The sequence below is a fragment of the Azospirillum brasilense genome (assembly GCF_022023855.1).
GTDB lineage: Bacteria > Pseudomonadota > Alphaproteobacteria > Azospirillales > Azospirillaceae > Azospirillum > Azospirillum brasilense_F.
In genome coordinates this window covers 792,501-905,847 of the sequence record NZ_CP059449.1, presented here as the reverse complement: position 1 = coordinate 905,847, position 113,347 = coordinate 792,501, and the positions used below count along the sequence as shown (strand labels likewise).

Annotated in this window: 100 protein-coding genes, 1 tRNA gene and 1 riboswitch (2 of these 102 only partly in view); of the genes, 59 read left to right on the top strand and 42 right to left on the bottom strand. The window is 69.3% G+C overall.

The window, feature by feature from the left end:
- The 3 genes from H1Q64_RS04280 to H1Q64_RS04270 all read left to right on the top strand — a co-directional run.
- Positions 1-2,208, top strand: the 3' portion of a protein-coding gene (locus H1Q64_RS04280; protein ID WP_237904510.1) for an ATP-binding protein. Its footprint begins 306 nt before the window's first position; only the last 2,208 of its 2,514 coding nucleotides appear in the window; its start codon lies beyond the left edge, outside the window; the stop codon is at positions 2,206-2,208.
- Between the two features lie 182 nt (positions 2,209-2,390).
- Positions 2,391-3,503 (top strand): ABC transporter substrate-binding protein, encoded by a 1,113-nt coding sequence (locus H1Q64_RS04275; protein WP_035670548.1) that lies wholly within the window; start codon positions 2,391-2,393, stop codon positions 3,501-3,503.
- Between the two features lie 185 nt (positions 3,504-3,688).
- A complete protein-coding gene (locus tag H1Q64_RS04270; RefSeq protein WP_237904509.1) occupies positions 3,689-4,090 on the top strand; it encodes a hypothetical protein in 402 nt (133 codons plus the stop codon).
- A gap of 90 nt (positions 4,091-4,180) precedes the next feature.
- Here H1Q64_RS04270 and H1Q64_RS04265 read toward each other — a convergent pair whose 3' ends face one another.
- Positions 4,181-5,113 (bottom strand): replication protein RepA, encoded by a 933-nt coding sequence (locus tag H1Q64_RS04265; protein ID WP_014238998.1) that lies wholly within the window; start codon positions 5,111-5,113, stop codon positions 4,181-4,183.
- A gap of 543 nt (positions 5,114-5,656) precedes the next feature.
- On the opposite strand from H1Q64_RS04265, the gene H1Q64_RS04260 reads away from it, so the two are divergent.
- On the top strand, positions 5,657-6,235 hold the full coding sequence (locus tag H1Q64_RS04260; RefSeq protein ID WP_237904508.1) for a phosphatase PAP2 family protein: 579 nt from the start codon (positions 5,657-5,659) through the stop codon (positions 6,233-6,235).
- A gap of 22 nt (positions 6,236-6,257) precedes the next feature.
- Here H1Q64_RS04260 and H1Q64_RS04255 read toward each other — a convergent pair whose 3' ends face one another.
- Positions 6,258-9,059, bottom strand: a complete 2,802-nt coding sequence (locus tag H1Q64_RS04255; RefSeq protein ID WP_237904507.1) for a [protein-PII] uridylyltransferase — start codon at positions 9,057-9,059, stop codon at positions 6,258-6,260.
- 252 nt (positions 9,060-9,311) lie between these two features.
- Between H1Q64_RS04255 and H1Q64_RS04250 the strand changes: the two genes are divergently transcribed.
- On the top strand, positions 9,312-9,632 hold the full coding sequence (locus H1Q64_RS04250; protein ID WP_237904506.1) for a hypothetical protein: 321 nt from the start codon (positions 9,312-9,314) through the stop codon (positions 9,630-9,632).
- Positions 9,633-9,654: 22 nt separating this feature from the next.
- Here H1Q64_RS04250 and H1Q64_RS04245 read toward each other — a convergent pair whose 3' ends face one another.
- Positions 9,655-10,191 (bottom strand): hypothetical protein, encoded by a 537-nt coding sequence (locus H1Q64_RS04245; RefSeq protein WP_237904505.1) that lies wholly within the window; start codon positions 10,189-10,191, stop codon positions 9,655-9,657.
- A 197-nt stretch (positions 10,192-10,388) separates the two neighbouring features.
- On the opposite strand from H1Q64_RS04245, the gene mutS reads away from it, so the two are divergent.
- Positions 10,389-13,031 carry a DNA mismatch repair protein MutS gene (mutS, locus tag H1Q64_RS04240; RefSeq protein WP_237904908.1) on the top strand — a complete coding sequence of 881 codons (2,643 nt, stop codon included), beginning with the start codon at positions 10,389-10,391 and terminating at the stop codon, positions 13,029-13,031.
- Between the two features lie 79 nt (positions 13,032-13,110).
- On the opposite strand, the gene H1Q64_RS04235 is transcribed toward mutS, so the two are convergent.
- Both H1Q64_RS04235 and H1Q64_RS04230 read right to left on the bottom strand, forming a co-directional pair.
- Positions 13,111-13,308: a hypothetical protein gene (locus H1Q64_RS04235; protein ID WP_237904504.1), complete on the bottom strand. Its 198-nt coding sequence runs from the start codon at positions 13,306-13,308 to the stop codon at positions 13,111-13,113.
- Between the two features lie 76 nt (positions 13,309-13,384).
- A complete protein-coding gene (locus H1Q64_RS04230) occupies positions 13,385-13,897 on the bottom strand; it encodes an STAS domain-containing protein (protein ID WP_237904503.1) in 513 nt (170 codons plus the stop codon).
- Positions 13,898-14,023: 126 nt separating this feature from the next.
- A riboswitch (SAM riboswitch) is annotated at positions 14,024-14,103 on the top strand.
- Between the two features lie 76 nt (positions 14,104-14,179).
- Here H1Q64_RS04230 and metZ point away from each other — a divergent pair.
- Both metZ and H1Q64_RS04220 read left to right on the top strand, forming a co-directional pair.
- On the top strand, positions 14,180-15,388 hold the full coding sequence (gene metZ / locus H1Q64_RS04225; protein WP_237904502.1) for an O-succinylhomoserine sulfhydrylase: 1,209 nt from the start codon (positions 14,180-14,182) through the stop codon (positions 15,386-15,388).
- 111 nt (positions 15,389-15,499) lie between these two features.
- A complete protein-coding gene (locus H1Q64_RS04220; RefSeq protein ID WP_237904501.1) occupies positions 15,500-16,015 on the top strand; it encodes a phasin family protein in 516 nt (171 codons plus the stop codon).
- 117 nt (positions 16,016-16,132) lie between these two features.
- Here the strand turns inward: H1Q64_RS04220 and H1Q64_RS04215 are convergent, their stop codons facing one another.
- Positions 16,133-17,323 (bottom strand): penicillin-binding protein activator, encoded by a 1,191-nt coding sequence (locus H1Q64_RS04215; RefSeq protein WP_237904500.1) that lies wholly within the window; start codon positions 17,321-17,323, stop codon positions 16,133-16,135.
- Between H1Q64_RS04215 and rsmI the strand changes: the two genes are divergently transcribed.
- The 4 genes from rsmI to gshB are packed head-to-tail and all read left to right on the top strand — an operon-like array spanning position 17,317 to position 20,482.
- Positions 17,317-18,258, top strand: a complete 942-nt coding sequence (gene rsmI / locus H1Q64_RS04210; protein ID WP_419468820.1) for a 16S rRNA (cytidine(1402)-2'-O)-methyltransferase — start codon at positions 17,317-17,319, stop codon at positions 18,256-18,258. The two genes, H1Q64_RS04215 and rsmI, sit on opposite strands and share 7 nt — an antisense overlap.
- Positions 18,255-18,623 (top strand): YraN family protein, encoded by a 369-nt coding sequence (locus tag H1Q64_RS04205; RefSeq protein WP_237904498.1) that lies wholly within the window; start codon positions 18,255-18,257, stop codon positions 18,621-18,623. The genes rsmI and H1Q64_RS04205 overlap by 4 nt, the downstream gene beginning before the upstream one ends.
- Before the next feature lie 33 nt (positions 18,624-18,656).
- On the top strand, positions 18,657-19,490 hold the full coding sequence (locus H1Q64_RS04200; protein ID WP_237904497.1) for a SirB1 family protein: 834 nt from the start codon (positions 18,657-18,659) through the stop codon (positions 19,488-19,490).
- A 35-nt stretch (positions 19,491-19,525) separates the two neighbouring features.
- Positions 19,526-20,482 (top strand): glutathione synthase, encoded by a 957-nt coding sequence (gene gshB, locus H1Q64_RS04195; protein WP_237904496.1) that lies wholly within the window; start codon positions 19,526-19,528, stop codon positions 20,480-20,482.
- Between the two features lie 34 nt (positions 20,483-20,516).
- Here the strand turns inward: gshB and H1Q64_RS04190 are convergent, their stop codons facing one another.
- A complete protein-coding gene (locus H1Q64_RS04190; RefSeq protein WP_237904495.1) occupies positions 20,517-21,410 on the bottom strand; it encodes an SDR family oxidoreductase in 894 nt (297 codons plus the stop codon).
- 82 nt (positions 21,411-21,492) lie between these two features.
- Between H1Q64_RS04190 and H1Q64_RS04185 the strand changes: the two genes are divergently transcribed.
- A complete protein-coding gene (locus H1Q64_RS04185; protein ID WP_419468819.1) occupies positions 21,493-22,359 on the top strand; it encodes a helix-turn-helix transcriptional regulator in 867 nt (288 codons plus the stop codon).
- A gap of 4 nt (positions 22,360-22,363) precedes the next feature.
- Here the strand turns inward: H1Q64_RS04185 and H1Q64_RS04180 are convergent, their stop codons facing one another.
- From H1Q64_RS04180 to rph, 5 genes are all read right to left on the bottom strand, one after another.
- Complete coding sequence (locus H1Q64_RS04180; RefSeq protein WP_237904494.1) at positions 22,364-22,870, bottom strand: dihydrofolate reductase; 507 nt, start codon at positions 22,868-22,870, stop codon at positions 22,364-22,366.
- Between the two features lie 32 nt (positions 22,871-22,902).
- Entirely contained in the window at positions 22,903-24,594 is a 1,692-nt protein-coding gene (locus H1Q64_RS04175; protein WP_237904493.1) for a methyl-accepting chemotaxis protein, read from the bottom strand.
- Positions 24,595-24,782: 188 nt separating this feature from the next.
- Positions 24,783-25,949, bottom strand: a complete 1,167-nt coding sequence (gene hemW, locus H1Q64_RS04170; RefSeq protein WP_237904492.1) for a radical SAM family heme chaperone HemW — start codon at positions 25,947-25,949, stop codon at positions 24,783-24,785.
- Positions 25,937-26,539 (bottom strand): RdgB/HAM1 family non-canonical purine NTP pyrophosphatase, encoded by a 603-nt coding sequence (gene rdgB, locus H1Q64_RS04165; protein WP_237904491.1) that lies wholly within the window; start codon positions 26,537-26,539, stop codon positions 25,937-25,939. The genes hemW and rdgB overlap by 13 nt, the downstream gene beginning before the upstream one ends.
- A 145-nt stretch (positions 26,540-26,684) precedes the next feature.
- Complete coding sequence (gene rph, locus H1Q64_RS04160) at positions 26,685-27,404, bottom strand: ribonuclease PH (protein ID WP_237904490.1); 720 nt, start codon at positions 27,402-27,404, stop codon at positions 26,685-26,687.
- Positions 27,405-27,567: 163 nt separating this feature from the next.
- On the opposite strand from rph, the gene hrcA reads away from it, so the two are divergent.
- The 3 genes from hrcA to H1Q64_RS04145 all read left to right on the top strand — a co-directional run bounded on the left by hrcA (position 27,568) and on the right by H1Q64_RS04145 (position 29,930).
- A complete protein-coding gene (hrcA, locus tag H1Q64_RS04155; RefSeq protein ID WP_237904489.1) occupies positions 27,568-28,608 on the top strand; it encodes a heat-inducible transcriptional repressor HrcA in 1,041 nt (346 codons plus the stop codon).
- A gap of 79 nt (positions 28,609-28,687) precedes the next feature.
- The gene (gene grpE / locus H1Q64_RS04150; RefSeq protein WP_145623247.1) at positions 28,688-29,296 is read left to right on the top strand and encodes a nucleotide exchange factor GrpE; all 609 of its coding nucleotides are present in this window, start codon (positions 28,688-28,690) and stop codon (positions 29,294-29,296) included.
- A 268-nt stretch (positions 29,297-29,564) separates the two neighbouring features.
- A complete protein-coding gene (locus H1Q64_RS04145) occupies positions 29,565-29,930 on the top strand; it encodes a response regulator (protein ID WP_014239024.1) in 366 nt (121 codons plus the stop codon).
- A 34-nt stretch (positions 29,931-29,964) separates the two neighbouring features.
- Here the strand turns inward: H1Q64_RS04145 and H1Q64_RS04140 are convergent, their stop codons facing one another.
- Positions 29,965-30,861, bottom strand: coding sequence for a DUF1848 domain-containing protein (locus H1Q64_RS04140; protein WP_237904488.1), 897 nt, complete (start codon positions 30,859-30,861; stop codon positions 29,965-29,967).
- 109 nt (positions 30,862-30,970) lie between these two features.
- Between H1Q64_RS04140 and H1Q64_RS04135 the strand changes: the two genes are divergently transcribed.
- A complete protein-coding gene (locus H1Q64_RS04135; RefSeq protein WP_237904487.1) occupies positions 30,971-31,486 on the top strand; it encodes a hypothetical protein in 516 nt (171 codons plus the stop codon).
- A 175-nt stretch (positions 31,487-31,661) separates the two neighbouring features.
- On the opposite strand, the gene H1Q64_RS04130 is transcribed toward H1Q64_RS04135, so the two are convergent.
- Entirely contained in the window at positions 31,662-31,865 is a 204-nt protein-coding gene (locus H1Q64_RS04130; RefSeq protein ID WP_014239027.1) for a hypothetical protein, read from the bottom strand.
- Between the two features lie 298 nt (positions 31,866-32,163).
- Here H1Q64_RS04130 and dnaK point away from each other — a divergent pair, with 298 nt between their 5' ends.
- The 3 genes from dnaK to H1Q64_RS04115 all read left to right on the top strand — a co-directional run bounded on the left by dnaK (position 32,164) and on the right by H1Q64_RS04115 (position 37,062).
- The gene (dnaK, locus tag H1Q64_RS04125) at positions 32,164-34,335 is read left to right on the top strand and encodes a molecular chaperone DnaK (protein WP_330874511.1); all 2,172 of its coding nucleotides are present in this window, start codon (positions 32,164-32,166) and stop codon (positions 34,333-34,335) included.
- Between the two features lie 162 nt (positions 34,336-34,497).
- Complete coding sequence (dnaJ, locus tag H1Q64_RS04120; RefSeq protein WP_237904486.1) at positions 34,498-35,643, top strand: molecular chaperone DnaJ; 1,146 nt, start codon at positions 34,498-34,500, stop codon at positions 35,641-35,643.
- Positions 35,644-35,934: 291 nt separating this feature from the next.
- Positions 35,935-37,062, top strand: a complete 1,128-nt coding sequence (locus tag H1Q64_RS04115; RefSeq protein ID WP_145701666.1) for a diguanylate cyclase — start codon at positions 35,935-35,937, stop codon at positions 37,060-37,062.
- A gap of 9 nt (positions 37,063-37,071) precedes the next feature.
- On the opposite strand, the gene H1Q64_RS04110 is transcribed toward H1Q64_RS04115, so the two are convergent.
- Together H1Q64_RS04110 and H1Q64_RS04105 are read right to left on the bottom strand one after the other, a co-directional pair.
- The gene (locus H1Q64_RS04110; protein ID WP_237904485.1) at positions 37,072-39,597 is read right to left on the bottom strand and encodes an ABC transporter permease; all 2,526 of its coding nucleotides are present in this window, start codon (positions 39,595-39,597) and stop codon (positions 37,072-37,074) included.
- Between the two features lie 161 nt (positions 39,598-39,758).
- Positions 39,759-40,493, bottom strand: a complete 735-nt coding sequence (locus H1Q64_RS04105) for an ABC transporter ATP-binding protein (protein WP_237904484.1) — start codon at positions 40,491-40,493, stop codon at positions 39,759-39,761.
- 145 nt (positions 40,494-40,638) lie between these two features.
- Here H1Q64_RS04105 and H1Q64_RS04100 point away from each other — a divergent pair, with 145 nt between their 5' ends.
- The 4 genes from H1Q64_RS04100 to thpR are packed head-to-tail and all read left to right on the top strand — an operon-like array spanning position 40,639 to position 44,038.
- On the top strand, positions 40,639-41,247 hold the full coding sequence (locus tag H1Q64_RS04100) for an arylesterase (protein ID WP_237904483.1): 609 nt from the start codon (positions 40,639-40,641) through the stop codon (positions 41,245-41,247).
- A 5-nt stretch (positions 41,248-41,252) separates the two neighbouring features.
- Positions 41,253-42,428: an FIST signal transduction protein gene (locus H1Q64_RS04095; protein WP_237904482.1), complete on the top strand. Its 1,176-nt coding sequence runs from the start codon at positions 41,253-41,255 to the stop codon at positions 42,426-42,428.
- A 13-nt stretch (positions 42,429-42,441) separates the two neighbouring features.
- Positions 42,442-43,485 (top strand): NADP(H)-dependent aldo-keto reductase, encoded by a 1,044-nt coding sequence (locus H1Q64_RS04090; RefSeq protein WP_237904481.1) that lies wholly within the window; start codon positions 42,442-42,444, stop codon positions 43,483-43,485.
- A 16-nt stretch (positions 43,486-43,501) separates the two neighbouring features.
- Positions 43,502-44,038: an RNA 2',3'-cyclic phosphodiesterase gene (thpR, locus tag H1Q64_RS04085; protein ID WP_237904480.1), complete on the top strand. Its 537-nt coding sequence runs from the start codon at positions 43,502-43,504 to the stop codon at positions 44,036-44,038.
- 15 nt (positions 44,039-44,053) lie between these two features.
- Here thpR and H1Q64_RS04080 read toward each other — a convergent pair whose 3' ends face one another.
- Entirely contained in the window at positions 44,054-45,304 is a 1,251-nt protein-coding gene (locus tag H1Q64_RS04080; RefSeq protein ID WP_237904479.1) for a UbiH/UbiF/VisC/COQ6 family ubiquinone biosynthesis hydroxylase, read from the bottom strand.
- A 318-nt stretch (positions 45,305-45,622) separates the two neighbouring features.
- Between H1Q64_RS04080 and glnK the strand changes: the two genes are divergently transcribed.
- The 5 genes from glnK to H1Q64_RS04055 all read left to right on the top strand — a co-directional run bounded on the left by glnK (position 45,623) and on the right by H1Q64_RS04055 (position 51,785).
- Positions 45,623-45,961 (top strand): P-II family nitrogen regulator, encoded by a 339-nt coding sequence (gene glnK, locus H1Q64_RS04075; protein WP_035670687.1) that lies wholly within the window; start codon positions 45,623-45,625, stop codon positions 45,959-45,961.
- Positions 45,962-46,312: 351 nt separating this feature from the next.
- Positions 46,313-47,545, top strand: a complete 1,233-nt coding sequence (locus H1Q64_RS04070; RefSeq protein WP_237904478.1) for an aminotransferase class I/II-fold pyridoxal phosphate-dependent enzyme — start codon at positions 46,313-46,315, stop codon at positions 47,543-47,545.
- Between the two features lie 86 nt (positions 47,546-47,631).
- Positions 47,632-50,157 (top strand): DNA translocase FtsK, encoded by a 2,526-nt coding sequence (locus H1Q64_RS04065; protein WP_237904477.1) that lies wholly within the window; start codon positions 47,632-47,634, stop codon positions 50,155-50,157.
- A 193-nt stretch (positions 50,158-50,350) separates the two neighbouring features.
- Positions 50,351-51,013, top strand: a complete 663-nt coding sequence (locus tag H1Q64_RS04060; RefSeq protein ID WP_237904476.1) for a LolA family protein — start codon at positions 50,351-50,353, stop codon at positions 51,011-51,013.
- A 151-nt stretch (positions 51,014-51,164) separates the two neighbouring features.
- Positions 51,165-51,785, top strand: coding sequence for an HdeD family acid-resistance protein (locus H1Q64_RS04055; RefSeq protein WP_237904475.1), 621 nt, complete (start codon positions 51,165-51,167; stop codon positions 51,783-51,785).
- A gap of 4 nt (positions 51,786-51,789) precedes the next feature.
- On the opposite strand, the gene H1Q64_RS04050 is transcribed toward H1Q64_RS04055, so the two are convergent.
- On the bottom strand, positions 51,790-53,322 hold the full coding sequence (locus H1Q64_RS04050; RefSeq protein ID WP_237904474.1) for a YifB family Mg chelatase-like AAA ATPase: 1,533 nt from the start codon (positions 53,320-53,322) through the stop codon (positions 51,790-51,792).
- Between the two features lie 181 nt (positions 53,323-53,503).
- Between H1Q64_RS04050 and H1Q64_RS04045 the strand changes: the two genes are divergently transcribed.
- From H1Q64_RS04045 to H1Q64_RS04030, 4 genes are all read left to right on the top strand, one after another.
- Positions 53,504-54,250 carry a creatininase family protein gene (locus tag H1Q64_RS04045; RefSeq protein ID WP_237904473.1) on the top strand — a complete coding sequence of 249 codons (747 nt, stop codon included), beginning with the start codon at positions 53,504-53,506 and terminating at the stop codon, positions 54,248-54,250.
- An 88-nt stretch (positions 54,251-54,338) separates the two neighbouring features.
- Positions 54,339-55,865 carry an ABC transporter substrate-binding protein gene (locus H1Q64_RS04040; RefSeq protein ID WP_237904472.1) on the top strand — a complete coding sequence of 509 codons (1,527 nt, stop codon included), beginning with the start codon at positions 54,339-54,341 and terminating at the stop codon, positions 55,863-55,865.
- A 40-nt stretch (positions 55,866-55,905) separates the two neighbouring features.
- Positions 55,906-56,853: an ABC transporter permease gene (locus H1Q64_RS04035; RefSeq protein ID WP_237904471.1), complete on the top strand. Its 948-nt coding sequence runs from the start codon at positions 55,906-55,908 to the stop codon at positions 56,851-56,853.
- Positions 56,850-57,695 carry an ABC transporter permease gene (locus tag H1Q64_RS04030; RefSeq protein WP_237904470.1) on the top strand — a complete coding sequence of 282 codons (846 nt, stop codon included), beginning with the start codon at positions 56,850-56,852 and terminating at the stop codon, positions 57,693-57,695. The genes H1Q64_RS04035 and H1Q64_RS04030 overlap by 4 nt, the downstream gene beginning before the upstream one ends.
- A 65-nt stretch (positions 57,696-57,760) precedes the next feature.
- Here the strand turns inward: H1Q64_RS04030 and gpt are convergent, their stop codons facing one another.
- Positions 57,761-58,261 (bottom strand): xanthine phosphoribosyltransferase, encoded by a 501-nt coding sequence (gene gpt / locus H1Q64_RS04025; protein WP_035670736.1) that lies wholly within the window; start codon positions 58,259-58,261, stop codon positions 57,761-57,763.
- Positions 58,262-58,431: 170 nt separating this feature from the next.
- On the opposite strand from gpt, the gene H1Q64_RS04020 reads away from it, so the two are divergent.
- A tRNA-Arg gene (locus tag H1Q64_RS04020) sits at positions 58,432-58,508 on the top strand.
- Between the two features lie 77 nt (positions 58,509-58,585).
- Here the strand turns inward: H1Q64_RS04020 and H1Q64_RS04015 are convergent.
- Positions 58,586-58,765, bottom strand: coding sequence for a hypothetical protein (locus tag H1Q64_RS04015; RefSeq protein ID WP_237904469.1), 180 nt, complete (start codon positions 58,763-58,765; stop codon positions 58,586-58,588).
- Positions 58,766-59,423: 658 nt separating this feature from the next.
- Here H1Q64_RS04015 and H1Q64_RS04010 point away from each other — a divergent pair.
- Positions 59,424-59,975: a YgjV family protein gene (locus tag H1Q64_RS04010; RefSeq protein ID WP_237904468.1), complete on the top strand. Its 552-nt coding sequence runs from the start codon at positions 59,424-59,426 to the stop codon at positions 59,973-59,975.
- A 60-nt stretch (positions 59,976-60,035) separates the two neighbouring features.
- Here H1Q64_RS04010 and H1Q64_RS04005 read toward each other — a convergent pair whose 3' ends face one another.
- Complete coding sequence (locus H1Q64_RS04005; RefSeq protein ID WP_014239055.1) at positions 60,036-60,551, bottom strand: ferritin-like domain-containing protein; 516 nt, start codon at positions 60,549-60,551, stop codon at positions 60,036-60,038.
- A 191-nt stretch (positions 60,552-60,742) separates the two neighbouring features.
- On the opposite strand from H1Q64_RS04005, the gene H1Q64_RS04000 reads away from it, so the two are divergent.
- On the top strand, positions 60,743-61,210 hold the full coding sequence (locus tag H1Q64_RS04000; protein WP_149165499.1) for a PA2169 family four-helix-bundle protein: 468 nt from the start codon (positions 60,743-60,745) through the stop codon (positions 61,208-61,210).
- 24 nt (positions 61,211-61,234) lie between these two features.
- Here the strand turns inward: H1Q64_RS04000 and H1Q64_RS03995 are convergent, their stop codons facing one another.
- The 5 genes from H1Q64_RS03995 to H1Q64_RS03975 all read right to left on the bottom strand — a co-directional run bounded on the left by H1Q64_RS03995 (position 61,235) and on the right by H1Q64_RS03975 (position 65,558).
- On the bottom strand, positions 61,235-61,441 hold the full coding sequence (locus H1Q64_RS03995; protein WP_237904467.1) for a DUF1289 domain-containing protein: 207 nt from the start codon (positions 61,439-61,441) through the stop codon (positions 61,235-61,237).
- Positions 61,442-61,525: 84 nt separating this feature from the next.
- Positions 61,526-62,059, bottom strand: coding sequence for a ferritin-like domain-containing protein (locus tag H1Q64_RS03990; protein WP_103040092.1), 534 nt, complete (start codon positions 62,057-62,059; stop codon positions 61,526-61,528).
- Positions 62,056-62,898 (bottom strand): 2-oxoacid:ferredoxin oxidoreductase subunit beta, encoded by an 843-nt coding sequence (locus tag H1Q64_RS03985; protein ID WP_237904466.1) that lies wholly within the window; start codon positions 62,896-62,898, stop codon positions 62,056-62,058. Before H1Q64_RS03985 ends, H1Q64_RS03990 begins: the two co-directional genes overlap by 4 nt.
- Before the next feature lie 20 nt (positions 62,899-62,918).
- Positions 62,919-64,640, bottom strand: coding sequence for a 2-oxoacid:acceptor oxidoreductase subunit alpha (locus H1Q64_RS03980; RefSeq protein WP_237904465.1), 1,722 nt, complete (start codon positions 64,638-64,640; stop codon positions 62,919-62,921).
- Positions 64,641-64,865: 225 nt separating this feature from the next.
- Entirely contained in the window at positions 64,866-65,558 is a 693-nt protein-coding gene (locus tag H1Q64_RS03975; RefSeq protein ID WP_237904464.1) for a sulfite oxidase-like oxidoreductase, read from the bottom strand.
- A gap of 240 nt (positions 65,559-65,798) precedes the next feature.
- Between H1Q64_RS03975 and H1Q64_RS03970 the strand changes: the two genes are divergently transcribed.
- Positions 65,799-67,793, top strand: coding sequence for a PAS domain-containing sensor histidine kinase (locus H1Q64_RS03970; protein ID WP_237904463.1), 1,995 nt, complete (start codon positions 65,799-65,801; stop codon positions 67,791-67,793).
- 139 nt (positions 67,794-67,932) lie between these two features.
- Here H1Q64_RS03970 and H1Q64_RS03965 read toward each other — a convergent pair whose 3' ends face one another.
- A complete protein-coding gene (locus H1Q64_RS03965) occupies positions 67,933-68,496 on the bottom strand; it encodes a DJ-1/PfpI family protein (protein WP_094301285.1) in 564 nt (187 codons plus the stop codon).
- 688 nt (positions 68,497-69,184) lie between these two features.
- Positions 69,185-70,462 carry an isocitrate lyase gene (gene aceA, locus H1Q64_RS03960; protein ID WP_145623284.1) on the bottom strand — a complete coding sequence of 426 codons (1,278 nt, stop codon included), beginning with the start codon at positions 70,460-70,462 and terminating at the stop codon, positions 69,185-69,187.
- Positions 70,463-70,650: 188 nt separating this feature from the next.
- Here aceA and H1Q64_RS03955 point away from each other — a divergent pair, with 188 nt between their 5' ends.
- The 3 genes from H1Q64_RS03955 (at position 70,651) to H1Q64_RS03945 (ending at position 75,050) form a co-directional block, all read left to right on the top strand.
- On the top strand, positions 70,651-72,093 hold the full coding sequence (locus H1Q64_RS03955) for a helix-turn-helix domain-containing protein (protein ID WP_237904462.1): 1,443 nt from the start codon (positions 70,651-70,653) through the stop codon (positions 72,091-72,093).
- A gap of 182 nt (positions 72,094-72,275) precedes the next feature.
- Positions 72,276-73,049, top strand: a complete 774-nt coding sequence (locus tag H1Q64_RS03950; protein WP_237904461.1) for a ferredoxin--NADP reductase — start codon at positions 72,276-72,278, stop codon at positions 73,047-73,049.
- Between the two features lie 189 nt (positions 73,050-73,238).
- Positions 73,239-75,050 carry a glycosyl hydrolase family 17 protein gene (locus H1Q64_RS03945; RefSeq protein WP_237904460.1) on the top strand — a complete coding sequence of 604 codons (1,812 nt, stop codon included), beginning with the start codon at positions 73,239-73,241 and terminating at the stop codon, positions 75,048-75,050.
- A 48-nt stretch (positions 75,051-75,098) separates the two neighbouring features.
- Here H1Q64_RS03945 and H1Q64_RS03940 read toward each other — a convergent pair whose 3' ends face one another.
- Positions 75,099-75,809, bottom strand: coding sequence for an orotate phosphoribosyltransferase (locus H1Q64_RS03940; protein WP_237904459.1), 711 nt, complete (start codon positions 75,807-75,809; stop codon positions 75,099-75,101).
- Between the two features lie 252 nt (positions 75,810-76,061).
- Between H1Q64_RS03940 and H1Q64_RS03935 the strand changes: the two genes are divergently transcribed.
- Positions 76,062-77,729 carry a DUF3369 domain-containing protein gene (locus H1Q64_RS03935; protein ID WP_237904458.1) on the top strand — a complete coding sequence of 556 codons (1,668 nt, stop codon included), beginning with the start codon at positions 76,062-76,064 and terminating at the stop codon, positions 77,727-77,729.
- 48 nt (positions 77,730-77,777) lie between these two features.
- Here the strand turns inward: H1Q64_RS03935 and H1Q64_RS03930 are convergent, their stop codons facing one another.
- From H1Q64_RS03930 to H1Q64_RS03915, 4 genes are all read right to left on the bottom strand, one after another.
- Complete coding sequence (locus H1Q64_RS03930) at positions 77,778-80,114, bottom strand: mechanosensitive ion channel domain-containing protein (RefSeq protein ID WP_237904457.1); 2,337 nt, start codon at positions 80,112-80,114, stop codon at positions 77,778-77,780.
- A 150-nt stretch (positions 80,115-80,264) separates the two neighbouring features.
- Positions 80,265-81,971: an oligopeptide/dipeptide ABC transporter ATP-binding protein gene (locus H1Q64_RS03925; protein ID WP_237904456.1), complete on the bottom strand. Its 1,707-nt coding sequence runs from the start codon at positions 81,969-81,971 to the stop codon at positions 80,265-80,267.
- The gene (locus H1Q64_RS03920) at positions 81,968-82,777 is read right to left on the bottom strand and encodes an ABC transporter permease subunit (RefSeq protein WP_237904455.1); all 810 of its coding nucleotides are present in this window, start codon (positions 82,775-82,777) and stop codon (positions 81,968-81,970) included. Before H1Q64_RS03920 ends, H1Q64_RS03925 begins: the two co-directional genes overlap by 4 nt.
- The gene (locus H1Q64_RS03915; RefSeq protein WP_237904454.1) at positions 82,777-83,478 is read right to left on the bottom strand and encodes an ABC transporter permease subunit; all 702 of its coding nucleotides are present in this window, start codon (positions 83,476-83,478) and stop codon (positions 82,777-82,779) included. Before H1Q64_RS03915 ends, H1Q64_RS03920 begins: the two co-directional genes overlap by 1 nt.
- Before the next feature lie 258 nt (positions 83,479-83,736).
- On the opposite strand from H1Q64_RS03915, the gene H1Q64_RS03910 reads away from it, so the two are divergent.
- The 3 genes from H1Q64_RS03910 (at position 83,737) to H1Q64_RS03900 (ending at position 88,491) form a co-directional block, all read left to right on the top strand.
- A complete protein-coding gene (locus H1Q64_RS03910) occupies positions 83,737-86,154 on the top strand; it encodes a VTT domain-containing protein (protein WP_237904453.1) in 2,418 nt (805 codons plus the stop codon).
- Positions 86,151-86,963, top strand: coding sequence for an endonuclease/exonuclease/phosphatase family protein (locus tag H1Q64_RS03905; RefSeq protein ID WP_051658011.1), 813 nt, complete (start codon positions 86,151-86,153; stop codon positions 86,961-86,963). The genes H1Q64_RS03910 and H1Q64_RS03905 overlap by 4 nt, the downstream gene beginning before the upstream one ends.
- A 307-nt stretch (positions 86,964-87,270) precedes the next feature.
- Positions 87,271-88,491, top strand: a complete 1,221-nt coding sequence (locus H1Q64_RS03900) for a polyhydroxyalkanoate depolymerase (RefSeq protein ID WP_237904452.1) — start codon at positions 87,271-87,273, stop codon at positions 88,489-88,491.
- A 52-nt stretch (positions 88,492-88,543) separates the two neighbouring features.
- On the opposite strand, the gene H1Q64_RS03895 is transcribed toward H1Q64_RS03900, so the two are convergent.
- On the bottom strand, positions 88,544-89,629 hold the full coding sequence (locus tag H1Q64_RS03895; RefSeq protein ID WP_237904451.1) for a COX15/CtaA family protein: 1,086 nt from the start codon (positions 89,627-89,629) through the stop codon (positions 88,544-88,546).
- Between the two features lie 193 nt (positions 89,630-89,822).
- Between H1Q64_RS03895 and H1Q64_RS03890 the strand changes: the two genes are divergently transcribed.
- The gene (locus H1Q64_RS03890; RefSeq protein WP_237904450.1) at positions 89,823-93,332 is read left to right on the top strand and encodes a pyridine nucleotide-disulfide oxidoreductase; all 3,510 of its coding nucleotides are present in this window, start codon (positions 89,823-89,825) and stop codon (positions 93,330-93,332) included.
- A 143-nt stretch (positions 93,333-93,475) separates the two neighbouring features.
- Here the strand turns inward: H1Q64_RS03890 and H1Q64_RS03885 are convergent, their stop codons facing one another.
- Positions 93,476-93,967: a lysozyme gene (locus H1Q64_RS03885; protein ID WP_237904449.1), complete on the bottom strand. Its 492-nt coding sequence runs from the start codon at positions 93,965-93,967 to the stop codon at positions 93,476-93,478.
- Positions 93,968-94,106: 139 nt separating this feature from the next.
- Positions 94,107-94,370, bottom strand: a complete 264-nt coding sequence (locus H1Q64_RS03880; protein ID WP_237904448.1) for an usg protein — start codon at positions 94,368-94,370, stop codon at positions 94,107-94,109.
- A gap of 294 nt (positions 94,371-94,664) precedes the next feature.
- On the opposite strand from H1Q64_RS03880, the gene groES reads away from it, so the two are divergent.
- From groES to H1Q64_RS03845, 7 genes are all read left to right on the top strand, one after another.
- A complete protein-coding gene (gene groES / locus H1Q64_RS03875; RefSeq protein ID WP_145623298.1) occupies positions 94,665-94,955 on the top strand; it encodes a co-chaperone GroES in 291 nt (96 codons plus the stop codon).
- A gap of 52 nt (positions 94,956-95,007) precedes the next feature.
- The gene (gene groL / locus H1Q64_RS03870; protein ID WP_035670811.1) at positions 95,008-96,651 is read left to right on the top strand and encodes a chaperonin GroEL; all 1,644 of its coding nucleotides are present in this window, start codon (positions 95,008-95,010) and stop codon (positions 96,649-96,651) included.
- Positions 96,652-96,860: 209 nt separating this feature from the next.
- On the top strand, positions 96,861-98,552 hold the full coding sequence (locus tag H1Q64_RS03865) for a catalase (protein WP_330874509.1): 1,692 nt from the start codon (positions 96,861-96,863) through the stop codon (positions 98,550-98,552).
- Positions 98,553-98,789: 237 nt separating this feature from the next.
- A complete protein-coding gene (locus H1Q64_RS03860; protein ID WP_330874507.1) occupies positions 98,790-99,794 on the top strand; it encodes a cytochrome-c peroxidase in 1,005 nt (334 codons plus the stop codon).
- Positions 99,795-99,879: 85 nt separating this feature from the next.
- Positions 99,880-101,028 carry a NapC/NirT family cytochrome c gene (locus H1Q64_RS03855; RefSeq protein ID WP_237904447.1) on the top strand — a complete coding sequence of 383 codons (1,149 nt, stop codon included), beginning with the start codon at positions 99,880-99,882 and terminating at the stop codon, positions 101,026-101,028.
- 109 nt (positions 101,029-101,137) lie between these two features.
- Positions 101,138-101,401: a hypothetical protein gene (locus H1Q64_RS03850; protein ID WP_035670820.1), complete on the top strand. Its 264-nt coding sequence runs from the start codon at positions 101,138-101,140 to the stop codon at positions 101,399-101,401.
- A 123-nt stretch (positions 101,402-101,524) separates the two neighbouring features.
- A complete protein-coding gene (locus tag H1Q64_RS03845) occupies positions 101,525-102,772 on the top strand; it encodes an NAD(P)/FAD-dependent oxidoreductase (protein WP_237904446.1) in 1,248 nt (415 codons plus the stop codon).
- Positions 102,773-102,903: 131 nt separating this feature from the next.
- Here the strand turns inward: H1Q64_RS03845 and H1Q64_RS03840 are convergent, their stop codons facing one another.
- Entirely contained in the window at positions 102,904-105,075 is a 2,172-nt protein-coding gene (locus H1Q64_RS03840) for a transglycosylase domain-containing protein (RefSeq protein ID WP_237904445.1), read from the bottom strand.
- 207 nt (positions 105,076-105,282) lie between these two features.
- On the opposite strand from H1Q64_RS03840, the gene H1Q64_RS03835 reads away from it, so the two are divergent.
- Positions 105,283-105,594 (top strand): polyhydroxyalkanoic acid system family protein, encoded by a 312-nt coding sequence (locus H1Q64_RS03835; RefSeq protein WP_237904444.1) that lies wholly within the window; start codon positions 105,283-105,285, stop codon positions 105,592-105,594.
- A 6-nt stretch (positions 105,595-105,600) separates the two neighbouring features.
- Here H1Q64_RS03835 and pspF read toward each other — a convergent pair whose 3' ends face one another.
- A complete protein-coding gene (pspF, locus tag H1Q64_RS03830; protein ID WP_237904443.1) occupies positions 105,601-106,605 on the bottom strand; it encodes a phage shock protein operon transcriptional activator in 1,005 nt (334 codons plus the stop codon).
- Positions 106,606-106,769: 164 nt separating this feature from the next.
- Between pspF and H1Q64_RS03825 the strand changes: the two genes are divergently transcribed.
- From H1Q64_RS03825 to pspC, 4 genes are all read left to right on the top strand, one after another.
- Positions 106,770-106,916, top strand: a complete 147-nt coding sequence (locus tag H1Q64_RS03825; RefSeq protein ID WP_014239099.1) for a hypothetical protein — start codon at positions 106,770-106,772, stop codon at positions 106,914-106,916.
- A 47-nt stretch (positions 106,917-106,963) separates the two neighbouring features.
- Positions 106,964-107,635, top strand: coding sequence for a phage shock protein PspA (pspA, locus tag H1Q64_RS03820; RefSeq protein WP_035670837.1), 672 nt, complete (start codon positions 106,964-106,966; stop codon positions 107,633-107,635).
- A 125-nt stretch (positions 107,636-107,760) separates the two neighbouring features.
- Positions 107,761-107,988, top strand: a complete 228-nt coding sequence (gene pspB / locus H1Q64_RS03815) for an envelope stress response membrane protein PspB (RefSeq protein WP_109067670.1) — start codon at positions 107,761-107,763, stop codon at positions 107,986-107,988.
- 45 nt (positions 107,989-108,033) lie between these two features.
- Complete coding sequence (gene pspC, locus H1Q64_RS03810; protein WP_237904442.1) at positions 108,034-108,435, top strand: envelope stress response membrane protein PspC; 402 nt, start codon at positions 108,034-108,036, stop codon at positions 108,433-108,435.
- 72 nt (positions 108,436-108,507) lie between these two features.
- On the opposite strand, the gene H1Q64_RS33770 is transcribed toward pspC, so the two are convergent.
- From H1Q64_RS33770 to H1Q64_RS03795, 4 genes are all read right to left on the bottom strand, one after another.
- Complete coding sequence (locus H1Q64_RS33770; protein ID WP_014239103.1) at positions 108,508-108,630, bottom strand: hypothetical protein; 123 nt, start codon at positions 108,628-108,630, stop codon at positions 108,508-108,510.
- A gap of 137 nt (positions 108,631-108,767) precedes the next feature.
- Positions 108,768-109,310, bottom strand: a complete 543-nt coding sequence (locus H1Q64_RS03805; protein WP_237904441.1) for a hypothetical protein — start codon at positions 109,308-109,310, stop codon at positions 108,768-108,770.
- A 7-nt stretch (positions 109,311-109,317) separates the two neighbouring features.
- Positions 109,318-109,941, bottom strand: a complete 624-nt coding sequence (locus H1Q64_RS03800; RefSeq protein ID WP_237904440.1) for a hypothetical protein — start codon at positions 109,939-109,941, stop codon at positions 109,318-109,320.
- A gap of 267 nt (positions 109,942-110,208) precedes the next feature.
- Entirely contained in the window at positions 110,209-111,777 is a 1,569-nt protein-coding gene (locus H1Q64_RS03795; RefSeq protein ID WP_237904439.1) for a diguanylate cyclase, read from the bottom strand.
- A gap of 347 nt (positions 111,778-112,124) precedes the next feature.
- On the opposite strand from H1Q64_RS03795, the gene H1Q64_RS03790 reads away from it, so the two are divergent.
- Complete coding sequence (locus tag H1Q64_RS03790; RefSeq protein ID WP_237904438.1) at positions 112,125-112,595, top strand: DUF411 domain-containing protein; 471 nt, start codon at positions 112,125-112,127, stop codon at positions 112,593-112,595.
- A gap of 113 nt (positions 112,596-112,708) precedes the next feature.
- A protein-coding gene (locus H1Q64_RS03785) for a phosphatase PAP2 family protein (RefSeq protein WP_237904437.1) crosses the window boundary here: on the top strand, positions 112,709-113,347 show its 5' portion. The gene runs 66 nt beyond the window's last position; only the first 639 of its 705 coding nucleotides appear in the window; its start codon is at positions 112,709-112,711; the stop codon falls past the right edge of the window.

Here is a 113,347-nt window from a genome sequence, read left to right as displayed (position 1 = left end):
TCCATGGGCTTGGGGCGGACCACCACCCGCAATCCAGTGCTGGAGTGGGAGGAGTTCGCCCGGCACAAGTCGAACGCCCACCGGAAGGGGAATCAGAAGGGCTTCGTCATCGGGCTGCCCTTCGTCAGCCCGGGCACGTCGGACGTGTTCATCCCGGTGTCGCGCCGGCTGGAGGGGCCGGACGGGGCGTTTCGCGGCGTCGCCGTGGTGGACGTCCCGGCGGAGATCTTCTCCCGCTTCTATGGCCGGTTGGACCTGCCGCGCGACAGCTCGGTCGCCATTGCCCGCGCGGACGGCCCCCTGCTGGCCCGCCAAGCCCTTCAGGATCAGGTGTTCGGGCGCAGCTTCCGGGGCTCCGGTCTGTGGCCGGAGGCCGGCAGCGGAACGGTCCGGCACCATCGCGTCGTCAGCCCGGTGGACGGGGTCGAGCGCATCTACGCCTTCCGCGCCTCCGCCGACTACCCGCTGATGACGGTGGTCGGCGAGTCGGTGGAGACGGTGTTCGGCGCGTGGCGGCAGAACCGCTTCTATTCCATCATCTGGGCCGCCGCCGCCACCGCGGTGATCCTGCTGTTCACCACCGCCTTCCTGGTGGAGCTTCAGCGGCGGCGCCACGGCGACCGGGCGCTGCGCATCCGCAACCGTGCGATGGAATGGAGCGGCGACGGCATCCTGATCGCCGACGCCACCCGGCCGGGCGTGCCGGTGGTCTACACCAACCCCGCCTTTTCCCGGCTGATGGGGATCGGCCCCGGCGCCGCCGACGGGCGCGCCGCGCGGGAGGTGCTGGCCGGGCTGATGGGGGACGAGGCGGGGCTGGGCCCGCTGTGCGACGGCGCCGAGGACGCCGGGGACATGAGCGCGGAGTTCCTGCGTCCCGGCGGTGCCGCGGGTCCCGGTGCACCGGAGGTCTGGCTGGAGCTGCGCGCCTCGCCAGTGCGCGGCGCCGGGGGGAGGCTGGTCAGCGTGATCGCCACCGTCCGTGACATCACCGAGCACAAGACCGCCCAGGCCGCGCTGGCCGAGGCGCGGCGGGAGGCCGACCGCGCCAACATCGGCAAGTCGAAGTTCCTGGCGGCGGCCAGCCACGACCTGCGCCAGCCCGTGCAGTCGCTGATGCTGCTGATGGAGGCGCTGTCCACCCGCGCCACAGACCCCGCCATGCGCAAGATCCTGACCACCATGGACCGCGCGCTGGGCGCCCTGAAGATGCTGCTCGACGGGCTGCTCGACGTGTCGCGGCTGGAGGCCGGGGCGGTCGAGCCGAAGCGCACGGTCTTCCCGGTGACCGACCTGCTGGACCGCATCACCGCCAACAGCCGTCCGGTGGCGGTGCGCAAGGGGCTGCTGCTGCACATCATGCCCTGCGGCGCCCATGTGGACAGCGACCCGATGCTGCTCGGCCGCATCCTGCAGAACCTTGTCGAGAACGCGCTGCGCTACACCAACCGCGGGCGCATCCTGGTCGGTTGCCGGCGGCGCGGCGCGGTGCTGCGGATCGAGGTGTGGGACACCGGCATCGGCATCCCCACCGACCGGCAGGAGGACATCTTCCAGGAGTTCGTTCAGGTCGGGAACGCCAGCCGCGACCGCGACCAGGGGCTGGGGCTGGGGCTCGCCGTGGTGCGCCGGCTGACCGGCATGCTGAACCACCCGATCAGCCTGCGCTCCGAACCGGGGCGGGGGTCGGTCTTCCGGGTGGAGGTGCCGCTCGCCGATCCCCCCGTCCCGGCCGAGACGCTGCCGGAGGACTTCCCCGTGACCGCCCGCATGCGGGCCGGCGCCCGCGTGCTGGTGGTCGAGGACGACCCCATCGTGCGCGAGGGGCTGTGCGCGATGATCCGGCAATGGGGGCACGAGGTGTTTCCCGCCGCCAGCTTCGGCGAGGCGGTGGAGGCTTTGCGCCGTCACCCCGATCCGGACGTGATCGTCGCCGATTACCGGCTGGGCGAGGGGCACACCGGCACAGAAACCATCCGTGAGGTGCGGCGGCGGTCGAAGCGCCCGATCCCTGGCATCCTGGTAACCGGCGACACCGCCCCGGAGCGTCTGGCGGAGGCCGAGGCCGGCAAGTTCAGCATCCTGCACAAGCCCGTCCTGGCCGACGATCTGCGTCGGGCCATCGCACTGGCCCTGGCCCCGGCCGCGCTGGCCCCGCCGGCGCTAGCCACGCCGTCCGGCGCGGCGTCGCGCGAATTGGTCGACTGAACCAACCCTTCGCCATTCTAAAGGCCGTGTCATGCGCCGGGCGTGCGGCAGCCCGTGCCTGTTTGCCCATTGCGTCGAACCCGTCCCTTTGCTTGTTTGCCTGTTTCGGAGGCAGCGTCCGCGGTCTCCGACCCGAAAGCGTTCGACAAAAAGAACCTGTTCCCGGAGAGAGGAATCCACCCATGATCCGTGCGAAGCTGGCTGTGACCGCCGCCGCCGTCGCCCTGGGGGCCGGCCTGTGGGCCGGGGCCGCCCAGGCCGACATCACCATCGCGCTGGCCGGTCCGATGACCGGCGCCGCCGCCGCCTATGGCGAGCAGACCCGTGCCGGCGTCGAGGCCGCCGTGGCCGACATCAACGCCAAGGGCGGGCTGCTCGGGCAGAAGCTGGTCCTGACCATCGCCGACGACGCCTGCGACGCCAAGCAGGCGGTGGCCGCCGCCAACAAGCTGGTGAGCCAGAACGTCGCCGCGGTGATCGGCCATGTCTGCTCCGGTGCCTCCATCGCCGCCTCCAACGTCTACGGCGAGGAGGGGATCGTGATGATCTCCCCCACCGCGACCAGCCCGCAGCTCACCGACCGCGGCCTGAAGAACGTCTTCCGCGTCTGCGGCCGCGACGACCAGCAGGGCGAGGTGGCGGCCAAGCTGATCGCCGACCGCTACAAGGGCAAGAAGGTCGCCATCGTCCACGACAAGCAGGCCTACGGCCAGGGCCTCGCCGACGACGTGAAGCGCCGCCTGAACGCCGCCGGCATCACCGAGGCCGCCTTCACCAGCATCACCGCCGGCGAGAAGGACTATTCCGCACTCATCACCCGGCTGAAGTCGGACGGCGTGGACGTGCTCTATTACGGCGGCTACGATCAGGAGCTGGGTCTGATCGCCCGTCAGGCGGCGGACCAGCAGTTCCGCCCGCAGATCATCGGCGCCGACGGCATCCAGCCGCAGTCCTACTGGAACATCGCCGGCGATACGGCGGAAGGCACGCTGTTCACCTTCTCTCCCGACCCGCAGCGCAACCCCGCCGCCAAGCCGGTGGTCGAGGCCCTGCAGGCCAAGAACATCCGCACCGACGGCTTCACCCTGTTCGCCTACGCCGCGGTGCAGACCTACGCCGAGGCCGTGCAGAAGGCCAACAGCGCCAAGTCCGACGCCGTGGCGAAGGCGCTGCGCGCCGGCCCGTCCTTCGACACGGTGGTCGGGTCGCTGTCCTTCGACGACAAGGGCGACCTGAAGCAGCCGGGCTATGTGTTCTGGGCCTGGAAGAACGGCGAGAAGGTCCAGGTGGACTGAGTCCATCCGGCCGATTCGGAAAGGAAGGCGGGGCCACGGTGCCCCGCCTTTTTTCTGCCCGTCCGATTCTCGGCCCGCCTGATTCTCGATGGTCGGCGATTGCCAAGGGCCGGCACGAACCTTTTTCCCCGCTGCCGTGTTTGCGCAGAGGTAACCGAACACCGCCATTGGGCAGGGAGACCGCGATGCATCGCCACGCCGGACGCCGTTCGCGCAATCGCAGGACCGCCGGGATAATCCTGTGCGCCGGCCTTCTCGGCCTCGGCGCCTGCGCCTCGCTGGGGCCGCCGCGCACCGCGGAGCCCGCGCCTGGAGCGGTGGCGGCGTTGGATGGCATGGTGAAGGGACCCTGCAACCGTCCCGTCGCCTCCGTTCTGGCCGGGGAGGGGATTCCGGTCGGGCAGTTCCGGGCCGCGATCTACAGCGAAGCGCGCACCGGGCCGAGCGCGCGGGTGTCGCAGTACGAGATGTGGCTCTATCCGCGCGACAAGGCCGGCGTCCTCATCGTCAAGATGGACGAGAGCTGCCGCCCGATGCAGGTCTACACGCGGGAAGGCGTCAACGTGCAGGCCTTCAAGGCGGGGTAGGCGTCGCCTCGGCCGCTGGGACTCTGGCAATCGCCGACTCCGATTCCGGAGCCGGGTGGGTTGGCAATCGCCGACTTGCCTGCCGCCGACTCACCCGCGCGCGGCGGGGAGGATCTTGCGCTCCGGAATCGGCGGGGGCGAGGGGTAGAGCAGGACGCCGGTGTCGGAGAACTCCACCCGCGCCGCCTCGTAGACGGCCAGCGCCAGATCAAGCGCCACGCGGAACTCCGGCTTGAAGTGCTTCAGCTCCTTGTAGCCGCCGCCGAACTGGGTGAAGAGCGCCTTCCAGGTCACCGGAATCGGGTCGCGCAGCACATGCAGCCGGTAGGCCAGCCAGACATAGACGTCGATCGCCATCGAGCAGCCGCCGATGTGGCGGATCGCCGGCTCCCAGATCGGGACAGGGGAGCGCTTCAGCGCGGCGAAGAAGGTTTCCGACAGTTGCACCGTCTCGCGCCACAGGGTGCCCTGGCCGTCGTCGTCGCGCAGGCGGATGCCGCCGTTGACGATGTTCTCCTTGGCGAAGCCCTCGGCCCCATCCTTGTCCCAGAAGAAGGTCAGGCGGCACAGGTTGATGCGGGTCGCCTGCTCCTGCACCGCCTTGTAGGTGGACCCGCCGGCCGAGACGCCCATGCGGTCGAGCCAGTCGTTCATCGAGCGGCCCAGCTCGATCTCGCGGCTGTTGTCCTGGATGGCGCGGGTCTGGAGATAGAGCAGGATCAGCCGCGCCTTGGCGCCGTAGGGGACGCCGACCGGCATCAGGCTGCCGTCTCGCTTGCGCTCCTTGCCCGGTTCCACCAGCAGGGTGACGCGGCCCTGGTCGCGGCGCCATTCGGCGTCCGGCGCCAGCTTCCGGTGGGGCAGGCTGGTCAGGCAGAAGCCGGAGTAGGTGATGCCCAGCGCGTTGGACTCGTCCTCCAGCACCGCCGCCGCGACATCGACGACGCTGGCCCGCTTCGGGTCCACGAGGTTCCGTGCCTCGCGCCGGCCATGCGTCATGATGAGTTGGTGCACGTCGCCCATAGGTCCCCCCGTCCATTCTGCCTGCAGTCGATCATGCACCGCCCGGAGAGTCCATTTGGCGATCGCCGACGAGGCTAATTGAGACCTAATTGCTGGAGTCTATTTGCTAGGTCGGCGATTGCCTGGGGACGACTCGGGGGTGCGTCGGCGATTGCCAGAAGACTCGTCGGCGTTCGCCAAGGGACCGTGTGGGAATCATCGGTGACTCGGGACGACTCGGGCATTGGTCGGCGATTGCCAAGGCGGAGTGGAGCGGGCGAGTCGCGACTCGGGATTTCATGGGTGATCTTGGCGATGTCTGGCCGATGTCTGGGCCGGCGGTCGGCGATTGCCAAGGCGCCACGGTGGGCCGGTTTGGCAATCGCCGACTCCTCCCTCTCCTCGGCGGGTGAGGGGAAGCGGCATGGTCGGCGATTGCCAAGGCGGCGCCCCTCCGCGCCGGGCACTTCTGCCTTGCGGGGCCATGCGGGCACGAAACGCCAGCGCGGCTGTTTACGCTTGGCCTCCGCGGTGATTGGGGGCGTGCTTTGGGAGATCCGCGAGATGAGCGACGAGGGTTTCACGGACCGCGTTCTGGACGGCGTGAACGTGCTGGACGGAACCGCCCGCCGCAAGGCCGTCGCCCTGGGCGCGGAGGTGCCGGCTCTGCGCGACGGGCTCCAGGTGCCCAGCTCCCGCATGGTGCTGATGCCGGCGCTGGGGGCGCTGTGGGCCGCCGGGCTGGGCATGAATAAGCCGGGCTGGTCGCGCCTCGCCCGACAGGGGTTGCTCGCCATCGCGCTGGGGACGGTGGCCGGCAAGGGGATCAAGCGCGTCGTCTGCCGCGCCCGCCCGAACGAGGGCCGCGACCCCAGCCGCTGGGGCAAGGCCGACGGCAAGCACGCCTCCTTCCCCTCCGGCCACGCCATCAACATGTCAGCGCTGACCACGGCGGTCGGGCTGAACCGCGGCCTGTCCTCGGCGACCATGGTCAGCCTGGGCTTCGCCGCGGCGGTGGGCTGGTCGAGCCTCGCCACCGAACGGCACTGGGCGTCCGACTACGCCGCCGGCATGGCGACGGGCGTGCTGGCCGGTCTGGCCGCCGAAGTGATCGACGGCTGGGTGGAGGACCAACTGTCCTGAGGAACGGGCGTCACCCCCGTCCTCACCCCGCCGGATCGGCGAGCGCGTGCAGCAGCCGCTCGCGGATCTGGGCCAGCTTGCTCTCGTGGGTGACCTTCAGGCCGAAGACGTCCTTCACATAGAAGACGTCGATGGCCTTCTCCCCGTAGGTCGAGATCTTCGCCGACGAGATCTGCAGGGTCAGGTTGGTCAGCGCGCGGGTCAGGTCGTAGAGCAGGCCGGGGCGGTCGCGCCCGTTGACCTCGATCACCGTGTGGGTGGTGGAGGCGTTGTTGTCGATCAGCACGCGCGGCGGCACGTGGAAGACGCGGGTGCGGCTGGCGTGCGGGGCCTTGCGCTTGGTCAGGTCGTGCAGCGGCTTCAACTGGCCGGACAGCACCTTCTCGATCATCACCGACAGCTTGGCGAGCTTGTCGCCGCTCTCGAAGGCGCCGCCGCCCGCCGCGTCCTGCACGGTGAAGACGTCCAGCGCCATGCCGTTGGTCATCGTGAAGATGCGGGCGTCGACGATGTCCGCCCCCGCCGCCGCCAGCGCCCCGGCGAGGCGGGAGAACAGGCCGTGGTGGTCGGTGGCGAAGATCGTCACCTCGGTGATCGCCCGGCCGCGGTCGATGCGCGTGTTGACGGTCAGCGGCCGTTCGTCGCGCAGCGCCTCCCGGACCAGCCGCGCCTGCCGGCCCAGCGTCTCCGCGTCGAAGGCCAGCCAGTAGGCCGGGTAGCCGAGCGCGAGATGCCGTTCGAAATCGGCATCGTCGAAGTCGGACAGCTCGGCCCGCAGCGCCGCCTGGGCGGCCTGAATGCGGCGCCCGCGCCCTTCGACCGACAGGCCGCCGGACATCACCTCCTCCGAGCGGTTGTACAGCTCGCGCAGCAGCGTGGCCTTCCAGTTGTTCCAGCGCTGCGGCCCGACCGCCCGGATGTCCGCCACGGTCAGAACCAGCAGCAGGCGCAGCCGCTCCGGCGACTGGACGAGCGAGACGAAGTCGCGCACCGTCTTGTCGTCCTCCAGGTCGCGCTTGAAGGCGGTGTAGGACATGGCGAGGTGCCAGCGCACCAGCCAGGCCACCGTCTCCGTCTCCTCCGCCGTCAGGCCGAGCCGCGGGCACAGCTTCTCCGCCACCCGCGCGCCGAGGACGGAATGGTCGCCGCCGCGGCCCTTGGCGATGTCGTGCAGCAGCACGGCGACGTAGAGCGCGCGTCGCGACACCACCTTGTGGATCACCTCCGACGACAGCGGCAGCTCGTCGGTCAGCTCGCCCATCTCGATCTTGTGCAGGATGCCGAGAGCGAACAGCGTGTGCTCGTCCACCGTGTAGACGTGGTACATGTCGTACTGCATCTGCGCGACCACCCGGCCGAAGTCGGGGATGAAGCGGGCCAGCACCCCGGCCTCGTTCATGCGGCGCAGCGTGATCTCCGGGTCCTTGCGGCCGGTCAGGATCTCCAGGAACAGCCGGTTGGCCTCCAGGTCGGCGCGCAGCTTCGGCCCCACCACCGACAGCGAGCGCGTGATGGCGCGCAGCGCGTTGGGGTGGATGTCGATGTCATTCTGCTGGGCGGTGTGGAACAGCCGGATCATGTCCAGCGGCTCGTCCTTGAACTGGCGGTCGTTGCGGACGTTCAGCCGCTCGCCGTCCACCACGAAGCCGTCCACGTCCTTGCGGCGGGCGAGTGCGGCCAGCCGCAGGATGTTGAACTTGGGCGGGCGCTTCGATTCCGCCTCCAGCGCCGCGCAGAAGATGCGGGTCAGGTCGCCCACGTCCTTGGCGACCAGGAAGTAATGCTTCATGAAGCGCTCCACGCCCTTGGTCCCGGCGTGGTCGGTGTAGCCCATGCGGTTGCCGATCGACGTCTGGACGTCGAAGGTCATCCGGTCCTCCATGCGACCGGTCAGGTAATGCAGATGGCAGCGCGCGGTCCACAGGAAGTTCTGCGCCTTGGCGAAGCGCTGCGCCTCCTCCGGCAGCAGCACCTTCTTGCCGACCAGATCGTCGACGTCCTCCACGCGGTAGAGGTACTTGGCGATCCAGAACAGCGTCTGCAGGTCGCGCAGGCCGCCCTTGCCGTCCTTCAGGTTGGGTTCCAGCACGTAGCGGCTGTCGCCCAGCTTCAGGTGGCGGTTGTCGCGCTCGGCCAGCTTGGCCTCGACGAATTCCGGCCCGGTGCCGGCCACCACCTCGCGGTCGAAGCGGCGGCGCAGCTCGGTGAACAGCTTGCGCGGGCCCCAGAGGTAGCGGGATTCCAGGATGGCGGTGCGGATGGTCACGTCGGCCTTGGACTGGCGGATGCAGTCGTCGACGCTGCGCACGGCGTGACCGACCTTCAGCCCGAGGTCCCACAGGATGTAGAGCATGTACTCCACCACCTGCTCCACCCGCGGGGTGCGCTTGTAGGGCAGCAGGAACAGCAGGTCGATGTCGGAGAAGGGGGCCAGCTCGCCCCGGCCATAGCCGCCGGTGGCGACGATGTCGAACACCTCGCCGGAGGTCGGGTTGGGCGAGGGGAAGATGTGGGTGACCGTGAGGTCGGCCAGCGAACGCACCACCCCGTCGGCGAGGTAGCAGTTCTGCCGCACGCAGTCCTCACCCGATCCCTTGGCCTCGAAGCGGGCGCGCACCTCCGCCCGCCCGTCGTTCAGCGCGCCGCGCAGTCGGGCGATCAGGGCGGGGCGCAGCTTGTCGCCGGTCCCATGCTCCGCCACCAGCTTCTCCAGATCCTCCGCCAGCTTGCGCCGGGACAGGATCGCGCGCTTGTTGGGGATGTTGGCGGTGCCGGCGTCCTTGGCGTCGGACGCGTCGGCGGAGGCGGCGCGGGTGGAGAGCATCGACAAAACGTGAGCCTTCCCAGGGATGCTAGGGGTGCGACGAACCGTGCGGCGTCCCGACTATAACGGGAAAGAGGATAATTCGCACGCGGCACACCAAAAGAGGCTGCCGTCTGTTTCCTGCATGATCCAACTGGGAGCGCTGCTGTGACGGCTGTGCTGGAACGGCCGTGCTGTGATGGCCGTCACTGACGCGCTCCATTCCAAAGAGGTAAGGAGTCGTCCGTGAGACACGCGCGAGGGAGGCCATTGATGATCCCGAACCCCGGAACGGCACGGCGGGAGCTGGCGAACCTCGGGAACGCCCTGACCCTGGCGGAGCGCGGTCTGCCGCGTCACACCCCGGCCGAGCTGATGGCCTGGCTGGTGCACGCCCTGGCGCTGTGCCCCGGCTCCATCGGCGACGCGCTTTTGTTCGAGATCTGCGGCACCGCCACCGACGCCAAGGCCTCCGACGCCATCAAGATCGCCCAGATCCGTAAGGGCTGGGCCGCGGTGGTGCGGGCGCAGTTCCGCCTGCGCGGGCTGACCGTGGTCGGCGGCGGAGGCGAGAGGCGCGCCTGCGCCGCCTGACGGACGGCGTTTCCTTCCCTGCCTACTCCTCGCGCACCGACAGGTGGATGTTGGCGCCGCCGTTGCCTTCGAGGATCTCGGCGGCCTCCACCTCGTCCTCCACCTCGGCGGTGCGCACCCACAGGATGACGCCGCCGGCCTCCAGCGCGCGGCTGAACTCGTCGGTGTCGGGGTGGCTGGTCAGCTCGTCCAGGTAATCCTTGATGGCGACGCCGCCCAGGCCGGCGGCGACGATGGCCGCCAGCGGCGCGGCGATCGGGCCGCCGACGATGGCGAGAAGCCCGGCGGTGGTCAGGGGGAAGGCGTATTTCAGCTCGCCCACCAGCCCTGTCAGGGCCTCGTCCGACGGGGCCGGCGGGCGCCGGTCGGCGGCCTCCAGCGAGGTGTGGCTGGCCAGCACCGACAGGTCGTCGCGGTCGAAGCCGGCGTCCAGAAGGGCGGCCACGGCCTTGTCGAACGCCTCGCGGGTCTTGAACAGGGCGACGACCTCGCGCACCTCCCGGACGGTGTCCTGGCCGTTCGTGGTCCGGCCATCAGTGTTGTCGGGCGCTTGCGTCACGGCGGTCTCCTTCAGCTTCGGCTTGCTCGTTCTACGGGCATCGAACAGTCTAACGAAGCGGTCATCGCGGCACCAGCGCGGGCGTGCTAGGGTGCCGGCCCGACCTTGCCCGTCACAACGCAACCGGTTGAAGACCCGTGTCCGACGCGCCCGCCGCCATTTCGCCCGCCGCCATCATTCCTCCCGACGCCACCCCGATGATGGCGCAGTACCTGGAGATCAAGCAGGCCCATCCCGACTGTCTGCTGTTCTACCGGATGGGCGATTTCTACGAGATGTTCTTCGAGGACGCGGTGAACGCCGCCCGGACGCTGGACATCGCGCTGACCAAGCGCGGCCAGCATCTGGGCGAGGACATCCCGATGTGCGGCGTCCCGGTCCACAGCCATGAATCCTATCTTCAGCGCCTGATCCGCCAGGGCTTCCGCGTCGCCATCTGCGAACAGATGGAGGACCCGGCGGAGGCCAAGAAGCGCGGTTCCAAGTCGGTGGTGAAGCGCGGCGTCATCCGCATCGTCACCCCCGGCACGCTGACCGAGGACAGCCTGCTCGACTCCCGCGCCTCCAACTGGCTGGCCGCGGTGGCGGAAGCGGCGGGCGGCCTCGGGCTGGCCTGGCTGGAGCTGTCCACCGGAGAGCTGGTCGTGCAGCCGGTGGAGCGCGCCGGACTGGGCGCCGCGCTCGGCCGCCTCGACCCGCAGGAGGTGCTGGTCTCCGAGAAGCTGTGCCAGAGCCCCGACCTCTACGAGCTGTGGGGTGAATGGAAGTCCCGCCTGACCGTGCAGCCGACCCCGCGCTTCGACAGCGAGAACGGGCGGCAGCGGCTGCTCACCCTCTACGGCGTCGGCACGCTGGACGCCTACGGCCAGTTCTCCCGCGCCGAGGTGGCGGCGGCCGGCGCGCTGGTCGCCTACGTGGAGCTGACGCAGAAGGGCCGCGTGCCGCGCCTGTCGTCGCCGCGCCGGCTCGGCCCCGGCGCGGTCATGGAGATCGACGCGGCGACCCGCCGCAACCTGGAGCTGACACGCACCCTGACCGGCGACCGGCGCGGCAGCCTGCTCGCCACCATCGACCGCACGGTGACCGGGGCGGGGGCGCGTCTGCTGGCCGCCCAGCTCTCCGCGCCGCTGACCAACCCCGCGGCCATCGCCAAGCGGCTGGACATGGTCGAATTCGCGCTGAACGAGGAGCGGCTGCGCGGCGACCTGCGCGAGGCGCTGCGCCGCTGCCCGGACCTGGAGCGCGCCCTGTCCCGCCTGACGCTGGGGCGCGGCGGCCCGCGTGACCTCGCCGCGGTGCGCGACGGTCTGGCCCAGGCCTCGGCTATCCGCCTGCTGCTCAACGGCCATCCCGGCGGCCCGCTGCCCGACGGGCTGGGCGCCGTGGCCAAGGGGCTGGGCGAGCACAGCGAGCTGGTCCAGCAATTGACCCAGGCGCTGGCGCCGGAGCTGCCGCTGCTCGCCCGCGACGGCGGCTTCATCGCGCGCGACTATTCCTACGCGCTCGACGAGTTGGTGACCCTGCGCGACGAGAGCCGGCGGCTGATCGCCGGGCTTCAGGTCAAATACGCCGGCATCGCCGGGGTGCCGGCGCTGAAGATCAAGCACAACAACGTGCTCGGCTATCACATCGAGGTGACGGCGACCCACGCGGACAAGCTGATGTCCGAGAAGGGGCGCGAGGTCTTCATGCACCGCCAGACCATGGCGAACGCCGTGCGCTTCGGCACGGTCGAGCTGTCGGACCTGGAACGCCGCATCTCCGAGGCCGCCGACAAGGCGCTGGCCGTGGAGCTGGAGCTGTTCAACGACCTCGTGGAGGAGGTGACCAGCCGCGCCGAGGCCATCGCCCAGGCCGCCCACGCGCTGGCCGCGCTGGACGTCGCCGCCGCGCTGGCCGAATTGGCGGCGGAGCGGCGCTACCGCCGGCCGGTGGTGGACGGCAGCCTCGCCTTTTCGATCAAGGGCGGACGGCACCCGGTGGTGGAGGCGGTGCTCGACGCCGGCAACGCCGGGCCTTTCGTCGCCAACGACTGCGACCTCGCCCCGGACAACCGGCTGTGGCTGCTGACCGGCCCGAACATGGCCGGCAAATCGACCTTCCTGCGCCAGAACGCGCTGATCGCCGTGCTGGCCCAGATGGGCGGCTTCGTGCCGGCGGAGAGCGCCCACATCGGGGTGGTGGACCGGCTCTACAGCCGCGTGGGTGCCGCCGACGATCTGGCGCGCGGCCGCTCGACCTTCATGGTGGAGATGGTGGAGACGGCGGCCATCCTGAACCAGTCCGGCGACCGCGCGCTGGTCATCCTGGACGAGATCGGGCGCGGCACGGCGACCTTCGACGGCCTGTCGATCGCCTGGGCCTGCGTGGAGCATCTGCACGACGTCAACCGCTGCCGCGCGCTGTTCGCCACCCATTACCACGAGCTGACCATGCTGGCCGGCAAGCTGCCGGGCCTGTCCTGCCACACCATGCGCATCAAGGAATGGCAAGGCGACGTCGTCTTCCTGCACGAGGTGACGGCCGGGGCGGCGGACCGCAGCTACGGCATCCATGTGGCGAAGCTGGCCGGCCTGCCCGGCGCCGTGGTGGGCCGCGCCGAGGAGGTGCTGACCATCCTGGAATCGGGCGACCAGAACGCGGCCATCCACCGTCTGGCCGAGGACCTGCCGCTGTTCAGCGCCGCCCTGAAGCGTCCGCCGCCGGCCCCTACGGCGTCCCCCGCCGCCCCGTCGGAACCGTCGCGGGTGGAGGAGGCGCTGAAGTCCATCGACCCGGACAGCCTGACGCCGCGTCAGGCGCTCGACGAGTTGTACCGTCTGCGGGGATTGCTCCCTTAAACGGGAACGATATCCCCTCTCCCGCCCCGGGAGAGGGGTCAGACGTCAAATGCGCCGGCGTTGATCCCGCCAGTCGGGGTCACGCCCGTTCCACGGCGTCCTCGTCCATCGGGGCGCCGCGGTCGCGGATAGGGGTGACATGGCGTTGGGTAGCGGGGCGTTGCGCGTGGCGCAGCTTCTCCTCCACCGCCTCGTTCACGAACTGGTCGAGCGAACGGCCCTCCCGCTCGGCGGCCTTCGACGCTTCGGATTCCAGCGACTTGTGCAGATGTACCATTCGGTGCCTCCCCCAACGCGGAACGGACTCTGTCCGATGCTTCAGATGGGAAGCCCGTGCCCGCGCTGCGAGCGCCCTATCCCGAAGCGCTGTCTCGATCGGAAGCGTCCGGTGGAGCGCTCGCGGGTGGCAGGAGCGGCTTGGCGTGCAGCGCGCGGGCGGCGACGGCCATGGGGTCCTCGCCCGGCGCGCAGGGATGGGTGGCGGCCAGCAGGGCTTCGGGCACGCTGGCGGCGATGTAGTCGGCCACCGTCTCGTGCACCGGGATGATCATGGCGATGCGGGTCAGCTCCACCACCTTGCGCACCTGCCCGGAGGCGCAGAGCAGGGACAGCGCCTTGCCCGCCGACAGGGCCTCGCCGTTCATCACCAGCAGCAGGCCGATGCCGGCGCTGTCGATGAACTCCAGCCCGGTCAGGTCGAGGAGGTGGCGGCGCTCGGCCCCGTCCTTCACGTCGGCGATGGCCTGCCGCACCGGGCCGGCGTCCTGGCTGGTGAAGCGCCCGGTGAGCACCAGACGGGCGAAGTGCCGCTCCTGCTCCTTGCGATACTGCACGGCCCGCACCCCTTTCCGACGTCCGGCGGCCATGATCCGGTCCGGGCCGTTGCCGGGCAAGCGGGTGGCGCCCTCGGATCCTGCGCGATGTTGACGCAGGCGGCCTCTTTTTGTCACGGCTTCCTTGTCCCTTGACGGCGCGCCGCGGCGGTCCTACAAGCGAGGGCACGTGGTGATTTGGTCGACCGGCTTGCGGGCCACGTAAAACAACCCGCTAAAAAGGTCCGAGCCGCGTCCGCGCCTCGACCCGATCGGTCGGGGCGTTTTTTGTTTTGCCGGTCTGCCCCGCCGGCGGACAGAGGAGACAAAGCGGCCATGGCGCGCACCGATCATCGCAATCCGAACGTTGCGGGGCTTCGCCCGCGTTCCCGTCTGGTCCATGGCGGCGTCCGCCGCTCGTCCTTCGACGAGACCTGCGAGGCGCTCTACCAGACCTCCGGCTTCGTCTACGGCTCGGCGGAGGAGGCGGAGAGCGCCTTCGTCAACGACGGCTCCCGCCACGTCTATTCCCGCTTCCGCAACCCGACCACGGCGATGTTCGAGGACCGGCTGTGCGAGTATGAGGGGGCGGCCTGGGCCTACGCCACGACCAGCGGCATGGCCGCGGTGCACGGCGCCCTGTGGTCGAACCTGCGCACCGGCGACCGCATCGTGGCGCCGCGCTCCCTGTTCATCTCCTGCTACTGGGTGATCAAGGAACTGTCGGCCCGCTTCGGGGTCGAGGCGGTCTTCGTCGACGGCACCGACCTGTCCCAGTGGGAGGAGGCGCTGGCCAAGCCGACCAAGGTTGTCTTCCTGGAGACACCCAGCAACCCGGGGCTGGAGGTCGTCGACCTGCGCGCCGTCAGCGCTCTCGCCCACAAGGCCGGGGCCAAGGTGGTGGTGGACAACGCCTTCGCCACGCCGGTGCTGCAGCGCCCGTTCGAGATGGGGGCCGACGTCGTCATCTATTCGGCGACCAAGCACATCGACGGCCAGGGCCGCTGTCTGGGCGGCATCATCCTGACCAACGACAAGCAGTACGGGTCGGACGTGATCCATCCCTACCTGCGCCACACCGGCCCGACTATTTCGCCCTTCAACGCCTGGCTGCTGCTGAAGGGGCTGGAGACGCTGGAACTGCGCGTGTCGGCGCAGAGCGCGGCGGCCCTGACCGTGGCGGAGTTCCTGGAAGGCCACGCGAAGGTGGAGCGGGTGCTCTACCCGGGCCTGCCCAGCCACCCGCAGCACGATCTTGTCCGCAGCCAGATGACCGGCGGCGGCACCATGCTGTCGATCTTCCTGAAGGGCGGCAAGGAGGAGGCCTTCCGCGCCCTGAACGACCTGCGGATGGTGATGATCTCCAACAACCTGGGCGACTCCAAGAGCCTGATCACCCACCCCGACACCACCACCCACTCCAAGCTGACGGTTGAGGAGAAGGCGGCGGCGAACATCCGCCCGAACCTGCTCCGCCTGTCCGTCGGGCTGGAGGACGCCCAGGACATCGTTGAAGATCTCGACCGAGCGCTCGCTTCCCTGTAAAGACTGGACCCGGAACCAAATGCTGCAGTGCAGCGTTGGCGTCCGGGTCACGGTTTTTTCGACTCGGCCGGGGCTTTTGGTCCGGTCGGGTCCTTTGGTGAGGTGGAGCGAATGGCGAGACGCAAGGCCGGCAACGGCGAACCGACGCAACGCTTTCTGACGGTCGCGGGCGATCTGACCCGGACCGGCGTCAAGACCGGCGAGATGGGGGTGGCGGCGGCCCAGACGATCGGCTACCGCACCGCGATGATGGCGGCGGCCATGAACAACCCCATCGACCTCGCCAACCCGGAGTTCGTCCGCATGGGCTCCGAGAAGGTGGAGGCGATGGTGGAGGCCACCCACGCCGTCGCCAAGGGCATCGGTGAGATGCAGCAGGCCTGGATGACCCTCATGCAGGGCCAGCTTCAGGCCGCCATGGTGATGGTGACCGGCCTCGGCCAGTGCCGCAACCCCGCCGATTTGATGGAGTTGCAGCGCCGCACCATCACCGAGACGGTCGAGGCCGGCATCCACGCCGCGCTTTACATGGTCGAGTCGGCCACGGCTCTGACCCATGCGGGCATGACCCCCGCCTACCGCACCGTCCGCGCCAACGCCCGTCGTCTGGCGAAGCAGCACGGATAGTTTGCGGTTCACCACGAAGACACGAAGACACGAAGACAATCACGAAGACCTTTGTGATTCCTTTGTGCCCTTCGTGTCTTCGTGGTTAAAAACGCTCTTCACATCAAGGTGTTGTGGTCACTGCCCCAGCACTTCGAAGCTGGACGGGGCGGGATCGAGCACGCGGGGACCGCCGGGGGTGACCTCCAGAACGGCCAGTCCGCGCTCCACGACACCGTCCGCGCGCAGGCGGAAGATGCCGTCCATGCCTTCGAAGCCGTTGGGATTGTTCAGCGCCGCGCGGTCGAAGCGGCCCGACGCGTCGGGCATCTTGGCCAGCACCGCGGCGATGGCCGTTGCGTCGTAGGACAGGGTGGCGATGCGCGGCGGCTTGCGCCCATAGGTCCTCTCGAAACGCGCCTCGAAGTCGGCGCGGCTCTGCGGGGACGGGGCGGCGAACCAGGCGCCGGCCAAAGCGGGTTCCTGGCCCAGGCCGGGCTCGTCCCACAGGCCGGTGCCGAGCAGCTTGACCTGCTGGGTGTTCAGCCCGTTGGCCGACAGCGCCGACGCCAGACCCTGGGCGCGCGGCCCGCCTTCGGCCAGCATGACCGCCTGCGGCTGAACGCCGGCCTGGGTCACCTGCCGGGCCGGCTGGGCGAGGTCGGTCACCGCCGGGTCGTAGCGCTCGACCTGCGCCACCTGTCCGCCGAACTGGCGCGAGGCGGCCTGCACGGCGTTGACCACGGCGTCGCCGTAGGCGGTGCGCGGGGCCAGAGCGACGTAGCGCGTCGCACCGCGCGAGCGGGCGAAGCCGACCACGCGGGTGACCTGATCGGCGGGCACGAAGCCCAGCACATAGGTGCCGTTGCCGGCCTGGGTCCAGTCGTTGGTGAAGGCCAGCACGTCCACGCCCGCGGACTGGGCGACCGGCTTCACCGCCGCCACGTCGGCGGCGAACAGCGGGCCGAGGATCAGGCTCGCCCCCTCGGCGATCGCCTGCCGCGCCGCGTCGGCGGCGCCGGACGGCGTGCCCTTGGTGTCGCGGGGCAGCAGCTCGAAGCGGTCGCCGGCCAGATCGAACAGCGCCATCTGCGCCGATTCCAGCATGGCCTGCCCGATGGCGGCGCTCGACCCGGACAGCGGCAGCAGAATCGCCACCTTCAAGGTCTGCGGGGCGGCCGGAACGGCGGCGACGGGCGCTTGCGGCGCTTGAGTCGGCGGCGCCGGGGCCTTTACAGTCGAGCAGGCCGAAAGCGTGCCGACAACCAACAGGGCGGCGGCAGCCCGCTGCCCCCAAGCGCGCGAGAAAGGTGTCGTCAAGCGTGCCACCAACGATCTCCACATCCGGTCCGGCGCCCGAGCCCGTTTCCGGGCCCGGCGTCTCTGGTGACGCTGAAGGTAGCGAGCCGAGGGCCGCAAGTAAACTCGGCGCCGGCCTTTATGTGGTCGCCACCCCCATCGGCAACGCCGCCGACATCACGCTGCGCGCGCTCGACACGCTGCGCCGCGCCGATGCCATCGCCTGCGAGGACACGCGGGTGACGGCGAAGCTGATGGGCATCCATGGCATCCACACGCCCTTCGTCTCCTATCATGAACACAACGCGGCGAAGATGCGTCCGGTCCTCATCGGCCGCATGAAAGCGGGCGAATCCATCGCGCTGGTCACCGACGCCGGCACGCCGCTGGTCTCCGACCCCGGCTACAAGCTGGTGCGCGAGTGCGTGGCGGAGGGGGTGGCGGTCACCACGCTGCCCGGCGCCTCCGCACCGCTGGTGGCGCTTGTGTTGTCCGGCCTGCCGACCGACCGCTTCCTGTTCGCCGGATTCCTGCCGAACAAGAGCAGCGCGCGGCGCGCCACCTCCGGGGAACTGAAGAACGTTCCGGCCACGCTGGTCTTCTTCGAGTCGCCGCAGCGCCTGCCCGAGTCGCTGGCCGACCTCGCCGACATCCTCGGTGCACGGGAGGCCGCGGTGGCGCGGGAACTGACCAAGCTCTACGAGGAGGTGCGGCGCGGCACCCTGCCCGAGCTGGCAGCATATTACGCCGAGGCCGGACCGCCCAAGGGCGAGGTCGTGCTGGTCATCGGCCCGCCCGGCGAGGAGGCCACCCCGACCGAGGCCGACGTGGACGCCCTGCTGCGCGAGGCGCTGACCCGCCTGTCGGTCCGCGACGCCGCCGCCGACGTGGCCGCCCGCACCGGCCAGAACAAGCGGACCGTCTATGCCCGCGCGCTGGAACTGTCGCGGGAGGGGAAACCATGAGCGCGCCGGACGCCCTGCGCCGCCGGGCGGAGAGCTACGGCCGCTACGCCGAGCAGCTCTGCCGGCTGGCGCTGCGGCTGAAGGGTTACCGCATCCTGGAAAGCCGCCTGCGCACCCCGATGGGAGAGATCGACATCGTGGCCCGGCGGGGCGACACTCTGGCGATCGTCGAGGTCAAGGCCCGCGGCGACTGGGACACCGCGAACGAGGCGGTCAACGCCCGCCAGCGGGGCCGCCTCGCCCGCGCCGCCCACGCCTATCTGGGGGCCAACCCCCACTATGCCGGCTATGTCTTGCGCTTCGACGTCATGCTCGTTACCCCTTGGTCCTGGCCGCGCCACGTGCCGGACGCGTGGCGGGCCTGACGCGAAGGCTGAAGAAGAGGAAGGACGCTGCCCGTGACCAGCCGCGCCGAGGCCCGTGACATCCTGCGCCGCGTGGGGCAGCAGCCGGACGAGCAGATCGATCTGGCCGAAGCCGCCCTCGCGCTGGGCGCGCTGGAGGTGCCGGGCGCCGCGCTGGCCGACTACCGCCGTCACCTCGCCGACATCGCCCACGATCTGGCCGAGCGCGTCTCGCCCACCCTCGATGGGCTGGAGGCCCGCATCTCCTGGCTGCACGAGGTGATCGTGGAGCGGCACGGCTACGCCGGCGACCAGGAAACCTACGACGACCTGCAGAACGCCAACCTGCTGCGCGTCATCGACCGCCGCCGCGGCCTGCCGGTGGCGCTGGGCATCCTGTACCTGCACGCCGCCCGCTCGCAGGGCTGGACGATGCTGGGGCTGAACTTCCCCGGCCATTTCCTGGTGCGGCTGGAGGCCGACGGCGCCCGCGCCATCCTCGACCCCTTCAACGAGGGGCAGGTGCGCACCGCCGTGGACCTGCGCGACCTGCTGAAGGCCACCGCCGGCAGCGCCGCGGAGCTGGAGCCCGGCCATTACCAGACGGTGACCAACCGCGAGATTCTGCTGCGGCTCCAGAACAACATCAAGCTGCGCCACCTCTCCGCCCGCGACGTTCCGCGCGCGCTGGAGGTGCTGGAGGCGATGCGGCTGTTCGCGCCGGGCGAGGCGTCGCTGTGGCGGGAAACCGGCCTGCTGGAGGCCCACAACGGCAACCTCGGCGCCGCCATCGCCGCGCTGGAAACCTTCCTGGAGCTGACCGCCAGCGAACGGCACCGCCATCAGGTCGCCGCGCTGATCCAGCAGCTCAAGAACCAACTGAACTGACCCCACTTCAAAAGCCCGTTCCGGAGACCCGCAGGATGAGCCTCGCCGTCGCCTTCCAGATGGACCCCATCGAGTCCATCAACATCGACACCGACTCGAGCTTCATGATGGCGCTTGAGGCGCAGAAGCGCGGGCACACGCTGTACCACTACCACCCGCGCGACCTCAGCCTGACCGGCAACGTCCTGACCGCCCGCCTGCGCGAGATGACCGTGGTCCGCCAGAAGGGCGCCCACTACACGCTGGGCGAGCCGCGGATCGTCGACCTGTCGACCATGGACGTGGTGCTGATGCGCCAGGACCCGCCCTTCGACATGGCCTACATCACCGCCACCCACATGCTGGAGCACATCCAGCCCAAGGTGCTGGTGCTGAACGACCCGGCGGAGGTGCGCAACGCGCCGGAGAAGCTGTTCGTCACCCATTTCCCCGACCTGATGCCGCCGACGCTGATCACCAGCGACAAGCAGGCCGTCCTGGACTTCCGGGCGCAGCACAAGGACATCATCGTCAAGCCGCTGTTCGGCAACGGCGGGGCCGGCGTCTTCCACCTGAAGCCGGACGACGAAAACCTGGGCTCACTGCTGGAGCTGTTCACCCAGCTCTACCGCGAGCCGGTGATCGTGCAGAAGTACCTGCCGGAGATCCGCCAGGGCGACAAGCGCATCATCCTGATCGACGGCGAGCCCGCCGGCGCCGTCAGCCGCATGCCCCAGGAGGGCGAGGCCCGCGCCAACTTCCACGCCGGCGGCAGCGCCAAGAAGACGGAGCTGACCCCGCGCGAGCAGGAGATCTGCAAGGCCATCGGCCCGGTACTGCGCGAGAAGGGTCTGGTCTTCGTCGGGATCGACGTGATCGGCGACTACATGACCGAGATCAACGTGACCTCGCCCACCGGCATCCAGGAGATCAACCGGCTCGACGGGTCGGCGCTGGAGGCCACCCTGTGGGACGCCATCGAGCGCCGCCACCGCGAGAACAAGGGGGCCTGAGGGTCGAAGCCCCCCGCACTCCCCCGCCAGCCGGTCACTCGGTGAAATAGCCGGGCTGGCCGAGGTCGGCGACGAGGCCGGTCTCGCGCGGCTCCCACCCCAGCAGGGCGCGGGTGTGGGCGCTGGAGGTCGGGCAGTCGATCCCCGCGAAGAAGGCGAACCACCCGAAATGGGCGGCCGCCTCCTCCGGCGTCTTCGAGACCGCTGGCAGGCCCAGCCGCGCGCCGATGGCTTCGGCAACGCGGCGCAGCGGCACGCCCTCCTCGGCGATGGCGTGGAACGGGCCGCCCCGGGCGCCGGCCTCCAGCGCCAGCCGGTAGAGCCGCGCCGCATCCCGGCGGTGCACCGCCGGCCAACGGTTCCCACCGTCGCCGACATAGGCCGAGACTCCGGTCCGGCGGGCGATGTCGTGCAGGATGCGCGCGAAGCCATGGTCGCCGACGCCGTGGGTCGAGGGCGGCAGGCGCACGACGCCGACCCGGACGCCGCGGGCGGCCAGCTCCCTGGCGGCGAGTTCGGTGCGGCGGGGCAGGGCGTCGGACGGTGGCCGGTGCGGATCGCTCTCGACCGCCACCGGCCCGCGCGCGGCCACGACCGCTCCGGCCGTCACCAGCAGGGGGCGGTCGCTGCCCTCCAGCGCTTCGCCCATGGCGAGGATCGCCCGATGGTCCTCCCAGCAGTTGTCGGCGAAGCGCGAAAAGTCATGGTTGAAGGCGGTGTGGATCACGCCGTCGGCCGCGGAGGCCCCGGCGCGCAGGCTCTCCAGGTCGTCGAGGGAGCCGCGGTGGACCTCCGCCCCGACCGCGGCAAGGGCCGCCGCCGCCGCGTCGGAGCGGGCGAGGCCGAGAACTTGGTGCCCGTTGGCGAGCAGGTCCTGAACGATGGCCGAACCGACGAAGCCGGTGGCGCCGGTGACGAAGACACGCATGGGAAACCTCTTCCGATCAGGGTCGCAGGCCACTGTCGGCGCGGGGCTTATCCTGGTAAAGTCGTGACGTTATCGGGGTATAATGACCAACAGGACGGGCCGGCGCGCCATGATGGAGAACGGTTCCGCACAACAAAGCTCCGGCGAAAGCCGCTTGGGCGCCTATCTGAAGGACCGCCGGGCGAAGCTCGATCCGGCGGCCTTCGGCTTTTCCGCGGAGCGCCGGCGCACGCGCGGCCTGCGCCGCGAGGAGGTGGCCCAGCGCGCGAACATCAGCACAACCTGGTACATTTGGCTGGAGCAGGGGCGCGGCGGAGCGCCGTCCGCCGACGTGCTGGAGCGCATCGCCCGCGCCCTGATGCTCACCGACGCCGAGCGCGAGCATCTTTTCCTCCTCGGCCTCAACCGCTTGCCGACACTGCGCCATCCGGTGGGGGAGGCGGTCACGCCGCGCCTGCAGCGCGTGCTGGACGCGCTGAACCCCAGCCCCGCCCTGGTCAAGACGGCAACCTGGGACGTCGTCGCCTGGAACCGCGCCGCCGCCGCGGTGCTGACCGATTACGGCGCCCTGCCGGCGGCCCAGCGCAACATCCTGCGGCTCATCTTCTGCGACCCGCGCGTGCGGGCCGCCCAGTTCGATTGGGAAGGGGTGGCGCGCTTCGTCGTCGGTGCCTTCCGCGCCGACGCGGCGCGCGCCGGTGCCCACGAAGCGGTGCGGGCGCTGATCGAGGATCTGTCGCGCCAGAGTCCCGAATTCGCCGCCCTGTGGACTGCGAACGACGTGAGTCATTTCGGGGAGGGCGTCAAACGCCTCCGCCATCCCACGCTGGGCACGCTGGAGCTGGAATATTCGGCCTTCGCCGTGGACAGGCGGCCGGACCTGACGATGCTCGTCTACAACCCGGCAACCCCGGACGACGCCGAGCGGGTGCGGGCGCTGCTGGCCTGACCCGTTACGGGCCGGCGGTAGAAGCGGCGCGCCGGTAATCGACGTACCGGTAATCCAGACCGTTCTCGGTCAGCAGCGGGCCGCGCTCCGTCTCCACCCACTCCGGCCCCAGCGGCGGCATGACGGTGTCGCCCTCCACATCCTGCTCGACGCGGGTCAGGTGGACGATGTCGGCGAGCGGCAGGGATTCGCGGAACAATTCGGCGCCGCCAATCACGCTGATTTCCGGAACGCCGCGGCCGCGGCACCAGTCCAGCGCCGCGTCGAGGCCGCCGAACCAGCGCGCCCCGTCCCGCTCGCCCGGCGGGACGCTGCGGCTGACCACGAGGTTGTCGCGGCCGGGCAGGGGTTTGCGTGGGAGCGACTCCCAGGTGCGCCGGCCCATCAGGACCGGCTTGCCCATGGTCAGCTCCCGGAAGCGCTTCAGGTCGCCGGGCAGAGACCAGGGCAGGGTGCCGTTGCGGCCGATCACGCCATTGCGCGCGGCGGCCACCACCAGACTGATGCGCATCCCAACCCCTTTCCCTGCCGCTTCACCCCACCTTACGCCGCGCGGAGCTGCTGAAGGAAGCCTCCGACCTCGCGGTGCAGCGTGTCGAGCTGGTGGCCGAGCCGGCGCGACATCTCCAGCACGTCGCGGGCGGTGGCGCCGCTCTGGGTCGCCGCACCGGTGACGCCGGTGATGTTGGCCGACACCTCCTGCGTGCCGCCCGCCGCTTCCTGGACGTTGCGGCTGATCTCGCGGGTCGCCGCCCCCTGTTCCTCGACCGCCGAGGCGATGGAGGTGGCGATCTCGTTCACCCGCAGGATCACCTGGGTCACGCCCTGGATCTCGCCGACCGCGTCGCCGGTCGCCGTCTGGATGTTGGCGACCTGGGCGGCGATCTCCTCGGTGGCCTTGGCGGTCTGGTTGGCCAGCGCCTTGACCTCGCTCGCCACCACGGCGAAGCCCTTGCCGGCCTCGCCCGCGCGGGCTGCCTCGATGGTCGCGTTGAGCGCCAGCAGGTTGGTCTGGCTGGCGATGTCGTTGATGAGCTGCACCACCGCTCCGATCTTCTGCACCGCCTCGGCCAGCCCGCCAACCTTGTCGTTGGCCCGCCCGCTGAGGGTCACCGCCTCGCCCGCGATGCGCGACGACTCGGCAACCTGACGGCTGATCTCCTGGATCGAGCCGGCCAGTTCCTCCGAGGCGGCGGCCACGGTCTGCACGTTGGCGGAGGTCTGCTCCGTCGCCGCGGCGACCGAGGTCGCCAGTTCGTCGGTCTGGGCGGCGGCGCGGTTCATCTCGGCCGCCCGCTCCTCCATCGTCGCCGCCGCGTCGGAGACGGTGCGGACGACGGCGCCGATGCTCTGCTCGAAGCTGGCGGCCAGCGCCAGCATGGCGCGGCGCTTGTCCTCCTCGGCGCGCTGGGCCGACGCGGCCTGCTCGGCCTCCAGCCGCTGCTTGTCGCGGGCGTTGGTCTGGAAAACCAGCACGGCCTTGGCCATGGCGCCGATCTCGTCGCCGCGCTCCGCCTCCGGAAAGCGGGTGGACAGGTCGCCGTCGGCCAGCGACCGCATCTTGGCGCCCAGCCCGCGCAGCACCCGGCTGATGTCGGTGCCGACCCAGGCGATCAGGCCGACGGCCGGCACCGCCAACGCCAGGATGACGAAGGCCAGCGTCCGCAGCTGGTCCAGGAAGGCGGCCCGGATGTCGTCGATGAAGATGCCGGTGCCGATGAAGATGTTCCACGGTTCGAAGCCGCGGACATAGCCCAGCTTCAACGCCAGATCGCTGCCGCCGACCGTACGCGGCCAGTCGTACTCCAGCAGGCCGTCGCCGGTGGCGCGGACCATGCGGATGAACTCCACGATCATGTGGACGCCGTTGGCCGACTTCAGCGGCTTGACGTCGGCGCCGATCAGCTTCGCGTTGACGTGGGCGAAGCCGTAGCCGTCCATGGTGTGGGCGAAGAGATACTCCTTGCCGCCAGCGTAGCGGATGCCGGCCACCGCCGCCTTGAAGCGGGCCTGCGCCTCCTCGCGGGTGATCTTGCCAGCGGCGGCGTCCGCCTCCAGCGTGGTGGCCAGGGTGATCCCGGTCTCCACGATGCTGTGCAGCGTCTCCAGCCGGTCGGCGTGCATTCGGCTGTAATTGAGATAAAGACCGGCACCGGCGATGGCGAAGGATGCGACCGAAGCCGCGACGACGAGCGCCCACAGCTTGGCCCGAATGGAAAGCTTCGTGAGGGTCATGGGATGTCTGCCTGAAACTGTCTGCCCTGTCCCGCGTCCCGGCAAGCGGCGGTTGTTTGCCCTTGTCTTTGCCAGGACTCCAAGAACGATCGACAGTCACAGGAAAATCATAAACGGACATATAAAAATGCGGCGCTCGCCGGGCACTGGGCGCCTTTGTCACACCACGTTTCCGGGTATTGGCGCGGTCAGGCCAGAAGAGCCCCCAGAACGGCGTTCAACCGCTGCCGCCCCTCGTGGGTGGCGCGCAACGTGTCCTTGCCGACCTCCAGGAAGCCGCCGGCCATCAGACGCTCCAGCGCCGCGGGATCGACCAGCCCGTCGAGGTCACGGCCGGTCTCCTCGACCAGCCGGGCGCGGGCCACCCCCTCGCGCAGGCGCAGCCCCATCATCAGCAGCTCCGACCCGCGCGACTCGCGGGCGACCGGTTCGGGCGCGGCGGCACCGTGGCCGTCGCGCTCCACCCGCTCCAGCCAGATTTCCGGAGCGCGGTGGGCGCGGGTGGCGAATTTCTCGCCGTCCAGCGTCAGCCGGCCATGGGCGCCGGGACCGACACCGACGTAATCGCCGTAGCGCCAGTAGGTCAGGTTGTGGCAGCTCTCCTCGCCGGGCCGGGCGTGGTTGGAGATCTCGTAGGCGGGCAGCCCGGCGCGGTCGAGCAGGCTCTGCGTCGCCTCGTAGAGGTCGCCGGCCAGATCCTCGTCGGGCAGCACCAGATCGCCCCGCGCGTGCAGGGGGAAGAAGGCCGTGCCCTCCTCGATGGTCAGCTGGTAGACCGACAGATGGCCGACCGCGTGGTCCAGCGCGCGGGTCAGCTCCGCCTCCCACGCCGCGACGGACTGGCCGGGGCGGGCGTAGATCAGGTCAAAGCTGAAGCGGGGGAAGGTGCGGGCGGCCAGCGCTATGGCGCCGGTCGCCTCCGCCGCGCTGTGCTGGCGGCCGAGGAACTTCAGCGCGGTGTCATCCAGCGCCTGGATGCCCATCGACAGGCGGTTGACCCCGGCGGCGTGGAAGGCGCGGAACTTGTCCGCCTCGACCGAGGTCGGGTTGGCCTCCAGCGATACTTCCAGGTCGTCGCCCACCGTCCAGCGGGCGGCGATGCGCTCCAACACCGCGCCGACCGTCGCCGGCTCCATCAGCGACGGCGTGCCGCCCCCGAAGAAGACCGAGGTGACCCGGCGGCCGGGCGTTGCGTCCGCGTAATGATCCAGCTCCCGCACCAGCGCGGCGCGCCAGCGGTCATGCTCGACCCGGTCGCGGACGTGGCTGTTGAAGTCGCAGTACGGGCACTTCGCCTTGCAGAAGGGCCAGTGGATGTAGATCCCGAAGCCCGGATCGGGGGTCACTTGAAGCATCGCTCCACAAGCTGGCGGAAGGCGTCGGCCCGGTGGCTCATCTCGTGCTTCCTGGCCGGGTCCATCTCGCCGAAGGTGATGTCGTAGCCGTCCGGCTTGAACATCGGATCGTAACCGAAACCATGCGCGCCGCGCGGCGGCCAGACCAGCGTGCCGGGGCAGCGGCCCTCGACCGTCTCGACATGGCCGTCCGGCCAGGCGAGCGACAGGGCGCAGACGAACCAGGCGCGGCGGTCGGCTTGGCCCTTCAGCCCGTCCTCGACCTTGCCCATGGCCATCTGGAAGTCCTTGGCCGGGCCGGCCCAGCGGGCGGAGTAGATGCCGGGGTCGCCGTTCAGGGCCGGCACCACCATCCCGCTGTCGTCGGCCAGCGCGACGTGCCCCGCCTTGGCGGCGGCCAGGGCCTTCAGCTCGGCGTTCGCGACGAAGGTGGTCCCCGTCTCCTCCGGCTCCGGCAGGCCAAGCTCGCCCGCGGACACGAAGGAGGCGGCGTAGGGGCCGAGCAGCGCCGCGATCTCGCGGACCTTGCCCTTGTTGTGGCTGGCGATCACCAGCGTGCCGCCCGTGAAGCGGCGGGGAGGCGTGGTCATGGGGGAGTTCCTTCGATGTGGACTGTTGCCCCCACCCTCCCGCTTCGCGGGTCCCTCCCTCCCCCGCTTTCGCAGGGGAGGGCCGATTTCCCCTCCCCTGCGAAAGCGGGGGAGGGTCAGGGTGGGGGCAAGCGCAACCGCGCCTTTACTTCACCGCGATCGCCGCCTTCTGCAAGGCCACCAGCTCGTCGATGCCCTTGCGGGCGAGCGCCAGCAGCTCCATGAACTGCGGCTCGCTGAAGGGGCGCTCCTCGGCGGTGCCCTGCACCTCGACGATTCCGCCGTTGCCGGTCAGCACGAAGTTGGCGTCGGCCTGGGCCGTCGAATCCTCGGCGTAGTCGAGGTCGAGGACGCTGGCGTTCTTGTAGATGCCGCAGGAGACGGCGGCCACATGGTCGGTCAGCGGCATGGTCTTCAGCGCGCCGATCTGCATCAGATGCTGGAAGGCGAGATGCAGGGCGACGAAGCTGCCGGTGATGGCGGCGGTGCGGGTGCCGCCGTCGGCCTGGATGACGTCGCAGTCGATCTTGATCTGCTTCTCGCCCATGGCAGCGCGGTCGGTGACGGCGCGCAGCGCGCGGCCGATCAGGCGCTGGATCTCCTGGGTGCGCCCCGACTGCTTGCCCTTGGCGGCCTCGCGGTCGGTGCGGCTGTGGGTGGAGCGCGGCAGCATGCCGTATTCAGCGGTAACCCAGCCCAGACCGGTGTTCTTCAGGAAGCGCGGAACGCCCTCGTCCACGCTGGCGGTGCACAGGACGTGCGTGTCGCCGAACCGCACCAGGCAGGACCCCTCGGCGTGCTTGCTGAAATGGGGCTCAAGGGAAATGGTGCGCAACTGGTCGTGGGCGCGGCCGGAGGGACGCATCGGGCATGATCCGCGAATCTGTTGAAATCGGCGGCAAGCTAGCGCCCGCCGCCCCCGCCGTCCAGCGCGCAACCGGGGCGCACGTTGATTCGGCGCGGACACCTGCCTAAATTCGGGACGCCCCTTTCGCAACCCACCCGCACCGCCCGGTCCCTGCCCCGCCATGATCACCGAGCTGAACCAACGGTCCCGCGAGATCTTCCGGCTGATCGTCGACGCCTATGTGGCGACCGGCGAGCCGGTGGGCTCGCGCACGATCTCGCGGAGGCTCGGCATGGCCCTGTCGCCCGCGACCATCCGCAACGTCATGGCCGACCTGGAGGAACAGGGGCTGCTCTACGCCCCCCACACCTCCGCCGGCCGCATCCCGACCGAGGCGGGTCTGCGCCTGTTCGTCAACGGCCTGCTGGAGATCGGCAGCCTGAGCGAGGACGAGCGCGGCTCCATCGAGGCGAAATGCGCCTCCTCCGGGCGGTCGCTGCAGGACGTGCTGGGCGAGGCGTCCACCCTGCTGTCGGGACTGTCGCACTGCGCCGGGCTGGTGGTGGCGCCGAAGACCGACCGGCCGCTGAAGCACATCGAGTTCGTCTCGCTGGCCCCCGGCCGGGCGCTGGTCGTGCTGGTCAACGAGGATGGGCTGGTCGAGAACCGCGTCATCGAGGTGCCGGTGGGCGTCCCTGCCGCGACGCTCCAGATGGTCTCCAACTTCCTCAGCGCGAAGCTGGTCGGCCGCACGCTGGACGAGGCGCGGCAGGCCGTGCTGTGCGAGATCGAGGACCAGAAGACCGAGCTGGACGAATTGTCGCAGCGCGTGGTCTCCGCCGGTCTCGCCACCTGGGCGGGCAGCGGCGGGCAGAGCAGCGGCCAGCTTATCGTGCGCGGCCAGGCGAAGCTGCTGGAGGACGTCACCGCCCTGTCGGACCTGGAGCGCGTGCGCGCCCTGTTCGAGGCTCTGGAGACCAAAGAGACCATGCTGCGCCTGCTCGACGCCACCGGGAAGGGCGACGGGGTGCAGATCTTCATCGGCGCGGAGAATGTGCTGTTCGGCCATTCCGGCTGTTCGCTCATCATCTCGCCGTTCCAGAACAGCCGCGAGCAGGTGATCGGCGCCATCGGCGTGATCGGCCCGACCCGCATCAATTATGCCCGGATCATCCCGCTTGTGGATTATACAGCCAAGGTCATCAGCCGCCTTGTCGGGTGACGCCCTGTCGGGTGACGACCTTGGCAATGCTTCACCCATCCCCCATCAGACGACGACCAGAGACGACAACGAGAGAGCCATGAGCGAAGAGCAGAACAAGCCCGCCGAAGCCGAGATGGAGCAGACCGAAGCCGTCCAGGACAAGGCCGCCCAGGACAAGGCCGCGGACGCCGGTGCCGGGGATCGCGTGGCCCAGCTTGAGGCCGAGGTCGCCAGCCTGAAGGACCAGCTCCTGCGCCAGATGGCCGAGGTGGAGAACACCCGCCGCCGCGCCCAGCGCGACCGGGAGGACGCCAGCAAGTTCGCCGTGTCCAGCTTTGCCAAGGAGCTGGTGACGGTGGCCGACAACCTGCGCCGCGCGCTGGAGGCCGTCCCCGCCGAGGGCCGAGAGAACGACGAGGTGCTGAAGAGCCTCTCCGTCGGCGTGGAGGCGACGGAGCGCCAGCTCATCTCCGCCTTCGAGCGTGCGGGCATCAAGAAGATCGACCCGACCGGCGAGCTGTTCGATCCGAATTTCCATCAGGTGATGTTCGAGATCGAGAACACCGGCAAGCCCGCCGGCACCGTCGTGCAGGTGCTCCAGCCTGGCTACACCATCCACGGCCGCCTGTTGCGCGAGGCCATGGTGGGCGTCGCCAAGGCCGGTCCTCACGAGATGGGCGGCCAGCACGTCGATACGAAGGCCTGACCGTTTCCAGGACGGATGGCCTGATCCGCCCTCCGGACGGCAGGCTGCACGTCTCTTGCGGCGGCGCGGCGGCATGGCCCGCCGCGCCGCTTTTTTTCGCCCGGCGGTCTCCGGATGAGTTCCGCGCGCGATCCTTTGCGTACCGAAGGGCTTGCGCCGGGCTGGTCCTTCGCCTATTCGCATCGGAACCCCGATTCGCGTCGGGGAGTCTCGCGGCGCCTCGTGAATTGCCCGTTCCGGGCGGCCGCTCATTCAGGGAACCGGACCCGTGGCCAAGACCATTCTGACCGTCGACGACTCCAAGACCATCCGCGACATGGTCGCCTTCACGCTGCGCAACGCCGGCTATGGCGTCACCGAGGCGGCGGACGGCACAGCCGGTCTGGCGGAGGTGAACCGGCAGAAGTTCGACTGCATCATCACCGACCTGAACATGCCGGGCATGGACGGTCTGGCGCTGACCCGGGCCATCCGCGGCAGCGCGCTCAACCGCGCCACCCCTGTCCTGCTGCTGACCACCGAGGCCGATCCCGCCAAGAAGACCGCCGGCCGCGAGGCCGGGGCCACCGGCTGGCTGGTCAAGCCCTTCAACCCGGACAAGCTGGTCGAGACCGTGAAGAAGGTCTGCCCGTAACCGGGAAGGGGCCGAGACGGCGGGCCGGGGGGCCTTATCCCGCCCGCTCCCGCGTGAACAGGAACTCCCCCTCCGGATCGTGGGCGGCGAAGCGCCGCTGCGCGGTGGCGCGGTTGGCGACGGCGTAGCAATAGACGCAGCCATGCGGGCAGGTATCGTAATCGCCGATATCGCGGCTTTCCGCGCACAGGCAGCCGGGGCGGTTTCCCTTTTCCTTGGCCGCGATGAGCCGCCCGGCGACGTCGGAAAGCCGTTGCGCGTCCACGCAGCGGGCCGGCGCCGTGCCGGGGACGCCGGTCAGCTCCGGCTGGGTGCACAGCGTCAGCGTCATGCCATGGTCCGCGGCGATTCCGGCCAGATCGGCCAGTAGGGCGCGCTTTTCCTCCGGGTCCGGGTCGCGCCAGGGCACGCCGGCGGCGTCCAGGTTGCGCGCCGTCTTGCGGTAGGGCTGGAGAAAGGACACCACCGCTTCGTCGGTCAGGCCGCGCATCCGGCCGGCCAGCCGGGTGAAGGTCTCGCGGTGCCAGGACGGCGGCGTGGCCTCTGCTTTCACGATGGGCGCCATCACGATGGGGTCGTAGCGCCAGACGGCGGCGCGCGGCCCCCAGCGGTCGCGCAGCCGGGCCATGTGCTCCACCGCACGCTCCGCGTCGGGGACGGAGCGCTCCAGCGCAGTGGGCAGGCCGGTGATGCTGTACTGGACGACGAAGGGAAAGCTGCGCTCGGACACCTCCTCCAGCGCCGGCAGGAAGGGGCCGAGATTCTTGGTCCAGAAGACGAATCCGTCCACCTCCGCGCGTGTCAGGCCGATGCGGTAGGTCTGGCCGCCGTAGGGGTTGACCATGCGGCAGTGCCCGGCCTTCAGCCGGTTCAGGAACCAGCGCCCGTAGAAGGCGGGGATGTCCGTCTTGTAGCTGGCGGAAATGATCATCGCCGGACCATGGTGGCTCTGTGGGCCGCGATCAAGGCTGGATTCGCCGGCGCTTCGGCCTAAAGTGCCGGCACAGGATCAGAGGGGCACTGGATCAGGGGAGGATGCCGTGACGGGCGGACAGGACGGCCACAGCGTGGGCAACGGTGCGGGCCACAGCGTGGAGTGGGAAGGGGTGGTGCGGTTCCGGCTGCCGGACGGCTGGCGCCCGGAGGTGGAGGAGCATGAGGGCCACGCCGTGGCCGCCTTCCACCCGCCGGCCCCGGCGGGGGGCGTGCTGCGGCTGGTCACCGACCGGGTGGCGCCCAAGGACGGGCCGGACGGCGCCGTGGCGGTGCTGCACGAGATGGCGCTGCGCTTCGTGCGCCCCGACGACCCGCGGGCCAGCGACCGGATCGTCGAGCCCTGGGGCGACGACGGCGTGCTGGCCCAGGCGGTGATGATGACGGAGGAGGACGGCGGCACCGACGCCCATTACCTCTGGCTGGTCGGGGCGGAGCGGGACGGCAAGGCGGCGGCGGCGATGTTCAGCTACCGTCTGCCCATGGTCATGGATGGGGATGAGTCCTGCGCCGGCACGCTGGCCCTGCTCGACGGGGCGATCCGCGCGGCGGAGATCCTGTAGAACGATTCGGGACAGCCGTCGGAAGCAGGAAAGCCGCCCCGTCGAGGGCGGCTTTTTCTTTTCCGGTTCTTTTGCGGCCTGATGTCTTGCGAGTCCGAAGTCTCCGGCGTTCCCGCACCGGTTCAGGCGTTCAGCGCTCAGGCGGTCAAGATTCCGGCAATCAAGATTCCGGTGGTCAGCAGTGGCCGGCGCCGCCGGACATCAGGGCCTTCAACTGCGCCGCCTTCGGATCGAAGGCCATGGCCGCCTCTTCCGCCGCCAGGGCGGCCAGGCTGATGAAGCGCGCCAAATCGTCCAAGTCGCACTTCGTCGCGTCGTCCATAAGGCTGTCGAGGCAGGACTTGATGGCCAGAGCCATGTCGCGCCGTTCGTCCATCATCTTGATCCCCCTATGGAATGCTGCACACGGTCCCGCTTCGGAAAGCCATATCTGCTGGCAAGAGCGGCCCCCTGACCAGAGAGGGATATATCATATTTCCTTCGATTCTCCACTATTAGAATCTTCGGACAACAAAGAAACAAGGCAACCGGCAATTGATTGTGCACTGTAATGCACACCATTACTTGTTAATGAAAAGTTAACATGGCTGGGTTGCGACCGTTTTGCTTGTGTTAAAGCCCTGTAACAGACCGCTTCCGGCACGGTCGGGGGATAAAGGAGGGCGGTTGCACGCCTTATGCTTCTGAATACCCTGGTATTCACTTGCGGCGCGAAGCCGCAGGCGCGACGATATGCCCCGGCGTGCGCGTCACCTTTTGGTCTTTTGACGGTTGGCGGAATGACCAGGGCGTTGCAGCCCGAAACGCACCTGCCTATATCTCCGGCGACAGACGTGAATCCACCCAACCGTTCCACCGACCCCAAGGGGATCGCGGCGGTGCCGGACCAAACGGGCCGCCACGCATCTGCCGAACAACAGAGGCTGAACATGAGCAAAGTCATTGGCATCGACCTCGGCACCACGAACTCCTGCGTGGCCGTCATGGAAGGCTCCAGCGCCAAGGTGATCGAGAACGCCGAAGGCACGCGCACCACGCCCTCCATGGTCGCCTTCGCGCAGAACGCGGAGCGTCTGGTCGGCCAGCCGGCCAAGCGTCAGGCAGTGACGAACCCCGAGAACACCCTCTTCGCGATCAAGCGTCTGATCGGCCGCCGCTACGACGATCCGCTGACCAAGAAGGACCAGGGCCTCGTCCCCTACAAGATCATTCCCGGCGACAACGGCGACGCCTGGGTGGAAGCCGTCGGCAAGAAGTACAGCCCGTCGCAGATCAGCGCCTTCATCCTGCAGAAGATGAAGGAGACGGCGGAGAACTACCTGGGCGAGAAGGTGACCCAGGCGGTCATCACCGTCCCGGCCTACTTCAACGACAGCCAGCGCCAGGCGACCAAGGACGCCGGCAAGATCGCCGGCCTGGAAGTGCTGCGCATCATCAACGAGCCGACGGCGGCCGCTCTGGCCTACGGCATGGAGAAGAAGGGCGCCGGCACCATCGCGGTCTACGATCTCGGCGGCGGCACCTTCGACGTCTCCGTGCTGGAGATCGGCGACGGCGTGTTCGAGGTGAAGTCGACCAACGGTGACACCTTCCTCGGCGGTGAGGACTTCGACGCCCGCATCATCGACTACCTCGCCGACGAGTTCCAGAAGGAGCAGGGCATCGACCTGCGCAAGGACCGTCTGGCCCTGCAGCGTTTGAAGGAAGCCGCGGAGAAGGCGAAGATCGAGCTGTCCTCGGCCATGCAGACCGAGGTCAACCTGCCCTTCATCACTGCCGACCAGTCCGGCCCGAAGCACCTGAACGTCAAGCTGACCCGCGCCAAGCTGGAAGCCCTGGTCGACGAGCTGGTCGCCCGCACGATCGAGCCCTGCAAGGCCGCGCTCCGCGACGCCGGCCTGAAGGCCAACGAGATCGACGAGGTGATCCTGGTCGGCGGCATGACCCGCATGCCCAAGGTCATCGAGGCGGTGAAGCAGTTCTTCGGCCGTGAGCCGCACCGCGGCGTGAACCCGGACGAGGTCGTCGCCATCGGCGCCGCCATCCAGGGCGGCGTGCTGAAGGGCGAGGTCAAGGACGTCCTCCTGCTCGATGTCACCCCGCTGTCGCTGGGCATCGAGACGCTGGGCGGCGTATTCACCCGCCTGATCGACCGCAACACGACGATCCCGACCAAGAAGTCCCAGACCTTCTCGACCGCCGAGGACAACCAGAACGCGGTGACCATCCGTGTCTTCCAGGGCGAGCGCGAGATGGCCGCGGACAACAAGATGCTCGGCCAGTTCGATCTCGTCGGCATCCCGCCGGCCCCGCGCGGCGTGCCGCAGGTCGAGGTGACCTTCGACATCGACGCCAACGGCATCGTCAGCGTCACGGCGAAGGACAAGGCCACCGGCAAGGAGCAGCAGATCCGCATCCAGGCGTCGGGCGGCCTGTCGGACGCCGACATCAACAAGATGGTGAAGGACGCCGAGGCCCACGCCGCCGACGACAAGAAGCGGCGTGAGCTGGTGGATGCCCGCAACCACGCGGACGCCCTGATCCACACGACCGAGCGGACGATCAAGGAGAACGGCGACAAGATCCCCGCCGCCGACAAGACCGCCGCGGAGGCCGCCGTGGCCGAGCTGAAGTCGGTGCTGGACGGCGAGGACCTGGAGGCCGTGAAGGCGAAGACCGAGGCGCTGGCCCAGGTGTCGATGAAGCTGGGCGAGGCCATGTACAAGGCCGGCCAGGGCGAGGCTCCGGGCGCCGGTGCCGCCGGTGCGGCGGGCGCCGCCCCGAACGAGCCGGGCGTGGTCGATGCCGACTTCGAGGAAGTGGACGACGACAAGAAGAAGTCGGCCTAAGCGTTCGGAACCGGAGGCAACCGTTGGGCAACCGCCCGTTGCCTCCGGTGTCACAGCCGGGAGAACCCGGCGCCATGCAGTATCGTCCGGCCCGTCATCCGTCCTGCGGTGGCGGGCCGGAGATATGATTGGTCTATTAGTATGTGAAGGCGGTCGGGGCCCATGGCGAAACAGGACTATTACGAGCTGCTCGGGGTGGCGAAGGGCGCCAGCGCGGACGAGATCAAAAAAGCGTACCGCAAGATGGCGATGCAGTATCACCCGGACCGCAACCAGGGTGACAAGGACGCCGAGCACAAGTTCAAAGAAATCAGCGAAGCCTACGACGTTCTGAAGGACGAGCAGAAGCGCGCGGCCTACGACCGCTTCGGCCACGGCGCCTTCGAGAACGGGCGCGGCGGGGCCGGCGGTGGTTTCGGCGGCTTCGATTTCAGCGGCGGTGGCGGCGGCTTCGCCGACATCTTCGACGAGATGTTCGGAGAGTTCATGGGCGGGCGCCGCGGCGGCGGCGGCGCGTCGGGCCGCGGCCAGGATCTGCGCTACAATCTGGAGATCGGGCTGGAGGAGGCCTTCAAGGGCACCACGGCCAACGTCCGCGTTCCCTCCACCGTCGCCTGCGACTCCTGCAGCGGCTCCGGGGCGGCGGCGGGGACCCAGCCGGTCACCTGCCCGACCTGCCAGGGCCATGGCAAAGTGCGCGCCCAGCAGGGCTTCTTCACCATCGAGCGCACCTGCCCGGCCTGCCACGGCCAGGGCCGCGTCATCAAGGACCCTTGCAAGAGCTGCGGCGGCGCCGGGCGCCTGCGCAAGGAGAAGACCCTCCAGGTCAACATCCCCGCGGGCGTGGAGGACGGCACGCGCATCCGTCTGGCCGGCGAGGGCGAGGCGGGGTTGCGCGGCGCGCCGCCGGGCGACCTCTACATCTTCCTGGCCATCGCGCCGCACCCGATCTTCCAGCGCGACGGCGCCAACATCCATTGCCGGGTGCCGATCCCGATGACCACCGCGGCGCTGGGCGGCACGGTGGAGGTGCCGACCATCGAGGGCAGCCGCACCAAGGTGACGGTCCCGCCCGGCACCCAGTCCGGCCACCAGTTCCGCATCAAGGGCAAGGGCATGTCGGTGCTGCGCAGCCAGCAGCGCGGCGACATGTACATCCAGGCCGTCGTCGAGACTCCGGTCAATCTGACCAAGAAGCAGCAGGAGCTTCTGCGCGAGTTCGACACCGCCGGCAAGGAAGGCTCCCACCCGCAGTCCGAAGGCTTCTTCGCCAAGGTGAAGGAGCTTTGGGAAGACCTGAAGGACTGACCACCGTCCCTTCGTTCCGACCCGTGATAAAGGCCCGGCCCCCAGCCGGGCCTTCTTTATGCGTGCCGCGTTCTTTTGCCCCAGTGGTATGACCACTCCGGCGTTGACAGCGGCGGTCGGCGGGAAGACTGTCCCGGCAAATCACGTACACATGCGTTGATGCCACAGGCCGCGCCGCATACGCACGTATCCCTGGAAATCACAGCAATTGCCGTTGCCGATGGGGGGCATCGCGTGTATCAACAAGCGCTTAATCTCCTCAGACGGTTCGCGGAGAGGGCATTCCAGGCGGTGAGTGGCGATCTCTCCTTCGAGCAGTTGCGCGACCTGATGCATCCCGGGGGGCACACCCCGATCATCCAGCGTCGCCGGGCCGTGCTGATCCATTCCCGCGTCCGCATGGTCGCGGCGGTCTTCGCCGTGCTGACGCCGCTGTGGATCGTCATCGACGTCTTCATCTTCCCCTGGCCGTTGTGGGGCTATCTGGCCGGCCTGCGGCTGGTGTCCAGCTTCGCCTTCGGCGCGCTGGCGCTCGGCTACCGGATCTGCGACGACATGGGCAGCGCGTGGCGGGGGTTGGCCCTGCTGCTGGCGGTGCCGACGATCTTCTTCCTCGCCTCGCACCCCATGCTGAATGAGGACATGATCGCGGGCAGCGCGCTGGCGGTCGCCGCCGGCTACGCCTTCCTGCCCTTCGTGATGGTGGCGGGGCTCAGCGTCTTCCCGCTGACCGCGCTGGAGGGACTCGCCTTTGCGACGCCGATGCTGGCGGCGCACATGCTGGCCGGGGTCTACGGTTCGCTGGTCTTCCCCTTCCCCTCCTATCTGGGCGCCCTGTGGCTGCTGGTGCTCATCATGGTGGTGGCGACGCTGGCGGCGATGAGCCAGCTGCACTTCATGATGGCCCTGGTCGATCAGGCGTCGCACGACGGGCTGACCGGCGCCTTCTCCCGCCGCATCGGGGAGGAGCTTCTGCGGCTGCAGTTCGCCCACGCCCAGCGCTCGGACCATCCGCTGTCGGTGATCTTCTTCGACCTGGACAATTTCAAGTCGATCAACGACCGCTTCGGCCATGACCAGGGTGACAAGCAGCTCGGGCGATCGGCGGAGGCGATCCGCGCCATGCTGCGCCAGTCCGACGTGCTGGTCCGCTGGGGCGGCGAGGAGTTCGTGGTCATCATGCCCAACACCGGCCGTCAGGGCGCCCTGACCGCGGTGGAGCGGCTGCACGAGCGGGGCCTGGGCAAGCGCCCGGACGGCACCCTGCAGACCGCCAGCATCGGCGTCGCCGAATACCTCCACGATCGCCCGGTGGACTGGGAAAGGCTGGTGGATCTGGCCGACCAGCGCATGTACGCGGCCAAGCAGTCCGGCAAGAACCGCATTGTTGCCGACGACCGCGTCCCCGAACCGGCCTGACTCTTTCCGTCAGTCGTTGCGCAGCAGCGGGGCGGAGGGCTGGCCGAGCGCCCGCCACGTCCCGAGGAAGCCGAAGGCCAGCGTGATCGCCGTGCTGAGCAGCGCCGTGGTCAGCACGGCCGACGGCAGGAAGGTCCAGTCCCAGCGCATCAGGAAGGTCATCACCGCCCAGGCCGTGATGGTGCCGATGACCCCGGCGATGGCCGCGGTCAGGATGCCCAGCAGCCCGTATTCCAGCAGGAACGCCTTCAGCACGTCGGCCCGCGTGGCCCCCAGCACCTTCAGCACCACCGCGTCGTAGACCCGACGGCGGTGCCCGGCGGCGACCGCGCCGGCCAGCACCAGCGTGCCGGCGGCCAGCGTGATGCCCGCGGTGATGCGCACCGCCGTGCCGATGTGGCCCAGCATGGTGCCCACCGTGTCCAGCGCGTCCTTCACCCGCACCAGCGTCACGTTGGGGAAGCGCTGCAGGACGGAGCGCTGCACCTCCGGCTCCGCCGCCGGGGTGCTGCGGACGGTGGCGATCCAGGTCTGCGGCGCCCGCTCCAGCGTGCCCGGCGCGAAGACCAGGGCGAAGTTGATGGCCAGCGTCGAGAAGTCGGCGGCGCGCACGTTGCCCACCGTCGCCTCGATGGTGCGGCCCAGGACGTTGATCCCCATCGTCGCGCCGGGACCGATGCCGAAGGCGCTCGCCACGTTCTGGTGGATGGAGATCAGCGGCTTCCCCTTGTAGTCCTCCGGCCACCAGGAGCCGGCGACGATCTCCGAATGCTCCGGCAGCTTGGCGGAATAGGTGATGCCGCGGTCGCCGGACAGCACCCACGACTGCTCAGGGTTGACCAGCGCCTTCTCCGCCGGCTGACCGTTCACCGTCTCGATCCGTCCGCGCAAGGACGGCACCGCTTCGAACCCGCTGGTGCCGGGGAGGGCGTTGACCATCTGTTTCAACGGCTCGAACTGGTCGGGCTGGATGTCCACGAAGAAGAAGCTGGGCGCGTCCTTGGGGATCGTCTCGTTGACCCGGCGGGAGAAGTTGCCCTCGATCAGCGCGATGGCGACCATCACCGTCAGGCCGAGGCCGAGCGACAGCACCACCGCCCCGGTCGGGTTGCCCGGCCGGTGCAGGTTGGCGAGCGCCAGCCGCATCCCCGGACGGCGTGGGCGCCCCGCCGCCGCGGCCCCGCGCACCACCAGCCAGGCGGCCACGCGGAAGGCGATGAAGGTGGCGATGGAGCCGCCGACGAACCAGGCAGCGAACATCTTGTTGTGCGCGGTGGCGACCGCCAGCCCGGCCAGAGCCACCACGGTCAGCGCCATCGCCGCCAGATAGACCGCGCGCGGGCGGCCCCCGGCGGGGGCGACCACGTCGCGGAACTGCGCCGCCGCCGGCACCTCCCGCGCGCGGCCCAGCGGCCACAGCGAGAAGGTCAGCGCGGTCAGCAGCCCGTAGAGCGCGGCCAGGGCCAGGGCGCTCGGGTAGACGCCGATCCGGGTGGGAACCGGCAACACCTGGTCGAGCAGCGACCCCAGCCCCAGCGGCGCCACCGCGCCGAGCAGGAGCCCCAGAAGGATGCCCAGCCCGGACAAGGCGAGGATCTGCAGCAGATAGACCTGGAAGACCAGATCGCCCGGCGCGCCCAGGCATTTCAGCGTGGCGATGGTGCGGGCGCGCGAGTCGAGATGGCTGCGCACCGCGTTGCCCACCCCGACCCCGCCGACCAGCAGGGCGGTCAGCCCGACCAGCGTCAGGAACAGCGTCATGCGGTCGATGAAGCGCTCGATCTGCGGGGAGGCGTTGGTGAAGTCGCGGACCCGCCAGCCGGCATCGGGGAAGCGCGCCGTCAGCGCCTTCTGCCACGCCGCCACGTCGGTGCCCGGCGGCAGGGCCAGCTTGGCGGTCCAATAGACGATGCTGCCGGGCTGGAGCAGGCCGGTGCCCTCCAGCGACGGCAGGCCGATCATCACCCGCGGCCCCAGCGAGAAGGCGCCGTTGGAGGCGCGGTCCGGCTCCCGCGTCAGGACGCCGCGCACGGCGAACTCGCCCTCGCCCAGCCGCAGCGTGTCGCCGGTCTTCAGCCCCAGCCGGTCGAGCAGCCCGTCCTCGACCAGCGCGCCCCAGCGCCCGTCGCGGTTGGCCAGCGCCGTGTGCAGGTCACCCTCCGGCGCCAGGGCGACAGAGCCGTAAAGCGGGTAGACGCCGTCCACCGCCTTCAGCTCGACCAGCGTGGACCGCGCGTCGTCGGCGGAGCGGGCCATGGCGCGCATGTCCACCGACTGCGACAGGCGCCCGGCCTGTTCCAGCCAGGAGCGCTGCTCGTCGGTCGGCGGTGCGTAGATCTGCCGCAGCGCGACGTCGCCGCCCAGGATCGCCCGCCCGTCCGCCTGCAGGCCCGACAGCACGCCGCCGGACACGGAATTCACCGCGGCGATGGCCGCGACGCCGAGCGTCAGGCAGGCCAGGAAGATGCGGAACCCCTTCAGCCCCCCGCGCAGCTCGCGGCGGGCCAGACGGAAGGCGAGGGCGAGGTTGGTCATCGGTGCGTCCGGCAAGATGTGGGGTGGTGGTGGGGAATGGTCGCGTCGGGCCCCCACCCAACCCTCCCCCGCTTTCGCAAGGGAGGGCTTTATCTCCTCCCCCTGCGAAGCGGGGGGAGGTCGGGAGGGGGGCGCGACGCGACCACTCCCTCAAAGGACGCTCAATCCCCCACCACGCGCTCGCGTTCGGCGCGGGCGGTCATGCCGTCGTCGACGATGCGCCCGTCCATCAGGCGCACGGTGCGGTCGCAGCGGTCGGCCAGGGACGGGTCGTGGGTGATCAGCACCAGCGTCGTGCCGCGCCGCTCGGCGAGGTCGAACAGCAACTCCACGATGGTGGCGCCGGTCCCGATGTCCAGGTTGCCGGTCGGCTCGTCGGCCAGCAGAAGCGACGGCTCGGCGACGAAGGCGCGGGCCAGGGCGACGCGCTGCTGCTCGCCGCCGGACAGCTGGCCCGGATAATGGGTCAGCCGATGGCCCAGCCCGACCGCCTCCAGCCCGGCGCGCGCGCGGTCGAAGGCGTCGGCGGCCCCGGCAAATTCCAGGGGGATGGCGACGTTCTCCAGCGCGGTCATCGTCGGCACGAGGTGGAAAGCCTGGAAGACGATCCCCACATGGTCGCGGCGGAAGCGCGCAAGCCCGTCCTCGTCCAGCCGGCCCAGATCCTGTCCGGCGACGCGCACGGTCCCGCCCGTGGGGCGTTCCAGCCCGGCCATGACCATCATCATGGTCGATTTACCGGAGCCCGACGGGCCGACCACGCCGACCCGTTCACCGGGCTGGATGCGGAGATTCAAGCCTCTCAGGATGTTGACGGGTCCGGCCGCGCTGTCCAATCTCAGATGCACCTCGTCGAGATCGACGATGGTGGACTCAACGGAATCGGGTCGGGACATTGGCATGCGTCTCTGGAACGGGCGGGGGAATGGGCGGGAAAACCTCACGCCATATGGCATGGTGCGCCGCCATTTCAACACGGCCCTCCTTCGGTCGGGGCTGGCCGCTCTCGCCGTCGTTGCGGGAATTGGCGCGGGAATCGGCATGACCGCTCCCGCGTTCGCCCAGGGTGGTTCGGAGAAAGGGCCTTACATCCTACTGGCGCTCGGCGACAGCCTGACCGCCGGCTACGGCCTTCCCGAAGCGCAGTCCTTCACTCCACAGTTGCAGGCGGCGCTGCGGGCGAAGGGCTACGACGTGACTGTCGTCAACGCCGGCGTGTCGGGCGACACCACGGCGGGCGGGCTGTCGCGGCTCGACTGGGCGCTGGCCGACAAGCCGGACGCCGTGCTGGTGGAGCTGGGGGCGAACGACATGCTGCGCGGGCTCGACCCCGGCGCGGCGCGCGCCAACCTCGACGCCATCGTGAAGCGGCTGACCAGCGAGAAGTTGCCCGTGCTGCTGGCCGGGATGTACGCGTCACCCAGCCTGGGCCGTGCGTACGGGGACCGCTTCAACGCCATCTACCCGGAACTGGCGAAGACGTACGACGTACAGCTCTATCCCTTCTTCCTGGACGGCGTGGCGGCGGACGCCGCGCTGAACCAGCCCGACGGCATCCATCCCAACGCGGCCGGCGTGAAGGTGATCGTGGAGCGCATCGCGCCCCACGTCGCCCGCCTTCTGGACGGCATCGCCAAGAGCGGAGACTGACACCCATGGCGACCCTGGCCGGCGACACCGCCACCACCGAGACTTTCTTCAAGGCCGCATCGGCCTCCGGCACCGAATGGGGCGCCGTCGTCAAGTCCTGCCTGGACGAGTTGGGGGCGGTGGAGGGCTGCAACCTCGGCTTCCTCTACATTACCGACGCGCTGGCGGAGCACGCGACGAGCATGGTCACGCTGCTGCGCGGTGTCACCGGCATCCGCGACTGGGTGGGTACGGTCGGCATCGGCGTCTGCGCCAACGACGAGGAAATCTTCGACAAGCCGGGCATCGCCGTGATGGTGGCCCGCCTGCCGCCGGAGGGCTTCCGCCTGTTCCCGGTGGTGTCGGGCGACATGGAGCCGCTGCGCCGCATGGCCGGCGGCTGGCTGGACAAGCATGGCGCCATGCTGGCGCTCGCCCACGCCGACCCGCGTCACCAGGATCTGGCCGGGCTGGTCGTTTCGCTGGCGGAATCAACCGGGGCCTTCCTGGTCGGCGGCCTGTCGGCCTCGCGGTCGGAGTTCCCGCAATTCACCATCCCCGGCAACACCGCCACGATGGTCGGCGGGCCGGTGGCCGACGGCGGCGTGTCGGGCGTGCTGTTCGCGCCGCAGGTGCCGGTCGCCACCGGCCTCAGCCAGGGCTGCACGCCCATCGGGCCGGTGCGCACCATCACCGCGGCGGAGGACAACGTCGTCCTGGAGATCGACGGGCGCCCGGCGCTGGAGGTCTTCAAGGAGGACATCGGCGAGTTGTTGGCCCGCGACCTCAAGCGGGTGTCCGGCTACATCTTCGCAGGCCTGCCGATCGCCGGCAGCGACACGGCGGACTATCTGGTCCGCGACCTGATCGCCATTGACCCGCGCGCCGGCTGGATCGCCGTCGCCCACCATGTGCAGAGCGGCCAGCCCATCCTGTTCACCCGCCGCGACCAGCAGAGCGCCGAGGCCGACATGCGCCGCATGCTGGCCAATCTGAAGAAGCGCGTGAAGACCACCCCGAAGGGCGCCCTCTACGTCAGCTGCATCGCCCGCGGCCCCAGCCTGTTCGGCGAGGGCAGCCAGGAACTGGCGCTGATCCGCGAAACCTTCGGCGACATCCCGCTGGCCGGATTCTTCGCCAGCGGCGAAATCTCCAACGCCCGCCTGTACGGATACACGGGCGTGCTCACCCTGTTCCTTTAAGGATCATAGCCAAATGCAATACCGTCCGCTCGGCCGCACCGGCCTGTCTGTCAGCGCCATCGGCCTGGGCACCATGACCTGGGGCCGCCAGAACAGCGAGGCCGAAGGCCACGCCCAGATGGATTATGCGCTCGGCGAGGGCGTCAATTTCTGGGACACGGCGGAGATGTACGCCATCCCCCCGACCGCCGACACGTACGGACGTACGGAGGAGGTGATCGGCACCTGGTTCAAGGCGACCGGCAAGCGCGACCAGGTGATCCTGGCGAGCAAGGTCGTCGGCGCCACCGACGGTGGCTTCGCCTGGGTGCGCAACGGCGAGGCGAAGCTCGACCGCGCCAACATCTTTGCGGCGGTGGAGGCCAGCCTGCGCCGGCTCCAGACGGACTACATCGACCTGTACCAGCTCCACTGGCCCGACCGTTCGACCAACCGCTTCGGCGCGCGCAATTACGTCCACCGGCCGGAGAAGGACGGCACCCCAATCGAGGAGACGCTGTCGGCGCTCGACGAGTTGGTAAAATCCGGTAAGGTCCGCCACATCGGCGTGTCGAACGAGTCGCCCTGGGGGGTGATGCAGTTCCTCAAGCTGGCGGAGGACAAGGGCCTGCCGCGCATCGCCTCGATCCAGAACGCCTACAACCTGCTGAACCGGACCTTCGAGCAGGGTCTGGCCGAGATGTGCCTGCGCGAGGATGTCGGGCTTCTCGCCTATTCGCCGCTGGCCGCCGGCACGCTGACCGGCAAGTATCTGGACGGCGCCGTTCCCGCCGGCACCCGCCGCGCGCTGGATCACCGCAAGTCGCGCTACGCCACCGTCAACGCCGACGTGGCCACCCGGGAGTATCTGGACGTCGCCCGGCGCCACGGCCTGTCGCCGACGCAGATGGCCATCGCCTTCACCCTGCGGCAGCCCTTCGTCGCGTCCTCGCTGATCGGTGCTACGACCATGGAGGACCTGAAGTCCAACATCGCGGCGGTGGATGTCACGCTGTCGGACGAGGTGATGAAGGACATCGAGGCGGTCAACGCCCGTTATCCCGACCCCTGCCCGTAACCGTTCCGGAAAGCCAATGATCCGTCTCTTCGTCGCCCTCGATTTTCCGGAGGATGTACGCCGGCGTCTGGCGGGGCTGGGCGGCGGCGTGCCCGGCGCCCGCTGGACCGACGCGGACAACCTGCACCTGACGCTCCGCTTCATCGGGGAGGTGCCGGGAGATCAGGCGGCGGAGATCGACGAGTCGCTGGCGCAGATCGCGGCGCCGGCCTTCGATCTGGTTCTGGACGGCGTGGGCGTGTACGGCAGTGGCCGCAACGCCCGTGTCCTCTGGGCCGGGGTGGAGCGCAGCGACGCCTTGTCGCACCTCCAGTCCAAGGTCGAGTCGGCGCTGGTCCGCTGCGGCCTGCCGGCGGAGGAGCGCAAATTCTCGCCCCACGTCACGCTCGCCCGGCTGAAGGACGCGCCGAAGGACCGGATCGGGCGCTTCGTCGAGGAGCGCGGGATGTTCCGCGCCGGTCCGATCCGGGTGGAGCACTTCACGCTCTACCGCAGCCACCTGGGCAAGGGGGCCGCGGTGTACGAGGCGCTGTCGGAATACGGGTTGGGATGACGGGCGGGCGGCGCCTTACAGCGGCACGCCCTTAATCATCCGCGGCAGCTCGCCGACCACGCCCATCGCGTGCCGCATGAAGAAGCGCTTCAGCGGCGGCAGGCGGTTGACGACGGCCATGCCGACGTCGCGGGCCAGCTTGATCGGCGGGATGTTGTTCGAGAACAGGTGCACCAGACCGTCGCAGACCACGGCCAGCAGCACCGTGTCGAAGCGGCGCCAGCGCTGGAAGCGCGCCAGCACCTCCGGCGAACCGACGTCCAGCCCCAGCCGGTGGGCGTCCACGATCACCTCGGCCAGAGCGGCCACGTCGCGCAGGCCCAGGTTCAGCCCCTGCCCGGCGATGGGGTGGATGGCGTGGGCCGCCTCGCCGATCAGGGCGACGCGCTCGGCGATGAAACGCTCGGCCAGCAGCACCGACAGCGGCCAGGCGTCGCGCCGGGTCACCAGCTCGATGTCGCCCAGATAGCCGCCCGACCGGCGGGTCAGCTCGTCGATGAACTGGTCCTCCGGCAGCTTCAGATACATGTCGACCAGCGACCGCTTCTCGCTCCACACGATGGAGGAGCGGTTCTCGGTCATCGGCAGAACGGCGAAGGGGCCGTTGGGCAGGAAATGCTCCACCGCCACGCCGTTGTGCGGCTCCGAATGGCGGATCGTGCAGATGATCGCGGACTGGTCGTAAGCCCAGGTCCGCAGCTTGATCCCGGCGCTCTCCCGCGCCAGCGAGCGGCGCCCGTCGGCCCCGACGACCAGCCGCGCCTTGACCACCCGCCCGTCGGCCAGCGTCACCGTGGCGCCGCTGCGGGTGCGCTCAATCGACACCGCCTGGGCCGGGGTCAGATGGTGCAGGCCGGGCAGTTCCTTGGCGCGGGCGAACAGGGCGCGGCGCATGTCCTTGTTGTCGAGAATCCAGCCGAAGGGCTGGTTCTTGCCGTCCCAGGTCAGCTCCGTGTGGTCGTAATGGACGAACAGGGGCGAGAACTGGTCGGCCACCCGGATGTCCAGGATCGGGCCGGCGTGGGGCTCCATGTGCTTCCACACGCCCGCTCCCTCCAGCACCTTCATCGAGGCGTAGGCGACCGCCGTGGTGCGGATGTCGAAGTCGTCCCCCGCCTGCCGGTCCGGGCTGTCGCGGTCGATGCAGACGACCGGAACGCCCGCGGTGGCCAGGGCCGCCGCCATGCTGAGTCCGGCCAGTCCGCCGCCCAACACGACGACGTCGGTCGTGATCTCCTGCGCTGCGGTGGTGCCCGATTCGGTCATGATGGCGCTGCCCTTCGATCAGTGTAGACGGGTACGAACAATCGTTCCGCTTGGTCCGGATGTCCAGCGGCGCTGCGTCGCGGCCCCCAAATTGCACAATTATTATGCACAGCCTGCCCAATCGATCGGCGAAACAGCCAAAAACCGCTGAAAAGGGCCGATTCTGCAACCGGCACGATTTTTGAAGACGTTGCTTTTTATGGTCGAGGCGAACACGCTCGAGTCACGTTCGGAAAACCCGCCGCCACGGCGGGATCGGCCGAGGGGGGACCGGGCGACCGCAAGGGCCCGCAAACACGCATACCAAGGGGAAGCCACATGAAACTGGTTATGGCCATCATCAAGCCGTTCAAGCTCGACGAAGTGCGCGAGGCGCTGACGTCGCTCGGGATTCAGGGCCTGACGGTGAGCGAGGTGAAGGGCTTCGGACGCCAGAAGGGTCAGACCGAGATCTACCGCGGCGCCGAGTATTCCGTGAGCTTCCTGCCCAAGGTGAAGGTCGAGGTCGCGGTGTCCGACGACCAGTACGAGCAGGTGGTCGAGGCGATCCAGAAGGCCGCCAACACCGGCCGCATCGGCGACGGCAAGATCTTCGTGCTGGACATCGCCCAGGCCGTGCGCATCCGCACCGGCGAAACCAACACCGAAGCTCTCTGAGGCGTCCTGGAGGAAGCGGACAGGGCGGGGCGTCATGGCCCGGCCCCTCCCGCGAGGGGGGAAGGCGCGTCCGCTTTTTCTTGCCGCAGGGCATCGATGATCTGCCCGGTGACTTGAGGCCGGGCGCGCCAGTCTTTCCACCGTGGCGCCAAGGCCGCCGGAACGGGCGGCGTATGCTTTCCCTTGACCGGGCCTCGTCCGGTTTTGTGCCCTTGTGCCGGGACTCCACCGTCGATAGGATCGTTTCCGTTTCGTATCGGGCAGAGGCCCCCAGAGGCCACTGACGGGCCGTGCCCCTCGGGGCCGGCCCGGCCTTCTCGGGCCGTCCTCATGGAAAGGATTCTCGGCGGCATGTCGCTCCCGGACCTCGGCACCTTCGCTCTCGTCAACGACCGGCTCGACCGGCTGTCGGACTACCCCTTCACGCGGCTGGCGGCCCTGCTGTCCGGGGTGACGCCGCGCGCCAACGCCGAGCCGATCATGATGTCGGTGGGCGAGCCGCAGCACCAGCCGCCGGCCATCATCGACGAGACGCTGCGCGCCAACGCCCATCTGTGGGGCAAATACCCGCCGGTCGGTGGCACGCCGGAGTTCCGCGAGGCGGTGGGCGCTTGGCTGGCCCGCCGCTACGCTTTGCCCGACGGGCTGTTCGACGCCGAAAAATCCGTCCTGCCGGTGTCCGGTACGCGCGAGGCGCTGTTCCTGCTCGCCCTGCTGGCCGTACCGCCGAGCAAGGCGGGCCGGCAGCCGGCGGTGCTGATGCCCAACCCCTTCTACGCGCCCTACGAGGGGGCGGCCCTGCTGGCGGGGGCGGAGCCGGTGTTCCTGCCCTCCACCCGCGAGACCGGCTTCCTGCCCGATCTCGACGCGCTGACGCCGGAGCTGCTGGAGCGCACGGCGCTGTTCTACCTCTGCACCCCGGCCAACCCGCAGGGGGCGGCGGCCGACGCCGCCTATCTGGAGCGGGCGATCGGGCTGGCGCGGCGCTACGGCTTCATCCTGGCGGTGGACGAGTGCTACGCCGAGATCTACCTGGACAAGCCGCCGGTCGGCGCGCTCCAGGTCGCGTCGGGTCTCCATCACGGCGGGAAGCCCTGGACGAACATCCTGGTCTTCCATTCCCTGTCCAAGCGGTCGAGCGCCGCCGGGCTGCGGTCGGGCTTCGTGGCCGGCGATCCGGAGCTGATGTCCCGCTTCACACGCCTGCGCAGCTACTCCAACGCCGGGATGCCGCTGCCGGTGCTGGCGGCCAGCGCCGCCCTGTGGCGGGACGAGGCGCATGTCGAGGAGAACCGCGCGCTCTACCGCGCCAAGTTCGACGCGGCGGAGGCCGCGCTGAACGGGCGCTACGGCTACTACCGGCCCGACGGCGGCTTCTTCCTGTGGCTGGAGGTCGGCGACGGCGAGGAGGCGACGCGCCGCCTGTGGGCGGAGGGCGGCATCCGCGTGCTGCCCGGCGCCTACCTGACCCGCTGCAACCCCGGCGAGGCCAACCCCGGCGCCCCCTTCATCCGCATCGCGCTGGTGAACGACGCCGAGACGGTCGCCCACGCCTGCAGCACCATCGCCCGCATTCTGGGATAAGGGCCGCCCGGTTCGGTTCAAGTCACCCCGGTCTTTCGCCCCGAAGGACGGGTCCGGTTCAGCACGTTCTTGAGGACCTTCTGCCCATGGCACGACCCGCAAGCCCCCGCAGCGGAAGCGGCAAAAGCGCCGGAGCACGGCCCGCCGGAGCGCGGCCGGAGAAGCCGCCCTTCTTCTCGCCCGCCACGCGCGCCTTCGTGGTCGCGCGGGCGCGCGAGCTGGCGGGCTTCGCGCTGGGCGTGGTCGGTCTGGTGCTGATGGTCATCCTGGGCAGCTACAACCCGGCCGACCCCTCGTGGAACGCGGTTCCGGCGGCGAACACCCACATCCACAACCTGTTCGGCCGGTTCGGCGCCCATCTGGCGGACGTCCTGATCCAGTCGCTGGGCTGGGCGGCCTATCTGCTGGCGCTGGTCCCGATGATGTGGGGCTGGCGGCTCAGCCTGCAGAAGAGCATCCGCCACCCGCTGTTCCGCAGCGTGCTGGCGGTGTGGGGCGTGCTTCTGGTCGCCATGTTCCTGGCCGGCATGGGCGGCGGGGGCGGGGACCCGCTGAACGGCCATCCCGGCGGCAGCTTCGGCATCGTCCTGCTGGACGGGGTGAGCAAGCTGCTGTTCGGCGGCCCCGGCAATCCGCTGGTCGGCACTGTGGCCGGCGTGGCCGGCGGGCTGATCCTGTTCGTCGCCATGGGCCTGTCGATCCGCGAATGGGCAACCAGCCTGCGCGAGACCGCCGCCGGCCTCGCCCGCCTCGGGCGGGGCGCGCGGGCCGGCGTGTCCTTCGTGCGCGACAAGGGCGCGGAGGCCGCGCGCAACGCGGTTCACCAGACCGGTGGCCTGCTGCGCCGGGAGCCCAGCCTCGCCACCGCGGACAAGAAGGCCGCCGCCCCGACTCTCGACGAGACACCCGACGAGGACAGCGCCGTCATCACCCTGCGCGCCGCGCCGCGCGGCCGGCTGTCCGACTCCATCAGCGTGGAGCCGCGCGTGGAGGCCAAGACCCGCGCCGTTCCGGTGGTGACCCCGCCCGCCGGGGGCAAGACGAAGGCCGCCGACCAGGGGCGCCCGTCCAAGCAGGCCGCCCTCAATCTGGAGGAGGCGGACGGCTACGAGCTGCCGCCGCTCGACCTGCTCCAGATCGTCCCGACCAGCGTGCGCGGCGAGAAGGTGGACGAGGCGGCGCTGCGCGAGAACGCGGTGAAGCTGGAAGGCGTGCTGTCCGACTTCGGCGTGCGCGGCGAGGTGCAGAAGGTCCATCCCGGCCCGGTCGTCACCCTCTACGAGCTGGAGCCGGCCCCCGGCACCAAGTCGTCCCGCGTCATCGGCCTGGCCGACGACATCGCCCGTTCGATGAGCGCGGTGTCCGTCCGCGTCGCCGTGGTGCCGGGCCGCAACGTGATCGGCATCGAGCTGCCCAACGCCAAGCGCGAGACCGTTCTGCTGCGCGAGCTGCTGGCCGGCGACGTCTTCGACAAGACGGCGGGCAAACTGCTGCTGGCGCTGGGCAAGGACATCGGCGGCCAGTCGGTGGTGGCCGACCTCGCCCGCTTCCCGCATCTGCTGGTCGCCGGCACCACGGGCTCGGGCAAGTCGGTGGCGATCAACACGATGATCCTGTCGCTGCTCTACCGCCTGCCGCCCGACCGCTGCCGCTTCATCATGATCGACCCCAAGATGCTGGAGCTGTCGGTCTATGAGGGCATCCCCCATCTGCTGACGCCGGTCGTCACCGACCCGAAGAAGGCGGTGGTCGCCCTGAAATGGACGGTGCGGGAGATGGAGGACCGCTACCGCAACATGTCCAAGCTGGGCGTGCGCAACATCGAGGGCTACAACGCCCGCCTGCGCGAGGCCCGCGCCGACGGCGAGCTGCTGACCCGCCGCGTCCAGACCGGCTTCGACCCCGACACCGGCAAGCCGATCTTCGAGGAGCAGCCGCTCGACCTGAAGGAGCTGCCCTACATCGTGGTCATCGTGGACGAGATGGCCGACCTGATGCTGGTGGCGGGCAAGGACATCGAGGCGGCGATCCAGCGCTTGGCCCAGATGGCGCGGGCCGCCGGCATCCACCTGATCATGGCGACGCAGCGCCCGTCGGTTGACGTCATCACCGGCACCATCAAGGCCAACTTCCCGACCCGCATCAGCTTCCAGGTCACCAGCAAGATCGACAGCCGCACCATCCTCGGCGAGCAGGGGGCGGAGCAGCTTCTCGGCCAGGGCGACATGCTCTACATGGCCGGCGGCGGCCGCATCACCCGCGTCCACGGCCCCTTCGTCGCCGACGGCGAGGTGGAGCAGGTGGTGAAGTTCCTCAAGACGCAGGGCGAGCCGAGCTACGTCGACGCCATCACCGAGGAGGACGACGAGGACGGCGGCTCCTTCGACGACGGGTCGGGTGCCGGCGGCGGATCGGGCGACGACCTCTACGACAAGGCGGTCGCCGTGGTCTGCCGCGAGCGCAAGGCGTCGACCAGCTTCATCCAGCGCCAGCTCCGCATCGGCTACAACTCCGCCGCCCGTCTGATCGAGCGGATGGAGACCGAAGGCGTGGTCAGCAAGCCAAACCACGCCGGCAAGCGCGAGGTCCTGGCCCGCAACATCGAGGAGTGAGCAGCGTTTGCCCCCTCCCTAGCCCTCCCCCGCTTCGCAGGGGAGGGAGTTTAGCGCGAAGCGGCGGCAGCCCCCTCCCCTGCGTTAGCGGGGGAGGGTTAGGGTGGGGGCATTGAGAGTTCGCTTTAATCCTTGGAACCACCACCGCCGCGCCCCATTTCCGCCCGGAACGTCCGGTTACCTAGCAGGCATCATGAAGATCCCGTTCCGCCGCATTCTGGCTGCCGCTGCTGTCGCTCTGTCCGTCACCACGGCGGGAGCGGTCCTCGACCCCGCGCTCGCCGCTCCCCGCGCCGCCGCCTTGTCCACCCAGGACCAGGCGCTGGTGGCCCAGGCGGAAAGCTATCTGAACGGCATCGGCACGCTGCAATCGAAGTTCGTGCAGGTCGCCCCCAACGGGCACCAGACCGCCGGCACCTTCTACCTCGCGCGTCCCGGCCGGATGCGGCTGGAATACGACCCGCCGGTGAAGGACTTCGTCGTTGCCGACGGTGCCTTCATCTTCTATTGGGACGGGGAGATGCGGCAGCAGTCCAGCGCTCCCATCGGCAGCACGCTGGCCGACTTCATCCTGCGCAAGAACATCCGGCTGTCCGGCGACGTGACGGTGACCGGCGTCTTTCAGGCGCCGGGGCTGGTGGAGATCAGCCTGACCGAGACCAAGGACCCCGGCAAGGGCACCCTGACGCTGGTCTTCGAGGATCGGCCCTTCCAGCTCCGCAAATGGCGGGTGCTGGACGCCCAGGGGCTGACGACCGAGGTGGCGCTGATGAACCCGCGCGAGGGCATGCAGTTCGACTCGAAGCTCTTCTACTTCATCGAACCCAGCAAAGGCGACTACGGCCGCAGCAACTGACCCGCCTCAACGAATTCGCACGGATTTCGCGCGAATCCCGCCGCCACGACAACCCGCCGCCGCAACGAAGTCCTCCCGATCCTGTTGCCGTGCTGTATGGGGCGCGCTCACCCGCGTCTGGTGCACTCGAACGGATGAGGGGAGACGAGACATGGCAACGGAGGCGATGTACGAGGCTAGGCGGGTCCAGGGCATGAACGATCTGCTGGCGCGCAACTGGTGGGCGCTGGCGTTGCGCGGCGCCGCGGCGGTGATGCTCGGCCTGCTGGCTTTCCTTCTGCCGGGGGCGACGGTCGCCACCCTGGCGATTCTGCTCGCGGCCTACCTGCTGATGGACGGGTTGTTCGCCATCGTCGGCGGCGTCCGCGCCGCGCAGGCGCAGGAGCGCAGCCTGCCCTTCATCCTGGACGGCGTGGTCAGTCTGGTGGCGGGCGCCGTCGCCCTGCTGTGGCCGGAGGCGAGCCTCTTCGCGCTGATCTTCGTGATCGCCGCCTGGTCGGTCATCACCGGCTTCGCCAAGATCATGACCGCGTGGCGCATGCACCGCACCCACGGCAAATGGGCCTGGGGCGTCGCCGGCGCCCTGTCGGTGCTGTTCGGCTTCGGCATGTGGGTCCTGCCGTCGCTGGGCCTGCTGGCCGTGGCGCTGGGCGTCGGCAGCTATCTGATCGCCTATGGCGCGCTGGCCATCATCACCGCCGTCCGCCTGCGCCGCTGCCTGCACGACCGGAATCATCATTCCAACCACGGCAACGCCGTGGCGGCGGAGTAAACGTTCATCGTCCGGGGGCGATGCGGCGGTAGCCGAGCGCCTCCGCGATGTGCGGGCGGCCCACGCCGCCCCCGCCGTCCAGATCGGCGAGCGTGCGGGCGACGCGCATGACGCGGTGATAGCCGCGGGCAGACAGTTTCAGCCGCTCCGCCGCCTCGGTCAGCAGGGCGCGGCCCGGCTGGTCGGGGGCGGCGGCCTTTTCCAGCAACTCGCCGTCCGCCTCGGCGTTGGTGCGCACCGCCAGGCCCTCGGGAAAGGGGCCGAAGCCGGCGTAGCGCTCCGCCTGGACGGCGCGGGCCAGCGCCACCCGGGCGGCCACTTCGGCGCTGCCCTCGGCGGGCGGCGGCAGGCTGAGGTCGGCGGGGCTGACGGCGGGCACGTCGATGTGCAGGTCGATGCGGTCGAACAGCGGCCCGCTGATCTTCGACTGGTAGTCCGCGGCGCATTTCGGGGCGCGGGCGCAGGCCAGCGACGGGTCGTCGAGATGCCCGCAGCGGCAGGGGTTCATCGCCGCGATCAACTGCACCCGCGCCGGGTAGGTCACATGGTGGTTCACCCGGCTGACCACGGCCTTTCCGGTTTCCAAGGGCTGGCGCAGCGCCTCCAGCGTGCCGCGCGGAAATTCGGGAAGCTCGTCCAGGAACAGCACGCCCTTGTGGGCCAGCGAAATCTCGCCGGGCTTGGCGCGCGACCCGCCGCCGACCAGGGCGGGCAGGCTGGCCGACTGGTGCGGCGACCGGTAGGGACGCTGGCGCAGCAGCTTGCCTCCCTCCAGCAGGCCGGCGACGCTGTGGATCATCGACACCTCCAGCGCCTCCGCCGGATCGAGAGGCGGCAGCAGGCCCGGCAGCCTCGCCGCCAGCATTGACTTGCCGGAGCCGGGCGGCCCGATCATCAGCAGATTGTGCGAGCCGGCGGCGGCGACCTCCAGCGCGCGCTTGGCCGTCTCGTTGCCCTTCACGTCGCGCAGGTCGAGCGGCGCCGCGGCGCTCTCCTGGATGCGCGGGCGGGGGCGGGTCAGCACCTGCTGGCCGCGGAAATGGTTGATGAGGGCGAGCAGCGTGGCGGGCGCCAGCACGTCCAGCCCCTCGCCCGCCCAGGCCGCCTCGCCGCCGCAGGCCTCCGGGCAGATCAGCCCGCGGTCGTGGGCCAGCGCGTTGATCGCCGCCGGCAACACCCCGGCCACCGGGGTCAGCGCCCCGTCCAGCGCCAGTTCGCCCAGCGCGCAATAGCGGCTCATCTCCAGGTCGGGCAGCACGCCCATGACGGTCAGCAGGGCGAGCGCGATGGGCAGGTCGAAATGGCTGCCCTCCTTCAGCACGTCCGCCGGGGCGAGGTTGACGGTGATGCGTTTGGCCGGCAGGGCGAGGCCGAGCGCGTGCAGCGCCGCCCGCACCCGCTCCCGGCTTTCGCCCACCGCCTTGTCGGGCAGGCCGACCACGGTGAAAGCGACGATACCGCCGGACATCTGCACCTGAACGTCGATGTCCAGAACCTCGATGCCCTGGAACGCAACCGTGTTGATCCGTGCAACCATACCAGACGCCATGCTTTGGGAAATGCACGCGAGTGTATGGTCGAGCGAGGGGAATTGCCAGCTTGCCGGGCGGCGAAGGGCCGTTCTGCGGCCAAGCGGCCTTGGGCGGCGGGCGGTGCTGCCCTACACTCCTTCCCAGAGCAAAACACAAAACCAAAACACAAACAGAGGGTCAGAGACCGTGCAGCTTCTTCTCAGCACCTGGGCCGAGGCCGAGGCTTACCTGAAGACCTCCAAGGGCATCATCCTGCCCATCGGCTCCACCGAGCAGCATGGGCCGAACGGCCTGATCGGCACCGACGCCATCTGCGCCGAAGTTGTGGCCCGCGGCGTCGGCGACGCCACCGGGGCCATGGTCGGGCCGACCATCCCGGTGGGCATGGCCGTGCATCACATGGACTTCGCCGGCTCGATGACGCTGAAGCCCTCCACCTTGATCGCCCTGCTGCGCGACTATGTGATGTCGCTGGCCGAGCATGGGTTCGAGCGCTTCTTCTTTATCAACGGCCATGGCGGCAACGTCGCGTCGGTCCGCGCCGCCTTCTATGAGATCTACGCGGAGAACCGCGCCCTGCGCGGCCGGCAGGCGCCGGAACTGCGCTGCACCCTGGTCAACTGGTGGGAGAACCAGGAGATCGGCCGCCTGTCGCGGGAGCTGTTCGGCGGCAAGGAGGGCTCCCACGCCACGCCCAGCGAGGTGTCGCTGACCCAGTACGCCTATCCCGAGTCGATCAAGACGGCGGCGATGGACCCGGAGACCGCGTCGCCCGGCGGCTTCTACGACGCCCGTGATTTCCGGCGCCGCCACCCGGACGGGCGCATCGGCTCCGCCCCCGGCCTTGCCACGCCGGAGCACGGCAAGCGGCTGTTCGACACGGCGGTGGAGGCGATTTCCCGACAGTACGGCGCCTTCCTGGCGGAGGCGTGAGCGGAAAAGCCTGCCTGCGGTCTTGAACTCGGGCGGGGCTTCACCGCATCATCCCGCGCCGAGACAACGATTGGGGGAAACAGCCGTCATGCCGAACCGCCAGAGGCGCGCCGCGCTCGCCATCACCATGGGAGCGATCCTCGCGCTGGCCGGCGCGCTGGCCGCCGGTCCGGTCCTCGCGCAGGGGGCCCCCCGCACCGATCTGGCCCGCACGGATTTGGTGGTCGGGATGCGGCTGGAGCCGCCGCACCTCGACCCCACGGCGGGGGCGGCCGCGGCCATCGACGAGGTGACCTACGCCAACCTGTTCGAGCCGCTGACCCGCATCGACGCCGAAGGCAAGGTGGTGCCGGGCCTCGCCGAGAAGTGGGAGGTGTCGGCGGACGGGCTGACCTACACCTTCCACCTGCGCAAGGGGGCGAAGTTCCACGACGGCACCGACGCCGATTCGGCGGACGTGAAGTTCTCGCTGGACCGTGCGCGGGGCGCCGACTCGGTCAACGCGCAGAAGGGCTATTTCGCCGCCATCGCCGGGGTGGAGGCGCCCGATGCGGGGACCGTGGTGGTCACCCTGTCGCGGCCGGACGGGCTGTTCCTCTTCCACATGGCGTCGGGTGACGCCGCCATCGTCGCGCCGGAGTCGGCGGGCGCCAACAAGCAGACCCCGGTCGGCACCGGCCCCTTCAAGTTCGAGCGCTGGGTGGCCGGTGACCGGGTGGTGCTGGTGCGCAACCCCGACTATGACGGGCCGAAGCCGGCGCTGGAGCGCGTGACCTTCCGCTTCATCAGCGATCCGGCGGCGCAGGTCGCCGCGCTGAAGGCCGGCGACATCGACAGCTTCCCGCAGTTCGACACCTACGAGGCGCTGCCCCAGTTCCGCGACGACGGGGGCTTCACCGTCATGGTCGGCACGACGGAGGGGGAGACGATCCTCGGCACCAACAACGCCCGCAAGCCCTTCGACGACCTGCGGGTGCGCCGGGCGATGGCCCACGCCATCGACCGCAAGACGCTGATCGACGGCGTGCTGTTCGGCAACGGCGCGGCCATCGGCAGCCATTTCCCGCCGCACCGCGCCGGCTATGTCGACCTGACCGGCCTCTACCCCTACGACCCGGACAAGGCCAAGGCGCTGCTCGCCGAGGCCGGCCTTCCGGACGGGTTCGCGACGACGTTGCGCCTGCCGCCGCCGATCTACGCCCGCCGCTCCGGCGAGCTGATCGCCGCCATGCTGGCCGAGGTCGGCATCCGCGTGACGGTCGAGCCGATGGAGTGGGCGCCCTGGCTGGAAAAGGTGTTCAAGGGCAAGGATTACGACCTGACCCTGATCGCCCACACGGAGCCGCTGGACATCGACATCTACGGTCGCCCCGACTACTACTTCAATTACCAAAGCGAGCGCTTCAACGCCGTGGGGGCGGAACTGGACCGCACGCAGGACAATGCCAAGCGCAACGCCCTCTACGGCGAGCAGCAGCGCATCCTGGCCGAGGACGCGGTTAACGGCTTCCTCTTCATGCTGCCCTCGGCCACCGTGCAGAAGTCGGCGGTGCAGGGCATGTGGGTCAACCGCCCGATCCAGGCCAACGACGTGACGGGCGTCCGGTGGAAGTGATCCGGCGCGGCCGGACCGGACCCGGCGGGGGCTGACCCGCGTGCTCGCCTTCCTGGTGCGCCGTCTGCTCACCCTGGCGCTGACGGCGTGGCTGGCCACGCTGGTGGTCTTCGCCGTGCTGGAGGCGATCCCCGGCGACCCCGCCCTGGTGATGCTGGGCACCAGCGCGCAGCCGGAGGCGGTGGCCGCCCTGCGCGCCCAGATGGGGCTCGACCGCCCCTGGCCCTTCCGCTACGCCGGTTGGGTGGGCGGCATGCTGCACGGCGATTTCGGCACCAGCCTGACCTACGCGCGCCCGGTCGCCGGGCTGGTCGCCGACCGGCTGGCCATCACCCTGCCGCTGGCCGGGCTGGCACTGGTCCTCTCGGCGGGCATCGCCATCCCGCTCGGCCTGTTCGCCGCCGGGCGGCAGGGGCGGGCGGGGGACTGGGCGGTCATGGCCTTCGGGCAGATGGGCATCGCGGTGCCCAGCTTCTGGTTCGCCATCCTGTTGATTCTGCTGTTCTCCGTGCGGCTGGGCTGGTTCTCCGCCGGCGGCTTTCCGGGGTGGGAGGCCGGGGCGGGGCCGGCGCTGAAGGCGCTGCTGCTGCCCGCCGTGGCGCTGGCCCTGCCGGAGGCGGCGATCCTGGCGCGCATCACCCGCACGGCGGCGCTCGACACGCTGCGCGAGGAGTATGTGCGCACGGCGGTCGCCAAGGGCCTGCCGCGCCGGGTGGTCCTGCGGCGCCATGTGCTGCCCAACGCGCTGATCCCCGTCGCCACCATACTCGGCCTGCAATTCTCCTTTCTGGTCGCGGGAGCGGTGGTGGTGGAGAACGTCTTCACCTTGCCGGGGCTGGGCCGGCTGCTCTATCAAGCCATCGGCCAGCACGACCTGATCGTGGTGCAGAGCGTCGTCGTGCTGCTGGCGGTAACGGTCGTGGCGGTCAACGCCCTGGTGGACATCGCCTGCGCGGCCATCGACCCGCGCCCGCGGGTGACGGCATGACGGGGTTCGTGAGACGGCTGAAACGCCTGCCGGTCAGCCTGCTGCTGGGCGGGCTGCTCACCGCGCTGATGGTCGGGGCGGCGCTGCTGTCGCTGGCCTGGACGCCCTTTCCGGCGGAGCAGGTGCGGGTGGTCGCCCGGCTGCGCCCGCCGGGGCCGGTCCACTGGCTGGGCACCGACCATTTCGGGCGCGACGTGCTGTCGATGATCCTGGTCGGCGCCCGCAACTCGCTGGCCGTCGGGGCGGCGGCGGTGGCGCTGGGTGCCCTGCTGGGCGTGCCGCTGGGGCTGGCCGCCTCCGCCTGGGGGCGCTGGGGAGACGAGGCGGTGGCCCGGCTGGGCGACCTGCTGTTCGCCTTTCCCGCGGTGCTGACGGCGATCCTGCTGACGGCTGCGCTGGGGGCAGGGGCGGTGAACGTCGTGCTGGCGCTCGGCCTGTTCAACGCCGCGGTCTTCGCGCGGGTGGCGCGCGGGGCGGCGCTGGCCGTCTGGCGGCGGGACTTCGTGCGCGCGGCGCTGGCGCTGGGGCGCGGGCCGCTGTCGGTGACGCTGGTGCATGTGCTGCCCAACATCGCCGGGGTGGTCATCGTCCAGGGGACGGTGCTGTTCGCTGTGGCGGTGCTGAACGAGGCGGCGCTGAGCTATCTGGGGCTGGGCATCCAGCCGCCGTCGCCGTCCTGGGGCAAGATGCTGGGCGACGCGCAGACCTTCCTGTTCACCTCCCCCCTCCAGGCGATCTTTCCCGGGGCGGCCATTGCCGTGACCGTGCTGGGGCTGAACCTGCTGGGCGACGGCCTGCGCGACGCGCTGGACCCGCGCCACCGCTCGGCGGGGCTGCTGTAGGGAGGTGTCCGGGCACTTGACACAAGGCAGCGCGCAATTGTGTCAAGTGTCAACCGGACCGTCGGTCACGCGCCGCGGTGCTGCTTGGCGATTGGCTGGGAGAATTGCAGCTCGATGTCCCAGGGGAAGTGGATCCAGGTGTCCTGGCTCACCTCGGTGATGAAGGTGTCGACCAGCGGACGCCCCAGCGGCTTGGCGTAGACGGTGGCGAAATGCGCCTTGGGCAGCATCTTGCGCACGACCACCGCGGTCTTCCCGGTGTCGACCAGATCGTCGATGATCAGCCAGCCTTCGCCGTCCCCGGCGTTGGCGCCCTCCACGCCCTTCAGCACCATCGCCTCGCGCTGGTTCTGGTGGTCGTAGCTGGAGACGCAGACGGTGTCGATCATGCGCAATTCCAGCTCGCGCGCGATGATCGCCGCCGGGACGAGACCGCCGCGGGTGATGGCGATGATGCCCTTCCACGGACCCTTGTCGATCAGGCGCCAGGCCAACGCCTTGGCGTTGCGGTGAAGCTCCTCCCACGACACCGGGAAGTGCTTGTTGAACGGAACGGCTTCTGGCACGGCTATGGACTCCGAAAGAAACGTGCGCCGCTTATACCGCAAGCCCCACCGTCGGGCAATCGACCGCGTAAAAAGGCGAAAAAAGGTCTTGCAGCCCGGAATCCTTTTGAGTAAGTTGCGCGCCTCGACGACGGACGGTCACCGCCGCTGCCGGGAAGACAAACAGGAATGCGCCCGTAGCTCAGCTGGATAGAGCACCAGACTACGAATCTGGGGGTCAGGAGTTCGAATCTCTTCGGGCGCGCCATTCCTTCCGGTCTGCACAAGAAAGCCGCCCTTGGGCGGCTTTTCTGCTTTCTGATGTTTGCCTCGCTGAGGTTTATCTCAGCGGCTTTTCTTCTTCTGCGCCGTGCGCTTCGCCTTGGGTGGCTTGGTCATGGTGTTGAACAGGGCGGTCTGGTTGCGCCGGGCGGCGGCGTTGAACACGCCGCTCCAGAAACCGATCGCCTGACTGGCCGACCGGTTGGCCATGGACAGCCAGATGCTTTGTGGTGTCCCCTTCATGCTTCCCCCTTTTTGAAGTCCTGCCGATCAATCTCGGTCAGGGAGGTAACAGCGCGGCGCGGTCATGCTCCCGCGACGATCGCGCGGCGATGGCGGACCCGCGTCCAGGACATGGTCAGGCCGACCCGCTCGGCGCAGCCATAATGCCAAGGGCGGTTCTCGCTATCGCCGGCCCAATGCGGTTCCCCGGCCCGCAAAGGTTTCCCGCAATGGCAACAGGTGGGTGGTGCGGGAAGACGTGCGGCGTCCCGTTTCGTCAGCTGGGTCATAGGGCATCTCATCCAGAGCGTCTTATTCCAGAGGCGTCTCAGGCACGGCGTTTCGGGAAGGCACGGCGTCGAGAGCGTGTGTTGTTGGGCGTGTCATCTTGCGGTGCGAAGAATGACGGCCCGGCCGTTCCGGGGAAACGTCGCAAAGGTGAAATGCCCATGGGGTGCCCCCGACCACAGGGGTATGCCCATGGTCAGGCCATGGGTCGCGAGATCGTTGGCATTAAACGCTTTTTGCCTTTATCCCGAGTCAGTGCGGCGGGACGGGACGCCCACTCTTGATCACACCCCGATTCACAGCCGGTTAACCATCCGCGCCTAGCGTCCGCCCCCTTCGCCGCGGCCTTTTGCTGCGGCGCAGCATTTTCCGAAGGGTGAAGGCGTTATCCATGGTTTTCCTGTTGCACTACCTGCCGTCCCTGTCGCTGGTCGCGGTGAGCGGGCTTGCCGGTCTGGCGTTGGGCGTGCTGTCCACGCTGCTGCAGGACCGGCGGGCGATCCTGACCGCGCAGGCCGGGGCCGGCGCGTTGTTCGTCGTCCACTTCTTCGCTCTGGGTGCCCATACGGGGATGCTGATGTGCGCGCTCGGCCTCGTGCAGATGGCCGCCGCCTATCCGGAACGGCGTCCGCGCTGGCTGGGCGTGCTGTTCGCACTGACCGTCCCGGCGGCACTGGCCGTCGCGGCGGCGACGTGGCAGGGGCCGATGTCCGCCCTGTCGGCGGCAGGCTTCATCCTGGGAACCATCGGGCGCTGGCAGAGCACGGTCGGGCGGATGCGGATGTTCTTCCTGTCCTCGACGGTGGTCGGGGCCGGCCACAACGCGCTGGCCGGCTCGGCCTTCGGGCTGGCGTCGGACGCGATGACGTTGTCCGGCCATCTGCTCAGCCTGTGGCGCGCCCGCCCGGCGGTGCGCCGGCAATCGGCGCTGGCTGTGCATTGACGAACGGAAACCGCGCCGGGGACGGCGCCCCGGCGCGGTCTCGTAAGCGAGATGTTGGGATCAGCGCTTCGCTTCGGCGGTGCCGGCGGTTTCCCGGCGCTCCAGATAGGTCTTGGTGAGCTGCGGCAGGCGCTGTTCCAGCCACGCCGCCATCTCCAACTCCTCGTCCAGGCTGGGCTGCAGCATGCGGGCGATCTCCGGCTCCCCGGCCTGCTCCGCGGCGGAGATCAGGGCGCGGTAGTTGGCGATCTCGAAATGCTCGAAGGAATAGTCGAAGATCGACGCCTTCACGATCTCGTCGGACGCCACCACACCGGACAGCGACTGGGCGTTGCCGATCAGCATGGCGACGCCGGTCTTGATGGCCGAGGTGTCGGTGCCCAGACGCTGCAGGCACTGCTTCAGCCGGTCGGCCTGCCGGTTCGACACCTCGATGTGCTCCTGCACCTTGGCGAGGACGTCCGGGTAGTTCTTGATGCGCTCCGCCTGCCGCTCCAGCATCTCGACGGCCTGGCTCTCCATGGCGTGGGCGTCGCGGAGCCAGTCGATCAGGGTTTCCTTGGTGGTGTTGGCCACAGGTCCTCTCCCTCGTTGCGTTATCGGACAGTCCATTGGGGATGGACCGACAACAGGCGGAGCAGCGGTTCGTCACCATCGGACGATGCGGCCTGACCAAGCGGAGCACCCTTCGGATGCATCAAGGAACCTTCACCGGGGCGGGAGGTTTTTCAAAGCGGATGGGCAGACTGCCAGGGGAGGGAGCGGCCATGTCGGCAAATGAACCGGCCATGATGGGAAAAGACCAGATCGTCGACACCCTCAACGATCTGATCCGCATCGTCGAGGACAGCCACGAAGCCTATCGTCAGGCCGCGGAAGCCTTGGAGGACGAGGATCTGAAGGCCCTGTTCAACGATCTGGCGGCCCAGCGCGGCGCCATCGTGCGCGAGGTGCAGCGCCTCGTCGCCGAGCAGGGCGGGGCGCCGGACATGGGCGGCACCGTGATGGGCGGCGCGCACCGCTTCTTTTTGGAACTCAAGACCAATGTGCTGGGCCACGACCGCGAGGCGATCCTGGCCGAGGTGCAGCGCGGCGAGGGCGAATGCGTCCGTGCCTACGAGGAGGCCTTGGCCAAGGAACTGCCCCTGCCGATCACTGCCGTGGCGGTGCAGCATCTCGACCGCATCCGCGCCGACCGCGACCGCATGACCCTGCTGCGCGGCGCCGCGGCCTGACATAAGACACCGATCGAGGGACGGTCACTCCGCGGCGGCGGCCTGCCGGTTCTCCAGTTCGGCCAGCAGGGCGCGCTTCTGGTCGGCGTCCATGTGCTTCCAGCCGCGGATTTCCTCCAGCGTGCGCAGGCAGCCGATGCAATAGGCGCGGTCGGCGGTCAGCTTGCACACGCTGACGCAGGGGGACGGGACGGGGACAGCGGGCGCGGTGTCGGAGGTTCCGGTGGTCATTACCAAAGGCCAAAAGGAAGCGGGACGGCGCTGGGCCGTCCCGTCCTTACCATCCGGCGGTGCCCCGCCTCAATCCCAATCGTTTTAGTCGGAGATGTTGGGCGGGTCGGGATCGTCCGACCAGTCGTCCTTCGGAGCCGGGTAGCGCTCCAGCCACTTGCGGACCAGGGCGACGTGGCCGGCCTCCTCCTCCGCGAACTCGCGGGCGAGGCGGGCAACCTCCGGGTCCTTCGTCTCGGCGGCGACCGAGGCGTAATAGTTGTTGCCCTGATGCTCGCTCAGCAGCGCCATCTTCAGCGCGTGGTGCGGCTTCATCAGATAATGGGCGTTCTCGAAAGCCGCGGCTTCAGGCGACTCCGTGGTGGCGTCCCACTGGAACTCCCAGGGGGCGACCTTGGGCAGCGCGCCGTGCTCCCTGGCGATCTGCTTCACCTCTTCGGCATGCTTGGCCGAGTAGGTGGACAGATCACGGAACAGCTTGGCGACCTCCACATTGTTGTGGGCCTCCATGCTGTCGGCCAGTTCGGTGTAGCGCTCCGCCGCCTCGATCTCCAGCGCCAGCGCGTGGGCCAGGAACAGACCGACGTTGGCGGCCCCGTTCAGGACTTTCGTCTTCATACCGCGAACCCCTCTTCGATCTGGGCGATGCTGTGGGTGGCCGTCGATCCCGGCTGGAACGGACGGCGGTTGCCGGCGAGGAAGATGCCGAGGCCGAACCCGTCGTCCTCAAGGACGGCGCGCATCGCCTCGTTCGGGTCGTCCGTCGGCTCGCGGCCGTAGGGATGGACCGTGCTCTTCCAGCCGCGCTGCTCGGGGCGGAAGGTGACGCAGGGGGACAGGATATGGATGACCGAGAAGCCGGGGTGCTTCACGCCTTCCACGATCAGGCGGGCAACCTCGTTCGGGTTGTTGGAGAAGCCGCGGGCGACGAAGTTCGCGCCGCAGGCCAGCGCCAGGGCGACCGGCTGGATCGGGTTGACGCCCGGCCCTTCCGGGGTCAGCTTCGACTCGCACCAGTCGGCCTCGGTGGTCGGCGAGGCCTGGCCCTTGGTCATGCCGTAGACCTGATTGTCCATGACGATGTAGGTCATGTCGACGTTGCGGCGGCAGGCGTGCAGGAAGTGGTTGCCGCCGATCGAGAAGCCGTCGCCGTCGCCGCCGAAGATCAGCACGTTCAGCTCCGGCCGCGCCAGCTTGACGCCGGAGGCCACGGCCAGCGAGCGGCCATGCACCGTGTGGTAGCCGTAGACGCTGGTGTAGGCGGGGATGCGCGACGAGCAGCCGATGCCCGACACCACGACGGTGTCGTGACGCTCCAGCCCCATGTTCGCCATGGCGCGGGTGATGCCGGCCAGCACGGAATAGTCGCCGCAGCCGGGGCACCAGATGGGCTTCACGTCGGACTTGTAGTCGCCGGGCAGCGGGCCCACGACATCGTCGGTCAGATGGGTATCCATGGATTTCGTGCTCCGGCCGGTCAGATCAGGGAAAGAAGCGTCTCGTGAACCTCACGGGCGCGGATCGGCAGCGGGCCGGGGCGGCTGAACACCGACACCTTGCCCGGCAGGTCGTAATGCCCGCGGAGGAACTTGTGGAACTGGGCGCCGTGCGTCTGCTCGACGACCAGGACCTTGGAGACGCCGTCCAGCGCCGCGGCCAGCTTGGCCGGCTGGACCGGGGAGATCAGGCGGATGGCGACCAGCCGGGCCTTGGTGCCGGCGGCCTCCAGCCGGCGCACCGCCTCGCGCGACGGGCCGGTGGCGGAGCCCCAGGTGACGACGGCGATCTCGCCCTCGCCCTCGATGTCGGCCCAGGCGTCGCCGTAGTCGTGGGAGGTCAGCTTGCGCAGGCGCTTGTCGAGCTGCTTCTGGTGATCGGACGCCTGCGAGGAGGGCAGGGCGTTCTCCGCATGCTCCAGTCCGTCGGCGGTGTGCTCGCCGCCCGGCATGCCGGGGATGGCGGCGGGGGAGACGCCCGATTCGGTATCGGCGTAGCGCTTGTACTTGCCCTCGCCGCCGAGATCGGTCGCCAGCAGACGGTTGGCCTTGTGGGGGGCGTCGGCCGGCTTGTCGACGATGGCGCGGGACTGGCCCATCGCCTGATCGGACAGCACGATCGCCGGGGTCTGCAGGGCCTCGGCCAGATGCACCGCCCACTGGGTGGTGAACAGGCAGTCGCCGATGGAGGTCGGGCCGACCACCAGATGCGGGGCGTCGCCGTGGAGGCCGTAGACGGCGATGTTCAGGTCGGACTGTTCGGACTTGGTCGGGATGCCGGTGGACGGGCCGCCGCGCTGCACGTCGACGATCACCACCGGGGTTTCGGAGGCCACACCCAGGCCGATGCATTCGGTCATCAGCGACAGGCCGGGACCGGCGGTCGCGGTGATCGAGGGCACGCCGCTGAAGGAGGCGCCCAGGCACATGGCGATGGAGGCCAGCTCATCCTCCGCCTGGACCAGCTTGCCGCCGGTCTTGGCGAGGTTGGGGGCCAGCCATTCCAGGATCTCGGTCGCGGGGGTGATCGGGTAGGCGGCGCAGAACTTCACCCCGCCCTTCAGCGCGCCCAGCCCGGCGGCCTCGTTGCCGGAGATGTTCCAGCGGGTGGCGCCCTCCTTGTTGGGGGCGGCCAGCTCCAGGCCGAGGTTCCAGCCGGCGGCCTCCTTGGATCCGGCGTCGATGCCGGCGTTGGACGCCTGGATGGCGGCGTCGCCCTTCTTGCCCAGCGCCTTCTGGATCACCGCGTCGATGCCGGCGCGCGGCAGGCCGACGATCGCCGCAACGGCGCCCAGCCCCACCATGTTGACGCGCCCGCCGGGGATGCGCCCGGCCAGCTCCTTGATCGGCAGCTCGACCTGTTTGGCGCCGCTGGCGGCCAGGACCGCGGGCACCTCGCCCTGGCTGGGGTCGGTGATGATGACGCTCTTCTCCGACAGGGGAAGCTCGGCCGCGAAGCGCTCCACATTCTGCCAGTCGAAGGCGATGATGATGTCGAAACGGTCCCCCGGACCGTGAACGGGTGTCGGCGACAGGCGAACGAGGGCGGCGGCCTCGCCGCCACGGATCTGCGGGCCGGTGGACCGCGACATCAATCCGTACCATCCCACGTTGGCGGCGGCATCCAGCAGCATCTGTCCGGCGGTCATCGCGCCGGCGCCACCGCTGCCCACCAGGGCAATCGTGACCGAGTCCACTGTCATTGGTTAATCCCTTGCGTCCGAATGTGAGTCGCCCGACGCCTGTACGGCTACGTCAGCATTGCGGAACAGGGGAATGATCTGGCGCAAATCAGACGAAAGACGTCACGATTTTGCGAAGTCACGTCATGGAAAGGTCTGACCAAATCTTGCCCGTTAACGGCCATCCCTTGGCACCGACTGTTGCCGGGATTGTTTCTGGTCCGGAATGGCGGGCGCCGTCGCACGCTACTCGCTGTAGCGTTCTTCCCGCCAGGGGTCGGCGTCATTGTGATAACCGCGGACCTCCCAATAGCCGCGGCGATCCTCCGCCAGGAACTCGATTCGCTTCACCCACTTGGCGCTTTTCCAGAAATAGAGCTTCGGCACGACGACTCGGACGGGTCCGCCATGGTCGCGGCTGATCGGCTGGCCCTCCCAACCGGTGGCGAGCAGCGCGTCCTCCGCCGCGAAGGCCTCCAACGGCAGGTTTGTGGTGTAGCCGTCCGAGGAGTGGCAGAGGACGAAGCGCGCCTCCGGCTGCGGCTGGACGACCGACAGCAGGTGACGCGTGGATACCCCGTCCCATTGGTTGTCGTAGCGCGACCATGTGGTGACGCAGTGAATGTCGGATACGACGCGCTCCCGCGGCTGGGCCTGCAGGTCCGCCCAACTCCAGGTGACGGGGGTGTCGACCAGCCCGTCCACCGCCAAGGTCCAGTTCGCCTCGCTCACCCGCGGAACGATGCCGAGGTCGAGCACCGGCCAGGTCTCCACCAGGCGCTGGCCCGGCGGCAGGCGGTCGCGCGCCGGGTCGGCGGTCTCCCCGGTCAGGCCCCGGCCCTCCCGCGCCCATTGCTCCTTGGTGGCGATCAGCTTGTCGCGGATCCGACCGTCCTGTGGCACGTCCTGCGGGCCATCTTGAGGAAGCTCGTCGGCCATGGCGGTCCTCCGAAGGGGTGGATCGGCAGCAATGTCTCTGGTGACCGGTACGGATTTATGCATGGATGGGGGCCGGTGTCAGCGCCGATCCCGCGGTTTCTTGCGGTGCGAAAGGCTGATCCGCTACCCTTCCGTCCCATTTTCCATGGTTGGGCCGGAAATAGACGGTTCGGACGGTTGCCCTGCCCCTGTTCACGCCCTGCCTTGCTCTGGTAGCATGTCCGCTATGCATTACCTGCCATGTTGCCGCCCATGACCACCGCCCTGCCCGTCGCCCCGCAAACCAATGCGGCGCCCTCCGGGCTGGGACGGGCCCGGCTGGAGAAGGACGAGCTGGACATGGCCCCGGAAGAAGCAGCGGGATTGCAATGGCTGGACGCGCTCGCCACGCCGCTGTGGCTGCTCCGTCCTGATGGGTTGACCGTATGGCTGAACGGCGCCGCCCGCGCGCTGATCGGCCTGGAGCGCGACGCGCCCGCCGCCGCCGTCCGGGTCAGCCTGTCCAGCCGGTTCCCCGCCGCGTTGGAGCAGGCCGCCGCGGGGCGGGCGGTGGACGCGCGGGCGACCGTCCACGCCCCCCTTACCCTGCCGCTGGAGGTGGACCTCCGGCTGGTTCCGGCGCCGCGCCCGAGCGGGCTGATCCTGGCCGAAGCCCCCGCCGACAGCGGCGCCCGGCAGGAGATGATGCGGCTGAACGAGCAGCTCATCGCGCTGTCCTACGCCTATCCCGACATCCGCTTCGAACTGCTGCGCGATGGCACCATCCTCGACTTCGCCGCCGCCAGCCCAGGCGACCTGAACGTCCCCGCCGAGCGCTTCCTGGCGCACCGCGTGCAGGAGGTGCTGCCCGATCCCGCCGCCGGGATGCTGGCCGCGGCGCTCGGCCGGCTGAACGAAGGGCAAACGGTCATCGGCCTGGATTTCTCCCTGCCGCCGCCTCCTGGCCAGACGGGGGCCGGCCAGACCGGGGCTGGACAGATGGCGGGCACCAAATTCTTCGAGGCGCGGCTGGTCGCCCTGCCCGACAGCGACCGCGTGATGTGCAGCATCCGCAACGTCACGGAGCGGGTGCTGGCGGAAAGCGCGGCCCGGCGCGCCCATCATCTGCTGTCCGACGCCATCGAATGCATCACCGAGGGCTTCGTTCTGTACGACGCCCAGGACCGGCTGGTGCTGTGCAACGGGCGTTATCGGGAGCTGTTTTCCGCCAACACCGACCTCATCACGCCGGGCGCCCGGTTCGAGGAGGTGCTGCGCGGCGGGGTGGAGCGCGGCGTCTATCAGGTGCCGGACGGCGATCTGGAGGGCTGGATCGGGCGGCGCATCGAGCAGCACCGCGGCGCCGGCGCCCCCATGGAGGTTCAGCTTCACGACGGGCGCTGGATCCGCATCGAGGAGTGGCGGACGCACGAGGGCGGAACCGTCGGCATCCGCGCCGACATCACCGATCTGAAAGCCCGCGAGGCTGAGTTGAGCGCCGCCCGCGACGAGGCCGAACAGGCCAACCAGCGCAAGTCCGACTATGTCCACCATCTGAGCCACGAGCTGCGCACGCCGCTGAACGCCGTGCTCGGCTTCGCCCAAATCATCCATGACGAGATGATGGGGCCGAACAACCCGCGCTACCGCGAATATGCCGGGCAGATCGCGGCGGCCGGCGTCTACATGCTGGACCTCATCAACAACCTGCTCGACCTCGCGCGGATCGAGGCGGGGCGGATGGACCTGCACGAGGAGGCCTGCAACCTGTCCCTGCTGGTCGATCTGACCTTCGGCATGATGCAGCCGCGGGCGTGCGAGGCGGCAGTCGCGCTGTGCATGGAAATTCCCGACGATCTGCCGAGCCTGCACGGCGACGCCTCGCAGATCCGGCAGATGCTGACCAACCTGATCGGCAACGCCATCAAGTTCGCCCCCGCCAAGGACGGGCGCGTGCGGGTGGGTGCGGAGCTGACGGAGGATGGCGGCATCGCGCTGACCGTCGCCGACAACGGCATCGGCATGCGCCCCGAACAAATTCCAGTGGCGTTGGACGCCTTCGGGCAGGTGCATGGCCACAATCCGGGCCGCGACCGGGGGGCGGAGCGCGGCTCCGGCCTGGGGCTGCCGCTGACCCGCGCGTTGATCGCGCTGCACGGCGGCACCTTCCACATCGACAGCCGGCTCGGGGCCGGAACGACCGTGCGCCTGACCTTCCCGCCCTGCCGGGTCGGTGGGGGAATGCGACGGCCCTGAAGGCCGGAAACGACACGCGCCGAAACGCGTGCCTTGAAACGCGCAACGGCCGCGCGCGCTGGAGGCGCGGCGGCCGTGGACTCACAAGACGAAACCCGCAGGAAAGACGGGCGGCCTGTCGAGGCGCGCTGGCTTGGCCTTAGGCGGCCTTGCGGACGGCGGCAGCCTCGGAGAAGACCTTGACGACCTGCTCGACGAAGGCGGCCAGCTCGTCATGGCCCAGCGCCGTGATGGTCACGTTGTCCACCACCAGGGCCTCGTCGCTGATCTTGCCGCCGGCGGCTTCCAGCTCGGCGCGGACGGCCTCGGGGGCGGCCAGAGTGCGGCCCTTCAGCTTGCCCGGGATGGCCAGGAGCTGGATGCCCTGGTCGATCGCGGCGATCGGCTTGCCGGCGTCCAGGAAATGGCCGACGATGCGGCGGGTGTGGGCGCTCTGCTGAAGCTTGGTGACGCTGCGCTCGCCACCCGGCAGCAGCAGCATGTCATAGTCGGCACCCAGAACCTCGCCGACCTGCTTGTCCACCGGGAAGTAATGGCCCCAGGACTTGCCGTGCCAGCCGTTCACCAGTCCCTGCTCGGGAGAAATCGTACGAAGAGTAGCGCCGGTCTTGAGGAGAGCCCGTTGCGGCTCCGTCATCTCCAGTTCCTCAAAGCCGTTGGCGACGAGAATGGCAATGCTCTTTCCTGCGAGGGGTTGATCCATACTGTCTTGTCCTTTCATCGTTCAACCAGTGTGTGCGGGCCATCGCCGAGGAATGCGCCGTCGGGGAAAAGAAACGGCGCACGCCGCGCAAAGACTTGCGCGGCGATGGAACCCGCAGCCGGCCCTCGTCAGGTGAGGTCCGGCGGGGGGGCGGTCACGCCCCTGATCGGTTTGTGGTGAGCATGGAACACAAGTGGCGGCAACGAGGTCCCAAGTCAATGGCTTATTCCGCACTGCAACGCAGCTTCCCCACCGTCGGGCAGGGCTACCGACGCGGCAATTTCGCGGTCGCGCTCAAGACTTAATCACGATTTCCCGATGGTGTCGGTTGGGATGGCGCAGGTCAGCCATGCCGTCATGGCGCGGCTGTGACAACGAATGGTCGTAAGGAAAGCGGGTTGGCGCAAAAAGAAGCGGCCGGGGGCGGACCCCCGGCCGTTTGAAGTCAATAGCGTCAGCCGTTCGAAGAGATCCGGCTCGCACACCGGATCGGGAACCACCGGTCACCGGGGCGGAGGGCCGAAGCCAACCGTCCGGAGGATCGGCGCAAACCGGTCATACGGCCCGAGCCGGGGAGGCTGCCGCGATGGGCGGCCGTATGACCCTTTCACACTTTGCGGGGCAAAGTGCTGTCTCGTTCGAGGCGGGCGCGTCCGGCGGATGGAACCGGACGCGCCCTGCTGTTGGATCAATGGAACTGATCGGCCTCGGTGGAGTCCTTGTAGGCGGTGGTGGAGGACTGGCCGCCCGAGATCGCCGTGGCGACCGCGTCGAAGTAGCCGGTGCCGACCTCGCGCTGGTGCTTGGTCGCGGTGTAGCCCTCGGCTTCCGCCGCGAATTCCGCCTCCTGCAGCTCCGAGTAGGCGGCCATGCCGCGCGCCGCGTAGCCCTTGGCCAGCTTGAAGGCCGAGTAGTTCAGGCTGTGGAAGCCGGCCAGCGTCACGAACTGGAACTTGTAGCCCATGGCGCCGATCTCGCGCTGGAACTTGGCGATGTCCGCCTCGTCCAGGTTGGCCTTCCAGTTGAAGCTCGGCGAGCAGTTGTAGGCCAGCAGCTTGTTCGGGAACTCCTTGCGGATCGCCTCGGCGAAGCGCTTGGCCTCCTCCAGGTTCGGACGCGAGGTCTCCCACCACAGCAGGTCGGAGTAGGGGGCGTAGGACAGGCCGCGGGCGATGCAATGCTCGACACCCGTGCCCTTCTTCAGGCGGAAGAAGCCCTCCGAGGTGCGGCCGGCGTCGAAGTCGATGAAGGGATGGTCGCGCTCGTCAACGTCGGAAGTGATGAGCTGAGCGGACTCCGCGTCGGTGCGGCAGAGCACGATGGTCGAGGTGCCCATGGTGTCGGCGGCCAGACGGGCGGCGTTCAGCGTGCGGATGTGCTGCTGCGTGGGGATCAGCACCTTGCCGCCGAGATGGCCGCACTTCTTCTCCGACGCGAGCTGGTCCTCGAAGTGGACGCCCGAGGCGCCGGCCTTGATCATCGCCTTCATCAGCTCGAAGACATTCAGCGGGCCGCCGAAGCCGGCCTCGGCATCCGCGATGATCGGCGCGAACCAGTAGGTGTCGCCCTTGCCCTCGGCGGTCTGGATCTCGTCGGCGCGCTTGAAGGTGTTGTTGATGCGCTCGACCACCGCCGGCACCGAGTTGGCCGGGTACAGGCTCTGGTCCGGGTACATCTGGCCGGCCAGGTTGGCGTCGCCGGCGACCTGCCAGCCCGACAGGTAGATGGCCTTGAGGCCGGCCTTCACCGCCTGCATCGCCTGGTTGCCGGTCAGGGCGCCCAGCGTGTTGATGTACGGCTCGGTGTTCAGCAGCTCCCACAGGCGCTGCGCGCCCATCTCGGCCAGCGTGTACTCGATCTTGACCGAGCCGCTGAGGCGCTTCACGTCGTCCTGGGTGTAATCGCGCTTGATGCCTTCGAAGCGCGCGGCGCGGAGAGCGGCCTTGGTCTTTTCATCGAGCGACATGGTCGTTTTCCTTCTTTTCGTCACCGTTGCGCTGCTTTTGAGCGCTGCCCTGACAAAACAACTAAAACGGCCTTCGCTGCCTTGCAACATGCCCTTGTTTGTAAAAGGGTCTGTTTGTAAACTGCCGTCAGAAAAGTTCTGTAAATCAGTAAATATTGTAAATCTGCTCAGCTGGAGTTCGGGTGGTCATGGACAAGAAGGCGATGCTGGGTCCGAAGGTGCGTCGGCTGCGCCGCGACCATGGGCTGACCCAGGCCCAGATGGCCGAGCAGTTGGGCATCTCCCCCAGCTACCTGAACCTGATCGAGCACAACCAGCGCCCGGTCACCGTGCCGCTTCTGCTGAAGCTTGGGCAGCAATTCGGGGTGGATCTGCAGAGCTTCGCGGAGGACGAGGAAAGCCGCCTCGTCGCCGGCCTGCGCGAGGTGTTCGCCGATCCTTTGTTCGACGGCTCCGACATCAAGAACCAGGACTTCCGCGAACTGGCGGCGGTCGCCCCGACGCTGGGGCAGGCGGTGGTGGCGCTCTACCGCGCCTTCCGCACCAGCCGCGACGACCTGCAGACCCTGTCGGAACGGGTCGCCGACCGCGAGAAGCTGCATCTGGTCCAGACCTCCTCCTTCCCGCAGGACGAGGTGCGCGACCTCTTCCAGGCCCATTCCAACCACTTCGCCGAGCTTGAGGCGGCGGCGGAGGAGCTGTGGCAGGAGGGCCGGCTGGAGAAGGGCGACCTCTACCGGGGCCTGACCGACTATCTGCTGAACAACCACAGCGTCCGCGTCCGGCTGCTGCCCTCCGACATCATGGGCTATGCGGTGCGCCGGTTCGACCGGCACGGGCGGCGCATCCTGCTGTCGGAGATGCTGGCGCCGTCCGGCCGCAACTTCCAGCTCGCCTGCCAGATCGCCCTGCTGCGCCACCGCGATCTGCTGAACCACATCGTGGAGGCGTCGGGTCTGACCGGCGACGAGGCGCGGCGCCTGGCCCGCATCGGGCTGGCCAACTATTTCGCGGCGGCGGTGGTGATGCCCTACGCCCGCTTCTGGGAGGCGGCCAATCAGGTTCGATACGATATCGAAATATTACGGCGCCGGTTCGATGCCTCGTTCGAGCAGGTCTGCCAGCGGCTGACCACGCTGCAGCGGCCGGGGGCGAAGGGCGTTCCCTTCTTCCTGATGCGGGTGGACAGCGCCGGCAACGTGTCCAAGCGCTTTTCCGGCGCCGGCTTCCATCTGGCGCGCTTCGGCGGCGGCTGCGCCCGCTGGATCGTCTACGAGGCCTTCCGCACGCCGGGAAAGATTCACAGCCAGCTGGCCCAGATGCCCGACGGCACCACCTATTTCTCCATCGCCCGCACGGTGGTGAAGGCCGGCGGCGGCTTCCGCAGCCCGCCGCAGCAATTCGCCATCGCGCTGGGCTGCGACCTTCAGCACGCGGCGCAGATCACCTATGCGGATGGTGTGGATCTGGAAAACACCGAGGCGGCGACGCCCATCGGTGTGAATTGCCGGCTCTGCCCGCGGCTGGACTGCTCGCAACGCGCCTTCCCACCGCTGAACCATCGCCTGATTGTCGATGAGAATCTGCGCGGTTTGTCGCCTTACCTCTTCGCCCCGCCGGCGGGAGAGTAAGGCCGTTTATTTGGCAATGCCGCCTTGTGGTAACTGAAAAGCCACAACAAAATTGTTGGTATAAATTAGTGGTCTGTTGACGAATTTGTTGTTAAAGAAGTGTGCTGCAATGCGGCACGGCTTGGCTTCTGAAACGACACCGGCCACAGCATGCCGGTCACCGAAACGGACCTGCGGATTCCATGAGCAATCTGATTCATGAGCGCGTCCTGCGCGTTCACCACTGGACGGACACGCTGTTCAGCTTCACCACCACGCGCGATCCCTCGTTCCGTTTCGATCCCGGACAGTTCACCATGATCGGCCTGGAGGTGAACGGCCGGCCGCTGCTGCGCGCGTACAGCCTGGTCAGCGCCAGCTACGAGGAGACGCTGGAGTTCTTCTCGATCAAGGTGCAGGACGGCCCGCTGACCTCGCGCCTCCAGCACCTCAAGGAAGGCGACACGCTGCTGGTCAACCGCAAGGCGACGGGCACGCTGGTCACCGACAACCTGCTGCCGGGCCGCAACCTGTACCTGCTCAGCACCGGCACGGGCCTCGCCCCGTTCCTCAGCATCATCAAGGACCCGGAGATGTACGCCCGGTTCGACAAGGTGATCCTGACCCACACGACGCGTACGGTGGGCGAGTTGGCGTACGCCGACATCATCAACACCGTCCTGCCGGAGAACGAGTTCTTCGGGGAGGACGTGACGCAGAAGCTGATCTATTACCCGACCGTGACGCGCGAGCCGTTCCGCAACCAGGGCCGCATCACCGACCTGATCCGCAACGGCAAGCTGTTCTCCGACGTCGGGCTGGCCCCCTTCGACCGCGAGGTCGACCGCGTGATGATCTGCGGCAGCCCGGCCATGCTCGACGAGACCAGCGGCATCATGAACGAGCTGGGCTTCTCCATGGGCCACAATGGCGAACCCGGTCATTACGTGATCGAAAAGGCTTTTGTGGAACGCTGAGCGGAATCGCTGGAATAAAGCGGGCTGTGGTTCGTTGATGGATCGTGACGATGGCACGTCATCAACTCCAGTCGGCCCGATCGGGCCAGACCGGTCCTTGACGGGCGCGCCTCCCTCCCAGGGGCGCGCCCGTTTTCCTTTTCGCCAGACCGTTTTGCCGATCCCGCATTTGGTGTAGACATCCCCTCCATGCGCCTCATCACGATCCTCGCCGTGCTGCTCGTGGCCGGCCTCGCGAATTTTGCCGTCTGGTCGCTGCCGAACCAGCCGGTGCCGCTCGACCCGCCGCCCGGCGGCAAGCTGAAAAGCGTGTCCTTCGCACCCTTCCGCGACGGGCAAAGCCCGCTGACGCAGACCTTCCCCAGTGTGGAGCAGATCGACGAGGATCTGGCGGCCCTCGCCCCGCAGGTGGCGGGGGTGCGCACCTACACCTCGCTGGAGGGGCTGGAGGTGGTGCCGGAGCTGGCGCGTCGCCACGGCATGCAGGTCACCATGGGGGCGTGGCTGTCGTCGCGGCTGGACAAAAACGAGAAGGAGGTCGCCTCCCTCATCGACCTCGCCAACCGTTACCCGGACGTCATCACCCGCGTGATCGTCGGCAACGAGGTGCTTCTCCGCCGCGAGCTGACGCCGGAGCAGGTGGCCGGCTACATCGACCGCGTGAAGGCGGCGGTGAAGCAGCCGGTGTCCTACGCCGACGTCTGGGAATGGTGGCTGAAATACCCGCAGATCGCGGATCATGTCGATTACCTGACCATCCACCTGCTGCCTTATTGGGAGGACGTGCCGACCGACGTGGCCGGCGCCATGGAGCGCATCCGCGGCAGCTACCGCACGATCGCCCAGCGCTTCCCCGGCAAGCCGATCCTGGTCGGCGAGACCGGCTGGCCGACGGAGGGCCGGTCACGCGGCGCCGCGGTCACCGGGCTGGTCAACAAGGCCAAGTTCGTCAACGGCTTCGTCCGCCTCGCCGAGCAGGAGGGCTTTGACTACAACGTGATCGAGGCCTTCGACCAGGGCTGGAAGGCTAAGCTGGAGGGCACGGTGGGCGGCCACTGGGGCCTCTACACCGCCGACCGTCAGGCGAAGTTCGCCTTGGCCGGGCCGGTGGTGGAGAACCGCCAATGGCCGATGCTGTTCGGCGTCTCCTCCGTCCTCGCGCTGCTTCTGGTCGTCGGGCTGACCCTGCGCGGCCGTCCGCTGACCGCCGGGGCCTTCGCCGCCCTGGCCTTCCTGGCGCAGGCGCTGTCCACCCTGTTCGTCCACGCCGTCTGGGGCGCCCTGCACGGCAAGCATTACCCGCAGGATGTGGCGCTGTCCGTCGTCATGCTGGCGGCGACGGCCGTGCTGTCGATGGCCGTCCTGCTGGCCGCCCGGCGCGCGCTGGGCAGCGGCGGTCTGGCGCTGGAGCCGCTGGCCCCGCTGCGCGGCCGTCCGGCGCTGTCGCGGCTGGAGACGGTGGGCAAGGCCGCCGCCGTGGCCCTCGCCCTGCTGGGGATCGTCTGGAGCTTCCTGATCGTATTCGACGGGCGCTACCGCGACTTCCCCAACGGGTACTTCGCCCTGCCGGCGCTCGGCCTGTTGGCACTCGGCGCCATGCGCGCAACACGGCGTCCGGAGGGCACGGGGGCGCTGGCCGCCTGGGGAATCGGCGGGCTGTTCCGCCCCGCCGTCCCGGTGGCCGATGCTCCGGCGAGCGGCCTGTGCGGCGCCGTCCGCCGCCTGCCGCTGGAGTCGGCGCTGGCCGTCCTTCTGCTGCTCGGCGCGCTGCTGACCGTGCTGGCGGAAGGCGTGGTGCCGATGGAGTCGCTGATCTACGGGCAGCTTCCCTTCATGGAGGCCCTGCACGAGGTGGTGTGGACCAGCCCGAACTGGGAAGCGCTGTCCTGGGCCGGTCTTCAGCTTCTGCTGGCGGTGCCCTACGCCGCCGCCGTTCTGGCCGTCCGCTGTGGCGAAACCGCCCGCGCCGGCCACCAGTGGGTCCGCATCGCCGGGCAGTGACCGGTTCCCCCTCTCCCGCTTGGCGTGGGAGAGGGGGCCTGCTCCGCTTCAGGCTGCCTTCTCGCTCTTCCGGCTGCCCTGGTGCTCCGCGGTCCAGCGCTTGGGGTCGTGCAGGAAGGCGTGGATTTCGCCCTGGGCCTTCCCGTCCAAATAATGGCCGCGGTTCGCCACCTCCAGCACGTCCCACCAAGTCGCCAACGCGTGCATCGTGATGCCCAGCGGGGCCAGATGCTCCTGGATCTCGTCGAAGATCCCGTACTGGAACAGCACGAACAGGTCGCGCACGTCGCAGCCCGCCTCCTTCAGCGGCTGGGCGAAGCGAGCTTTGCGATGGCCGTCGGCGGCGATCTGCTCGACCAGAAGCACGCGCCAGCCCGGCTCCACCCGCCCTTCGATCCGGTGCTTGTAATCCTGCTGGCCCTCCGGCGCCTCCTTGCGCACGAAGACGAGGGGAAGCTCCAACCGATCGGCGATCAGCGCGGCCCAGGGTACGCCGGCTCCCTCGGCGGCGGCGATGGCGTCCAATTCGCCGTCGCCGATCTCCTGCCCGATCATCCGCAGCGCGAAGTCGAGCACCTCGTCGCGCACCGGGGGGTAGGAGAGCAGCCGCCGCCCCTCCAGATGGACCGGGCTGACCAGCCCCGAGCCGTGGCGGCAGAGATGGTCCGGGTCGTACCGGACGCAGCCGGTCTCGATCAGATGGCGGGCCACGCTGATGGCCCCTTTGCGCAGCTCGATGTCCCAAGCGTCCGGTATCATGGCCTGCCCCCGTCTTTTTCGCGTTGTTTTTTCAGCTTCGTTTTTTCGCCTCACACCTTTCTCCCGATGATCACCCGTTCGGGGCGGGCCGCAACCCCTCCACACGCGCCGGGGTGGGCGCTTTGGTGGTAGCCGGAACGGGGGAAGACAACGCGCCGCAGCCTCCCTCCGCCTGCAGTCGTGTGTGCCCAGGCGCCGGAGCGGTTGACACGAACCGCAACAAGCGTTGAAAAAGAGAATCGAATTGTAGCCATGCAGCTTGGCAGAGCGGGGCGGGGAGCGGCGATGTCGGACATCCAGGGCTGGAGCCAGGACGATGACGACGATCTGTTGTTCGCCGACGAGGACGCTCCGGACCCGTCCTCCGCGACGCCCGGCCCCGCCGCCGCCCCTTGGAAGCTGCTGATCGTTGATGATGATCCGGAGGTGCACGCGATCACCCGCGTGGTGCTGAACGACGTGACCTTCGACGGGCGGCGCCTGCAGTTCCTGTCCGCCCATTCGGGGGTCGAGGCGCGGGCGATCCTGAACGACCATCCCGACATCGCCGCCGTCCTGCTGGACGTGGTGATGGAAACGGAGGACGCCGGCCTGCGGCTGGTGCATCACATCCGCGAGGTGCTGGGCAACCGGCGGGTCCGCATCATCCTGCGCACCGGCCAGCCCGGCCAGGCGCCGGAGCGGCAGGTGATCGTCAGCTACGACATCAACGACTACAAGGCCAAGAGCGAGCTGACCGCCCAGAAGCTGTTCACCACCACGGTGGCCGCCCTGCGCTCCTACCAGCACATCGACGCGATCGAGCGGAACCGGCAGGGGCTGGAGACGATTGTCGACGCCGCCGGCACCCTGTTCGAGCAGCGCTCCATGGACCGCTTCGCCCTCGGCGTGGTGGAGCGGGTCGCCGCCCTGCTGCCGCGGGCGGCCGGCGCCTTCCTGTGCGCGGTGCCGCCCGGCCCTATTCCGGAAAGCCTCAATCCCGAAGCCCCGGCGCCGGACGGCCGGCCCTGGGAGGCGGTGGTGCTGTGCGGGACCGGCGTTTTCGCCGAGGCCACCGGCCGGCCGGTCGGCGCCGTGCTGCCCGAGGCGGTCTGCGCCGACATCGCCGCCGCCCTGGCCCGGGGCCGCAGCCTGCATCGCGACGACCACAGCGTCGCGCTCTTCCACACCCAGAGCCCCGGCCCCGGCGCGCTGTTCATCGGCGGGCACGGCGGCCTGCCGGAGGTGGAGCGGCGGCTGCTGGAGATCTTCTGCTCCCGGATGTCGGTCGGGTTCGACAACGTGTCGCTGTACGAACAGCTCCGCCTCGCGCAGATCGCCACGGTGCACGCCCTCGGCAAGCTGGCCGAATACAAGGATGAGGTCACCGGGGAACATGTCCGGCGCATCGGCCGCTGGGCCACCGCCATCGCAAGGGAACTCCAGGCGCGGGGTGCCTGCGGCGGTGACGCCGACGATCGGTTCTGCGAGCTGATCGGGCTGGCCAGCATGCTGCACGACGTCGGCAAGGTCGCCATCCCCGACCAGATCCTGCGCAAGCCCGGTAAGCTGGACCCCGAGGAGATGGTCCAGATGCGCGAGCACGCCACCATCGGCGGGCGCATCCTGCGCGACGCCTCCGGCCCGGTCGGCGGGCGCAGCTACCTGTCGATGGGGGCGGAGATCGCCGAGAGCCACCACGAGAAGTTCGACGGCACCGGCTATCCCCACGGGCTGGCGGGCGACGCCATTCCGTTGTCGGGCCGCATCGTGGCGGTCGCCGACGTCTACGATGCCCTGCTGCATCGCCGCCCCTACAAGGAGGCGTGGGAGCTGGCGGCGGTGGTCGATCTGATCCGCGCCGAGGCGGGCCGGCATTTCGACCCGCGCGTCGTCGACGCCTTCGTCGCGATCCTGGAGCGCGGCGGGCCGGAGGCGTAGACCAGCCCCAGGCCGCACCGTTCTTTTTTTTTGCGAACCCTGGCCTTTTCAAGAGCCTTGGCTGAGCGCCTCGGCCAGCGCACGGTCGGGGTGGTTCCCGCCGACGATGAGCTGCATGGAGCCGGTCGGCACCTCCACCCCCAGCTCCTCGAAGCGCTTCCTCATGCGGCGGTTGAACTCGCGCGACACGCCCCACTGCCGGGTCGGGCGGGTCTTGAAGCGGGCGGTAATCAGCTGGGTCGAATCGGGCTGGAACTTGTCCAGGCCCATCACCTCCAGCGGCGCCATGATGTCGGGCGCGAACAGCGCGTCGGTCTGCAGGTCGGTGCCGATCTCCTTCAGCAGCTCGATCACGCGGTCGGGGTCCTCGCGGTAGGCCACCCGCACCTCGAACAGGGCGTAGGAGAAGTCCTTCGACATGTTCTTGACAGTGCTGACCGAGTTGAAGGGCACCGTGTGGATGGCGCCCGACCCGTCGCGCAGCCGGATCGAGCGGATGGAGATGGCCTCGACCACGCCGGAATGGCCGCCGCCCACATCCACCACGTCGCCGATGGAGATGCTGTCCTCGAACAGGATGAACAGGCCGGTGATGATGTCCTTGACCAGGGTCTGCGACCCGAAACCGACGGCCAGACCGACCACACCGGCACCGGCCAGCAGCGGCGCGATGTTGACGCCCAGCTCCGACAGGGTGATCAGCGACACCATGGTCACCAGCACCACCAGGAAGGCGTTGCGCAGCAGCGGCAACAGGGTGCGCACCCGCGCGCTGCGTTCGATCCGCGTGCCGTTGCGGTCGGTGGAGGCGAGGAAGCGCTCGATCATCGCGCTGACCACCTCCCAGGCGACGACGGAGCCGACCAGCAGAAGGCCGATGGTGACCGTGCTGCGCAGGATGCGCTGGCCGAGTCGCGTGTCCGTCCAGGCCAGCGTGTCGAAGCCCCAGCCGTAGAGGATCATCATCGCGGCACCGACCCAGATCACCGTCTTCACCACCCGGTGCAGGAAGGGCAGGTAGAGGGAGGCGCGGTCCTTCAGCGGCGGCAGGGCGCCCTGGCTGTCCGGAACCATGCGCAGGCCCCGGCGCAGGCCCCGGTTGATGCCGTTGACCAGCAGCCGGGCGATCACCGCGACCAGGATGGTGGTCCCGGTGGCGCGGGCCAGATACTCGAACCCGCCATAGACGTTCAGCACCCAGACGCCGAAGGTCACCACGACATAGATGATCGCCAGAACGTGCCAGACGTCGGCGAAGCGGCGGCGGGCGGAGCGCAGGACGGCGCCCTGGCCCTCCGACTCGCGCTCCGCGGTGGCCGCCGGGTCGCCATCGCCGGACAGCGGGTTGCCGTGCATCCAGTCGGCGACGATGCGGCGGTTCTGCAGGATCAGCGTGATCAGCATGCCGGCGATCGCCAGCCCGAGCAGCTTCAGCAGCGCGCCGTAGGCACCGAGCGGCAGACCCAGCACATAGGCGCCCTCCGCCATGAAATAGCCGTAGACGCCGACCGCGGCCAGCCGGCGGACCCAGCGGTAGAGGCGCAGCGCGTTGGCGTCGCCCATCCGCACCATCCGCAGGGACGGCGCGAAGGGCGAGATCAGGATGCGGGCGGCAACCAGCAGGATCTGCAGGATGACGGTGGCGTTGATGACGGCCAGCGCGACCAGCCGGACGCGCGGCCCCGGCTCGCTGACCGACAGGATGGCGTAGGCGACAACGATGAAGGCGGCGATGGGGGCCAGTTCCAGCAGCGCGCGGCCGAGCAGAAGCGGCAGGCGCACCAGCGCCGTGGTGCCCCGGCGGGTGGCCAGGGCGTTGCGCGGGCGGGCGAGCAGCCAGCCGACGAAGCGCCCGATCGCCAGACCGGCGGTCAGGATCATCGTCAGCTGGATGGCGATCTGCACCCAGCGGTCGCGGGCCGACGGGTCGACCATCTGCCGGTTCGCCCACTCGATGGCGCCGGGCAGTTCCTTGAACACGTTGCCGACCTGGACGAGCTGGCGGCTCAGCACATCCATGCGCTCGGCCAGGAAGGACAGGGCGCTGGCACCGATGGTCTCGGGCAGGGTGCTGGCCGCCGGGGCCTCTTCGGCCTTGGCCTGCTCCACCCCCCTCTGCGCGGCGACCAGTGCCTTCAGCTGCTCGACCAGCCGGGCGCGGGCCGCCGGGTCCTCCAGCGTCGTGATCATCGCCTGCATCTGCTCGGGCGTCGGATCGGGCGAGGCGGCGGATTCCGCGGGTGCCGCTGCGGCCGGGGCCGGCATGGCGGCTCCCGGAACCGGGCCGGCGGCCAGCGACGGCGTGGCGAAGCCGGCGAGAAGCAGCAGAAGGACGGCGAGTGCGCCGATGCAAGGGACCGTCCACCGGGTGCGTGCGCGAAGCATCCCTGTCCTTTTCCGTGATTTCAGCAATGCGGGCGTGAAGGCCGGGGACGTTATCCCGTGCCCGCCTCCTTGCCAACCCGCGCAGTTTCAGACCTTTTTGGGACGGAATTGCGGCCGCGCCCAAGGCGTCGGCGGGCTCCGGAAAGGGGCTTAGGGCGCTTTTCCGCCAGCTTGGGCGCCGTCTTGGGCCTCATCCTGCGCGACGTGGCAGGCGACTCGGTGGCCGGGCGCCACGGGTTCGAGCGTCGGGGGGACCTGGGCGCAGCCGTCATGGGCAAGCGGGCAGCGCAGCCGCAGGGGGCAGCCGGTCGGCGGGCGCAGGGGGGACGGCGGGTCGCCGTGCAGCGCCGGGCGGGCCAGACCGGCCGCCGCGATCAGCGCGCGGCTGTAGGGGTGGCGCGCTCCGGCCGCCAGAACCGCGCTGTCCGCCGACTCGACGATCCGGCCGAGCAGGAGCACCAGTGCCCGCCGCGCGATCCGCAAGCCTTCCGCCGCGTCCTGGGTGGCGTAGAGCAGGGCCAGCCGGCGACGGTGGCGGATCGCCCGCAGCAGAGCCAGGAAGTCCGCCCGCTCCGCCCCGTCGAGCGTCGCCGCCGGCTCGTCGCAGACCAGCAGGCGCGGCTCCGGCAGCAGGGCGCGGGCCAGCCCGGCGCGCGCCGCGTCCGCCGGACGGAGCGCGCCGGGATGGAGGTCGAGGACCGCCGTGGGAAGCCCGACCTCCTCCAGCGCCTCGGCCAGCCGTGCCGCTTGGTTGGCGTCGGACCGGGTGGGCCGCAGCGTCTCCAGCGTCTCGGCGAGTTGCGCGCCGATGGTCATCAGCGGGTCGAAGGCGGCCAGCGGATCGGGGAAGAGGATTTGCAGATCCCGCCGCGCCCGGCGCATCGCCTCCGGCGGGGCGGCGGCGAGGTCGGTCCCCAGCCAGGACACCTGACCACCGACCGGCGGCACCAGCCGCAGGATGGCGCGGGCCAGCACCGACTTGCCGCTGCCCGTCTCGCCGAGCAGGGCCAACGTCTCGCCCTCGGCCAGCGCGATGGACAGGCCGTCCACGACGGTCAGCCAGCGCTCCTCGCCGCGCCAGCTCCGCCCCAGCGGAAAGGCGACGCGCAGGTCGCGCACCGACAGGATGGGCGGGCCGGAGGGCGCCGGCTCCACCGGGGTCGGGGCGGGGGCGGGCTCCTCCTCCGGTTCTTCCAGGCGCCCTTGGGTCAGGATCAGCCGGCGGTCGGCCAGACCGGAAGGAACCGGATCGGTCTTCATTGCGTCGGGTTGCGGGCGTCCGGCCAGCAGCAGCGCCGTCCCGGCCTCCCGCGTCCAGGCGGCGAGGTCGCTCAGCAGGCGGACGCGCTGGGTGGGGTCAAGCGCGGCGGCGGGGGCGTCGGCGAGCAGCAGCGCCGGCTGCGCCGCCATGGCCAGCGCCAGCGCGGCCCGCCAGCGCATCGCCTCGCCCAGTTCATGCGGGTGGAGCGCCAGCCGGCGCGCGGCGGCGGGCACCTGGAAGCGCTCCAGCGCCTCGGCGGCGCGGCGCAGGGCGGTGCGCTCGTCCATCCCGGACTGGCGGGCCAGCAGGTCCGCGAACTGAGCGCCCAGCGGGCGAAGCGGGTCCAGGGCGCCATCCTGGGTGACCAGGATGCGCCGCCCCCGGATCTGGATGTCCCCCAGCACTGTGACGCCCTTCGGGGCCAGACCGGCCAGCGCGCGCAGCAGCAGCGTCTTGCCCGCCCCGGCGCCGCCCGACAGCGCCAACACCTCGCCTGCGGCGACGGCGAAACTCAGCCGGTCGAGCAGGATGTCGCGGCTGGTCAGCAGGGACAGACCCTCCACCCGCAGCGATGCGCCATCGTCCGCTCTGTTCACCGCCGTCCTCCCGAGGCCGTGGAGAAGGCCAGCCGCATCCCGTCGTCCACCCCGTGCAGCGCCCACAAGGTCAGCGCCAGCAGCAGCGCCGGCCCGGCCAGCGCCGCGGCGTCGCCCGCCCGCGCCGCTTCGCCGATGGCGGTTCCCCAGCCGGTCACCCCCGCCGGCAGGCCGAGGCCGAGCAGGCTGGCGAGGCTTTCCGCCATCAGGGCGCGGGGAAGGGCGGTCCAGGCCGCCGCGGCGAGCGGCAGGACGGCGTTGGGCAGGATGTGACGGCGCAGCCGGCGTCCGTTGGGAATCCCTGCGGCCTGGGCGGCGCTCAGGAACTCCCGCCGCAGCAGGGCGCGCAGCTCGTCCCGCGCGATGACGGCAACCGCGGGGGCGGCGATCAGGGCGGTCACCACGGCCATCGGCACCAGCCCGCGCTCCGGCCCCAGCAATCCGCCGGCCAGCGGCAGGATCAGCGCCAGGGGCAGACCGGTCAGCGCGGCGGCGGGCGCCATCATCGCCTGCTCCGCCCGCTCGCCCAGAGTCACTGCAGCGGCTCCCCAGAACAGGCCGAGCGCGGCCCCGCCCAGCCCGGCGAGCAACGCGAAGGTCAGGCTCTGGTGCCCGGCGGCCAGCGCCGCCCCCACCGGGCCGCCCCCGACGACGAGGCCCGCCGCGACCGCCAGCATCAGCGCCGCGAGAACGGCCAGCCCCGCGGCGGCGGGCCGATGCGCGGTCAGCCGCTGCCCGGCCTTCTGCCAGGGGCCGTCGCGCCAATGAGGATCGGTGCGGGAGTCGGTGCCGGCAGGTCCGTGCATCAGGCCATCCGGACCCGCGGGTCGATCCGGCCGTGCAGCGCGCCGCCCAGGGCGCCCAGCAGCACGGCGAGGCCGCACAGACCGGCGAGCGCGGCGACGGCCATGCCGGTGTCCCCGGCGCGCGCCGCCTCGATGAACAGTTGTCCGGCACCGGTGCGGCCGAACAGGCTTTCCACCGCCACGGCCGCGGTCACCGTTCCGGCTACGGCGCTGCGCAGGCCGCCCATCGCCGCCGACAGCCCCAGCGGCAGGACGAGCCGCCACAGCAGGGCAGGGCCGTCCATCCCGCGTCCGCGCGCCGCCAGCAAAACGGTGTCCTCCGCCGCGGCCCGCGCCCGGCCGGCGAGCGTCGCGGCCTGGGCGGCGGCGGGCAGGGCGATGGCGGCGAGGCCCAGCAGGACGGGCGCCTTCGCCAGCGTGGCGGCGAAGACCGCGGCCAGCAGAAAGCCCGGCATGGCCGGTCCCACCCCGCCAAGGACGGCGCCCGCCCCGCCCATGGCACCGAGCAGGGCGCCGAGCCCGGTCCCCAGCGCCAGCGCCGGCAGGACCAGCGCCAGCGTCGCCGGCAGGGCGCCCAGCACGGCGCCCAATGCCTGCGTCCAGCCGGGTCCCGCCAGCGCGGCCACCACGGCGGCGGCGAGCGCGAGGCCCAGCAGGGCCGGCACCACGGCCAGCACCCGGCGCAGGACGAGCCTCAGCATCGGCCCCGCCGGGAGCGGGCGGCCGTGACGGGCGGATTGTGTGGAGGGACGGACAAGCGGCTCACAACAAGCGGGTCACGGGGCAAGGACGGGCACGAATGGATTCCTCCTGACGGTACCCAGGTCCCGGCCGGTCGGGCAATGGAATTTCGCCTCTCGGCGGGGGGTGGGGAGGGTTGGGCGGCTGCGGTGTTGTTCGGGCATTCGCCTTCCTGGCCGGTCGCAGCCCGTCCCGGACGCACCATATGTGAAACCCCGATGCCGATCCCCGCAGGAACCCCGGTCCAGCCGCGTCCCATGCCCGACCAGCCGTCCCTCCCCACGCCGCCGGACCCGACGCTCACTGGGGCGCCCGCCGCGGCGCTCTCCGGGGTACTCTCCAGCGCGGCCGCGGACCCGCTGCTGGTGCCGGGCCGCACCTGCTGGCGGGTGGAGCGGGCGGAGCGGGTCGGGGTCGTCGTCGATGCCGAGGATTACTTCGCGGTCGCCAAGGCGGCGATGCGGCAGGCGCGTCGCAGCATCTACCTGACCGCCTGGGACTTCGACGCCCGCATCCGGCTGACCCCGCAGGCGCGCCACCCGCGCCGCCCCGACAAGCTGGGCAACCTGCTGAACTGGCTGGCCGCGACCCGCCCGGACCTGACCATCCATGTGCTGAAGTGGGACTTTGCGGAGCTGTTCGATCTGGCCCGCTGGTCGCAGCCGCTGTTCCTGCGCGGCTGGCTCAGCCATCCGCGCCTCCAGTACCGGCTGGACGGCGACCATCCCGCCGGGGCCTGCCACCATCAGAAGATGCTGGTGATCGACGACCGGCTGGCCTTCTGCGGCGGGCTGGACATCACCGCCAACCGCTGGGACACCCGCGCCCACCGCGCCGACGAGCCGCTGCGCCGCCAGCCGGACGGCACCCCCTACGAGCCCTTCCACGACGTGATGATGGCGGTGGACGGCGACGCCGCCCGCGCGCTGGGCGACCTGTTCCGCGAGCGCTGGCGCCGCGCCACCGGGTGCGTGCTGTCGCCGCCCGTCATGGACGTGCTTGGCGGCGGTGGCGGCCTTTCCGACGGCAAGCGCCCCCGGCGGCTGCGGCTGAAGGCGCGCCGGGCCGGGCCGGACAGCCCCGACCCCTGGCCGCAACAGCTCGTCCCGCTGCTCAAGGGCATGCCGATCGGCATCGCCCGCACCGAGCCCCACTACAACGGGCGCGCCGAGGTGCGGGAGGTCGAGGCGCTCTACACCGCCGCCATCGCCGCGGCCGAGCGCTTCATCTACATGGAAAGCCAGTATTTCGCCTCGGTCGCCGTGGCCGAGGCGCTGAAGGCGCGGCTGGCCGAGCCGGATGGGCCGGAGGTGGTCGTCGTCAACTCCGCCCGCACGTCGAGCTGGCTGGAGAACACCGTGATGCTCGGCGCCCGCGCCCGGCTGGTGAAGGAACTGCGCGAGGCCGACCGGCATGGGCGCTTCCGCTTCTACATCGCCAGGACGGAGAGCGCCAAAACCGGCAGCGTCGGCATCACCATCCACGCCAAGGTGATGGTGGTGGACGACCGGCTTCTGCGCATCGGGTCGGCCAACCTGAACAACCGGTCGATGGGGCTGGACACCGAATGCGACCTGGCGCTGGAGGCGCCGCACGGGCGCGTGGAGGGGCGTGAGGCCCGGCGGGCCATCGCCGGGGTGCGCGACGACCTGATCGCCGAGCATCTGGGGGTGGCACCGGAAAGCGTGACGGCCGAGTTGCGCCGCTCCGGCTCGCTCATCCGCACGGTGGAGACGCTGCGCCGGCCCGGCGGGCGGACGCTGGAGCCGCTGGAGGACGCCGATCCCGGCCTGCTGGCCGCCGCCGTCGCCGACTCCATGCTCTTCGACCCCGAACGTCCGGTGGGTGCTGCGGACATTGTGTGGCGCGTCCTGCCGTCGCGCATTCCGCGGCGCCACCACTGGCTGGCGCTGGCGATCATCCTGGCGGTGGTCGGCGGAGTCTGGGGATTGTGGAACCACACGCCGCTGCGCGACTGGGCGACGCTGGACGCCGTGCTGGGGGCGTTCGAGCGGTTGCGCCAATCGGCCTTCGGGCCGCTGTGGCTGATCCTGCTCTATGTCGCCGGGGGCTTCGTGCTGTTTCCGGTGCTGCTGCTGATCGCGGCGACGGCCATCGCGCTGGGGCCGTGGGTGGGCTTTCCGACCGCGCTGGCCGGGGTGCTGGCCTCCGCCGCGGCGCTGTTCTGGGTGGGCCGCCTCGCCGGCCGGCGCCCCATCGAGCGCTACGGCGGCGCGGTGGTGCGGCGGGCCAGCGACGCGCTGGGCGAGCGCGGCGTGCTGGCCATGGCGGCGCTGCGGGTGGTGCCGGTGGCGCCCTTCACCGTGGTGAACCTCGTCGCGGGGGCTTCCCGCATCCGGTTTCCCGACTATCTGTTCGGGACGATCCTGGGAATGGCGCCGGGAATTCTTGTCTTCAACCTGCTCGGGCACCAGCTTGAGCGTGTGTTGACGGAACCGACGCCCACCGACATGGTTCTTCTGGGTCTGGCGGCGGTGACGGCGCTGGGGTTCGGCTGGGCCGGCAATCGGCTGGTGCGGGCTCTGGGGGCGAGGCAGCCAACAACCGGGCCGACCACCGGGCCGACCACCGGGCCGACCACCGGAGAGACAGCGAAGGGAGACCAACAGCGGTGATCCGATTCAGCCGAGAGCGTGTGCAGCGGATCGCCTCCGCGCTGCGCGCCGCCCGCGTCCGCCGCCCGAAGCGCCGCGTCGACAGCCGCAGCGGCCCGGTGCCGGAGGGCATGGCGCCGCTGCGCGTGGCGACCTGGAACATCCACAGCTGCGTCGGGCTGGACGCGCGCTTCGCGCCGGACCGCATTGCCGAGGTCATCAAGGAGCTGGACGTCGATCTGGTCGGGCTCCAGGAGGTCGGCTGGCACCACCGCGGGGAATCCGGGCTGGACCAGTTCGCCTTCCTGGAACGGGCCACCGGCCTGAAAGCCCACGCCGGCCCGACCAAGCACAACGCCCACGCCCATTACGGCAACGCCATCCTGACCCGGCTGCCGGTCCTGAAATGCGAGCCCATCGACCTCAGCGTCGGCCGGCGGGAACCGCGCGGCGGCATCGACGTGATCGTCGAGGTGGAGGGGCGCCCGGTGCGCATCATCGTCGCCCATCTCGGCCTCGACCCCTGGGAGCGGGCGCGGCAGGTCGGCGCCATCGTCGACCGGCTGGAGGAACAGCCGGCCCTGCCGACCCTGTTCATGGGCGACCTCAACGAATGGGCGCCGAACTCCCCCCGGCTGCGCAAGCTGGCCGAGGCCTTCCCCGACTGGGCCAGCCCGCGCAGCTTCCACGCGCGGATGCCGACGCTGCGGCTCGACCGCATCTACGTGAACAACGGGCTGACCATCCCGTCCTACGAGGTGGTGCGCACGGTGCTGACGCGCCGCGCGTCCGACCATCTGCCGGTGCGCGCCACCGTGGCGGTGCCATAACCGATATTCCCGCTCGGGTATGCCGGGCCCTTGATTGGTGCAAGGCGCGTGCGCGGTTCCGCGGGCGCGCCTTTTTCTTTGGGCTTGATCCTCCTGCCTTGCCTCCTTTGCAGTGCAGCGTTGCATGGTCTGTTTCGTGTGGCTGACTGTTTCCCATGTAAGTTTTTTGCCCGAGAACGGGTGTCGACTATTGACCTTTCGGATAAGGGCTGGCCAATCTATTGGTTGGTCATACGACCAATGACGGCCGTTCAATGACAGCACCCAGCCGACCGGGCGTGGGATCAACCGCCGAAGCGAGGACCCGTTGCTTTACCATCTCTACGATCTGCAGCACGCCGCCCTGCGCCCGATGCGCCTCCTGGCCGAAGCGACCCAGCACACCTTCCAGAACCCGTTCAGCCCGGTTTCCTACACCCGCGCCGGTCGCGCCATGGCCGCCGGCGCGGAACTGCTGGAGCGCACCACCCGCCGCTTCCCAAAGCCGGAGTTCGGCCTGAAGACGACAGTGGTGAACGGCGAGACGGTGGCCATCACCGAGCGCATCGCCCACCGCAAGCCCTTCTGCAACCTGCTGCACTTCGCCAAGCCGGAGGGCACCCCGGCGCAGCCGCGCGTCCTGCTGGTCGCCCCGATGTCGGGCCACCACGCGACGCTGCTGCGCGGCACGGTGGCGGCGCTGCTGGCCGACCACGACGTCTTCATCACCGACTGGATCGACGCCCGGCTGGTGCCGCTGGCGCGCGGCCGGTTCGACCTGGACGACTACATCGACACGGTGACGGAGCAGATCCGTTTCCTGGGGCCGCAGACCCACGTCATCGCGGTGTGCCAACCGGTGGTGCCGGTGCTGGCCGCCGTGTCGCTGATGGCGGCGGGCGACGAGGCGGTGCAGCCGCGCTCGATGACGCTGATGGGCGGCCCGATCGACCCGATGGCCAACCCGACCGTGCCGGTGAAGCTGGCGGCCACCCACCCGCTGTCCTGGTTCGAGCGCAACGTCGTCACCACCGTCCCGGCCTATTATCCGGGCGGCTTCCGTCAGGTTTATCCGGGCTTCGTCCAGCTCTCCGGCTTCATGTCCATGAATTTGGACCGCCACATCGGGGAGCATGTCGGCCTGTTCCGCCACCTCGTCCGCGGCGACGGCGACTCCGCGGAGCAGCACCGCCGCTTCTACGACGAGTATCTGTCGGTCATGGACCTGTCGGCGGAATTCTACCTGCAGACCATTGAGACGGTGTTCCAGAAGCATTCGCTCGCCAACGGCACCATGGAGTCGCGCGGGCGCAAGGTGGAGCCGGCGGCGATCCGCCGGACCGCCGTGATGACGGTGGAGGGCGAACTGGACGACATCTCCGCCCCCGGCCAGACCGAGTCGGCGCACCGCCTCTGCGCCTCGCTGCCCGACGACATGCGCGCCCGCCATTTCCAGAAGGGCGTCGGCCACTACGGCATCTTCAACGGCCGGCGCTGGCGCGAGAGCATCATGCCGGCGGTGCGGGAGTTCATCCGCAAGCACGATTGAAGCGCGTCACCCCCGCCCGCCGCGCTGCGGCGTGGCGGGGGTGTTCTCCTGGTCAGCGCTTCGGAACGCCCACCGGGCGCAGTTCGTGGAGCAGCCAGACCAGCCCGGACACCAGCAGGATCGCCCCCGCCTGATGGGCGGCGCCCAGCGGTATCCACACGAAGCTCAGCAGCGTGGCGATGCCCAGCCCAATCTGCACCAGCACCATCGCTGCGCTCAGCAGCGCCACCCGCCCGGCGCGGCCGGGCAGGCGGGCCACCCACACCCGCAGGGCCAGCCCCAGAACCACCAGCCCGGTCAGCAGCGCCAGCACCCGGTGCGTCAGCTGGATGGCCGCGGTGTTCTCGAAAAAGTTGATCCACCAGGGCGTCAGGTTGGCGACCTCCGGCGGGATGACGTGGCCGGCCATCAGCGGGAAGGTGTTGTAGGCCAGCCCGGCGTCCGTCCCGGCGACGAAGGCGCCCCAGACGATGGTGACGCCGGTCAGCCCCAGGGCCCAGCGCGCGTGCTTGCGCAGCCGGCCGGACTCGGTCGCCCAGCCGGCCAGCGGCAGCGGGTCGAGAATCCCCAGCGCGGTGCGCAGCAGCAGCCCGTAGATCACGATCGCCGTGCCGAGATGCAGCGCCAGCCGGTAGTGGCTGACGTCGGGGCGGTCGACCAGACCGCTCTTGACCATGTACCAGCCGATCACCCCCTGGAACCCGCCGAGCAGGAACAGCCCGGCCAGCTTCGGCCACAGGTCGGCGGGGATGCGCCCGTTGACCCAGAAGCGCAGGAAGGGGATCAGGAAGACGAAGCCGATCAGCTGGCCCCAGAAGCGGTGGAACCATTCCCACCAGAAGATCTGCTTGAAGGCCGCCAGATCCATCGCCGAATTGTAGATGCGGAACTCCGGCGTGGTCTGGTAGAGGCCGAAGACGCGGTTCCATTCCGCCTCCGACAAGGGCGGCAGGATGCCGATCAGCGGCTTCCACTCCACCATCGACAGGCCGGATTCGGTCAGGCGCGTGATGGCGCCGATCACCGCCATGGCGAAGACCATCGCGCAGCAGACGAGAAGCCAATAGGCGATGGGGCGGGTGGAGGCGGGGTCGCGGACGTCTTTCCCGGCGAGGGCGGGGGCGGTGATGTCGGTCACGGACGGGCGGCTCCGGATGGTGCGGAAAGGTTCCGGCGGGATAGGGGCTTCCGGCTCATGTGGGGTGCGGCGCCGGCTGCGTCAAACGGACACGGGTTACCCCGCGGCCAGGGACACCGGTTTCGGGTGAAGGCGGCGCGCCGCGAGTGTTACAAATATCAGTCTTACCAACGGCTTCGGATGCGGGGCGGCGATGGCGGACCTCACCCTCGGCTTCGGCCTGTCGTTCCACGAGCTTTACGGGCAGGACGGGCTGGCCCGGCTCGACCGCGCCTTCCTCGCCCGGCTGTCCGACACGGACGTGGCGCTCGCCAACCGGCTGCTCTCCGCCCGCGCCCAGCCCGACCGGCTGGAGGCCAAGGCGGAAAGCGACCTGCTGATTGCGCTCGCCCCCCACGCCGAGGATTTCATCGGCGATCTGTTCGGTATCCGCGCCGCGCTCGATGAGCTGCGCGCCCGCCACACGGAGCTGGCGCCGCTCTACACCGCCAAGCGCCTGTTCGTTCAGCGCCGCGCCGCCAAGGCGGTGAAGCCGGAGGCGGTCGCCGCCCTCGACGGGGCGGAGCTGGCCGCGCGGCTGGAGGACTGGCTGGGCGGCCCGCTGACCGAGGCCGCCTTCGCCCGGCAGGTGCTGGCCTGGATGGAGGACGAGGCCGCCCACGCCGACCAGCTCGACAGCGCCGCCCAGTACGCCGCCTGGGCCGTCTTCAGCGAGGCCGGGCGCGCCCGGCACGGCGGCGGCGTGCTGTTCCAGGTGCCGCACCGCACCGACCCGCAGCGTCTCGTTCCCGTAGAGACGGTGGAGCGGCACGGCGTCACCATGATGCGCCTGCCCGAGATACGCTTGCCCGGCGGCGCGTGCCGCGAGCGCCAGGGCTTCCACCTGACCGACCCCGGCACCGATCTGGCCGGGGCGCTGGACGAGGCCAACTACTGCATCTGGTGCCACAACCAGGGCAAGGACAGCTGTTCCAAGGGGCTGCGCGACCGCAAGACCGGCGAGTTCCAGAAAAGCGCCTTCGGCGTCGCGCTGGCCGGCTGCCCCTTGGAAGAGAAGATTTCCGAGATGCACGCGCTGAAGGCCGAGGGCGTGCCCATCGGGGCGCTGGCCGTGGTGGTGGTCGACAACCCGATGTGCGCGGCCACCGGCCACCGCATCTGCAACGACTGCATGAAGGCCTGCATCTACCAGAAACAGGAACCGGTGGACATCCCGCAGGCGGAGACCCGCACGCTGAAGGACGTGCTGGAGCTGCCCTGGGGCTTCGAGATCTACAGCCTGCTGACCCGCTGGAACCCGCTGGACCTGCGTCGCCCGCTGATGCGGCCGGACAGCGGCTTCAAGGTGCTGGTGGCCGGGCTGGGGCCGGCGGGCTTCACGCTGGCGCACCATCTGATGAACGACGGCCACACGGTGGTCGGCATCGACGGGCTGAAGATCGAGCCGCTGCCCGCCGACCTCTCCGGTGTGCTGCCCAGCGGCACGCGGGTGCCCTTCCGGCCGATCCGCGACGTGCGCGATCTCTACGACCGGCTGGACGAGCGGGTGATGGCCGGCTTCGGCGGGGTGGCCGAATACGGCATCACCGTGCGCTGGAACAAGAATTTCCTGAAGGTGATCCGGCTGCTGCTGGAACGCCGGGCGCGCATGACGATCATCGGCGGGGTGCGCTTCGGCGGCACGCTGACCATCGACGGGGCGCTGGAGCTGGGATTCGACCACATCGCGCTGTGCATGGGGGCGGGCAAGCCGACCGTCGTGCCGATGGCGAACGGGCTGGCCCGCGGGGTGCGGCAGGCCTCGGACTTCCTGATGGGCCTGCAACTGACCGGGGCGGCCAAGCCGGACAGCATCGCCAACCTTCAGGTCCGGCTGCCCATCGTGGTGATCGGCGGCGGGCTGACCGCCATCGACACGGCGACGGAGGCGCTGGCCTATTATCCGGTCCAGGTCGAGAAGTTCCTGTCCCGCTACGAGATCCTGGCGGCCGAGCGGGGGGAGGCGACGGTACGCGCCCGCTGGACGCCCGATGAGGCCGAGCTGGCCGATGAGTTCCTGGCCCACGCCCGCGCCATCCGGGCGGAGCGTCTGGCGGCGGGGGACGAGGGGCGCGAGCCGCGCGTCACCGCGCTGCTGCAATCCTGGGGCGGCTCGACCATCGCCTACCGCCGCCGCCTGATCGACAGCCCCAGCTACACGCTGAACCACGAGGAGGTGGCGCACGGGCTGGCCGAGGGCATCCGCTTCCTGGAATGCGCCGCCCCGCGCGGGGTGGAAATCGACGGATCGGGGGCCGCTCAGGCGATCCATCTGGCGATCAGCCCGGTCGGGCCGGACGGGGTGGTGGCGCCCGCCGCGGTGGACGCGCGACTCCCCGCCCGCACCATCCTGGTCGCCGCAGGCACCCAGCCGAACACCGTCCTGGCCCGCGAGGAGCCGGACTGGGTGGAACTGGACGGGCGCTGCTTCCGCGCCATCGACGAGGACGGCCGGCCGGTGACCCCGGAGCGGCAGGCCAAGCCAGCCCAGGCGCATGTCCTGATGGCCCGGGCGCCCGACGGGCGGTTCCTCAGCTTCTTCGGCGACCTGCACCCGTCCTTCGCCGGCAACGTGGTGAAGGCGATGGGCGGGGCGAAGCGCGGCTATCCGGTGGTCAGCCGCGCGCTGGCCCGCCGGGCGCCCAGCTCCGTGACGCCGGAGGCGCTGGTGCGGCGCCTGAACGCCGAACTGCGGCCCCTGGTGCACAGCGTCACCCGCCTGACCCCGACCATCGTGGAGGTGGTGGTGAAAGCCCCTGCCGCCGCGCGCCGTTTCGAACCCGGACAGTTCTACCGGCTGCAGAATTTCGAAACGCTGGCGCAACGGATCGGCCGGACCACGCTGGCCATGGAAGGTTTGGCCCTGACCGGCGCCTGGGTTGACAAGGAGGCCGGGTTGCTCTCCCTGATCGTGCTGGAGATGGGCGGCTCGTCCGACCTCTGCGCCCTGCTGAAGCCCGGCGACCCGGTGGTGGTGATGGGGCCGACCGGCGCCCCGACCGAGATCCCGGAGGGCGAGACGGTGGCGCTGGTCGGCGGCGGGCTGGGCAACGCCGTGCTGTTCTCCATCGGGCAGGCCTGCCGGGCGCGCGGCAACCGGGTCGTCTACTTCGCCGGCTACAAGCGGATGGGGGACCGTTACAAGACCGAACAGATCGAGGCCGCCGCCGACCGCGTCGTCTGGTGCTGCGACGAGGCGCCGGGCTTCACGCCGTCGCGCCCCGGCGACCGGACCTTCGTCGGCAACATCGTGGAGGCCATGCGCGCTTACGCGGCGGGCGAGTTGGGGCCGGCGGACATCCCCCTGGAAACGGTGGACCGCATCGTCGCCATCGGTTCAGACCGCATGATGGCGGCGGTGGGGGCGGCCCGGCACGGCGCGCTGAAGCCGCACCTGAAGCCCGGCCACGCGGCCATCGGCTCCATCAACTCCCCCATGCAATGCATGATGAAGGAGATCTGCGCCCAGTGCCTGCAACGGCATACCGACCCGGCGACCGGCGAGGAGACGGTGGTCTTCTCCTGCTTCAACCAGGACCAGAGCCTGGACCGCGTGGATTTCGCCAACCTGAACCAGCGGCTGCGCCAAAACGCCGTCCAGGAGAAGCTGACCGCCCAATGGATCGACCGCGGCCTGCGGCTGACCGGCCAGCGGAAGGGGTGAGGGGGGATGCTCTCCCTCTCCCCTCTGGGGAGAGGGTTAGGATGAGGGGGATGCGCTTTTGCCGGACGAACGGCCACGTACAACCCCCTCACCGGCCCTCCGGGCCACCCTCTCCCCAGAGGGGAGAGGGTTATTAAGAGCGTTCACGCACCCGTCGCGGTGCTGACCGCCGCCTGGGGCAGCGGCTCGGTGGAGCTTTCGAACAGGTCGGCCTCGGCGGCGCGGCGCTTCACCAGACCCGGAAGCTGCGTCTTGACGCCGTTGACCGTGGCGTAGACCCAGCGGCTGAACTGGCCGGCGGCGCCCTCGTAGTCGCCCTGGTTCAGCAGGCGCAGCAGGGTCGAGCATTGCAGGCTGCCGGCCCCCAGGTTGAACACGAAAGAGGCCAGCGCGCCGCGCTGATTCGGGTTCAGCGCGACGGTGACCAGCTTGTCCACCTGGGCGGCGGCGGAGGTCAGGTCCGACTTCAGCAGGTCGTCGGCCTGGGCGGAGGAGATGCTCTGCCCCAGTTCGACCCCGGCGGTGTGGCCGTAGCCGATGGTTGGCACCCCCGCCGGACACAGGTAGGCCTTGAGGTAAAGACCCTCGAAATGCTTAACAAGGTTGACCGCTTCTTCGCAAACCGGCGTCGTCATGATCGTCTTCCCCAGCGTGTCGTGAACGTGCATTGGCACGAACTGTTCGTGCTTGGGAAAGGGTATCCGAAGCAATAAACTCCTAAAAATGGTTTATTTATTCACATTCACCCGCATGGGGAGAGGGCTTGGCCGGGCGTCAGATCCAGCGGAATTCCGCGGCCACCGCGCGGGCCTCCCCCGGTGTGATCAGGCGGTGGGTCGCCAGCTTCACCGAATGCAGCCTGCCGTCCAGGTTGGCCTGCCAGAAATCCAGGAACCGGCGCAGCACCGGGTAGCCGGGGGCGAGGTCCAACTCCTGCCAGAGATAGCTCTGCAGCAGGTGCGGGTGGTCCGGCATGTGGTACAGAATCTCCGCCGTGGTCAGGCGGTAATCGCGAAGCTGAAGCCCCAGACTGGCCATGCTCTGCCTCCGTGATGGTGGAACCGATGGCGTCCTTGCGCTGTGCCTACGTGATTCTTTTGTGAAAGTGTGCCGTTCGCAGCTGCGGCGGGCAACAAAAATTTTTCTTCTGTTTCAATGCATTAGCAGCAAGTCATGGTGACTGCTGCCAGGAATCGCACCGATTGCCGCAACGACCCTCTTGAATCGAAACCGCAGCTCGATTAGCTGTCTGGCACTCGCCGGGGGAGAGTGCTAACAGCCCCGAGCCCGGCGCCAATCCTTTCAATAAGCCTTGATCCTGGAGGCATCCCCATGAAGTTCCGTCCGCTGCACGACCGCGTCGTCGTCAAGCGTCTGGAGTCCGACACCAAGACCAAGGGCGGGATCATCATCCCCGACACCGCGAAGGAAAAGCCCCAGGAGGGCCAGGTCATCGCGGTGGGTCCGGGCGCCCGTGACGAGAGCGGCAAGGTCGTTGCGCTCGACGTGAAGGCCGGCGACCGCATCCTGTTCGGCAAGTGGTCGGGCACCGAGGTGAAGATCGAGGGCGAGGATTTCCTCATCATGAAGGAATCCGACATCATGGGCGTCGTCGAGGCCTGAGCCTCCGCCCGCGCTGAGCGATCCAACCCCCCGAATTTCAAGGAAGTGAGCAATGGCTGCCAAGGAAGTTAAGTTCTCCGCCGCCGCGCGCGAGAAGATGCTGCGCGGTGTGGACATCCTCGCCGACGCCGTGAAGGTGACGCTGGGTCCGAAGGGCCGCAACGTCGTGATCGAGAAGTCCTTCGGCGCTCCGCGCATCACCAAGGACGGCGTCTCGGTCGCCAAGGAAATCGAGCTGTCGGACAAGTTCGAGAACATGGGCGCCCAGATGGTGCGTGAGGTCGCGTCGAAGACGAACGACCTGGCCGGCGACGGCACCACCACGGCGACCGTTCTGGCCCAGGCCATCGTCCGCGAGGGCGTGAAGTCGGTCGCCGCCGGCATGAACCCGATGGACCTGAAGCGCGGCATCGACCTCGCCGTCGAGACCGTCGTGAACGACATCCGCGGCCGTGCCAAGAAGGTCACGACCAACGACGAGATCGCCCAGGTCGGCACCATCTCCGCCAACGGCGAAGGCGAGATTGGCAAGATGATCGCCCAGGCCATGGAGAAGGTCGGCAACGAGGGCGTCATCACGGTGGAGGAGGCCAAGAGCCTCGAGACCGAGCTGGACGTCGTCGAGGGCATGCAGTTCGACCGCGGCTACCTGTCGCCGTACTTCATCACCAACGCCGATAAGATGATCGCGGACCTCGAGAGCCCGTTCATCCTGCTCCACGAGAAGAAGCTGTCGGGTCTGCAGGCCCTGCTGCCGGTCCTCGAGGCCGTCGTGCAGTCCTCGCGTCCGCTGCTGATCATCGCCGAGGACGTCGAGGGCGAGGCCCTGGCGACCCTGGTCGTGAACAAGCTGCGTGGCGGCCTGAAGGTCGCCGCCGTCAAAGCCCCGGGCTTCGGTGACCGCCGCAAGGCGATGCTGGAGGACATGGCCATCCTGACCGGCGGCCAGGTCATCTCCGAGGATCTCGGCATCAAGCTCGAGAACGTCACCATCGACATGCTGGGCACCGCCAAGAAGGTTGTGATCTCCAAGGAGAACACCACCATCGTCGACGGCGCCGGCTCGGCCGAGGACATCCAGGCCCGCATCGGCCAGATCAAGGCGCAGATCGAGGAGACCACCTCGGACTACGACCGCGAGAAGCTGCAGGAGCGTCTGGCGAAGCTGGCTGGCGGCGTTGCCGTCATCCGCGTCGGCGGCGCCACCGAGGTCGAGGTGAAGGAGCGCAAGGACCGCGTTGACGACGCCATGCACGCCACCCGCGCCGCGGTGGAAGAGGGTGTCGTCGCCGGCGGCGGTACCGCCCTGCTGTACGCCACCAAGGCCCTGGACGCCCTGAAGCCGATCAACGACGAGCAGCGCGTCGGCATCGAGATCATCCGCCGCGCCCTGCAGGCCCCGGTCCGTCAGATCGCCTACAACGCGGGCACCGACGGTTCGATCGTGGTCGGCAAGCTGCTGGACCAGAACGACGCCAACTTCGGCTACGACGCCCAGAAGGGTGAGTTCACCGATCTGGTCGCCGCCGGCATCATCGACCCGGTGAAGGTGGTTCGCACCGCCCTGCAGGACGCGGCCTCGATCGCCGGCCTGCTGATCACCACCGAGGCGATGATCGCCGAGAAGCCGGAGAAGAAGGCTGCTCCGGCCGGTATGCCGGGTGGCATGGACGACATGGGCGGCATGGGCTTCTGATAGCCTGCGTCGAAAAGCTCACGTCATCCGCGACGTTTGCGGAAAGGGCGGTCCTGCGGGGCCGCCCTTTTCCGTTTGGGCATCTCCCTGACGGACAGGGTGCCGCCGTCCGCGTTTTGGATTGGAACAGTTCTAAACTAGGGCCGTTGACCTCCCAACCGGACGCCCCAGAGGTGCGCCGGCACGGCTTGCTGTTCAGGGAGAATGCGATGGCTGACCAATCGAAGACTCTGACCAACCGTCAGGGCCACCCGATCACCAACAACCAGTCCCAGCGCACCGTGGGCCCCCGCGGTCCGGCGACGCTGGAGAATTACCAGTTCCTGGAGAAGATCTCTCACTTCGACCGCGAGCGCATTCCGGAGCGCGTGGTCCACGCCCGCGGCTTCGTCTGCTACGGCGAATTCGAAGCGACGGGCAAGATCGGCGACGAGCCGGCGTCCAAATACACCCGTGCCAAGCTGTTCGGCCAAGCCGGCAAGAAGACTCCGCTGGCCATCCGCTTCTCCACCGTCATCGGCGGGCGCGACTCGTCGGAGGTGGCGCGCGACCCGCGCGGCTTCGCGGTGAAGTTCTACACCGAGGACGGCAACTGGGATCTCGTCGGCAACAATCTGCCGGTCTTCTTCATCCGCGACGCCATCAAGTTCCCCGACGTCATCCACTCGCTGAAGCCCGATCCGGTGACCTTCCGGCAGGAGCCGAACCGCATCTTCGACTTCATGAGCCAGACGCCCGAATCCATGCACATGCTGACGCATCTGTTCAGCCCGCGGGGGATTCCGGCCAACTACCGGCACATGGAAGGCTTCGGCGTGAACACCTACAAGATGGTGAACGCCAACGGCGACACAGTGCTGGTCAAATACCACTTCCACCCGCGCTGCGGCGTCGCCTCCCTGACGGCGGAGGAAGCGGCGAAGGTGCAGGGGCAGGATCTCGGCTCCGCCTCCAAGGACCTCTACGAGGCCATCGAGCGCGGCGACCACCCGCAGTGGGACATGTATGTTCAGGTCATGGAGGACCATGACCACCCCGAACTGGACTGGGACCCGCTGGACGACACCAAGATCTGGCCGGAGTCGGACTTCCCGCTGCGCCATGTCGGCGTGATGACGCTGAACCGCAACGTCGAGGACGTCTTCAACGAGAACGAACAGATCGCCATGGGCACCGGCGTGCTGGTGGACGGGCTGGACTTCTCCGACGACAAGATGCTGGTCGGGCGGACCTTCTCCTACTCCGACACGCAGCGCTACCGGGTCGGCCCCAACTATCAGCAGTTGCCGATCAACCAGGCCAAGAACGCGCCGGTCGCCACCAACCTGTCGGGCGGGCAGATGTCCTACCAGCGCGATCTGGCGCCGGGGCAGAACCCGCACGTCAATTTCGAGCCGTCCATCCACAACGGCCTTAGCGAAGCCCAGCGGGAGGAGCCGAACAACCCGCCGGAAATCCACGGCCGCCTGACCCGCAGCGTGATCGAGCGCCGCAACGATTACGTTCAGGCGCGGGGCCGCTACTGCACCATGATGGACTGGGAGCGCGACGATCTGGTCCTGAACATGGGCACGCTGCTCGGCCAGTGCGAACGCGACGTCCAGGAGCGGATGCTCTGGCACTTCTTCCTGATCCATGACGACTACGGCAGCCGGGTGGCCGGCATGCTGGGCATGACCGCCGCCGACGTCGCCGGCTTGGCCCCCCTGCCCAAGCAGGTGCTGACCGACGAGGACCAGAAGCGGTTGAAGGCGCTGGGCAGGAATGGCGACACGATCGACCCGAAGGCCTGGGGCCAGTGGACCGGCTCCGTGAAGGTCCACCGCGCCACGGCGGATGAGGTGGTGAAGGGCATGCCGTCCGGCGTGCAAGGCGGCATGACCAGTCAGGCTGCCGACTAAGCACAACCTAAGATCATTAATCGGTTGGCGTCCCAATGGGGGCGGCGGGTTGTCCCGCCGCCCCTTTTTCATGCCCGCGCCGATGATTGTTTTGATTATCCACAGTTTGTGCGCGGGCATGCGGCAAGTTGCCGCGCGACACGCCTGTCACTGGTATCACCAGAGCAGGGCGTGCCACTGTCATTTTGCATCAAGGCATTAGCCAAAATATTAGAACTTCGATAAGGGAGAAGTGCGATGTCCATGCGTGCTGCCGTGTCGTTCGCGGCCATGCTGGCGGCCTCCGTCGCCACCTTCGGCGTGCCCGCGTTCGCCGCCGACGAACCGATTTCGCCGATCGAGTCGGCGAAGGTCACCAATCCCGGATTGGTTGAACTCGGCAAGAAGCTGTACTTCGATCCCCGGCTGTCCAAGTCCGGCTTCATCTCCTGCAACTCGTGCCACAACCTGTCCATGGGCGGCACCGACAACCTGAAGACCTCCATCGGCCACAACTGGCAGCAGGGTCCGATCAACTCGCCGACCGTGCTGAACTCCAGCCTGAACGTGGCGCAGTTCTGGGACGGCCGCGCGCTGACCCTGCAGGAGCAGGCCGGCGGCCCGATTGCCAACCCCGGCGAGATGGGCTCCACCCACGCCCTGGCGGTCGAGGTGCTGCGCTCCATCCCCGAATACCAGAAGGAATTCGCCGAGGTCTTCGGCGAGACGACGATCACCATCGAGGAGGTGACCAAGGCCATCGCCGCCTTCGAGGAGACGCTGGTCACGCCGAACTCCCGCTTCGACCAGTGGCTGAAGGGCGACAAGAAGGCCCTGACCACCGTCGAGCTGGAAGGCTACGAGCTGTTCAAGGACTCGGGCTGCACCGCTTGCCACAACGGCTCGGCCGTCGGTGGCAACACCTTCCAGAAGATGGGCGTCGTCGAGCCCTACAAGACCAACAACCCCGCCGAGGGCCGCATCGCGGTGACCAAGGAGGAGGCCGACCGCTTCAACTTCAAGGTTCCGACGCTGCGCAACGTCGCGCTGACCTACCCCTACTTCCATGACGGCGAGGCCGCGACGCTGTCCGACGCGGTGGACGTCATGGGCCGCATCCAGTTGGGCAAGAAGTTCTCGCCGGACGAGAACGGCAAGATCGTCGCCTTCCTGAAGACGCTGACCGGTGACCAGCCGAGCTTTGCTCTGCCGATCCTGCCGCCGTCCACGGACAAGACGCCGAAGCCGCATCCCTTCGACTGACGGGGTTGGGGGTTGGATGGGGCCGGGCGTCGTTGGGGCGGCCCGGCCCCATTCCTTTTCTTGAGGATGGTTGCAGGGTATCGACATGCGGTGGGGATGGAAGACGGCGGGCGGCTTCGGGGCGCTCGCGCTGGCCGGTCTGGTGGGCATCGTCGTCGGGGTGGTCGGCTGGGGCGGCTTCAACACCGCGATGGAAGCGACCAACAGCATGGAGTTCTGCGTCTCCTGCCACGCGATGCGCGACAACGTGTATGTCGAATACAAGACCTCGCCGCACTACCAGAACGCCTCGGGCGTGCGGGCCACCTGCGCCGACTGCCACGTCCCGCGCGACTGGACGCACAAGGTGATCCGCAAGGTGCAGGCGTCGGGCGAGCTGTACCACTGGCTCATCGGCTCCATTGATACCAAGGAGAAGTTCGAGGCCAAGCGCCACACGCTGGCGCGCCGCGAATGGGACCGCATGCGCGCCACCGACAGCCAGGAATGCCGCAACTGCCATTCCTTCGGCGCCATGGACTTCCACAAGCAGACGCCGAAGGCGGCCAGCGCCATGGAGGGGGCGGAGAAGGCCGGCAAGACCTGCATCGACTGCCACAAGGGCATCGCCCACAGCTTCCCCGACGTCACCGCCGGCCATCGCCAACTCTTCGCCGGCCTGTCGGACCAAGCGAAGGCTTTGGCCCTGAAGCCCGGCGACACCGCCTACGCCCTGACCAGCCTCGCCCTGTACAGCAAACCGCCGGCTCCTGGGAGCGCCGGGGACGGCGAGGTCGCCGCGGCGACGCCGGTCAAGGTCCTGGCGGCGGAGGGAGGCGCGCTGAAGGTTGAGATCACCGGCTGGCAGCGCGGCAGTTCCGCCCAGACGCTCTACGCCCAGCCGGGCAAGCGCATCACCACGGTCAAGCTGAACGCGGCGGTAGCGGGTCAAGCGGCGGTGTTGCGCAGCGTCACCGATCCGGAGACCGAACAGGAGTGGACGGAGGTCCGCCTGACCGCCTGGAGCGGCGCGGGCGGCTATGTGGGCACGCTCGGCGCGCTGTGGGATTACGGCGCGCGAGTCTACGACGCCAACTGCTCGCTCTGCCACACGCTGCACCCGCCGGCCGACATCGACGCGAACGCCTGGATCGGCAAGATGAACGCCATGAAGCGGCTGACCCGGCTGGACGAGGAGGAGGGCCGCCTGCTGCTGGCCTATCTGCAGAGCCATGCGAAGGACGGCGCGCGATGATCGCTGCGGCGAGAACCCGAAGCTGCTAAGAGGGGTTTTCTACCACGGGCCGGCGCTGAACACGCCGCGCCCGCCGGCAGACGACCACTTGAGAAAGAGGACCCCCGCGATGTCGACTCTGCACAAACAAGCCATGGAAGCGGTGCTTCAGGCCGCCTCTCACGACATCGTCGGCACGCTCCAGGAGCGTGGCGTCACCGACAAGCACAGCGAGGAGGGCGACCTCGCCGTTCTCGACGTCGCGATCCTGCACGCCTACCGCATCTTCATGCGGATCTGCGAGGAGAACGGGCTGGAGGTGGATGCGGGCTATTTCGCCGACATGGCCAACGACCTTGCCGACGAGGTGGCCCAGGAGGACGACGCGGACTGATCCGGTCCCGCGCCGCCGATTCCCGCTTCTTGAGTGCCCCGGTCCCGTCCGACGCTGCTTTTTCCTTTGGCGAAGGCGGTGCGGACGGGACCGGTCGACATCCTTTACCCCTCGGGGGACCCGATGACCGACGCCCCTGACACTGTTTCTTCTCCCGACGCCTTCTCTCCCGATGTTGCGATCATCGGCGCCGGCCCGGCCGGGCTGATGGCGGCGGAGGTCATCGCCGCCGCGGGCCGCTCGGTCGCCGTCTTTGAGCGGATGCCCACCCCGGCGCGCAAACTGCTGCTGGCTGGGCGCGGCGGGCTGAACCTGACCCATTCCGAAGCGCTGGACGCCTTCATCGCCCGCTACGGCGCGCAAGCCCCGCTGTTCACCGATCTGCTGGCCGGCTTCTCCCCGGCGGACCTGCGCGATTGGGCGGCGGGGCTCGGGATCGAGACCTTCGTCGGCTCCAGCGGGCGCGTCTTTCCGGTGCAGATGAAAGCCTCCACCCTGGTCCGCGCCTGGCTGCGCCGGCTGGAGGGGCTGGGCGTCTCCCTGCACACCCGCCACCGCTGGCTCGATTGGGACGCGTCCGGCGCGCTGCGCTTCCAGCGCGGTGACGGCACCGAGACCACGGTCGCCCCGCGGGCCACGCTGCTGGCGCTGGGCGGGGCGAGCTGGCCGCGCACCGGCTCCGACGGTGCCTGGACCGAGCTGCTGGCCGTGCGCGGCGTGGGCATCGCGCCGCTGCGCCCGTCCAACATGGGCTTCGAGGTGCCCTGGTCCGATCACCTGCGCGAGCGCTTCGCCGGCCAGCCGGTCAAGAGCGTCGGCCTCGCCTTCGGCGACCGCCGGCTGAAGGGCGAGTTCGTCATCACCGAGACCGGCATCGAGGGCGGCGCCGTCTATGCGCTGAGCGCCCCCTTGCGCGACGCCATCGAGCGCGAGGGCTGGGCCGCCCTGACCATCGACCTGATGCCGGACCTGCCGGAGTCGGCGATCGCCAAACGGCTGCGCCGCCGCGGCGCGGAATCGTTGTCCACCTTCCTGAAGAAATCCCTGTCGCTGACCGGCCCGCGCGCCGCCCTGCTGCGCGAGTTCACCCCGGCGTCGGAACTGTCCGACCCGGCGGCGCTGGCCCGCCAGATCAAGGGCCTGTCGATGGTGCTGACCGGGGTGCGGCCGATCGAGCGCGCCATCTCCACCGCCGGCGGCGTCCGGCTGGCGGAGCTGGACGGATCGCTGATGCTGACCCGCCTGCCGGGGACCTTCGTCGCCGGGGAGATGCTGGATTGGGAGGCGCCGACCGGCGGCTACCTCCTCCAGGGCTGCTTTGCCATGGGCACGCGGGCGGGGAAGGGCGTGCTGGGGTATCTGGGGGGCTGAGTCATTGCCGAACTTGCCCCCTCCCTAACCCTCCCCCGCTGACGCAGGGGAGGGGACTGCCGCCGCTTCGCAGAAGGCACCCTCTCCCGCGAAAGCGGGGGAGGGCTGGGGTGGGGGCAATGCGCTTCCCTTCACCGCACCGGATTGCCGTAGTCGTACTGCACCTGCGGCGCGCTGCCCTTGCCGGTCAGGCTTTCAATCAGCGAGCCGATGCCGGAGGCCACGCCGCCCGACGAACCGCGCGCAGGTGCCGCCGCCGGGGTGGCGCGGGCAGGTTCGGCGATGCCGCCGGACGCGACATAGGCGGGGGCGCCCTCCATCCCCGGCAGGGGGCGGGGCGGGCGTCCGACGTGGGCGTCCAGCATGAAGCCCTGCCACAGCTTGGCCGGCAGGGAGCCGCCGGTGACCCGCTTCATCTCGGCGTTGTTGTCGTTGCCCAGCCACACCCCGGCCACGAGGTCGGCGGTGAAGCCGACGAACCAGGCGTCGCGGTAATCCTGGGTGGTGCCCGACTTGGCCGCCGCCGGGCGGTCGAGCTTCGCCGACTTGCCGGTGCCGTACTCGATGACGCCGGTCATCATGCGGGTGAGCTGCACCGCGTGCGCCGGATCGACCACCGGGACGGAGCCGCCGGCCTGCCGCCGGTACAGGACGTTGCCGTCGCGGTCGCGGATCTCGGTGATGGCATAGGGCCAGACCGGGGCGCCGCGGTTGGCGATGCCGGCGTAGCCGCGGGTCAGCTCCAGAAGGTTGACCTCGCTGGTGCCGAGCGCCAGCGACAGGTCCTTGCCCATCGGCGAGTTGATGCCCAGCCCCGCCGCCACCCGGCGCACCCGCTCCACCCCGATGCGGTCGATGATGCGCACGGTCGCGGTGTTGGACGAATGGGCCAGCGCGTTGGCCATGGTGACGGTGCCGCGGAACTTGCCGTCGTAGTTGCCGGGGCTCCAGCCGCCGATGCGGACCGGGGCGTCCTCGACCGGGCTGTCCGGCGACCAGCCGGCCTCCAGCGCCGCCAGATAGACGAAGGGCTTGAAGGCCGAACCCGGCTGGCGCATCGCCTGGGTGGCGCGGTTGAACTCGCTGTTGTCGTAGTCCCGCCCGCCGACCAGGGCGCGCACCGCGCCGTCGGTGGTCATGGCGACCAGGGCGCCCTGGCGGGCGTTGGCGGCCGCACCGGGGCCGGCCAGGATCTCCTCCAGCCGCTGCTCCGCCGCGCGTTGCAGCTTGAGGTCCAGCGTCGTGCGCACCACCACGTCGCCGTGGCCGGAGCCGACGAAGGCCGAGACCAGTTCCGTCACCCAATCGGCGAAATAGCGCCCGTCGCCGCCTGGCTTGCGCTTGGCGGAAGGCGGGGCGTTGCGCGCCGCCTCCAGCTCCTGCGCGGTGATGAAGCCGGCGTCCACCATGGCGCCCATCACGACGCGCGACCGCTCCGCCGCCTCGTCCGGGTTGGAGGATGGGGCGTAGCGCGAGGGCGCCTTGAGCAGGCCGGCGATGATCGCCGATTCCCGCAGGTCGAGCTGGGTCGCCGGCTTGCCGAAATAGGTGCGCGCCGCCGCGTCCACGCCGAAGGTGCCCGCCCCCAGATAGACGCGGTTCAGATAGGCGGTGAGGATCTGGTCCTTGGTGAAGCGGTGCTCCAGCCACAGCGCCAGCATGGCTTCCTGGATCTTGCGCTTCAGCGACTTCTCGGGCGTCAGGAAGAGGTTCTTGGCGAGCTGCTGGGTGATGGTGGAGCCGCCCTGCGCCGAGCGGCCGGACCGCCAGTTGACGTAGAGCGCGCGGGCCAGACCGATGGGGTCGACGCCGAAATGCGAGTAGAAGCGCCGATCCTCGATGGCCAGCACGGCGTTGATCAGATGCGGCGGCAGGTCGCGCACGCCCAGCGTCGTGCCGTGCAGGTCGCCGAAGCGCGCGAACTCCGACCCGTCGGCCGCCAGCACGGTGACCGAGGCGCGCCGTTCGAACTGCGCCACCTTGGAGATGTCCGGCAGGTCCAGCGCGAACCAGGCCAGCACCGCGCCCAGCGCGATGCCGCACCACACCCCGGCGACCATCCCGGCATAGACCAGCGTGCCGAGGATCGTCCGCCGCCCGCCGCTTCTGGCGGTTTTCGGAGCGGCTTTCCGTGGCGGGGGAGCGGGCTTGCGCGGTTTCTCAGCCTTGGGCTTCTCGGGCTTGGCGGGCTTTTCCGGCTTGGGCGCGCGTTTGGGCAGGCGGGGGCGCAGCGCCGGCTCCTCGCCCCGCGTCTGGATGGGGCGCGGCCCCGCAAAGAGTTCGCCCGGTCGATCGTTGCTCACGGCGCGGTCGCGGCCCCCAAGAAATCCATGCCTGAGGTAATCTGTGATGGAAAGCTATACGCCGCCGCCCCGTTGCGACGAAAGAGCGCCCTCGAAAGAGATAAGATTTGTCTTAGCACCGTTGCAGATGGATGACGGGGGTGGAAGAAAAGCCGCCGCGGACTGTTGTTTCCATGAATAAGCGTTGACGCAGCGGAGAGCCTGTTCATGTCGAAGCCCCTGACCGTTTCCATTCCCCACAAGCTCGGCCGGGACGAGGCGAAGCGGCGCGTGGCGGAGGGGGTGGGGCAGGCCCGCTCCCACCTCGCCGCGATCGCCAGCAGCATGGACGACCACTGGACCGACGACCGCGTGGATTTCCGCGTGGTGGCGATGGCCCAGACCGTCACCGGCTTCATCGACGTGCAGGACGACAGCGTCACCGTGGAGGTGCAGCTTCCCTGGGCGCTCGGCCTGCTGGCCAACAAGGTGAAGGACCGGCTGCAGAGCAAGGGCACGTTGCTGCTGGAGAAGAAATAGCCGCCCCTATTCGGGCTTGCCGATCAGCCCGTGCTTCTTCAGCAGCCCGCGAAGCTGGTGGTAGCCGAGCCCCAGCGCCTCGGCGGTCTGGCGCTGGTTGAAGCGGTTGCGCTCCAGCGCCGTTTCCAGAAGGCCGGCTTCGAAGCGCCGCACCTGCTCCTGGAAGTCTCCGGCGGCAATGGGCGCCTCTTCCTCCGCAGTGTCCGGTGACGGGGCGGGGGCCGCCGGCGCGGCCGGGCGCCAAGCGGAGGCGAAGGGGTCGAGCAGGATTTCCTCCACCGGCCCCTCCGGGTCGGACGCGGCGACGGAACGCTCCACCGCGTTGCGCAGCTCGCGCACGTTGCCCGGCCAGCCATGGTCCAGAAGCTGCTCCAGCGCCCGCGGGGCGAAGCCGGGGAACAGCGCCCTCTCCAACTCCCGCACCATGCCAAGGGCGAAATGCTCGGCGAGCACGGGGATGTCCTCGCGCCGGGCGCGCAGCGGCGGCAGGGTCACCACGTCGAAGGCCAGCCGGTCCAGCAGGTCGGCGCGGAATTGCCCGGTTTCGGCCAGCGCCGGCAGATCGGCGTTGGTCGCCCCGATCACCCGCACATCGACGATCTGGGTCCGCCCGCCGACCCGCTCGATCTCGCCATACTCCACGGCGCGCAGCAGCTTTTCCTGAACGGCGGCGCTGGCCGTGGCGATCTCGTCCAGGAACAGCGTGCCGCCGTCGGCCTGCTCCACCCGTCCGATCTGCCGCCGGATCGCCCCGGTGAAGGCCCCGGCCTCGTGCCCGAACAGCTCGGAGTCGAGAAGGCTCTCGGTCAGCGCGGCGCAGTTCACCTTTACGAAGGGACGGTCCCAGCGGCGGGACAGATAGTGCAGGCGGGCGGCCACCAGCTCCTTGCCGGTCCCGCGCTCCCCGATGACCAGCAGAGGACGCTCCAGCGGCGCCACACGGGAGACGTGAGCAAGGACCGCGTGGAAGGCCGGGGACTCTCCGAGCAGGGAGGGCGGATTGGGCTGCATGGTCAAAAGGGCGAAGAGTTGGTGAATTTCTTCATTATATCGCGGAAAGGACGATGCTCCAAACCCGAACACCCTCCGCCCGCTCCAGAAAATCCAAGGTTTTGCAGGGATTCCCGGCTTTGGCACGGCCATTGCGAAGAAGGGGACCAAATAAGGAGACCCGCATGAGCCACTACAGCGACTATCACCGCCGCTACACCCGCGAGGCCCGTCCGCTGGCGGCGCGCATCCGGACCTACCTGACCAGCCGCCCCACCGAGAGCTGGGCGTTCTTCGCCGCCGGCCTGCTGATCGCGACGATCCTCGGCTGACGAAGACCAAGCCCGACCGACAAGCGACCAAGAACGGACACATCCCCATGAGCATCTTTTCGCGCCTGACCGACATCGTGCAGTCCAACCTCAACTCCCTGCTCGACCGCGCGGAGGACCCGGAGAAGCTGATCCGTCTGATCATCCAGGAGATGGAGGACACGCTGGTCGAGGTGCGCTCCTCCACGGTGAAGATCATCGCCGAGCGCAAGGAGATCGAGCGCCGCATCGCCGACCTGCACCGCGAGCGCGACTCCTGGGACCGCAAGGCCGAGACCGCGCTGACCCACGACCGCGAGGACCTTGCCAAGCAGGCGCTGCTGGCCAAGTCGCGCGCCGCCGAGGAGGCCGATGTCCTGACCGCCCAGCTCGCCCAGGTCGAGGAGGCGCTGTCCAAGTCCAACGAGGACATCGGCCGCCTCCAGGCCAAGCTGACCGACGCCAAGAACCGCGAGAAGGCGCTGGTCGCCCGCACCAAGACGGCGGCCAACCGCGTGCGCGTCCGCTCCACCCTGCACGACGAGCGGATCAACGACGCCTTCTCCCGCTTCGAGCAGGTGGAGCGCAACCTTGACGAGCTGGAAGGCCGTGTGGAGGCCTACGATGTGGGCCGCACCAAGACGCTGACCGAGGAGATCGCGGAGCTGGAGGCCGACAAGAAGGTTCAGGACGAGCTGGCCGCGCTGAAGGCCCGCGTCGCCGCGCGCCGGGGAAGCTGATCCCGCACCGGCGCGGGCGCCGGCCCCGACTTCGTCTTTCCCGACAGCGGGGTTGGCGTTGAGTCCCCTCTCCCGCCGGTTCGCGGGAGAGGGGTTTCCCAAACAACAAGAAAGGCCGTCCCCCGATGAGCGGTTTCAGCTTCGTCCTCGCGGTGCTCTTCATGACCGTGGTGGCACCGCTTTGGATCATCTTCCACTACATCACCAAATGGCGCGGGCAGCGCGGGCTGTCGGCCCAGGACGAGCAGCTTCTGGCCGAGTTGTGGGACATCTCCAACCGCCTGGAGGGCCGCATCCACGCGCTGGAACGGGTGCTCGACGCGGAGTCGCCCAACTGGCGCGACAAGCTGTGAGCCGGCCGTATTCCACATTCATTCCGACCTGACGGGAGCCCGACGATGGACCGTTCTTCGCCCTACGACTCGCCCAACCCGCACCGGCTCTTTCGCGATCCGCAGCGTGGCGTGGTGGGGGGCGTGTGCGCCGGCGTCGCCGATTATTTCGGGTTCCGGCCCGGACTGGTGCGGCTGGCCCTGGTGCTCGGCCTGTTCTTCTTCATGCCGCCGGTGCTTCTCGCCTATGTGATCGCGGTGCTGGTCCTGCCGGTCAAGCCGCCGGCAGTCTACCGCAATTCGGAGGAGGAGGCCTTCTGGCGCGGCGTTTCGATCAAGCCCGACCGCACCCTGGCCGGGTTGACGCAACGCTTCCGCGATTTCGAAAAGCGCGTGGGAAACCTGGAAGCGCATGTCGCTTCCAAAGAGTACGAACTCAACCGCGCGATCCGCAACCTGGACCGCTGACGGCAGCCCCGGAGCGCCTCCGGGGCAAGGCCGCCGCCTGACCGCAGCACCGCCTGACGCGGCGCCGGTGGGTCAGCGCCGACGGCGGTTCCGGCTGCGCACGCGCACCGGCTTCATGGCCGGGCGGGCGGCAGCGAGACCGGCGAGGGCCGCAGCCATCGCCCCAACGAGCACGACCAGATCGAGATCCATCATGGCTCCTCCGCTTGACCCGAGCAGAATGACGCAACTGTGAAGGACATGGTAGCGAAAAGAGGTGACAGCAACCGTCCGTCCGGCAGATGACCGCCACCGGGGCTCCCCCCAATGAGGAAGCCTATCCGTCCGGGGCGTCAATCGAGGTAAGGCTTTACCGAAAGAATGGAGAAGCCATTGTGTTCGGGATGGCGGGCGTTGATCTTCTCCCGCGCCTTCGCCTCATCCAGGCCCCAGACCAGAAAGCGGCGGCCCCTCTTCCAGCGCTCCAGAGCCGTCTTCTCCAGGGCCGTCTTCTCCAGGGCGCCATTGACACGCGCGCGATAGTCGGCGTGGGCCACCGTCACCACCCATCCGGCATCCGCCGGTGTCCGCCGGTCGTCCAGGACATAGACACGCCGGTCCACTGCGCCCGCCGCAGCCAGCCGTTGTTCCAGATCCTCGCAGGCCAAGTCGATGGATGCTTTGCGACGCCGCGCCGCGCGCAGCTCCCGCGCCTGGTCCAGCGTGGCGCGGGCGAGGCGTTTGAGGCGCTCCACCTGGGCCTGCCGGCGGGCCGCGGCGCTGGCGATGCGCTCCTCCGCCATCCGGAGCTGCCGCCGCGCCGACAGGAGCGAGACCGTCAGCGTCGCCACGCCGACCAGCGCGGAGAAGAGATACAGCGTCGATGGATGGCCCATGGCGTCCTCAGCTCGCTATTGCCAGGGGGGTGGGATCGCCCGACCCGGCTTTGCCCTGGCTGGCGCCCGTCCCCCCGGTCGTGATCGAAGCGTCCCGAGGGGTTTCCTGAATCCGCAACACCACATAGCCGAAGGCGGGCGGGTAGCGCCGCTCAATCTCGGTGCGGGCCACAGGCATCGTGCGCGCCCACACCTCGACCGTCTGGGGCCGTGCCCAGCCGGAGTCGATGAAGGCGTGCTGCGCCTGCTGGTTGGTGCCGCCGCCGACGTATTTGTTCGCGACCTGGGCAATGTAGCAGGGGGTGCCGGCGACCTCCTCTCCGATCAGCCGCCGGAGATCGTCGCCGCGGTGCTCAAGGTCGCGCAGGCGCCGTTCCAGCGTCTGACGGCGTCGCGCGGCGTCGCCGATGTCCCGCTCGGCCTTGCGCAGGTCGTCGATGCGCTGCGTCTTGCGTGCCTCGAACCCGGCCTCCAGCTTGGCGCGGCGGGCGATGGTGTCCTGCCGGCGGCCGGTACCGAGCCGCCGGTCGATCGCGCGCTCGCCCAACAGGACCGCCGCCTTGCCGATGCCGAAGCCCAGCCCGGCCAAGGCGAGCGCCAGGAACAGCGCCTGACCGTAATCGTTCCACATGGCTGAGACCCTGATCCCCCGAAAAGAACCGGAGCGGACTCGGCCCGGAGCCCGTTCGCCGCCTTCACCGTCTCATGGTGTCGAGAATGGAGGAGCGGTAATCCACGCCCTATGGACCTGCAACGCCTAAGTGCAGGGCAAATGAAGTTTGCAAACTTCCTTCACGTCGGGGAAATTTCCGTATCCGCTCCGTTTCCGTATCGTGTGCGGACCACAAGAAAGCGGTTCTATGTTTTCACGAACCGCTGCCGCCGCCAGGGCGGCGGATCACGAACAGGGCGGCGTCTTAGGCTCGTCCGCGACGCACACGCGGTCCCGTCCGGCCAGCTTGGCCTCGTAGAGCGCGGCGTCGGCGCGGCGCAAGGTCAGCTCGATGGAGGGCTCCGACGCGCTCCACTCGGCCACGCCCAGGCTGGCGGTGATCGGGATGGCCCGGCCATCGGTCACCACCGGGCTTCCGGCAATGGCGGCGCGCACCCGCTCGGCCACGATGCGGGCCCCGGCAAGGTCGGTCTCCGGCAGCAGCGCGACGAACTCCTCCCCACCGAAGCGGGCGAGTTGGTCCGAGGTGCGCAGGGCCTCGCGGGCGCGGACCACCACCGTGCGCAACGCCTCGTCCCCGGCGGCGTGGCCGTGGCCGTCGTTGACCGCCTTGAAATTGTCGAGGTCGAGCAGGATCACGCTCAGCCGTCGCCCGTGTCGATGCGCCCTCCCCAGCTCCGCGGCGGCGAGGTCCAGGAAATGCCGGCGGTTCCACACGGCGGTCAGAGGATCGACCGTAGCCAGCCGCTCCAGCTTGGTGTTCGCCGCCTCCAGCGCCCGGGTGCGTTCGGCGACGCGGGCCTCCAGCGTCTCGTTGGCTTCGCGCAGCCGCTCATACAGGCTGACGTTGGCGAAGCTGATGGCGATCTTGGAGGCGAACACCTCGACCAGCCCACGGTCCACGTCGTCCAGAGGTCGGTCGGTGTGAATCCAGGCCGCCACCTCGTGCCCGTCCGGCACACGGATGAACAGGGTCGTCTCGTTGGCGCCGTAATGGCTCCGGCGGCTGCGGAAGGCGTCGGTGATGCGGCCGGCGAGAGCCGGCGGGATCATCGCGTCCGGGGCCAGCGCTCCGGTCGGCGACGCGGTCTGCCCGGCCGCCTCGGCGTAGCAGCCGGCCCCGGCCAGCACGTAGAAGGCGCCGTCGGGCAGCGGCCGGCCGGTGGCGCCGCGCTGGGCGCACAGGATGGCGTCGGGCTTCACCCGCAGGAAGGCGGACAGCTGCGTCAGCACCCCGGCCGCGAACTGCTGCATGCAGCGCAGCTCGAACAGGCGGTCGGTGGACTGGATGATCTGCTGAAGCCCGCGGCGGTTGGTCTCCAGCGCCACGATGTCGGCGTAGGCGCGCAGGGCCGCGACGACGGAGGTGAACAGCTTCTTCGCCGTCAGCTCCGCCTTGGACTTGTAGTCGTTGATGTCGTAGGCGAGGACCACGTCCTCTTCCGGCGCCTGTCCCGGCTGGCCGGTGCGCAGAATGATTCGGATGGCGTGGTTGTTCAGCTCCTCGCGGATGGTGCGGACCAGCCGCAGCCCGGCATCGTCCGTCTCCATCACCACGTCGAGCAGGATGATGGCGACGTTGGGGGTGCAGCGCAGGATGGCCGCGGCCTCGCCCGCCGACAGGGCGCTGACGAGCGACAGGCGCCGCCCCTTGTAGCGCAGGCCCCCCAGCGCCAGCCGGGTGACCGCATGGACCTCCGGATCGTCGTCGGCGATCAGCACGATCCACGGCTCCGCCCCGTCCTCGGGCGGCGGCGGCTGGTCGTCGTCTGCGAACAGAAGGTCGGTTTCCATGCTGTGCGTTCCGCCCGTCCTGTCCGTCCGTTCAGCCTGCCCGTTCAGCCTGCCCGTCCGTTAGGCCTGTTGCCGGCCAACAACCGGTTTCCCGGCGGTGCCGGTCAGGGTTTGCCACGCGGATTGCTGCCATTCAGCGGTAACCGATGCAACTTCACCTGCGCAACGGGTTCGTTGTCCTTATGGAATGAATTTCATCCTTTCGCAACCGTCGGTCCGCGGCATGTCGTTTGACCACGATCAAAGCGGGCGGCGGCGGCGGGCGGCAGACTGCGTTGAAACGGGGTGGCGGCAGGCCATCTTTCCGCAAGTCTGTGGAGCGGGTGTTGCGAATGTTGAATCGTCGGATGTTTCTCACGGCCATGGGGGCGAGCTTGACGGTGGGCGCTCTGGCCATCGCGGTGCGCAGCCTGGCCGGCACCTCCTCCGCCGCGGCCTCCTCCGCGGCCAAGCCGGAGGTGATGGTGTGGAAATCGCCGACCTGCGGCTGCTGCGGCGGCTGGGTGGACCATATGCGGGCCGCCGGTTTTCCGGTGACCGTGCAGGAGGTCGACGATGTGGAACCGGTGAAGGTGCGTCTCGGCGTGCCCGCCCGGCTCCAGTCCTGCCACACCGCCTTGGTCGGCGGCTATGCCCTGGAAGGCCATGTGCCCGCCGACAGCGTGCAGCGGCTGCTGCGCGAACGCCCGGCGGCGGTCGGCCTCGCCGTTCCCGGCATGCCGCAGGGCTCGCCCGGCATGGAGACGGGGGTGAAGGACCCTTACGACGTCGTTCTGTTCGGTGGGGCTGGTGGCGACAGCGTCTACGAGCGGCGCTGACCCTTCCGGGATAAGTCCGATAACCGGCGCCCTCGGGGCTTGCCCTTCCGTTCCTAGCTTCCAGCGGCGGGCCTTCCAAAGGCCGGCCGGCTTGGCGGAACGGAGGGAACGGCGTGACCACGGCATTCGATCTCGTCATCATCGGCTGGCTGAACGGCTACAGCCGCGCCAGCATGGCGGCGGACAAGACCATCTATGTCATCGCCCAAAGCGACCTGCTGAAGGGCGGCGTGCTGATGGCGCTGCTGTGGTGGTGCTGGACCCGGCGCAGCGGGCGGCTGATCGGGCCGGATCTTTACGCGGTGCGGACCATCTTCGGGGCGCTGCTGGCCATCGCCATCGGGCGCGGGATGCAAAACTTCCTGCCGATGCGCCTTCGCCCGGTCCATGATCCGGAACTGGGCTTCGTCGTCCCCTATGATGTGAACGCGTGGGCGGTCGACGGCTGGAGTTCCTTTCCCAGCGACCACGCCGTGCTGTTCTTCGCTCTGGCCGCTGCCCTGTGGTGGTCGAACCGGCTGGTCGGGGCCTTTGCCTTCCTGTGGACGCTGGTGGTGATCTGTTTGCCGCGCGTCTATCTGGGGTTTCACTTCCCGACGGACATCCTGGCCGGCGGGGTGGTCGGTGTCCTCATCATGGCGGCGGTGCTGGTCGTCTCGGTGCCGGAGCGGCTGACCCGCCGCTTCCTCCATTGGCAGGAGGCGCAGCCGGGGATCGTCTACGCGTTGGCCTTCCTGGTGACCCTTCAGATG

Bases quoted from the DNA above. Each gene is read 5' to 3' on its own strand.
- H1Q64_RS04275 (WP_035670548.1), top strand. From the start codon at position 2,391: ATGATCCGTGCGAAGCTGGCTGTGACCGCCGCCGCCGTCGCCCTGGGG.
- H1Q64_RS04270 (WP_237904509.1), top strand. From the start codon at position 3,689: ATGCATCGCCACGCCGGACGCCGTTCGCGCAATCGCAGGACCGCCGGG.
- H1Q64_RS04265 (WP_014238998.1), bottom strand. From the start codon at position 5,113: ATGGGCGACGTGCACCAACTCATCATGACGCATGGCCGGCGCGAGGCA.
- H1Q64_RS04260 (WP_237904508.1), top strand. From the start codon at position 5,657: ATGAGCGACGAGGGTTTCACGGACCGCGTTCTGGACGGCGTGAACGTG.
- H1Q64_RS04255 (WP_237904507.1), bottom strand. From the start codon at position 9,059: ATGCTCTCCACCCGCGCCGCCTCCGCCGACGCGTCCGACGCCAAGGAC.
- H1Q64_RS04250 (WP_237904506.1), top strand. From the start codon at position 9,312: ATGATCCCGAACCCCGGAACGGCACGGCGGGAGCTGGCGAACCTCGGG.
- mutS (WP_237904908.1), top strand. From the start codon at position 10,389: ATGATGGCGCAGTACCTGGAGATCAAGCAGGCCCATCCCGACTGTCTG.
- H1Q64_RS04235 (WP_237904504.1), bottom strand. From the start codon at position 13,308: ATGGTACATCTGCACAAGTCGCTGGAATCCGAAGCGTCGAAGGCCGCC.
- H1Q64_RS04230 (WP_237904503.1), bottom strand. From the start codon at position 13,897: ATGGCCGCCGGACGTCGGAAAGGGGTGCGGGCCGTGCAGTATCGCAAG.
- metZ (WP_237904502.1), top strand. From the start codon at position 14,180: ATGGCGCGCACCGATCATCGCAATCCGAACGTTGCGGGGCTTCGCCCG.
- H1Q64_RS04220 (WP_237904501.1), top strand. From the start codon at position 15,500: ATGGCGAGACGCAAGGCCGGCAACGGCGAACCGACGCAACGCTTTCTG.
- H1Q64_RS04205 (WP_237904498.1), top strand. From the start codon at position 18,255: ATGAGCGCGCCGGACGCCCTGCGCCGCCGGGCGGAGAGCTACGGCCGC.
- gshB (WP_237904496.1), top strand. From the start codon at position 19,526: ATGAGCCTCGCCGTCGCCTTCCAGATGGACCCCATCGAGTCCATCAAC.
- H1Q64_RS04190 (WP_237904495.1), bottom strand. From the start codon at position 21,410: ATGCGTGTCTTCGTCACCGGCGCCACCGGCTTCGTCGGTTCGGCCATC.
- H1Q64_RS04185 (WP_419468819.1), top strand. From the start codon at position 21,493: ATGACCAACAGGACGGGCCGGCGCGCCATGATGGAGAACGGTTCCGCA.
- H1Q64_RS04180 (WP_237904494.1), bottom strand. From the start codon at position 22,870: ATGCGCATCAGTCTGGTGGTGGCCGCCGCGCGCAATGGCGTGATCGGC.
- H1Q64_RS04175 (WP_237904493.1), bottom strand. From the start codon at position 24,594: ATGACCCTCACGAAGCTTTCCATTCGGGCCAAGCTGTGGGCGCTCGTC.
- hemW (WP_237904492.1), bottom strand. From the start codon at position 25,949: ATGCTTCAAGTGACCCCCGATCCGGGCTTCGGGATCTACATCCACTGG.
- rdgB (WP_237904491.1), bottom strand. From the start codon at position 26,539: ATGACCACGCCTCCCCGCCGCTTCACGGGCGGCACGCTGGTGATCGCC.
- rph (WP_237904490.1), bottom strand. From the start codon at position 27,404: ATGCGTCCCTCCGGCCGCGCCCACGACCAGTTGCGCACCATTTCCCTT.
- hrcA (WP_237904489.1), top strand. From the start codon at position 27,568: ATGATCACCGAGCTGAACCAACGGTCCCGCGAGATCTTCCGGCTGATC.
- grpE (WP_145623247.1), top strand. From the start codon at position 28,688: ATGAGCGAAGAGCAGAACAAGCCCGCCGAAGCCGAGATGGAGCAGACC.
- H1Q64_RS04140 (WP_237904488.1), bottom strand. From the start codon at position 30,861: ATGATCATTTCCGCCAGCTACAAGACGGACATCCCCGCCTTCTACGGG.
- H1Q64_RS04130 (WP_014239027.1), bottom strand. From the start codon at position 31,865: ATGATGGACGAACGGCGCGACATGGCTCTGGCCATCAAGTCCTGCCTC.
- dnaK (WP_330874511.1), top strand. From the start codon at position 32,164: ATGCTTCTGAATACCCTGGTATTCACTTGCGGCGCGAAGCCGCAGGCG.
- dnaJ (WP_237904486.1), top strand. From the start codon at position 34,498: ATGGCGAAACAGGACTATTACGAGCTGCTCGGGGTGGCGAAGGGCGCC.
- H1Q64_RS04110 (WP_237904485.1), bottom strand. From the start codon at position 39,597: ATGACCAACCTCGCCCTCGCCTTCCGTCTGGCCCGCCGCGAGCTGCGC.
- H1Q64_RS04105 (WP_237904484.1), bottom strand. From the start codon at position 40,493: ATGTCCCGACCCGATTCCGTTGAGTCCACCATCGTCGATCTCGACGAG.
- H1Q64_RS04100 (WP_237904483.1), top strand. From the start codon at position 40,639: ATGACCGCTCCCGCGTTCGCCCAGGGTGGTTCGGAGAAAGGGCCTTAC.
- H1Q64_RS04095 (WP_237904482.1), top strand. From the start codon at position 41,253: ATGGCGACCCTGGCCGGCGACACCGCCACCACCGAGACTTTCTTCAAG.
- H1Q64_RS04090 (WP_237904481.1), top strand. From the start codon at position 42,442: ATGCAATACCGTCCGCTCGGCCGCACCGGCCTGTCTGTCAGCGCCATC.
- thpR (WP_237904480.1), top strand. From the start codon at position 43,502: ATGATCCGTCTCTTCGTCGCCCTCGATTTTCCGGAGGATGTACGCCGG.
- H1Q64_RS04080 (WP_237904479.1), bottom strand. From the start codon at position 45,304: ATGACCGAATCGGGCACCACCGCAGCGCAGGAGATCACGACCGACGTC.
- glnK (WP_035670687.1), top strand. From the start codon at position 45,623: ATGAAACTGGTTATGGCCATCATCAAGCCGTTCAAGCTCGACGAAGTG.
- H1Q64_RS04070 (WP_237904478.1), top strand. From the start codon at position 46,313: ATGTCGCTCCCGGACCTCGGCACCTTCGCTCTCGTCAACGACCGGCTC.
- H1Q64_RS04065 (WP_237904477.1), top strand. From the start codon at position 47,632: ATGGCACGACCCGCAAGCCCCCGCAGCGGAAGCGGCAAAAGCGCCGGA.
- H1Q64_RS04060 (WP_237904476.1), top strand. From the start codon at position 50,351: ATGAAGATCCCGTTCCGCCGCATTCTGGCTGCCGCTGCTGTCGCTCTG.
- H1Q64_RS04055 (WP_237904475.1), top strand. From the start codon at position 51,165: ATGGCAACGGAGGCGATGTACGAGGCTAGGCGGGTCCAGGGCATGAAC.
- H1Q64_RS04050 (WP_237904474.1), bottom strand. From the start codon at position 53,322: ATGGTTGCACGGATCAACACGGTTGCGTTCCAGGGCATCGAGGTTCTG.
- H1Q64_RS04040 (WP_237904472.1), top strand. From the start codon at position 54,339: ATGCCGAACCGCCAGAGGCGCGCCGCGCTCGCCATCACCATGGGAGCG.
- H1Q64_RS04030 (WP_237904470.1), top strand. From the start codon at position 56,850: ATGACGGGGTTCGTGAGACGGCTGAAACGCCTGCCGGTCAGCCTGCTG.
- H1Q64_RS04015 (WP_237904469.1), bottom strand. From the start codon at position 58,765: ATGAAGGGGACACCACAAAGCATCTGGCTGTCCATGGCCAACCGGTCG.
- H1Q64_RS04010 (WP_237904468.1), top strand. From the start codon at position 59,424: ATGGTTTTCCTGTTGCACTACCTGCCGTCCCTGTCGCTGGTCGCGGTG.
- H1Q64_RS04000 (WP_149165499.1), top strand. From the start codon at position 60,743: ATGTCGGCAAATGAACCGGCCATGATGGGAAAAGACCAGATCGTCGAC.
- H1Q64_RS03995 (WP_237904467.1), bottom strand. From the start codon at position 61,441: ATGACCACCGGAACCTCCGACACCGCGCCCGCTGTCCCCGTCCCGTCC.
- H1Q64_RS03990 (WP_103040092.1), bottom strand. From the start codon at position 62,059: ATGAAGACGAAAGTCCTGAACGGGGCCGCCAACGTCGGTCTGTTCCTG.
- H1Q64_RS03985 (WP_237904466.1), bottom strand. From the start codon at position 62,898: ATGGATACCCATCTGACCGACGATGTCGTGGGCCCGCTGCCCGGCGAC.
- H1Q64_RS03980 (WP_237904465.1), bottom strand. From the start codon at position 64,640: ATGACAGTGGACTCGGTCACGATTGCCCTGGTGGGCAGCGGTGGCGCC.
- H1Q64_RS03975 (WP_237904464.1), bottom strand. From the start codon at position 65,558: ATGGCCGACGAGCTTCCTCAAGATGGCCCGCAGGACGTGCCACAGGAC.
- H1Q64_RS03970 (WP_237904463.1), top strand. From the start codon at position 65,799: ATGTTGCCGCCCATGACCACCGCCCTGCCCGTCGCCCCGCAAACCAAT.
- H1Q64_RS03965 (WP_094301285.1), bottom strand. From the start codon at position 68,496: ATGGATCAACCCCTCGCAGGAAAGAGCATTGCCATTCTCGTCGCCAAC.
- aceA (WP_145623284.1), bottom strand. From the start codon at position 70,462: ATGTCGCTCGATGAAAAGACCAAGGCCGCTCTCCGCGCCGCGCGCTTC.
- H1Q64_RS03955 (WP_237904462.1), top strand. From the start codon at position 70,651: ATGGACAAGAAGGCGATGCTGGGTCCGAAGGTGCGTCGGCTGCGCCGC.
- H1Q64_RS03950 (WP_237904461.1), top strand. From the start codon at position 72,276: ATGAGCAATCTGATTCATGAGCGCGTCCTGCGCGTTCACCACTGGACG.
- H1Q64_RS03945 (WP_237904460.1), top strand. From the start codon at position 73,239: ATGCGCCTCATCACGATCCTCGCCGTGCTGCTCGTGGCCGGCCTCGCG.
- H1Q64_RS03940 (WP_237904459.1), bottom strand. From the start codon at position 75,809: ATGATACCGGACGCTTGGGACATCGAGCTGCGCAAAGGGGCCATCAGC.
- H1Q64_RS03935 (WP_237904458.1), top strand. From the start codon at position 76,062: ATGCAGCTTGGCAGAGCGGGGCGGGGAGCGGCGATGTCGGACATCCAG.
- H1Q64_RS03930 (WP_237904457.1), bottom strand. From the start codon at position 80,114: ATGCTTCGCGCACGCACCCGGTGGACGGTCCCTTGCATCGGCGCACTC.
- H1Q64_RS03920 (WP_237904455.1), bottom strand. From the start codon at position 82,777: ATGCACGGACCTGCCGGCACCGACTCCCGCACCGATCCTCATTGGCGC.
- H1Q64_RS03915 (WP_237904454.1), bottom strand. From the start codon at position 83,478: ATGCTGAGGCTCGTCCTGCGCCGGGTGCTGGCCGTGGTGCCGGCCCTG.
- H1Q64_RS03910 (WP_237904453.1), top strand. From the start codon at position 83,737: ATGCCGATCCCCGCAGGAACCCCGGTCCAGCCGCGTCCCATGCCCGAC.
- H1Q64_RS03890 (WP_237904450.1), top strand. From the start codon at position 89,823: ATGGCGGACCTCACCCTCGGCTTCGGCCTGTCGTTCCACGAGCTTTAC.
- H1Q64_RS03885 (WP_237904449.1), bottom strand. From the start codon at position 93,967: ATGACGACGCCGGTTTGCGAAGAAGCGGTCAACCTTGTTAAGCATTTC.
- H1Q64_RS03880 (WP_237904448.1), bottom strand. From the start codon at position 94,370: ATGGCCAGTCTGGGGCTTCAGCTTCGCGATTACCGCCTGACCACGGCG.
- groES (WP_145623298.1), top strand. From the start codon at position 94,665: ATGAAGTTCCGTCCGCTGCACGACCGCGTCGTCGTCAAGCGTCTGGAG.
- groL (WP_035670811.1), top strand. From the start codon at position 95,008: ATGGCTGCCAAGGAAGTTAAGTTCTCCGCCGCCGCGCGCGAGAAGATG.
- H1Q64_RS03865 (WP_330874509.1), top strand. From the start codon at position 96,861: ATGGCTGACCAATCGAAGACTCTGACCAACCGTCAGGGCCACCCGATC.
- H1Q64_RS03860 (WP_330874507.1), top strand. From the start codon at position 98,790: ATGTCCATGCGTGCTGCCGTGTCGTTCGCGGCCATGCTGGCGGCCTCC.
- H1Q64_RS03855 (WP_237904447.1), top strand. From the start codon at position 99,880: ATGCGGTGGGGATGGAAGACGGCGGGCGGCTTCGGGGCGCTCGCGCTG.
- H1Q64_RS03850 (WP_035670820.1), top strand. From the start codon at position 101,138: ATGTCGACTCTGCACAAACAAGCCATGGAAGCGGTGCTTCAGGCCGCC.
- H1Q64_RS03845 (WP_237904446.1), top strand. From the start codon at position 101,525: ATGACCGACGCCCCTGACACTGTTTCTTCTCCCGACGCCTTCTCTCCC.
- H1Q64_RS03835 (WP_237904444.1), top strand. From the start codon at position 105,283: ATGTCGAAGCCCCTGACCGTTTCCATTCCCCACAAGCTCGGCCGGGAC.
- pspF (WP_237904443.1), bottom strand. From the start codon at position 106,605: ATGCAGCCCAATCCGCCCTCCCTGCTCGGAGAGTCCCCGGCCTTCCAC.
- H1Q64_RS03825 (WP_014239099.1), top strand. From the start codon at position 106,770: ATGAGCCACTACAGCGACTATCACCGCCGCTACACCCGCGAGGCCCGT.
- pspA (WP_035670837.1), top strand. From the start codon at position 106,964: ATGAGCATCTTTTCGCGCCTGACCGACATCGTGCAGTCCAACCTCAAC.
- pspB (WP_109067670.1), top strand. From the start codon at position 107,761: ATGAGCGGTTTCAGCTTCGTCCTCGCGGTGCTCTTCATGACCGTGGTG.
- pspC (WP_237904442.1), top strand. From the start codon at position 108,034: ATGGACCGTTCTTCGCCCTACGACTCGCCCAACCCGCACCGGCTCTTT.
- H1Q64_RS33770 (WP_014239103.1), bottom strand. From the start codon at position 108,630: ATGATGGATCTCGATCTGGTCGTGCTCGTTGGGGCGATGGCTGCGGCC.
- H1Q64_RS03805 (WP_237904441.1), bottom strand. From the start codon at position 109,310: ATGGGCCATCCATCGACGCTGTATCTCTTCTCCGCGCTGGTCGGCGTG.
- H1Q64_RS03800 (WP_237904440.1), bottom strand. From the start codon at position 109,941: ATGTGGAACGATTACGGTCAGGCGCTGTTCCTGGCGCTCGCCTTGGCC.
- H1Q64_RS03795 (WP_237904439.1), bottom strand. From the start codon at position 111,777: ATGGAAACCGACCTTCTGTTCGCAGACGACGACCAGCCGCCGCCGCCC.
- H1Q64_RS03790 (WP_237904438.1), top strand. From the start codon at position 112,125: ATGTTTCTCACGGCCATGGGGGCGAGCTTGACGGTGGGCGCTCTGGCC.